A 111152-nucleotide genomic window follows, 5' to 3' on the forward strand; every position below is an offset into this window, starting at 1 on the left:
TCTGCCGCAACTCGCCGATAGCCTCGTCATGTCGACCGATTAGCCAGAGGGCTCGGCCCATTGCCCAATGCGCGGCGGGATCGTGTTCGTCGACAATGAGGGCGCGCCCGGCAGCCTCTAAAGCGTGGCTAGTGTGTGATTTTCGATCGTCCCACTGCTGAAACGCGCTTTGCCAATGGGTAAACGAAAGACCTGCATGAGCGCGAGCGAAGGTCGGATCGAGTCCAACGGCCATCTCGAAAAAACGTCGGGCGGCGTCGTTCTCCGTTTGTGTGAAGCGGTACATATGCCAAAGGCCGCGGTGATAGGCCTGCCAGGCATCGAGCGAGTCGGGCGGCTTCAGCACCGCGCGGTTGCGCTCGACTGCTTCAATCTCGCTCGCAATCGACGCAACGATTCGATTGCCGATGTCGTCGATGACCGAAAACACAGCATCCTGCTTGCGATCGAAATCGTCGGCCCAGAGAATTCTTGCCGTAGCGGTTTCGATCAACTCTACGCTCACGCCGAGCCGGTTCGGCCGACGGCGCACCGATCCGGTGGCCACATAATCGACGTCGAGCCGACGGCCGGCATCTTCCGGCCCGACTCGTCGAGGGCCGAGGGCGAAGACAGATCCCTCGGCGATGACGAAGAAACTCCGCAGCTTGGCGAGCCGCGTAATGATGTCGTGCGTGAGGCCGTCGGCCGCCTCGCCGGCGCCCTCCCGCCGGTCTGGCAACGCATGGAAGGGCATCACCGCCAGTGAGGGGCGGCACGTCGCTCTCGACTGGGCTGCGGCATCAGCGCGAGGTCCGGGAGTTGCCAATTGCACCACGGCGGCGCTGCCTGGAGCTCCTGCATGCAGCGCTTCGCATACTTTCAGCCAAGCCTTGCGGACGGGCTCAAAATCGAGAGCCTCAGCCTCGTAGAGTCGAGCCGCGACATTTAGCTGGCGCTTGCATGCATCAATCCGGCCGCGCTCGGCGAGGCGGCGCAGAAGTTCAGTCTGCGCCTTGTCGTCGAATGGGGCAATCTCGACCCATTTTTGGACCGCCGCGAATCCCTCGCTGGAATGCGCAGGCAGGCTCTCGGCCAGCCTTTGAAGAAGCGCCGCGCGAAATGCCGCGTATCGGCTTTGCTGTGAGGTAAGCCAGACGTTGAATTCGGGACAGCGTTCGATCGCAAGCCCTTCGAGCAGTTCGCCGCTGTAGTGCTCTGAGAGGGATTGCAGCTGGTCCACCGTGAGCGTCTCGACCCCCTGTTCCATGGCGGAAGCGACTTCGATCGCGTCCACTAACCAGCCGTCCAGTCGCAGCGCGACCGTATCCACGGACGTGACGACCATATTGCTGTGGGAGTCGCCGAGAAGGCTCCTCAGCTTGCTGAGGCACCAACGAAGCTCTCCTCTCGGGTCATTGGCAGCCTCGTCCCAAAGCAACTCGCACAGCCGGCCACGTTGCGTTGGGCGTTGTGTGAGGGCGAGATAGCCGAGAAGGCCGCACGTTTTCCGTGAGGCCGGCAATACCAGCGGCGCGCCATCCCGTTCAATCGCCAGCGGCCCCAGCATCCGAAGCCGAACGCCGACGGGGTGGGCATGGCATCCCGGGGATTTCGATTCCATGGCCATTTCCACGGTCGCTCCAACGGACGCGGCTCCCAAATGCTTGTATCATTGAATTTATTCGACCGCATCTGGCATTGCACCGGATGTCTCGCCGGGCAGATGGGAGGACAACCATGCTGACCGCAGCAACCATCAGAAGCACACAGGGCCGTGGCCGCCTTTTCGACAGCGTCCTCGATACGGTCGGCGATACCCCGGTGATCAGGGTCAATAATCTCGGAGTCGAGGGCAGGACGATTTACACCAAGGCGGAATTCTTCAACCCGGCGTCGTCAGTCAAGGATCGGCTCGCGCTGAACGTGATCGAGGCAGCCGAGCGCGCCGGCATTCTAGATCCTGGCCAGACAGTGGTAGAGGCGACCAGCGGCAACACCGGTATCGGGCTCGCCATGGTTTGTGCTCAGAAGGGCTATCCGCTCGTGGTGACCATGGCCGACAGCTTTTCCGTCGAACGGCGCAAGCTCATGCGCATGTTGGGCGCCAAAGTGGTGCTGACCCCTCGGGCGCAGAAGGGCTTCGGCATGTATCAGAAGGCGGTTGAGCTGGCGGAGACCCACGGCTGGTTCCTCGCTCGGCAGTTCGAGACCAAGGCTAACGCCGATATCCACGAGAGCACGACTGCACGAGAAATCATCAATGATTTTACCGGTCAGCGGCTGGACGTCTTCGTCACCGGATACGGAACGGGCGGAACGATCACCGGCGTCGCCCGCGTGCTCAGGCGTGAGCGGCCGGAGACACGCATTATCCTCTGTGAACCCGCGAACGCCCAACTGGTCGGCAACGGCGCCGCTCAGCAACGCGCCGCCGGCGGGGCGCCTGCTGCAAGTCATCCGGCATGGGAACCGCATCCAATCCAGGGCTGGACGCCGGATTTCATCCCCGCCGTCCTCCAAGAGGCCATCGATTCGGGCTTCTGCGACGAAATCGTGCCAATCGCGGGCGCCGAAGGCATGGCTTGGACAAGGCAGCTCGCCCAGAGGGAAGGCATCTTCACAGGCATTTCCGGCGGATCAACGTTCGCGGTCGCGCGCCGCATTGCGGAACGAGCGGCGGCCGGTTCGGTCATCCTGTGCATGTTGCCGGACACTGGAGAGCGTTACCTCAGCACGCCACTGTTCGACACAATCGAGGAGGACATGAACGAGGAAGAGCTCGCTTTGTCTCGATCGACCCCGAGTTGCCAGTTCGCGGTCGCGGCCGCCTGAGACTCCAGCGATGCGACACCAATCCCAGCGAGCGGGCACATCCCTGGAAGAAACGCTCGATCCGAAGGACTGGACCGATGCGCAATCCGTGGCACACCGCGCCGTCGACGACGCGATCGCTTATCTCCGAGACGTTCGCGATCGTCCAGTCTGGCGAGACATGCCAAGCGAGGTCAGAAAGACGTTCAAGTCGCCTCTGCCGCATTCCCCCACGCCGCTCTCCGAGGTCTACCGCGAGGTCTCCGAAACGTTGATGCCCTATCCAATGGGCAACATCCATCCACGCTTCTGGGCCTGGTACATGGGGGCGAGTAACTTCACCGGAGCGCTGGCTGACTTTCTGGCTGCGGTTCAAGGGTCCAACCTGGGCGGTGGTAATCACGCCGCAGCACTTGTCGACGAGCAGGTCGTCGACTGGTGCAAGGAGATGATCGGCTTCCCGGCTTCGGCGAGCGGCACTTTGGTAAGCGGCGGATCAATGGCCAACATTATCGCCTTGATCGTCGCGCGCAATGTCAAGGCGGGCATCGACGTGCGTGAGCACGGCGTTGGAGCAACCGAGCGGCCGCTCCGATTTTATGCATCCGACCAGATCCACAGCTGCCACCGCAAGGCTATCGAAGCGATGGGGCTTGGAAACTGCGCGCTTCGACGTATCCCAACTGGCGATGATCTGCGCATCGACCTCGGCGCACTCGCTATCGCAATCGAGCGAGACCGCGCCGCCGGCTTTCAGCCAGCCTGCGTGATCGGGACCGCAGGGACCGTCAACACCGGCGCGATCGATGATCTTGAAGCGCTCGCCGACCTCGCGGCACAGGAGAACCTGTGGTTCCACGTCGACGGCTGCATCGGCGCTCTTATCGCCATAGCGCCGGACAATGCCCATCGTGTTCGCGGCTTGGAGCGCGCCGATTCCGTCGCACTCGATCCCCACAAGTGGCTGCATGCGCCGTTCGAGGTCGGGTGCGTAGTGGTCCGCGACGCCGCCGCCCATGTGTCGAGCTTCTCGATGGACCAGGAATATCTCGAAAAAACTCCGCGTGGAATTGCATCCGCACGGTGGCTCCACGAGTATGGCTTGCAGACGAGCCGCGGGTTTCGCGCGCTCAAAGTCTGGATGGCTCTAAAGGAGCATGGTGCCGAGAAATTCGGGCGGCTCATCGATCAGAATATCGCCCAAGCTCATTACCTCGACGGTTTGATCGCCTCGGAGCCGTGCCTCGAGATTGTCGCACGAACCTCCATCAATATCGTTTGCTTCCGCTATCGTGCGCCGGCCCTCGGCGAAAAGGCCTTAAAGGGTCTAAACCTCGAAATCATGATGCGGCTGCAAGAGGACGGCATTGCGGCCATCTCGGACACGACCGTCCGTGGAAAGCACTCTTTGAGAGTTGCGATCAACAACCATCGCACACGGCGTTCTGATCTCGATCTTCTGGTGCGGGAGATCGTCCGCCTCGCGGGACATCGAACTTTGCTATGAGAGCGGAGGAGCAATAGGTCAGCGTCTGCATAGCATTGCGAGGGCATGACCATGGATATTGGCGATTGGCTGCGAAGCATCGGGCTCGGACAATACGAAGTTGCCTTTCGCGATAATGAAATCGATGACAGTATTCTTCGAAGCCTGACGGCTGACGATCTGAAGGACATCGGAGTAACTTCTGTCGGGCACCGCCGCAAGATTCTGACTGCGATCACGGAGCTGTCAGGGGCGGTCACGGATTCCCCGCCAGAGGCGAAAGCCGAGGGCCGGCCTCTCATCCCAGATGCGGTCGAGGCCACGGCAGAGCGCCGCCAGTTGACGGTCTTGTTCTGCGACCTGGCCGGATCGACCGCCATGTCAACTCGCCTCGATCCCGAAGACATGCGTGAAATCATTCGGGATTACCAGGACGTCTGCTCAGGCGTGATCGCGCGGTACGACGGCTTCGTCGCGAAATTTATGGGCGATGGTGTACTCGCATATTTTGGCTTTCCTCGCGCCCACGAGGATGACGCCGAACGAGCTGTGCGGGCCGGGATCGATCTTGCCGATGCAGTCGCCAGGCTTCAGACGTGCGGTGGAGAAGCATTGAAGACGCGCATCGGCGTCGCGACGGGAATCGTCGTGGTTGGAGACCTCGTCGGTCAAGGATCTGCACAGGAGCAGGCCGTCATTGGCGACACCCCCAATCTGGCGGCGCGCCTGCAGATCTGCGCCGGGGTCGGCGGCATCCTGATCGCCGACCAAACGCGTCGTTTGCTCGGCGACGCCTTCGAGCTGAAGCCGATCGAGCTGAACGATGTCAAAGGGTTCGATGCGCCCGTCCGCGCCTGGGCGGTGTTGCGCGAAGCCGAGACAGAGACCCGGTTCGAAGCGTCCCGATCCAGCCCCATGACGCCGTTCATCGGACGTGAGCCCGAAGTCGCGCTGCTCATCGAGCGATGGCGGGACGCGTGTTCGGGCGAAGGCAAGGTCACCTTGCTTTCGGGGGAGGCGGGGATCGGCAAGTCACGCATCTTGGCCACGCTGCTCGAACGCATCGCCGAGGAACCACATCTAGCGATCCGCTATCAATGTTCTCCCCACCACATCAACGATGCATTCTACCCGATTGTCAGCCAGATCTGGCGGACCGCCGAACTTGCGAGCGCAGAGTCTTCCGAGGTGCGACTTGAGAAGCTGGAGACAATGGCCCGCCGTTCGCGGCTCGAGCCGAAGGAGGTCGTTCCGCTTGTGGCGTCGCTATGTTCGGTTCCGCTCGAAGGCCGCTATGTCGAGCTTGAGATGACGCCTCCTGAACAGAAAGAGCGTTTGATCAGTGTATTGCTCGCGCTTCTTGAAGGTCTGACCAGAGAGGCACCGATGCTCGTGCTGCTCGAAGACGCGCATTGGATCGACCCGTCGTCGCTCGAAGTGTTCAATCGTCTGGTCGACAGGACGCCCGGCCTGCGAGCGCTGCTGATCATCACATTTCGCCCGGAATTCGTCGCCCCGTGGCTTGGTCAAGCCCATGTCCATTCGCTGGCATTGAGCCGCTTAGGACGGCGACACGCCCTTGCCCTAATAGATCGCCTCACCGGCGGCAAGGCGCTGCCGGCGGAAGTTCTGGAGCAGATCGTTGCGAAGACGGATGGCGTCCCGCTTTTTGTCGAGGAACTGACAAAGACCGTGCTCGAGTCCGGACTTCTTCGCGAAGCCAACGGCGCCTATGTGCTGACCTCCGTGCTTACGCCGCTCGCGATTCCATCGACCCTTCAGGACTCGTTGATGGCACGGCTCGATCGTTTGGCTCCGATCAAGGAAATTGCACAAATCGGCGCGACGATCGGCCGTGAGTTCTCCTTTGATCTTCTAGAAGTAGCGTCGCCGGTTCAAGGCGTTGCGCTTCAGGATGCGCTTGGCCAGCTAGTGGCTGCAGGGCTTATCTTTCGGCACGGAGCGCCGTCCGAAGTGACCTATGCGTTCAAGCACGCACTTGTCCAGGAAACGGCCTATGGCTCTCTCCTCAAGAATCGCCGGCAGCAGATGCATCAACGGATCGCTGAAAGCCTTCGCGACCGCTTTCCGGAGCGAGCCGAACGCGAGCCGGGCCTCGTGGCGCATCACTTTACCCGGGCGGGATTGCCGAAGATAGCAATCGAATGGTGGAGTCGCGCCGGAAATCGGGCGATGCGGCGCTTTGCCAACCAGGAGGCCGCCCTGAGCTACGTAAACGGCCTGAACCTGATGGCGGAGCTGCCGCCTGGTGAGGAACGCAATCGGCAAGAACTGGGGTTCCGGCTCTCGTTGGGCCCGGCGCTGCTCGCAGCGCGCGGCTACGCGTCGGACGAGGTCGACCGAAATTACCAGGAGGCCAGCCGGCTCGCCGAGTCCTTGTCAGACAGGGAGGCTGAATTTACGAGCGAGCGCGGGCAGTGGCACTACCTGTACGACCGGGGCCAACTCGATCGCGCCTTGGCGATTGCCGAGCGCTTGTGTGCCATTGGGAAGGAGGATCCGAGCGCAGAGAAAAGCAGCCTGGCGTTTCGGGCTTTGGGCTCGACCCTTATGAGCAAAGGCGAATTTGTACGCGCGATCGAAGCGTTCGAGCAAGTCATGAGCCACGGCCGCCAGGCGCCAATTGGGTCGTGCTTTGCGCATCACGGCGAGGAGCCGCACGTCGTCGCGTTGCAGTACAAGGGGCTGTCACTCGCGGTTCGAGGTTATGCCGACACGGGCCTTGCCTCGGCACAGTCGGCGCTGTCGTTGGCCAAGACCTTGAATTTTCCCCTCATGGTAGCTTTCGCTTCGGGCGTGGTCGGCATGGTCTTTATACTCCGTCGTGACTACCGGTCCTGTGTCACCCTCATGCGGGAGCAGATCGACTATTGCTCCGAGCACGGTTTGGTTTTTTGGTCCGCCGCGCACGAGATTCTTCACGGCGCTTCACGGGCCTGTCTCGACGGCAACCCGGAGGGCGTTACGCAGCTAGAGGAAGGTATCCAAAGCTGGAAGAAGACTGGCGCCGCGCTTCATATCCCGACGTGGTTGTCCTATCTCGGCGAGGCGGCGCTCTGTGTTGGCAATGTCGAGAGCGCTGAGGAAGCCGTGCGCAAGGGGATCGACATGTCCGAGAAGCATGGCGATGCCTTCGCTCTTGCGGATCTGAGAAGGCTCGCCGGCCGCGTGCTTCTGCGGCAGGGGCGTCAGGATGAGGCGCGTCATTCGTTCGAGGCGGCCGTGGAGATCGCGCACCGGCAAGACGCGGGATTATATCTGCTGCGGGCCAGCCGTGACCTGGCCCGGCTTGTTGCTGATGGCGACAGCTTAGCCGGTGCTCAAGAGATCCTGTCGCCGATCCTCGCGAGGGTCCCTGAACATCGGGCCGGCTCGGATTTCCAGGAAGCTTCCGAGCTGCTCTCCACGTTGTCGATCAAGCCAGCCAAGGCCTCTTGAGAAACCAAGTGTGGTTCGCTGCTTGGTTTGAATCGGCGCGGCTTTGACCCCGCGTATTACTGCACCTGCAAACGTTACCCTGACGGTGCCATTGCCTATGACGACCGCAAAGACAAGAAATGGTTGGGGCAGGACATCGCTGGTGGCCGAAATCCAACCCTCCTTGAGTCCTTGAGGGACAAGTTATGAATGTAAGGGTCTTTGCTAGGAATGGTCGCTATATCAGTTGTAGTCGCGACATTGGTTCTCACTTGCACCAAGGATGCGAACACCTTTGGTTTCGTTGGCCTCCTTATTGCAACCCGGCCATCGTTGTGATCACGGTTTACCGTTATGCTGAAAGAATGCGATCGTATTCGGTGACCAAGTCCGTCCGGGGTCAAAATTCGAAGAACTCAGGTCGAGCAAAATTGGTCCGCTCTGATGCGATGAGCGGACGCTTCTCAGAGGCGGCGCAGCTTCGCTGATGGCAGAAGCGCACTATTGTGGCGGCGAGCAACTTGATATGAGTAAGGCGTGGCACTCTAGAATGGGAGGGCCGAATGACCATCCGGACCGTGTTATTGGCTATTTGCGTTCTGCTTAGTAGTGCATTCCCGTCGTTTCCAAGGGCAGTTCTCCGGTCAAAGACGACGCCTGGAATCCTGAGCACATCAGCGTTCTTCCCCTTGAAGTGCGACAATACATCTCTGGAATTTGCAAGGGGCCGGCCCAGGCGCAGCATGACTTTGCAACGTACCTTCCGTCCGACAAGCGCTGGCGCATTAACCTCGAATACCTGCGCTGCGATGGCTTGGGTAAATTTCGCCACGGAAGCCTGTGTCTGGACGTCGATTTCGTTGCGGTAGGCGGTCATTTCCGGCTTGCCAACAAACAAATTAGAGGTTGCGGCTTCTGAAGTCGAATGGCCTAGAAATTGACGTTGAAGCCAAGCCTGCTGTCGCTCGAAAACGATGAGTCGAGCGAACCGCCGCCTGCGGTGCGGCAGGCGAGCACCATGCCGTGCGCAAGCTGGATATAGAAGGACCAGCGAAGCGTGCCTGCCCGGATAACGTATCCTGGTCGATGCCGTCATAGGTGCGCAGAAGCTGCAACAACGATTGCTCGACCGAGCGCATGGTGCCGTCGTAGGACTAATCGACGACGGCTCGATGTGGCTGTCCCCGACAATCCGGACCGCGTCTCCGGCTGGTGAAAGGGATCCGGGTGTCACCTGGCCCCACTCTACAGCCTAGTCTTCCTTTCGGATTCCTAGGTCTTGTCGTTCGACCCCTTTCGCGACGGGGAGTTGCCAACCGCGCCTGATCGCCATGACGCGGAGCAGGAAGCACGAAATCAGCGCGATTGTCGTCACCGCGGCGATCGGGAGCTGCAGCATATGACCGATCACCACGATGGCTGCCGCGACCAGCGCCGCGACCGCGTAGAGATCGGCACGCAGCACGGTCGGAATCTCGGCGAGCAGCACGTCTCGGATCATGCCACCGCCGATCCCCGTGACCACGCCGAGTACTGTCGCCATCACCGGATTGAGTCCGAACGACAGCGCCTTCGATGAGCCTGTGACGGCGAACAGGGCTAGTCCCGCCGCGTCGAAATACAGCACCGCGTTGGATAGGCGCACGATGAGGGGCGAGAAGTAAAAGGTAACAAGACCAGCGAGGAACGACACGCCGAGATATCGCCAGTCACCCATGGCTCCCGGAGGGACGGCGCCGATCAGGAGGTCACGGGTGATGCCGCCCGAGTTCCCCGCCGCGAAGGACAAGACCATGACCCCGAACAGGTCCAGCCCGCGCTTGGTCCCCGCCAAGGCCCCGCTAAGCGCGAAGACGAAAGTCCCGGTCAGGTCGAGCACCATAGGCAGCTTGTCCATCAGCGTTTCTCGCCTTCAGCTAGAGCTGGCTGGTCGATCCCGCGGTTAGCACCACCTATCCCGGTAGCCAAGCGCGGGCCGCAACGACCAGCGCTTCGACGCCGGTCCGCAGTGTCGGATGGAGAACGGGCGCGAATTTGGGACTGTGGTTCACGGGAAGTTCGTTGATCTTGTTCGACTCCTTGGCCTTCGCATAGATTTCCGGATCGGTGCCGCCGACGAACCAGAAGACTGAGGGCACGCGCCATTCTGACCCGAACGATCCGAAGTCTTCGCTGGCAGGGGCAGGCCCTGTCGCCCGGACCCGATCGGCGCCAAAGTGTTCCCGTAATGCGTCCACCACCCGACTGGTGGCCTCGTGGTTGTTCACGTTCAGAGGGTATCGGTCGATGGTCGTGATCTCCGGCGGCCGCGGCGCTCCCGAACCCGCCGCTTCGGCATTGGCGATCCGCTCGATTGCAGCCAGCATCCGTGAGCGCACTCCGGCATCGAAGGTCCGGACGTTGAGCTTGATAATGGCCTCGTCGGGGATGACGTTTTCCTTGGTACCTGCTTGCAGGACTCCCACCGTCAGTACGGCCGCGTCGGCGGCGGCCAGTTCGCGCGATACGATGGTCTGCAGGCGCAGTACGGTCGAGGCTGCCATCACGACCGGATCAATGCTGGCCTGCGGCATTGATCCGTGCGCGCCTCGCCCAAATAGACGTATCTGCAAGCTGTCCGCCGCCGATGTGATCGCGCCGGCGCGGCCGGCGACCGTCCCGGAAGGGCCAACCATGACGTGTTGGCCCAGAATCACGTCCGGTTTCGGAAAGCGCTTGAACAGACCGTCGTCAATCATGGCTTGCGCGCCTTCACCCGTCTCCTCCGCGGGCTGGAAGACCGCCATGAGCGTGCCCCGCCAAGAGGTCTTGGCATCCGCCATGAGTTTGGTTGCTCCCGCAAGCCATGTGACGTGCATGTCGTGACCGCACATGTGCGACACCGGCACCGTATTGCCGTCCTTGTCCGTCGCCGTAGCCTTGCTCGCATAGGCAAGACCGGTCGCCTCCTGGATCGGCAGCGCGTCCATGTCGGCGCGCAGCATGACCGTGGGTCCCTCACCGTTTCGGAGAAGTCCAACGACACCGGTTTTACCTATACCGGTCGCCACTTCGTAGCCGGCGGCGCGCAGCCGGTCCGCGGCCAATCCCGCGGTGCGAGTTTCCTGCATTGAGAGCTCCGGATGCGAATGTACATCCTTGTAGAGGGCTTCCAGATCGGGAAGCATGCCGTCCAGGGCTTGCAGCGTTTTGGTCTCGCTCATAGTTCCGATCCTCGTGAAATTTGGCCCAGCCAGAGCTTGCGGCGGTCCGGCCCCTTTTCGCTACTTGGTCTTGGCTACGATCCAAGCCTCAAATGCATGCATGAACTGCTGCAGGAACTTGCGAGTCCCCTCGTTGACGAGCTTGCCATCAGCGTCGAAGAGCTTGTCGGCTCCGCCGAGATAAGCTTCCGGCTGCGGCATCGCAGGCACGTTCAGAAACACCAGAGACTGCCGCAAATGGTGGTTAGCACCGAACCCGCCGATGGCGCCTGGCGAAGCGCTGACGACCGCTCCGGGCTTGACGTTCCAAGCACTCTTGCCGTACGGGCGCGATCCGATATCGATCGCGTTCTTCAATGCGGCCGGCACCGATCGGTTGTGCTCCGGCGTGACGAAGAGAATCGCATCTGCAGCCCTAATGCGCTCACGAAAGGAAGTCCATACAGGAGGCGGCGCGTGATCACTACCTTGGTTGTAGATCGGGAGCTGGCCGATTTCGACCTCGCTAAGGTTCAACGATCCGGGTGCGATCTGGGCAAGCGCATTCGCCAACTTCCGGTTGAGAGAATCCTCGCGGAGGCTGCCGACGATCACTGCGACGTCGCGAGTTTCGTTCATGCAGGAATTCCTTCTTTGTTTGCCGGCCCCATCGCGCCATCAAATCGTGGCGGGTCTTCCCCGGCCCCTTATCCGGTAGCCAAAATCGCGCTCCTGTGCGCGCGGGCTCGAGACGAGCAGCACGTCTTGGTCCAATCGATGCGGACGCAACTCGCACCCGAATGTGTCAGCGGTGTTGACCTCATTGGCCGTCTTCAGCGGCGTTGTTCCATGCGGCCGAGAATACTGACGCTGCTCGATAGCCTTCGCAACAGCGACATTGATTTAGATTACCCGCGCTTCCTCGAGCTTTCTCTAATGAGCTTCATGGGCGCTCGTTCAAGCGAGAGCTCAAGCACAACGCAAACCTGCGTCAGACAAAGCAGCTCGAGATCGACTGGCTGGGCAAAAATGCTTACACGACAATCCGAGAGATCGAACATCGGGCTCGCGATGCAACCGCGAGGCCAGAACGTCGCACTGGCGCGGATTGTCTTGACAAAGTACTCGTCCAACCAGGGGATGCGCTAACTCGTCGAACGGAGTCACATTCAGATGGCAGCTAAGGGCCAAGTCCTCGTCCATGGCGGTCCAACGACGCCGCTCTCGATTTGCAAGCAGTGCTCGCGTTGTAGAGCAGAGCCAATGCATCAGCCCTCCATAGTCCCGGGACGTGCGCGGGTTCGACACAATGGTACTCGTGCCAATCGGACTTATTGCCGCCATGACCTTCAGTGTCGAGATCGCCCTGCGCTTCCCGCTCACGTACACACTGGACGGCGGCAACCGCTCGTCTAGCCGGACGGCGTATGCTGCCGTCCGGGTCCGCTTTCTCTCGCCAACATCGTTGATCTTAAGATTGTGCCTCACGGAAGGAGAGCACTTTGCCTATGCCGTTGCCCGAGATTCGCTATCACGACATCTGAATACCGACGCTTGGACAGCATCGCTCGTATCGCTGCGGGTCGCGGTGACATCAACGCCCTGTTTCTCCGGGGCGAGCTCACCCGAGCCACGTGTATCCCCGACGAGGAGAACGATCCTGACTTCCTCAGGACGCGCGTCAGAATGGGATCGTGGGTAACCTACTGGACTGAAGCGGGCACGAGCGGTCTGCCTCACGGCACCCGCTAGCTCGTCTACCCTGATCAGTATAAGTATTCGAAGTGGCATCTCTCAGTGCTGTCGCCGCTGGGCGCAGCACTTATCGGGCTGCGTATCGGGAGCCAAATGCCGTTCTTCGGCAACGGAAGCATGCACCACGTGCGCATCGAGAGCGTGGACAAACCGTCGTCGAATGTCGTGCCACTGTTTTTAAACAGGCCGGCAGGCATGGGGCACAACAGACTACCGCCGGATGATGAACCTGACGGGCCAACCGCAGCGTAACCTGGATAGGAGTTCGCAGTGGGAAGAAGAGCGCCATGTCGGTGTTAGTGCCGAGAAATTGACGACAGCCGACATGCACCGTACGCACTAGCTAAGTCAGCCGGTCGGGACTGGCCTAGGAGTGGAGAACTAGAAAGGAGATTGGATGATAAGGCCGCCTTTACATGTGAATCGGCTCTGAGAGGACGGTGGCAGCTAATGACGGGTGGGCCGCGTCGCAGGAGGACGACTCCGCTCGATCCGAAGCCATCCGGCGGCTGGTCGAGATGGGCTGAAGGCGAGGATATCAGCCATTCTGATGACCGGCTCGGTGTCTCGATTGAACGTGCAATCAGCGGCCGAGCGGCAGTTGAACGACTAATAGTCACCCAACACCGCATTCAGCGGATGTCGCGCCGGGTCGGTTGGGTGGCGGCTGGCCTCGGCATTTTGCTCCTTGGCATCCTGCTCACGCAGCTTTTCGGGGTCAATCCCTAAGACTTTCACCGCCCCTTGCGCTCGCCCTGCGGCTGCGGGAACGTGGGACCACTGGTCATTCCCGCAAAGGCGAGGAGTTGATATGGCACACACCTTTCATTTTGACATGGTCCGAAAGCTGATTGCCGTTGCAATGGTTCTAGGCAGCACCAACGCTCAGGCGCAAAACTGCCGACAATATCCCCCCGGCCCCTTCCGCCTTCAGTGCGCCGAAGCAATCCATCCGCAGCTCGAAGCAAAGAGAGAAAGGTGCAAAGAGGAGGCCATATCGAAGGGCCTCAGCCGGAGCGCGCTAGATTCCGGCATGAAAGACTACGTGCATGCGTGTATGCAGCGTCGATAGCCCCTTCCGGGGCGCCTCGGCGCGTCCGTGATCTAGTGGATTGCGGGGATGCCGGGTTGAGATCGAGGGCGCCATCTGGGAGCCGATGAAGATCCAAGCCAAAACGGGGAAAGGTCTTGCTGTCTTTGGCAAGTAACCTAGGCAATCCTGATTGCGCGCTAGCCTGAGGTTGCGGGATGGCTTTCGCTCATCACAGAACTAGAGTTGAGCCCTTCTTAAATGACGACTTCCATACGGAAGACCTGATCAAGCTATTTCTTTACGTAAGCATGGAAGCCGAAATGTAGACGGTAAGAGGACTTGGCCACTTTATAGGCCATTCTGATGAGCGTGAGTCCGGTGTTACGACCGACATGGCAAAGGAGAGCAGGTCCACAACGCCGGCGGCAGGTATTCGCGGCTGCATCCGGCTTTTTCAGCGGCGGCCGTGATGGTGCCGACGTCCCCGTGCGCCATGGCGTCGATCGCGGCCATGATCTTCTTGCTGATGCGCTTGGGCTTGGCCTGCTCGTCAGTCATGGCAATTGCCTTCCCGATCCGGCGTCACTTTCGGTGGTCGGCGTAAGCGGCGCCACGGCGATTGCCGCCGCTCCGGGGTTTCTTCGACAACCCCCGCTCGCTTGAAATGAGCACGGCACCGGCGCCGACACCCTAGCCGTTATCAAATCTCCTCCCAGCAACGCCAAGTGACAGCCATGCCAAGCCTAGCGTGCCGATTACGGCGGTTGCGCTGTTGGACCCGATGCGGTCAGCAAGCCATCCCAACCAAAAGAAGCCAATCGGACCGATACCGATGCAGCTGTAAGGACACCCAGTAAGCGCGAGCGCGTCCCGGCGGCCAGCAAGCCAGCGCGCAATATGGGTGTTTTCCCTAAAAGACGCGGGCGCAACGGTTCGGCGGCGATCATATCCGATCCGGTCCCACAGACACGCGGGTTCTCGTGCGATTATTCAGATCAACGATCTATTCTCGCATAACGCGACGAGCCTCTTCGGACCACGTGGTGTTCGAGTCCGCATTCTTGTCGTTTGCGGCCAGGAGCATCGGGTTCCTTCATGAGAAGTCGCTGCATCAAGCGGGAGAACCTCCTTTGAGCGTAAATCAAGAAAACGGTTTGGACGGTGAACGTTGATCGCAAGCGGCAGCTGGCATCGTGTGGGGGCGCCGGCATCGCGGCATGGAAGCGCGGCGACTGCCCTAATTCTTGGATGGCGGTCAGGTTCGCCTCTAGCCTGGATCGACCCCGCAGCGGCATGAAATCGCGCGATAGCTACGCCGTCGGTTCCACTGAGCTACGCTGGCACCGCAACCAAGCAACGGAGTTCGAATGCTGTTTTCACGGACCGAGTGCCCTGCTATTCTCGCCGCTCGCAGTCTGTCCGGGAGGCCACAATGAGATGGTTTGACTGGCTGTTTGGAAGCGCGGCTCAGCCGACAAAAGGGCTCTTCGCGAGATTTCGACGGAAGTCAAAGGCCGCAACCGATCCCGATCTTCTCAAGATCGCCAAGGATCGAAAGGGACACGTTTCGCGCAGAGCCGTAAGGGACGAATACAACAAGCTCGTCCTGGAGAAGTACGCGCACGATAAGGCGTGACTACTTCATCCCAGTGGTCCGGACGGTACCATCTCAGTCCCTAACGACGCGACGCGATGCGCGAGTGCGAGGAGCACGGCTGGACCCAGGACCGCGCCAACCCCACCTGGCACCCGAGGTCCCTCCGGATGTCGCGGAAATCCGCGAGGTACTGAATTCGATCGGCAATCCTGCCGGGTGTCCGCCCGAGGGGACCTTAGGCTTCAAGTTCTCGCAGAATGCGCTCACGGTCCTGTTCGTGAAGCGTCGCTTCCACCGCATGGCGGCGAGGACGGCATGCGCGTCGGCCGTGTCATGCCGCGGCTCAAGGATTCTCACCGAGCCAAGCGGGCTTTTCCCTCATCGACCTGGCGCTCGGCTGTCTCCAGATGCCGTTTCATGGCCGTTCTCTCGCTCTGCACCACACCTCCGGAACCAGCCGCACCCTAACTCCTTTCGGTCAGGTCGATCAGCATGTCATGGTTCACGTTTGCCGCGCTATGCAAAAAGTTTAGATGCGCACGAGGGAACCCCGGGAGACTACAGCGCTCGAGGTGTTCTGCCGGCTCGCCGCCGGGCTAGCGGAGCGGCCATACGCCTAAACCCCCTGTCTCTCCGCAGACACTACTGGGAGTAAGCGTAAGCGTGCCTCGCCCTCCTCCGCCGCATCTTCTGGAGACATTTATCTGCCGCTGGAGGACTTTGGGAAGCGCGCCGGGCTGTTCTTGGCGCCAGACCGACGAGCAGGACACCGACCACGAGACCGTGCTGCGGGACCTGATCTCGGGCGGATACCTTATCCCGTGCAGATCGTCGTCTTCAACGCCATGGAGACCTGGTACCACGATTGCCACCCAGAGCATCGCGGACGCACTCGCCGAGCGAGCCGCCCGCGATGCGATTGACCTCTCGCCCGCGCTCGAGGCCTTCGTTCGAGCGAATGGCTTAAATTCGTTTGACTTCCAACTGGCGCTGCCGCTGCGCTTTCCATCCCGGCCCTGAAACTAGGCCGTGCTGCGGCACGCAAGTCGAACATGACATTCTGCGCTCGATTCGAGAACATTCGGTGGGTCTGCGGGGCTCACCCCGATCAGCCCATGTTCGGCCATCGCGCCTGTGCGTGGGGAAGTAGCGCAACATCAGGCGGAGGTCCGCTCTCCGCGCTAGAGCGGACCAGATTTGCTCAACCTGAGTTCTTCGCGTTTTGGACCCAAAGCAGACTTACCAGCGTAGTCCGTTGAAGGGGATCACTTCGCCGAGCGCCCATTTGCCGCGGGACGAGCAGTTAGCCTAGTCGCTTGGCAAAGAAGTGATCCGCGGACCTCGGTCATGCGTTCTAACTACGAAAAGGCCCTTGTCGAGCTACTATGGTCGCTGCTATCCGAGCTTTAACTGTGCCAATCCGGGCCAAGGCTGGCGTGCCTCGCGGGGTTGTCGCGCGGCTGCCGACCAGTGCGAGCAAAGGGCCGAAGGCGAAGGTGGACTGGGCTGACTTGATCGGACGCGTCGCCTCTTCCGGTGACAGAGATGCCTTCAAACGCCTATTCGAGCATTTCGCGCCTCGCATCAAGGGATTGATGCTGAAGGCAGGGTGCAGTGCGGACGAGGCCGAGGAGATCGCCCAGAGCTCAATGATCGCCGTGTGGCGGAAGGCGAGCCAGTTCGATCCGTCGACATCAGGGGCCGCAGCCTGGATCTTTACGATCGCACGGAACTTGCGGATCGACATGTTCCGCAGCAAGGCGCGGGCGGAGCGCGTGCGGGGCGTTGCCGAGCTGCCGGATACGCCGGATCCCGCCGAACCGGTCGATGCGGCCATTTCACGCGTTCAGGATGCTGCCCGGATCACGTCGGCCATCGAGCGGCTATCGGCGGAGCAGTCAAGGGTGGTGAGACTTTCGTTCATCGAGGAAAGGCCGCATCCGGAAATCGCAGGCCTGCTTGGAATTCCGCTCGGAACGGTGAAGTCGCGTATCAGGCTGGCGATGAGCCGCCTGAGAGAGCTATTGGACGAAGAAGCATGACCATCAGCCATCATCCGCCGGAAGATCTTCTGGCCGACTTTGCCGCCGGCAGGCTGGAAGAGGCCCACCACCTTGTCGTGGGGGTGCATGTCGCTGAATGCGTCCGCTGCGCCCGGTTCGTGCGTGCGATGGAGCAGCTTGCGGGCTTGGCACTCGGGGAGGTCGCTCCGGTGCCGGTAGCATCGGATGCATTCGAGCGCGTGCTGGCCCGGATCGACGACGCCGCCGAACCGAGAGCTGCGCCGCCCTCGACCGAGACGTTCGCAATGGTGCGAGACGTTCCACCGGCGCTGCGGAACTACCGCGTCGGCAAGCCCAGGCGCGTTGCGCCAGGTCTGAGCATGCGGCCGATTGAGCTGTCCGGCGCAGGTAAGGCACGGGCCTTCCTGCTAAGGTCCGCGCCGGGCACGCGGATGCTCGAACACACGCACACCGGTACCGAGTTGACTCTCGTGCTGGAAGGCAGCTTCAGCCACGAGGGCGGCCGTTTTGGCCCTGGCGATTTCGACTATGGCGATGACGAGGTCGATCATCGACCGATCGTCGGCGACGATTGCCCATGCCTCTGCCTGGTTGCGATGACAGGTGATCTGCGCATGAACGGTCTGCTTGGCCGGCTGATCGGGCCATTTGTGCGGCTCTGATCTTCTTCAGTCCCTCTCCCGCGGGGTGATCCGACCGCGATCCCCAAGCGTTTCAAAGCCGAACGCAAGGGAGACGGGACATGGCCTGCTCACGTCGGGCAACACAGGTACAGAGCGACGGATTGCCCGAACTGCTCGCCGGTGTGTCACGCGGCGACGCTCGAGCTTTCTCCGCGCTGCACATGATAACTCGGGGCAGACTGCGCAGGATCGCGCTTGCCGTTGGCGTAGCGCCGCATGATGTCGAAGACGTCCTGCAAGAGACCTACCTGAAGATCTGGCGCAACGCCCCTCAGTTCAATGCCGAGCGCGCTCCCGCGATGGCGTGGATGTCCGCGATCGTGCGCAATACCGCGATCGATCATCTGCGCGTCAGAAGACTGCTGACTGACGCGTTCGACCACGCGCTGTCGATAGCGGCCGGCGAGAATCCGTCTGAGACCGACGAACTCGACTACGCCAGTGCCGAACCCCTCGCCTTTGGCGCAATGGCTCGTTTGCCAGAAGATCGCCGCACGCTGGTGGTGCTCGCCTATCTCGAGGGCGAGAGCCGGGCCAATCTGTCACGGCGCTTCGGCGTGCCGGTGGGAACGATAAAGACCCGGCTGCACCGGGCTCTCCTGACGGTCCGCAAGGACTTCCTCGCCGCGTCTGGCACCGCCTGATGGTGAGGGAAAACCCGGCCTTGATCGCCGAGATCATCGAATTTCCGCTGCGCAGGCACGAGGACAACCTTGTGCCAGCGGTCATCAGGCTCGAGGAGATCGTGCGAGAGATCGAACGCATTGCGGTCGAGCAGCCTGCGGATGGTCTGCATCACCTGCTCACTGTGATCGAGCATTTGGGCGACAGGATGGTCGAGACGTCATCGCTATTGCTGGACGACGATGCAAACAGTCGAATCCAGACCGTCTTCACGACGTTATCTGAAAAGATCGCGGAAACCAGGGAGGCATTGGGTGAACTCGGGAACCACTTGCATCCGTGACGGCGCCATCAGCGACGCCAGCCGGGAGCCTTTGCTATTTTGCGGCCATTTGAGCTGTATTCACTGAGCGGCTCGCCGCCTCAAGTCCGCTCAACTCCAAGCGCGGCAGGAAAGCGGACGTCTCCCGAAGTCGCTGAAGAGCCAAACGCGACAAGTTCTAGGCTTTTTCCGCCGCCCCTGATGCCTTCCAATATTTCGTATTGGTTTGCGAGCGCCGAGAGGGTTTTGGCAATGTTCCTAAGCACCGTGGTAGCTTCCGAATTCCATTTGATGAATTCATGCTTCGTTTCCGGCGCTATAGGCGGGAAACGAACGAGCGTTCGCGGGATCAGCTCAGCTCCTGCGCAGACCTCGCGTGAATGACCGTGAGGGTGACGGGGTGAGCATGAAAAGCGTCGCATGGCACTCCACTCCAAGCTTCTAGCAGTTGAGCAGGAGCAGCGACAGATTGAGCACCATCGCGAACGCGAGCCAGGCCGCATAGGGCAGGAAAAGCAACGCCCCCAGCCGGTCTGCGGTCCACTGCCGCCAGATGAATGCGACGATGACGACGAACATTGCAGCGGTCACGCCGAGTGCGACGTCCATGCGATGAAGCGAAAAGAAGATCGGCGACCAGGCGAAGTTTAGGATCATCTGAATCGCCCATTGCCTCATCGAAACGCCGCGCGGCTCTGCCTCGAAAGTGCTATATCCCGCGACGGCGATGAGCAGGAACAGGATCGTCCAAACCGGAGCGAAGACGGCATTCGGCGGATCGAAGGATGGCTTGTTCAGTGCGGAATACCAGGCCCCAGGCCGGTTGAGCACGCCGATCAGAAGCCCCGCGGCGGGAACGAGACAAAGAAACGCGGCGCGGTGATACCAATTCCCGCTTTTGCGGCCTTGCTCCTTCGGCGGCCTGGTTGTGGCGCTCATGATCAGGGCATCATCCTTTGAGCGACGAGAAAGCCCGCCCAGGCGCTGACGCCGGCGAGAACCGATCCCCAGCAGATGTCCGCCACCGACAAGCCGGTCGACCAGCTTCGCAGCGTTGCTTGATTGGTCAGATCGTACGTCGCGTAGGTGAAACAGCCGAGCAGCGCACCGGAGGCAAATGCGCGTAGCGCGCCACCGTCCTGCTGCGCGGGCAGCACCGCGAACCAGATCAGCCCGGCGGGATAGGCCAGATAGAACACCGCGGCAGCGGCCAGATCGGGTTCGGACCGCAACATGTCGCCGAGCACCGGCCGATAGAGCCTTTCGACCATGGTCCTGAGCCAGATCATGTCGAAACCAAAGAAGGTGATCGCGACGGTGAGATACGTGAAGACCAGATTCATACGGCGTTCCCTTCCGCGCTCGCAGTCGCCAGCCTGACGAGGGTGTAACGACCCGAAGGTCGAATCGGATCACCCGACCGGCTCATTCGATCTTGCCGCCCGCTAGCCAGACCGCCTGGTCCCTCGGGGCGCCCGATCAATACGGCGAATGTCTGGGCGGCCACGGGAAGAACGCGCTGGTTCTGGCCTGGTACGCGCCATAGCGCTCGCCTCGCGATCGTAGCATCTGTTCCTCAAGCGGTGGGATGCCGGTCACCCTCACGAGGATCCAGTACATGATGGTTGGTGCCGCGATGCTGGCCCAGCCCCAGGGGTATTGAGGCGACAACGCGATGACGGGGTAGGCCAGCCATCCCAACCATTCGAAGAAATAATTCGGATGGCGTGACCAGCGCCAGACCCCGGTGTCGCAAATCAGACCAGCTTCGGGATGCGAGCGCTTGAAGCGACGCAATTGCTCGTCGGCGATGGCCTCGCCGACGACCGCTACCAGTATGATGAACGCTCCGGCATAGTCCTGTAGTCCCAGGCCGGGGCCCGGAGCGTGCGCGGCGAGAAAAATAGAAAACGGCAGCGGGACCGAGGCCAGCGCCTGGGATTGCAGGAAAAAGAACATGCGGCGGGGCGCTGCGAAGCCCCATTCGCGCGCATAGTTCGCATAACGCGGGTCATCCACACCTGCGGCAGAACGACGCGCAATGTGCGTCCCGAGTCTTGCCGACCAGCACAGTACCAGCCCTGCAACGAGAACACGGCGAGCCTGCGAACCATCGTCGAGAGGCCATAGGGCGACCACGGCGCCGACCAAACCGATCGAATAGGACCAGATGACGTCGACCCAACCCGAATTGCCGGTGCGCTGTCGGACGACCCAAGCCAGCGCCATCAACGCGGAAAGAGCCAGGGTAATGCCGGCTACGATCTGAAAGTGCGGGACAAGCATGCTTCACCGGCGCTGTTTTCCGTTGATACGTCTAACGTATGCACCGGTTTCATCATCGGCTCCAAGCTCGGCGAAGGGGGCGGTGATCCAAGGTGACTCCGCGAGCGTTCTTATTCACGGCCTGCAAAACAGAATGCGGATCGGTGATGAGCCGCGGGAAATGGCTTTGACGCAAAGACGTTTCTTGCTGCTTTGAGGCGACAATAGTGCAAGGGGGCAATGAAAGATGCGCTTGGCAGTGATCGGGACGGGAATTGCAGGCAATGCTGCTGCCTGGCTCCTGTCGAAGCGCTACGCTGTGACGGTGTACGAGCGCGAGCTGCGACCGGGCGGGCATAGTCATACCGTTCAGATCGACTATGATGGCGAAGCCATTGACGTTGACGTCGGCTTCATCGTGTTCAACGAGCTGAACTATCCCGAGCTGACATCGCTGTTCGCGCAACTGGGGGTGAAGACCGTCGAGACGTGCATGAGTTTTGCGATGTCCGCCGATCACGGCCGCTTTGAATGGCGCGGGGGCGGCGAAGGCATTTTGCGAAATGCACGCGGTCTCTTCGCCCAACCGAGCAACCTGGTCTCGCCGTCGCACTTTCGCATGCTGGCCGACGTCGTGCGATTCAACAGGCAGAGCGTCGCCGATTTGCGCGCCGGTCGGCTCGAGAAGATGACGCTCGGTGAGTATCTGCAAACGGAATCGTTTGGCGCGCGCCTGTTCTCCAGATATCTCGGACCGATGGGGGCCGCCATCTGGTCATCCTCGCCGGCGGAGATTCTGTCGTTTCCCGCGGAGAACTTCGTCACCTTCTTCGATAATCACAGGCTCCTGCACCTGGGCCGCCCGCGCTGGCTCACCGTGGCGGGTGGCAGCCGGCGCTATGTCGACAAGCTTACCGCTATGTTCAAGGACGTTATCCGGCTAGGCTGTGCCGTGACGTCGGTCACCCGAACGGAGCATGGCGTGACGATCAGCGACATTCATGGCGGTGTGGAGAGCTACGATGCGGTCGTGATGGCCTGCCACAGCGACCAGGCCCTGGCGGCGCTCACCGACGCCAACGCGGCGGAGAAGTCAATTCTCGGCGCGATCCGCTACAGCCCCAACGCCGTTTATCTGCATCGCGATCCCAGTCTGATGCCCAAGCGCCGGCAGGCATGGGCATCCTGGAACTTCCTGCAATGGCCGCGGCAAACACCTGTCGAGAACGACGTCGCCGTGACTTATTGGATGAACCGGCTGCAGGGCATCGACGATCGCAAGCCGCTGTTCGTCAGCCTCAACCCGCCGCGCGCGCCGGCGTCCGACCTGACCTTTGCAAAATTCAGCTTCGCTCACCCGCTCTACGATATGGCTGCGTTCGCAGCCCAACGACGGCTTCCTGCAATTCAAGGCCGTCGTCGAACATGGTTCTGTGGAGCGTGGACGGGGTACGGCTTCCACGAAGACGGTCTGCGGTCTGGGATCCGGATAGCGGAAGCCATGGGCTGCGAGCCGCCTTGGCGCCAGTCCACGTCATTGCTGGCGCAAGCAGCCGAGTAGCGGCGATGTTCGGGTCGAGACCGCACAGAGACAGAGACGCCGCCGCTCCGGTCGTGCTCTATCGGGGAAAGGTGATGCACGCGCGATGGCGGCCGGTGCAGTATAGATTCACATACGAGGTGATGAACCTTCTAATCGATTTGGACCGACTGGACGGTGCGGACCGACAGTCGCGCTTTTTCGGGGTCAATCGAGCCGCAATCTTCAGCTTCCACGAGCGTGATCACGGAGGCCACAAAGGCGCTAAGCTGAGTCATTATGTGCGGCAACTGGCAACCGAGCGCGGCATCGACCTCTCGGAAGGCCGGGTTCTGCTTCTGTGCTATCCGCGGGTGCTGGGCTACGTGTTCAACCCGCTCTCAATCTACTTCTGCTATAGCGCGAGTGGCGAGCTCGCATTGTTGATCTACGAGGTGCGCAACACCTTCGGGGAGATGCATTCCTACGTCCTGCCGGTCCGAGAGGCGCCCGCTGAACGGGCGATACGCCAAACTCAGGTCAAGGAGTTCTACGTGTCGCCCTTCATGGAAATGGAGATGCATTACCGCTTCAGCATCTCTCGACCGGCGCGGCATGTGCGGGTCAGGATCGTACAGCGGAACGAACAGGGTGCGATGTTTGCGGCCGCCTTTTTCGGCCGACGGCAGCGGCTGACCGGCCCCCGGCTCTTGGCGGCATTCTTCGGTCTGCCGTTTCTCACCTTCAAGGTGATCGCTGCCATCCATTGGGAGGCGTTGCGGCTCTGGATTAAAGGTGTTCCCTACGTAGGGCGGTTGAAACAGCGCGGAAATTGAGATCATGGACCTCGCAGCCAATCATCAGACTGCTCGCTTCGAAGATGTGCCGTTCCTCGCACGGCTCGCCTTGAGGCTTGCTTCGCAGCTAAAGTTCGGCAGTGTGCATGTGCGCCTTCCCGATCGTAGGACCATCGTCTTGAGGGGCGGCGAACCCGGCCCATCCGCCACGATCCAGCTCAACAATTACGGGTTTGCCCGCAGCCTCATCATGGGCGGCGATATCGGCATGGCCGACGCCTTTATTAGAGGCGACTGGACGACGCCCGATCTGACCCAGCTTCTTTATGTGTTCTGTCTCAACGACGACCTCGTCGAGAGCGCCTTTGCCGGCAACATGTTCATCCGACTCTGCCGCAGGATGCTTCACAGAGTACGCCGCAACACGCGAGAAGGGTCACGGCAAAATATCCATGCGCATTATGATCTCGGCAACGAGTTCTTCGCAGCATGGCTAGATCCAAGCATGACCTACTCGTCGGCTCTGTTCTCGGCCGAGACAGCGGACCTTGTGGCCGGGCAACGATTCAAATACGAGCAACTGGCGAAGGACATCGATTTGCGGCCCGGTCAGACGGTGCTCGAGATCGGATGCGGCTGGGGAGGTTTCGCCGAGTTTGCGGCGAAGACGCGCGGCGTCAGCATCTTGGCACTCACCATCAGCAAAGAGCAACACGACTTCGCCCGCCGACGGATTCACGAAGCCGGACTTGCCGAAAAGGTCGAAGTCCGGCTGCAGGATTATCGCGATCAAACGGGTCAATTCGACCGCATCGCCTCGATCGAAATGTTCGAGGCCGTCGGCGAGCAGTTCTGGCCCGCATACTTCCACCAGCTGCATCAACGGCTCAAGCCGGGCGGCCTGGCGGGTGTCCAAACCATCACCGTCCAGGACGCACTGTTCGACAGCTACCGGCGGCGCGTGGACTTCATCCAGCGCTACATTTTTCCAGGAGGCATGCTGCCTTCGGCGGGGATCTTGCGCTCGCTCGGTGAGCGCTTCGACATTCCCATGATGGGCGAGCGCGTCTTTGGACAAGATTATGCCAGGACGATCGCAATCTGGCGAGCAAATTTCGGTCAGGCCTGGGCTGACCTGACCTCGCTCGGGTTTGACGAGCATTTCCGACGACTTTGGGAATACTATTTGTCCTACTCCGAGGCGGGGTTCAAAGCCGGAAAGATCGACGTCCGCCAGTTGGTCTTTGCGCGTCGAGGTTAGAACCTACGATTGCTGTTCTTGTTGCCGGCCCTGGCTCACGCGATTGTTGGCCCGGCGGCCCGCGAAAGTCGCAGCCATCGCGCTCGCCAATAAGCTCGCCAGGATGGCTTGGCGATGATGGCCAGGAATGTACGGTGTCAGGAGCCGGCCGCGCTAGCGGCCTAAGCGAGATCGCGCCGACATTGCCGGCATGACGTAACGATTGGGAGGGCGAACAGCACGTAATGCAGTGCCGGTCGACAGGCGATCAGGACAACCCAAATGGGCCATGCATCTCCAATGCGTGCTGTTGACCGGCACCTGATCCACGGAGGGCATTATGGCCAGCGGTTATGTGTACCGCGCAAACAGGCCGAACACATGGCTGAAGATTCCTCTTGCCAACCCGGAGCCGTCACACATGGCCCGTAGCCGACCTTCTCGCGAAGCACCCAAGCGTCAGCTTTGACCCGTTCCGGACATTATCGCTTTCAAGCGGGGGTTCGATCACCCGATTATTGTGGTAATTTGCCCGCATAGACCCTTTAAGCTATGGAAGCTGGTTGGGGAGCGCGTCTTGACGCAGCCTATCGACACTCAGCGCAGGCTGGTCGCCATTTTCGCGGCGGATGTTGAAGGTTATAGCCGCATGATGGGAACCGACGAGGTCGGGACCCTCCGAGCCTTGAGCGAAAGACGGGTCATCCTCGACACACTTATCTCATCCCACCGAGGCCGCATTGCCAACACTGCGGGAGACAGTGTCTTGGCTGAGTTCGGCAGTGCTGTGGATGCCGTTCAGTGTGCCGTGGCAGCTCAGGCGGCCCTCGCGGAGGCCAATGCTGGGGCCGCACCCGACCGACCTATCAACTTCCGGATCGGCGTTCATGTTGGTGACGTCATGGTCAAGGACGGCGACCTCTTCGGTGATAGCGTCAATGTCGCTGCTCGCCTTCAAACGCTTGCCAGTCCGGGTGGCGTCTCGATGTCCGGCGCGGTTTACGACCATGTCCGCAAGATACTACCATTCAGCTTCGCTGATCTCGGCGCTCAACAGGTCAAGAACATCGAGGATCCGGTTCAGGCTTATTCGGTGACTGCCCTGAAATCCTCCGCAACTCCGGATGTCGCGAGAGCTTCGCCGCATAAGCAGCCCCTTGCGCTGCCCGACAAGCCTTCTATCGCCGTGCTCCCGTTCCAGAACCTAAGTGGCGACCTGGAGCAGGAGTACTTCGCCGATGGAATGGTCGAGGAGATCACCACCGCGATCGCTCGGCTACCGTGGCTGTTTGTAATCGCTCGCAATTCGAGTTTTACCTACAAAGGCAAGGCAGTCGATGTGAAGCAGGTGGCGCGCGAATTGGGCGTGCGTTACGTGATGGAAGGCTCGGTGCGCAGGGGTGGCAACCGGATGCGCATTACCGGACAGCTGATCGATACCGCATCAGGCACGCATATCTGGGCTAACCATTTCGATGGAGCGCTCGAGGACATTTTCGAGCTTCAGGACCAGGTGGCGAGCGGTGTCGTCGGCGCGATCGAGCCAAGATTGTACCGCGCCGAGATCGAGCGGGCCTCGCGTAAGCCGACCGCGATCCTTGACGCTTACGATCTTTACCTTCGTGCTTTGTCGCAAGTGCATAGAATGACGCCAGAAACGCTCACGGAAGCGATTTCGTTATCCAAAAGGGCACTGCAACATGATCCCTCGTATGCAGCCGCAGCGGGATTGGCAGCTTGGTGCCGCGGCATACAAAGAGGTCAGGGTTGGGTTCTCCCAGCCGGTCCAGAGGACGACGACGGCATCCGCCTTGCCAAGCTGGCGATCGAAGTTGGGACCAATGACCCCGATGCTCTCTGGATGGCGGCCTATCTCTTGTCCGTCGTCGGGGAGCAAACGACAGCGCTCTCCGCGCTGGATCGCGCGATTGCACTGAATCCAAATTCGGCGCACGCTGGGGGACCAAAGCCATGTGTCAGTCCCTTCGCGGCGCAGCTCATGCCTTGGTTGCTGTCGAAGCTGGCAATCGCGCAATCCGGCTCAATCCGCTCGATCCACTGTGCTACATCTATAAGTTCGCCGTCGCGTTGGCATATCTGGGTGCTCGCCAATACCAGGATGCCGAAGTCTGGATCGACGACGCGCTGCGCGAGCAACCAAGATTCCACGCTTCATTTCGCGTCAAAGTCTCTCTTTGCGGGCTTCTCGGCAGGAATGATGAGGCCCTAGTCTGGTTGGGTCGGCTCCTCGCTCTTCAACCCGGCCTAACGATTGCCGCGTGGACGGCTCACGCAGCTACCTTTCTTGCGCCGGAGACGAAGGCACTGATGATCGAGGGTTTGCGGCAGGCCGGCCTGCCCGACAAATAATGATGACCATCTGAACGTCTTGCTCAACCCGGCATTTCCAAAGCGCGAGGGACCAATCCGCATGGGGCGAAAAGGATTACAAACGGGAAGATGTTCCCGACGAGTTCTTGGCGAAGGCCTTTTAATTTAGCTCGGTAGCTAGCTTTGAAGGGATGACTGGCCGGTACGTTTTCATCACTTCAATCTCCAAAAAAGAAAAGGCCGGCTCATCGGAGCCGGCCCTCTGATTATTCCAAGAATGTGACTCAGTACCTTGCGATGATCGGGCCGCCGAACTTGTAGTTCAGACGCACGAGACCCATGTCGACATCCTGAGTGATGCGGTCGGTCTGGAAGGGGAAGCCCCCGGGAACCGTTGTGAGCGTTCTGTTCTGATTGCTCAGGAAGATGTGGTCGTACTCCAAACCTACCGACCAGTTTGGTGCGAACCCGAACTCGAGGCCGGCGCCCACTGTCCCGCCCCAACGAGTGTCATCTGCAGTTGCGAGCCGTGTCCCCGCACCGGGCGTGCCAGCGGCAGCGTAGATGTCATATCTGTCGCCAACCACGGCCGCACCGCCCTTGACGTAGAACAGCACGCTGTTCCAGGCGTAGCCGATCTGACCGGTGATCAGGCCGAAGGAGTTGATCCGCGATCGATTGCGGTCGCCCGCGACCAGCGCGCTGCCGGGGAACACGAGGCTGACATTGTCGCCACTGAAGTCAGCCCAATTGCCCTGACCTTCGAGGCCAAACACCCAGTTGGCGGACTGCCAGCGGTAGCCGATTTGACCACCGACTGTGCCGCCCGTTGCGTTGTGGCAGCCTTCTCTCGCAAGAGCGCCAGGGACTCCGGTCACGGCGCCGGTGGTGTCGACGAAGTCCCAGCAGGTGTGGGCGGAGCCGCCACCACCGTTAATGCCGATGTAGAATCCGCTCCAGTCGTAGATGGTCGCGACCATTGGCGCCGGCGCCTTGGTGTACGGTCGAGCCGCAAGATCGGCGGCGTTGGCAGGAGCTGCCAGTCCCAGTGTCAGTGCTAGTGTCCCGGCCGCAGCCGCAGTCAGTTTCTTCATTCGAGTCTCCCCCGATAACCAGTTCATGAATCGGCGCGTTCGCCCGCTTGCCGATCAGTAGTATGTGGCTCTCGCGCGTACGTTGCTGTAGCTGGCCTGCCACACTGGCGATCAAAGGAAGGCCAAAAATCCTTATATGTATTAATCAGTCGGGAACCTAATGCCTGGCGTCGTGCATAGCACGAACGCCCGACGCGGTTGAAGGAATGTAGAGCCGCGCTCATGTGTCAGGGCTGTGTTAGCCGCGGTGCCGACGTTCGACCGGACTTCAATCGGAATAAGCCTGTCGTTCCTGCGATAGGATATCGGAATACGGTGGCAACGTGAGGCGCGTCACAGCGGCCATCGCTGGAGCACGTACATCCTGCATTCGTCGGCAATCAAGCCATACACAGAACAGGGAGAACGCAGATGAAGACGATTAGCGCTCGTGAACTGTCAGCCGTCAAGCTGGAAGCCGTTTCGGGAGGTTCTCCGAACCTCACCGTTCCAGCGGGTACGTTCGATAAGCTATTTGCGGCGATCGACAAGAATCTTGAAACGGTGAGGCAGCTGCCGAAGGGCGGTTACCTTCCGCCTGGCTAAGACAAGTGGGCTTGACTTTGAGCGGGTCGACGCGCGGCTTGGCCTTACTGCATCGCCAACGAAAAGATGACGGCGAGCGCGATCGTGGCCAGTGTCCAAGTCAGCGTGTGCAGCATCCAAAGTCGCATGCCGTGCGCTCCAGTGTTCATTGGCCTCTGAGAAGCCGCTACGGCTGGCGCGCCTCTACGGCTTTTTGGTCGAGCGCAGGGACGGCCTCTATCGCCCGGGCGGCAGTCAAACGTCATGCTCGATGGAATCGGCGCGGAAGACAATTGAAGGTGGCTGGCTCCTAGAGCACGGCCAGAGGTATGAGCTCACAGAGCAAAGTCTGAAGGCCACAGAATGATCCGACTGATCATCCCAGTACTCAGCGGCGGGGCCGGCGAACCCTGCCCGATTGATACCCTTACTTGCTCTGCCATGTCAGCGCCTAATTGCCCAGGTCAAGCACTTTACCTGAGTTGCCATCCCCTTCCCCCATAATGAGCCCTTAACCCTGAGTACGTCGCCGGGCAACTATCCTTGGTCTCTAGACTAGTGCAGCCGCTCGTGAGGAGGATGAACCTCACTCATCTGCTCCAGTCGTTGCTCTAACCGCTCGTTCAACAGCATCAGCGCTCTAACCGCGCCGCGCAGGTCGCCGTCACAAGCGGCGACGATCTCATCGATCGCCAGCTCGTAATGATCAAGAGCAGAGTTGGTGCGTTGGCGTGGCATACGAACAACATCCAAACAGAAACCTAAGTAGATGGTCGCAATGCACGGGCATTTTCCCCGCAATTCACAGGATACTCTCGACCCAAAATGATTTCGATGCACCGGACGCAGATCAACTCGCCGTCTGCGTGCGGTGGCGGAAGCGTGGTTAGAAGTTCTACCGCGACTTGCTCTTGCAGTTGTGGCGGAATCGTGTGGCTCTTAGACTGTTGCTCTAGGCGCGCCCTGTTTAGGTTCGGGCTCGCATGAGTTCGTTCGCAATCCGGAACGCGGTGAAGCAAAAGCCGCGGGCGTTGCAGATTTACAACCCGCATAGCCGTTCCAGATACTAAGCTCGTCACATCAAGAGCGCCGAAACATATTTCTTGTTTTACTTAATGCGATCAGCGGAGACGCAAATGTTTGATGTCTATCGCAATGACAAGCGCGAGTTGCTCGTACTCAACAATGGCTCTGCAATACCGGTCGTTTGCTCCCAGAATAAGTGGCGTAAGAGCAGAAAACGAGTTCTCAGGGTCAGCGACGAGATCAAGTCAGCCGCGCATTGCCTCGCCCTAATTGTTACCGGATGCTGAGCCGTTGCCTCACGTAAATTGCTCCCTTGGATCGGGAGCGAGCGGGGGCGAAGATGGGGTGGCTAAGCATGGCAACGCGGAAGGAACTGACGGCGGCAGCAGGCGCGCGCTATCGGCGTTCGGATCGCGCGAAGAAGACGCGGATATTGGACGAGTTCGTCGACATCACCGGATTCCATCGCAAGCATGCGATGCGACTACTTCGAGGTCAGGAAGACGCGCGCCCAAGCCGAAGGGCGCGACGTCGAATGTATAATGAGGTAGAACACAACGCGCTCGTGCTCCTTTGGGAGGCGTCAGACCGGATCTGCGGGAAGCGGCTGAAGGCGTTAATGCCTGCGTTGATTGAGGCGATGGAACGGCATGGCCACCTCGACCTTGCCCCCGAGATCCGCGACAAACTTTTGGCAATGAGCGCTGCGACGATCGACCGCGCATTGGTGCGGGTCCGAGAAGGATTAGGTCGCAAGCGTCGGCGGCACGCGACGCACTCGTTGCGTCGCAGTGTTCCAATAAGGACGTCGGCAGATTGGAATGATCCGGCGCCTGGATTCGTCGAGGCCGACCTTGTCGCGCATAGCGGTCCATCTGCGCGCGGCAGCTTCATCCAGACCCTCGTGCTCACCGACATTGCTACCGGCTGGACGGAGTGCGCTCCTCTGATCGTGCGCGAACAGACGCTGTTGAGCACGGTCCTGACGGAATTGCGCAAACAATTGCCTTTTGCGCTGCTCGGCTTCGATACTGACAATGATACGGTGTTCATAAACGAGACGCTGAAAGCCTACTGCGAGGCGGCCAACATCGTCTTCACGCGCTGCCGGCCCTACCGAAAAAATGACCAGGCGTTCGTCGAGCAGAAGAACGGCGCCGTCGTGCGCAGGATAGTCGGCTATCGTCGGTTCGAGGGCCTGGAAGCGGCCAAGCTGCTGGCTGAACTCTATCGATCGGCGCGGCTGTTCGTGAACTTCTTCCAACCCTCGTTCAAATTGATAGCCAAGCAGCGCGAAGGTGCCCGTGTACGCAAGACATACAGCGCGCCGGCTACACCACACCAGCGCCTGGCAGCGGACGCCCGCACGCCTGACGCTGTCCGCCATCATCTCCAAGAAATCTATGCCGCTCTCGATCCAGTCGCGTTGTTGCGCGACATCCGCGACGTGCAGGAGCGCCTCGCGGCCCTCGCTGATACCCAACCAATCGGCCATCCTGCTGTGGCATCGCAACCGATCGATCGCTTCCTGGCAAGCTTGCGCACGGCCTGGAAGGACGGAGCCATGCGACCGACGGATCGGCCACTCGTGAAGACGAAAAGAGGCCGACGTCGTCCCGACCCGCTGATCCGGGCAACGCCAGATTTGCGAAAATGGTTTGACGCTGAGCCTTGGCGGACTGGCAGCGAACTGCTCTCGCGCTTGCAGATGGAATATCCTGGAGCCTATCCGAAGAAGCTTCTTCGAACCCTTCAACGTCGGCTGAAATCCTGGCGCAGCGAGCAAGCGAATGCGCTGCTGTTCGCTCCTAGCGAGAAAACGCCGCCAGGGTACGAGGTCACAACACCCCAATGACGTGCGAGGTACCAGCGGAGGAGGCCGGGCGCTCCGAAACCCCGGCCATCTCCGCACCCGGCCTCCTCCTCAACTCAGGCCAGGAGCAAAATAAATGAGGCAACCGATCGCACCCGGGAGCATCAGTACATGAGGCAATACGCCTTCCATCCTGATCGCCGCGCGACAGACGACGCCGTGACAGGCACGGCCGGGCGCTGTCACGCGATGACAGGCCTTGGGCCGGACCTGATCCGCCTGGGGTGGTCTATGCCTATGCACCGGGCCGTGGCGCCGTTCATGGCTTGCGGTTGCTTGAGGGCTATCGCGGCATCATCCATTGCGACGGCTATCAGGCTTACAAGACCATGACCCGAGAGACGCGTGCGGACGCCCTGTCCGGGACGCTCGCCTTCTGCTGGTCGCATCTGCGGCGCCAGTTTGTGAAGATCGAGCGCGAGGCGGCGCCGGCGCCAGCTCCGGTTGCCCGCGAGGCTCTCGAGCGCATTGCCAAGCTTTACGCGATCGAGAAGACCCTCCGGGGCCGATCTGCTGCCGAGCGCCGCGCGGGTCGACAAGCGCATGCCCGGCCTCTGGCTGCAGCCTTGAAGCAATGGTTTGAGGCAATGCTTGACCATCTTGCCGGGAAGAGCGACACGGCGGAGGCTTTACGTTATGCGCTGCGTCATTGGGACGGCTTGACGCTCTACCTTGATGACGGGCGCATCGAGATGGATACCAACGCGGTCGAGCGCGCGATGCGGCCGATCAAGCTCAACGCCAAGAACGCCCTGTTTGCCGGGTGCGACGAGGGTGCTGAGAATTGGGCATTGCTGGCTTCGCTCATTGAGACCTGTAAGCTCAATGGCGTCAGTGCCGAGCACTGGCTCGCTGACGTTCTCGCCAAGCTCGTCAATGGCTGGCCTGCGGCGCGACTGGACGAACTGCTTCCCTGGGCGTCGACCTACACGATCCATGCACAAGATCCGAGGCTGGCGGCATGAGCCTGAACACGACCGCGGTCCGGATCAAGGTGACACTGAAGGACGTGAAGCCGGAGGTGATGCGTCGCCTTGTCGTACCCGTCACCTTGCGCCTTGATCGGCTGCATCTGACCCTCCAGGAGGCATTTGGTTGGACGAATAGCCACCTCTTCGAGTTCTTCGCCGGTGAGGTCAGTTGGGGGATTCCCGACCCCCACAACGATTACGGACACCACCCCATGGACGCCCGCAAAGCGCGGCTTTGCGATATCGTTCGCGAGACCGGCGCCAAGACGATCCATTATCTCTATGACTTCGGCGACAGCTGGGACCATGTGATCAAGCTCGAAAAATGGTTCGAGAACACCACGACGGAGGGGCTTCCCTTCCTGCTCGAGGCCGCCGGTCGTTGTCCTCCGGAAGACGTCGGCGGTGCGCCAGGCTATGCCGAATACCTCGCTGCCATCAGCGACCCCGGCCATCCCGAGCACGAACACATGCGCCTCTGGGGCCCGGAGCGGTTCGATCCCAACGTCGTCGACCGGAAGGCGCTCGAAGCCGCCGTCAATGCATTGTCCGACACATGGATACCGCGGCGACGCACCACGCGAACAAAATAGGCGTCAAAAGGGCCGCAGAGCTACGCTTACGCTAGAAGTCAACGTGGTGCAATCAAAGAGGACCGCCAACTGAGGCGACCTTATCGCAGCGTGGCTTGATGGCCGAAGCTCGTAATGAGCATCGCCATGCTCAGTGTCACAGTGAGGAGGGCTTGTTCCAGTCCATCCCTCCCAATGCGACCGCTTTAGCCGCGAGTTCTAATCCTCCAGTGCCTTCAGCCGCTTGGCCTCCGACACCTTCATAACGCCGAACTTCGCCTTCCATTTGTAGATGCTGGCGTCGCTGACGCCGTGCTTGCGGCACAGGTGGGCAACCGAAACGCCGGCCTCGTGCTCCTTCAAAATCCAGAGGATCTATCTTCCGAAAAGCGGCTGCGCTTCATGCTCTGGTCCTTGTCTTGGGCTAGAACGAACTTCAAATTGGATTAAGCCCGTGGGGCAAGGTCATCCTTCCGATGGCCCCCGCTCAAGATCACCTTCGGCGAGGTGCGCGGGATGGGCTTGCGAGCCGCCTTGGTCTACTGCCACTGCGTACATCACGTTGCTCTGGACGCAAATTGCTGGCCAACGACATGCGGCTGTCAGATGTCGAACCGCGCTTTGTTTGTCAGACGTGCGACAGCCGCTGCGATGTCCGGCCCGCCTTCGAGCGAGGCAATCAGCGGCTTGCCATCCGATCACGGTAGTCACCCGTAAATTTCCCAGGTAACAGGGCCGCCAGCGTGAACCGGCGGGCTAAAACGCAGGAGCGAAGCCCGCGCCCTGGAGTGTGTGACCTTCGTCACAGCGCAGATGAATTAAACGGTCTGAACCTGCGACATCAGATCGAGCGGGGAGCAATCCCGCATGAAGCGGGGAGAATGGGGACACCATAGACAACAACAACAATCTCCCGTGAAGAACCAAGAGGCCGCCTCAGTTGGCGGCCTTACTCCATCAAAAGATGACGGCGAGAGCGATCGTGGCCAGTGTCCAACTCAGCGTGTGCAGCATCCAAGCTGTCGTGTATGGCCCTTCAATCGCGTGACGTGTCGTTCTCGCCGCCAGACATCAAGGTTGTGCCCATCGAGTAGTTGGGCCGCCTTCTCTTTGGCTACTTCGCCGTTGGCGCAATCCAGCTCATGCACGCCGGTGATGCGCCCTTCATCGTCTAAGATGTAAGCGCGGTAGTCCATGGCAGTCGTTCCCCGTAGCTGGACCGATTATACCACCGGCTAAATGACTGAAAAGCACTGAGGCGGCCTTACTCTGCGGCGTCTTTGGCCTGCATATCGGCTAATGCGCGCTCCAGCTCGCCAGCCAAAATCCTGTAGTGCGCCGCGGTGCGGCGAAATACGCCTCGCTTGATATCGCTCTTGGCCGAGCGCTCAAGCTCCTCGCATTGGGCGATGTTCACCCGAAGAGTCTCGAGATGGGTGAGGATATCTTTCATGGAGCTGTTCCGATCATCCCGGCTCACTAGCAGGTCGCAGATGACTGGAATACCACAAATGATGGGTGCTTCTTTCGGCGCCCGCAACTCGCCGTGGATCACGTTCTGGAGGTCCTGCCACTCGATGGGTCTTCCTCCGGGAACAGCTCTTGCCTCTTCCGGCCTAAGAAGGTGTCCGGTTTGGGCACTTTCAGCGCTTCGCTTGTGCGACCCGTGCCCGCACGCGGTCGTTCTGTTCGGCAACTTCAGAAGCCAAGTTGTGCGCGCGATAGACAGACCTATCCGTCATGACGGTGCTCCCTGTTATGCAGGCGGGAGCGATGGTCTCTCAGCCACCGACGCCTACGGGCAGAGCCTCGGCCGGTGATGATGTGACAACAGACCGTTTGGCGGGCGGTTCCTACGTCAGTCTTCCCAGATGCGTTCGCCGCACTGGCACTGGTAAAGCCGGACGGTCTTGCCTCTTCGGGTGTCGAGTATGGATTGGGTCAGGCGGGGGAAGGCAGCGCAGGCCAGGCAACGAGGCTCTTGGTCCTGCGCCTGCTGTCGCGGTAGCTGATCTTCGTGATGCGTAGCCACTTGCTCAAGTCTCTTAAGGAAAGGCTTAAGCGCAAAAGTAAACATTCGTTCCAATTTGAAATCAGGCCAATGCGAAAATCAACTTAGGCCACTAGGAGTTAACACAGGCCAGCGCCCGGCACTCCATAAGAACATCCGAGAAACGGGGACAAAACGCAGCCGGGCGAAACCGTACCCCGCCGGTCAGAGCGTCAGGAACAAAGGCCGCCGCGTAAGCTTGTGAGTCCCGCTGGCTCGCCGCCCGAGCTGGCGGAGCGGCCCCGGCCATATCCCCTAGCCCCCTGCGAGCCGGGGCCGTCTCTCCGCAGTATCGGAGTAGAGTATGCGTGCCTCGCCCTCGATTGTGCCGCTGGATCGTCTGGACCGGGACATCTACTTAGTGCTGGAGGATTTCGGGGCGCGCGCCGGCTGCTCTTGGCGCGAAACCGACGAGCAGGACGCGGATCGCCAGACCGTGCTACGGGATCTGATCTCGGGCCAGTATGCCTATCCCGTGCGGATCGTCGTCTTCAACGCCATCGAGGGCTGGTCCCGCGACGCGACAGAGGACATCGCCGATGCGATCGCCGAACGCGCTGCTCATGAAAGGCTCGATCTCTCGCCCGCGCTTGAGGCTTTCGTCCAGGCCAACGCCACGAGGCGCCTAGACGTACAGCTCGCTCTACCGCTCCGAGGCACGGCCTAAGGCAACCCGCTCGACACACGCCATGGGAGGATTGTCTGAGAGGGCGTGGACGGCCCCGGCCCCGGTAGAAAGGAGTGGTGAGGTCGGGGCCGCTGGAGGTTGCCTGGCCTTCACGCTAGCAAGGACCAAGCGAGAACGAGGCTATCAAGCTTGCAGCATTCCTACTGTTCGCTTCAGCACCGTTCCGGTTAGGAACTCGCCCTGTCGTCTCGGATTGGTAAATTCGCGTGTGAATGCATATCTGCGCTTTCATGCGTATCGCGTACGAGCTCTGCCTGGCTACCGCTGGCAAGCAGGTGCCCGGCGGGCCGGACTGGATTCACGAAGTAAAGCATGATGGCTACCGGATGCTGGTTATCCGCGAGCCTGAGCGCGTGCGCCTGCTCTCGCGCAACGGCACCGACTGGACCAAGCGTTATCCCTTGATTGCTGAGGCCCCGCCGAAGAGTCGGCAGAAGCAGTTCGTCATCGATGGTGAAGCCGTGGTGACGGCATTTCCGATTTCAACGCGCTGCACGCCCGCAAGCACGAGCATGAGGTGCAGCTTTATGCCTTCGACATTCTCGCCATAGACGGCGATGATATGCGCGTTTGCCCTTGCACCTGCGACCAACCTGGCAAGGCTTTTGGCGCGGCGTCCGGAGCGCATCACCGTTGCGCCCTTCGAGCGTGGTGCGATCGGGCCGGACTTATTCCGAGCGGCCTGCCGCTTGGGTCTCGAAGGATTAGTCTCCAAGCATCGCGATCGGGCGTACCGCGGCCGGCGGCAGAAGCACTGGATCAAGGTGAACAATCGGAGCCACCCAGCCATGGGAAGGGAGCTATAATCCGTGCCCTCCAGCTGAACCGGTGGGCCGTGCGCCTGCAGGCAGGAAGGGAGTAGACCACATCGGCCCCAGCCTGGAGGTTTTTCCGGATCGAAAAACGAGCTGGGACCGAGCGGTCTGCCGCCGCGTAAGTGGCAAACACTCCCGCATTTCCAAAAATTGCTTGCTTGCGCACTAACATTTGTGAGTCCAGCGGGCGGATTGGAACACCTGGTCGAAGTGAATATTTGCTGGTTCGGATTCGCCATAAGCCAAACGCCACTTAGAGATTGTGGTCAGCGGAGTTTTGTCGCTATCCAATTGATCGCCTCGATAAGATTTTTACTAGTCGTGGGCAAAGCCCGAATCTAGCAGAAGGTCGCCTCCGCTTTGGGGGGAAGACATGGTCATGGCAGCAGCTCTGCCGATCAACTTCGCGCTCGTCGCGTCGTCTGAAGAGATGTAGCTGAAATGAAAAGGCCGCCGGACCGCCAGGTATCTGATCGATCGCTCTTGGCTAGTCGTTAGCGCAATCTGTGCCCGCTTCAGCTTTATCTAGTCCCCGGAAATACGTCGCCAAAGCTCCCCCGGGGTGCCATCCAATACCTCTTGGGCTTTCCGCTTTGCCACCGCGTCGTTAGCGCATTCAAATTCCACCGCGCCGACTAAGTCGCCTCGTTCATCCAGAATGTGGAGACGATAACACGAAATTGCTTCGTCTTCCGTGCCTGGGTCCGACATGTCGGTATTTCCCCTCCTTAGGGAGCGTTGCAAGTCCCATGTATTCCAATCAGAACACCCACACTGAAGGAAAGCCCGCCATTGGCGACGGGCTTTAGGCTCGGAGGAAAGGCACCCGTGAAGACGCAGTAAAGCCTACGATGAGTCGACTGGGTATTGTGTATCGCGATCGACACTGTGGACAACAAAGAGCTGCTGTCGCGTTCCAGAACTAACGCGCAGCGCCGATATCAAGCTAAACAGAGGAGAAAAGTGGTGGTTGATCCAGGGGGCTTCTATCGTGCTCACAACCTGCAGATGAGGTGCGCTTTCGATCATCGGCAATGAAGTGCGGCGTGGCGCCCCTGCTGTCCAAGAAGTATCTTAGGAGACCGATGCATCTTGCCAGATTTCATAGTGGGCTTTCAGAGCAAGTCCGATAGCAGGATTATCGAAGAATGCGTAACAGCGGATTCCGCAGCCGAGGCTGTGCGTCGTTTGAAAGCAAAATACCCGGCGCCCCTATTCAGCTTCACATTCATCACCCCGGCGACCCGCAAGAAGCCACCGTCGAAATATGGCGCTGACTGACGGCAAGGTGCGCCGTCTTCCGTGCAGTATTGGCGTACAACGGTCAAGCGACACAAAGATCGTCCGAAAAGAGGTTCGCCGAGCGACCGCTCGACAAGACCAGATCAACTGCCTGCCCCTTGTACTCGTCCGAATATGACCAACGCTTCCGTTTCGCCATCCGACACCTCTCTGCCTAAGCTAAAGGCCGATTTAGGGGAGGCCACTTCTCGAATCGTCATTCGTGGAGGCACATAATGAAAATCCTCTTTTCTGCCACTGACAATCCTACGGACGTGCGAGTTCTGCTTGGAGCCGATGAAGTTTTGGGCGAACAGGCCAACTGCAGAGTATTCAGTTGCAACGATTGCGCGCTCGTGGCTAGCGAGACAATCATGCCCGCAGCGGCCTTCCAAGCACTGTCACTTAAAAAGCCATCGCTCTGGCGTTGACTTTTAGCCGACAGTTCGGTCGGACTGTCGACTTCCTGGTAGCCCAGGTCAATCTTGGGGATGCGCGTGACCGAGCAGCTATTCTTAGTTCTCCATCGCGCTTCCAAAGGTTCGGCCCCCGTCAGAACAGGACAATTGTCAGTAGGGAAAGGATCCGGTTCTCGGCAAGTGACGGTCACGCGAGGTAAAACTGAATATCCTGGTGTGCTGCTTGGGCGGCCTAGTCATGAAGCAGTGCGAATTCGCCGCTACGTAGTTTAAAAATCCGGGGCAATCGTTGGCGAAAGCGCTGGCTGGAAAAAAGTTAACGTCTCCTCTTGTGTCGATCGAGATGAGAGGCTGAAACAATGAAACTCCGCTCGAAGAGTCTCTCCGGCTGTGCACCTAGGGCCGGTGCTGATCGATCATTGTTCAGCCAGTCGGCAGCTCGTCATGAGAGCGTTCTGACTGCATTTCCAAGCGGCGCCCAGATCGGAGCTAACTGGGCGCGGGATAAACGCGATAGCGGCCATGAGCAGCGCGGCGGTGAAAGCAAGAGCCCGGGCGTTCCGATAGTGTGTCATAGGTGTCTCTCCGTGCCTTGAGATGGAGCAATCATTCGCCCTTCCCGCTTCAACTTCATTTCGTCTGCGTCCTAATCGTGTTTCCGGACCGTTTCGACCGGCGCTGGCGGGATCCGCCGTCAAAGCGGGCCCGCCCTGCGCCGAAAGTTCCCGCACCTCCTTCGCGAACCGGCGTAAATTTGCGTGTGAGTGCCTAGCTGCGCTTTCATGCGTATCGCGTGCGAGCTCTTCTCGCGCAACGGCACCGACTGGACCAGGCGCTATCCCTGGACTGCTGAGACCGCACTGAAGAACCGGCAAAAGAGGTTTGTGATAGATGGCGAGGCCGTGATCCTCGGGGTGGATGGCATCAGCGACTTTAACGCGCTGCACTCCCGCAAGCACGACCACGAAGTCCAGCTCTACGCCTTCGACATTCTCGCCGTGGGCGGCGATGATCTGCGCGTCCTGCCCTTGCACCTGCGCAAGACCAGCCTGGAAAGCTTTTGGCGCGCCGTCCGGAGGGCATTACCGTGGCGCCCTTCGAGCGCGGCGAGATCGGCCCGGACCTATTCCGAGCGGCGCGCCGCATGGGTCTCGAAGGCTTGGTCTCAAAGCTTCGCGATCAGCCGTACCGAGGCGGTCGGCAGAAGCACTGGATCAAGGTTAAGAACCGGCAGCATCCGGCGATGGAGCGCGAGCTGTGACCCGAGGCCACGAATTGAAGCGGCCCCACTGTCCTGTTGGCAAATTTACAGTTGCTCGCCTCTCGAGCCGCGCCATTAGCCTCCGAGCGCGCGCCACTCGAATACAATGATGATGCTTCCCAGCAGCGCGGTCCCTATGTAGCGAAATGGTGACAGCAACTCGTCTCCAGTTCCTTAATGGCCGAGTGTGGACGCGAGCGCCAAGAGCGAAGACGCTGGAGCGGCTGTTGCAAATATCGCCACAAGATGCGGTCGACCCTGCTGCTCGCTGAATTAGCCGCCCATCCAGCCATAATTGCGGAGAACTGCGTTGAGCAAATCAGGCCCGCTCCGCCTGAATGAGCTGACCACCATCAAAGGCATTTCGCTGACGGGCCACAAAGAGACATTAGCCCTAAGCGACGTCACAGCTCACCGCCGACTCTGTCAAAGCGCTTGCATCGCTTTAACGATGCGCGATGATACCAGCATGCGCTTCGCATTCAAGTTGCGGCCGCGGGTAAGAATCGCTTAAAGGAATATCGATACAACCTACACTAGCATGAGGCCCGTCGGCAATCGGGCTCGATCCGGGGAGCGAGACGGCCACCGTCAGATGCATTGCGACGGAGGGCGTTATTATGATGTCCTTAGGGAGCTATGCCATGTTTTCCAACATTTCCATACGAACGAAGATTACCGCCGTCGTCATCGGCCTCTTGGTGGCCCTGATCGCCACCAGCGCGCTCGCAATCTGGAAGATGCAGGTGATCAACGCCGCGGTCGTTGACATCCAGACCAACTGGCTTCCGAGCGTTCGCGTGCTCGGCGACCTGCGCGCAACCACTATCACTTACCGTAACGCGGTGCGGCAGCACCTCTTGAACGACCAAGCAGAGGACAAGGCGGACTTTGACAAGCGGATCGAGCAGATCGCTGAAAGGATGGCGCAGAATACTGCGGACTACGAGAAGCTCATCTCCGCTCCGCAGGAACGTGCGCTCTATGACCAATGGCGCGGTCTCTGGAACGAGTACATGAAGGGCGCGCAGGAGGTGCTGCGTCTGTCGCGCGTCGCGGTTGGCCGTTTCCCCCAAGAGGCAAACGAGCTCAACAGCAAGACCGTCAATCCCGTCGGCCTGAAGGCCGACAAGGTCCTGACAAGTGCGATCGACCTGAACAACAAGGGCGCGGACGAGGCCGGAGCGAAGGCCACGGCCGCCTACCACCATACCTTCAATACCGTGGTGGCGCTGGCGGCGACCGCCGGCGTCCTCGGCGCCCTCGTCGCCTTCTTCTTGGTGAGAAGCGTCTCGCGAGGAATCGCCGCGATCGTGTCGCCGATGCAAGCGCTCAGTGCCGGTGATCTGTCGGCAGAGGTCACGCGTCAGGGCGAGCGCACCGAGATCGGGCAAATGGCCGATGCGTTGCAGGTGTTCAAGGAGGCGCTGATCGCCAAGAAGGGGGCAGAGGAAACCAGGGCCGAGCAGGACCGGGAACAGGCCAAGCTCCAGCGGCGCAACATGGATCAACTCGCCGACGCATTCGAGACTGCGGTGGGCGAAATCGTTCAAACTGTCTCGTCAGCTTCAAGTCAGCTTGAATCATCTGCAAGCGCGCTGAGGTCGACGGCCGAACGCACGCAGAACGTGGTGACCGGCGTCGCCGCGGCTTCCGAGGAAGCGACCACCAACGTCCGGTCGGTCGCGTCCGCCTCCGAACAATTGGCGACCTCAGTGGGAGAAGTCGGCCGACAGGTTCAGGAGTCCTCACGCATCGCAAGCGAGGCGGTCCGACAGGCTGAAACAACGAATGAACAGATCACGCGTTTGGCGCAGGCAGCCGCGCGAATTGGGGATGTCATCGATCTCATCAACAGCATTGCTGGCCAAACCAATCTCCTGGCGCTCAACGCGACGATCGAGGCAGCGCGTGCAGGCGATGCCGGTCGCGGCTTCGCGGTGGTGGCGAGCGAGGTCAAGGCGTTAGCCGAACAGACCGCCAAGGCCACTGAAGAGATCAGCCAGCAGGTCGGGAGCATGCAGGACGCCACGGGAAAATCTGTCGCGGCCATCACGGATATCAGCGGCACCATTTCCAGAATGTCCGAAATCGCTACGGTGGTCGCGGCTGCGGTGAAGCGGCAGGGTGCAGCGACGCACGAGATTGCTCGAAACATCCAGCAGGCGGCCCAAGGCACCGGCGAGGTCAGTTCCGGCGTCGCCGACGTGCAACGCGGCGCAGTGGAAACGGGCAGCGCGTCGGCTCAGCTCCTGTCATCCGCCGGGCTGTTGTCGCGCAATTCGACTAGACTCAGGGACGAGGTCACGAATTTCCTGCGCACAGTTCGAGCGTGACGCGTTCCTGAGAACGTGTGGTAGTTGTTCGGCGCGAGGCTTGCGCAGCTAGGCCAAGCTTGTTCGCGCCGACCGGCAGCGAGGAGGATTGCAAGCCTCTTCATCTCGGCTGTGGTCGACCAAGCCTTCGGAGTGTGTCGCGAAGAAGGGGCCGGTTTAGTTCAAACGCCTTGCGCCTCTTTAGGTGCAATCTCTGCAACATCGTAACCAGTGAGCCGCCATGCTCGCTTCTTTCGCGCGCACCAACCGACGCGCAGCCGGATGCCAGCATCAGCATCTGCTGGTCCTCCGGCTGGGGAGGCACCTGCACTGGCCGTCCACGCGTGGGACGCCTTGCCTAAAGCTCGAGTAGTCGTTCGGCATTTGAATTCTTGAGACAGCAAGCGACCCGCAAAGACAGCGTGTCCCTACTACCTACGCGCCATCCAAGGATTCGATTGTCGGGCTGAGGCTTCTCATAGAAAAAGAGCGGCTACTGTCTCTCCGACGTGACCCTTGCGTGACCCAAGCCGACGCGGCCAACTGACTTGAGCCCGGTCACTTTCTAAGCAGCTGATTCTGTGGATATTTTGGTGGCCGCGCCAGGGCTCGAACCTGGGACCCGCTGATTATGAGACATGATAGGATCATTGATTTTACAAGAGAAAGGGCGAGTTTGCCGCGCGTCTCGCGTCAGCATTGCGGTTCGCTGCTGCCTCGAGTCTCGGTCTGGTCTCGCTGCTCAATGCACCGCCGCGTACAGAATTTTGTCCTGCGTGGCCTCCGCCGAATCGAACTCGGCGACGATGCGCCCCGTCCGGGCGACCAGGATGCGGTCGGAGACGGCGAGGACTTCCGGCAGATAGGACGAGATCACGACCACCGCCTTGCCCTCGTCCGCGAGGCGGCGGATCTCGGCGTGGATGTGCGGGATGGTGCCGACGTCGACGCCGCGTGTCGGCTCATCGAAAATGATAATGGAGGGATCCTGCACCAGCGTCTTTGCCAGTACGACCTTCTGCTGGTTGCCGCCGGAGAGTTCGATGATCTTGGCTTTTCTTTGCAGGGCGCTGATCTTGAGCCGGTCGACCCAATAGGTGGCGAGCTTGCCGCGGCGGGCGCGCGAGAGCAGAAAGCTGAAGCCGCCCTTGGTGGCGAGCTTGCCGAGATAGACGTTGTCATCGACCACCATGGTCTCAAAAAAGCCGTTGGCCTTGCGGTCCTCGGTGATGTAGGCGATGCCGTCATTGATGGCCTGGCGCGGCACCCGGTAACGGATCGGCCTCCCGCGCAGGCGGATGGTGCCACCATTGATCAAATTGCGCTTGAGCGCACCATAGATCACCTTGGCGATCTCGGTGCGGCCCGAGCCGATCAGTCCGGCGATGCCGACGACCTCCCCTGCATAAACCGAGAACGACATGTTCTTCACCGCCATGCCCATGGTGACGTTCTCGACCGTCAGAACCTTCTCGCGACGGTGGTGAGTTTTCTTGCTGCCGCCATAGACCGCTTGCCCGACCTCGCGGCCGACCATATGCTGAACGAGGCTATCCCGGCTGAGCTGCTTTGCCGGCGCGGTGATCACGTGCCGTCCGTCACGCAGCACCGTGATGCGATCGGCGATCTGCAAGGATTCTTCCAGCGCGTGCGAGATGTAGATGATAGAAACGCCCCGGGCGCGGAGGTCGCGCACCAGGTGGAAGAAATGGACGATCTCCTCTGGCGTAAGCGAGGCGGTCGGCTCGTCGAAGATAATGATGCGCGCCTTGTTGTAGATCGCGCGCGCGATCTCGACCATTTGCTTCTTGGCGGTGCCGAGCATGGCCACGGGCGTTGCCGGGTCGACGTGGAAATTGAGCGATTGCAGCAGCTGCTGTGCCTGGATGTTCAGGGTGCGGAAGCGCGTCAGCAGCTTTTCGTTGCCGAGCTCGATATTCTGCGCCGCCGTCATGGTCGGCACCAGGCTCGTCTCCTGATAGACCATGCAGATGCCGGCGTTCAGAGCATCGCGCGGCTGTTCGAGCTTCACCTGCTTGCCATCGAGCCGGTATTCGCCGGAGGTGAGCTGGATCGCCCCCGCAATCGCCTTGCACAGCGTCGATTTGCCGGCGCCGTTCTCGCCGACGAGGGCATGCACCTCGCCCGGATAGAGATTGAAGTTGACACCCTCGATGGCGTGCACGCCGCCGTAGATCTTGCTGCCGCCGACGATCTCGAGCACCGGCTCGGCGGGATTGACGAGGTTTGCGCCGTCGCTCATCGGAACTCTCCCGTGTGGAGCAGAAGACATCCCGCGCCGCGGGCGGCGATGACCACGCCTTGCGGCGTCGCGCAGGCCGCAGTGACGCCGTGGAAGCGGCCGCCGGCACGGCTGTGCAGGCTGTCCGTTGCTTCGCCCTCGCTATCCAGATGCACGAGCAACCCATAGGAGCGCGGCGGCGCCCAAGGCTTTTGTATGCCGAGCGCCTTGACGCCACCGATCTGCATCGGCTCGAGGCAATCGGAACCGCCGGCCAGCGCCGGCGCGATCCAATAGCTTTCCGGCACGGTCCGCATCATCTCCTCGCGGAAATCGTCCTCCTTGAGCACGAATTCGATGAGATGCGTGCGCCGCGCGAACAGGCCTAGGAGGAAGCCGCCACGATCATCCGGATGCAGCCGCCCAGGGTAGCCCGGCAGATTGCCGGCGACGATTTCGGCCTGCCCCAGCGCACTTGCGGTGAGCGGGAAACGGCTGAAGCGATACGCGCCGGTCTCGGTGAGCCACAAGCTTTTGCCGTCGGCGGACACCGCAACGCCGGAGGGATAAGATAGGTCACTCAGCAGCACCTCGGCACTTCCGAGATCCGGCCCGCACGCAATCAACCTTCCCTGGCTCCGCTTCTCCATCAGGTCCCGCCGCCACTGGTCCGGTGAGCGGCCGGCGGCGCCTTCGACCGCGAAGATGCGGCCCTCGGGATGCGCGGCCACCGACAACAGCCCGACTAAGGGGCGGCCGTCCCCGGATTGCAGCCAGACCGGATCGGGTTTGGCCGGATCGATTGCCGCAAGGCCGCGGCCGGCCACGCACGCGAGCAGCCGGCTGTCCGGGTGAATCGCAAGCCCACCCGCATCGCCGTCGAATTCGGCGATCAGCGTCCGCGTTGCAAAACCCGCACCTGAGAGCTTCAGCACTTGTCGCCCAGCCGAGGCGAAGATCGATCCGTCGGGTGCCGCGACGACGTCGTCCACCCCAGGCAAGGGCTCGCCGATGACGGTCGCGCCATCCAGCCGGTCGTTAGGGCTCAGCGACCCGTCGAGCGGCGGGATCGCGTTCTCGCCGCCATCGCGGTCGATGACGCTGCGGATATCGCGCAGGAGATGATCGAAGAATCCCATCGCTATCCCCTGACCCTGCTCTTGTCGCCCCAGTAGGCGTCGTATCCGGTCCAGCTCTCGTCGACACCATCGAGCTTGATGCGGCCGATACGATTGTTCTCGAGGCCGCCGAGATAGAGATAGCCCTTGTGCTCGCGCATCGAGGTCAGCGTCGAATGCGAGATGCCGGTCGGATCCCACCAGGATTCCAGCGCTTCGCCCCGTTCGTTGAACTTCAGCACGCAGCCGTGATTGAGCGCGGGCGCGAGCCACTCATCGGTCGGCACCTGCTTGACCATGCGTAAGCGGAATCCGGGTTTGCGTACCGAGAGGTCGAAGGTGGGCGTGCGGATGCCGACCAGCGCCAGCCAGTAATTGCCGTCGGACGCGCGGTTGATGTTATCGGGATTGCCCGGAAGCTCGTCGATCAGGACCTCGGTCTTGCCCTTCTTCGGCCCCTCGATCCAGTAGCGGAAGATTTTGCAGAGCGAGGTGCTCGCGATCAGCACTGATTTGCCGTCATGGGAGACGCACACTCCGTTGGGGAAGTAGAAGTGATTGATGACGGTACGCGTCGTCCTGGTCTTGGGATCGTAGCAGACCACGCGACCGTTGGGCCGCGCTTCGAGAATGTCGAGCGTGTTGGTCGTCATCTCGTAGCGCGTGGTGCAATCACTGAAATAAATCTTGCCATCAGGCGCGATGTCGAGATCATCAGCCATGCGGAGGCGGGAATCGTCATTGAGCTTGTACCAGGTGCGGTTGGTCTCGTCGGTGACTTTGAACACGCGGCCGTCCGGGGCGACGCCATAGACGCCCATGCCGGCAACCGCTACGATCAGGTTCTCGTCGCGGTCGAACTGCATGCCAAGAGGGCGGCCGCCGATATGGGCGAATACCTCGCGCTGTTCGAAGTTCTCTCCCGAAAAGCGGATCACGTTGCCGTCGCGGGTCGAGCCATAGACCCGGCCCTGGCGGTCGACGATGACGTCCTCCGGACCCTCGACCTGGTCGAGGCCGATGGCCTTGGCGTGGATCAAGCGATCGTTCTGGGCAAAGGGCGAGGCCGAGCCGCGCTGCACGGAGGGCGCGGGGGAGAACGCCACATAGGCCGGATTGACGTAGATCTTCTGGATCGCCTTACCGCGGTTCTTCGACCATTTGACGTCGATACCGACCGCGGCGAGCAGGATCATGCCCGTGACCGCCGACGTGACATAGCCGGGGATGCCCATGCGGACGAGGCCGTTGATGAGGAGGAAGACGATCAGGGCACCGATCATCGCCCGCCACACGGTGCCCTTCCCGCCGGCTAGCGAGATGCCGCCCAGCACGACCGCGGTCAGCGCCTGGAATTCCCAGCCGACGCCGGTCGTCGAATCCGTCGAGGCCTGGCGTGCGGCATAAAAGATGCCGCTGGCCGCGCACAGCGTGCCGGACAGCACATAGGTGAGAAACAGCATCAGCCGGACGCGGATGCCGGCATGCCGCGCCGCCTTGCGGCTGGCGCCGATCGCGGTCAGATGCCAGCCATAGCGCGAGCGCGACAGGAAGATGTGACAGATCAGCAGCACCACGAACAGCATCGCGGCGTTGACGGGAATGCCGAGCACGCTGCCGGTGCCGATGAAGTCCCAGGCATCACTATCGACCGAATTGGTGGCGAACACCTGGGCATAGCCGGTGTTGAGCAGGTTCACCGAGGCACGCAGTATGATCAGCGTCACCAGCGTGGTCAGGAACGGCCGCGTCTTCAGGAAACCTATGAGGACGCCGTTGATGCTGCCGAGCGCAGCGCCGACGCAAAGCGTCGCGACCACGACGAGGCCAACCGGCCACTCCATCACAAGGAGGAAGAACAGTGCGGCGAAATTGCAGAGCGCAAAGATCGCACCGACCGACAGGTCGATGCCGCCGCTGATGAGGCAAAAGCCCATCGCCAGCGCCACGAAGCCGAATTCGGCGAACAGGCGCAGCAGCGACAACCCGTTTTGCACCGAGGCATAGTCCGGGATTGTCAACGCGAAATACAGCCACAGCCCCATCATCACCGTGAACGGGACGACCGGCTCGAACCATTGCTTGAGGAGCAACTCGGAGAGAAGCAGGCGTGGCGAGAACCGCCGCGCCGATTGCGTCAGGGATTCGGCAAAGGCTTCGATGGTAGACATGGTCGTAGCACTCCCAAGCAGCCGGCGTGCAACCGCGCACGCCGGCTCAGATTCGCGTCAGCTCTTCTTGGGAAGTGCGAAGCAGTTCGCACCCGACGCGTTGCTCTTATCGAGCCAGATCGGGCGCGTGTAATATTCGAGATTCTTCGTGCCGGGCTTTTCGCCGGACATCAGCAGCGTCTCAGCCGCAAACATCAGATCGTGGCCCTGCTCAGTCGCCTTGTAGCTAAGGAATTTGTAGAAATTGCCAGAAGTTAGCTGGTCGCAATCGAGCGAGGAGCCCTCGCCGGAAGCGAACACCTTGACGTCGTCGATCTTGCCGGCGTTGCGGATCGCCTGCGCGGCACCCGATTCCATGATTCCCCAGAACCCGATCGAGGCGCAGAGGTCCGGATGCTGCTGGATCACGGTGGCGGTGATGTTCAGCGCGGTATTGGCGTCCCAGTTGGCGGCCTGGTTCGACACCACCTTGATATTGGTGTCCTTGTTGAGGACCTCCATGATGCCGCCGACCTGGTCGACACTCGCCGCCGCCGTCAGTTCGCCCTGCACGATCTGGACCTTGCCGGACTTGCCGGACCCGGTGCCGCAGACCCTGACCACCTCAGTCGCCAGCATCTTGCCGATCTCGCGCCAGTCCGCGCCGACGAAGGCGCCTGACTTGTAGTTCGAGGACATGTTGATCTGGATGACATGCGTGCCCTGCGCTTCGGCGCGCTTCAGGTCCTTCATCAGCAGCGTGACGCTGGGATTTTGCACGATCAGCACGTCAGGCTTCTGGTCGACCAACGCGGTGAGCGCCTGCTGCATCGCCGATGGATTGTTGTTGGGATCGCGGACAATGAACTTCATGCCGCGCCACTCCGCCTCTTCCTGCACCACCCGGCCCCATTCGTCGGACAGCGGAACGCCGAGCGCGATCGGCAGGTACGCGATGGTCTTGCCCTGCAACGCCTTGTCATAGGAGGCGCGAAGCTCGCGCGCGGTCTTGGTGCCGCCTTCCTCCTGCGAGAGCACCAGGGATGGCAGCGCGGCCAGCGCAGCGCCTGTGATCGCGATCGTCCAGAGTGTCCTGATCTTCATGGGTTCCTCCCGTTGTTGATGAGACGGGATGCCTTGGCGGCATTCTTCGTTAGGTTTTTGCCTCGCTAGGTTTTGCTTCGTTGAGTAAGTCTCGTCAGTCTCCCTGCCGCGCCGTTTCCTCGTCCCGCGGATGCAGGAAATTGTCGAGCACGATGGCGGCCAGCAGCACCACCCCCTTGATGATGTTCTGCACCTCGCTGTTGACGTCCATGATGGTGAACGCATTCAGCAGTGTGCCGATCAGGATGCAGCCGACCACGACCGAGAACACGCTGCCGCGCCCACCAATTAGGCTGATGCCGCCGATGACGACGACCAGCACCACGTCGAAGATCATTGTGCCCTGCGTGATCGCCATCTGCATGCTGCCGGTGGTGCCGACCCAGACGAGGCCGGCGAGCCAGGCGAGGAACGCGACGAGCGCGTATTCGAGCACGATCAACGGCCGCAGCGGGATGCCGGTGAGCCGCGCGGCCTCGGGATTATCGCCCTGCGCATAGATGAAGCGACCGATCGAGGTGCGCGACAGGAACAGATGCATGGCGATCGCCGAAACGGCGAACACCAGGATTGGGACGGGAATGCCGAACAGGCGCCCGGCGCCGGCGAACATCAGCCCTGGTGCATCTTTGGGCGCGTAGACCACCCAGGCCGGCGCCAACCAGAACGCCAGCCCATAGATCACGAAGCCGGCGGCCAGCGTCACGAACAGAGGCGGCGCTTCGACAAAGGCAACCATGACGCCATTGATGACGCCGATCAGCAGCGCGATGGCGAGAGCGAGCAGGACGGCGGCGCCGACCGGCACGCCGCGCTGCATCTCGATCAGGGCGATGGCCCAGCAGCCTGCAAGGGTCGCGACCTCGCTGAGGTCGATGCCGCGGCTGATCACGATCAGCCCCATGCCGAGGCCGAGCACGCCCAGAATGGAAATACTGCGCAGCAGATTGAGCAGGTTGGAGACGGTGGCAAAGCCGCTTAGCGTGACACCGAACACGACGAGCAGCACGATCGTGATCAGAAGCACGATCTGCTCCTGGTTTGGCTTCGGGATATTGAAGGGAATGCGCGGGGCGGTCTCAGGAACGGCAAGGCTGCGCGACGCCAGGGGCCACCGCATTCGTTTCCTCCAACTCTTATTTTGTCGGGAGTTTGAAGCGGCTTTCAGGCTTCGTCAAATACATTTCGCGAGCTGCGTTTGATCACCTCCTCGCGATTTTTCAAACAGCGTTTGAAGTTGCGACGTCCGGGATGCAGTCGGTGGACTGTGATCTTACAGACTTCATCAGCAATTCCAACGCGCCGATTTCCACGAAACGGCATTTTGCAATGTTGCAGCTTTCGCCTGCATAGCTTTTGCGCAATCACAGTCGCGACTCCTACGGCGAACCGGCGAGTAGCCGCGCGGTGTGGCGCGCGATCATTGCGGGCGTGGTCCATCTCCAGGCCGAGCCATTCGGAATCCTCACAGATCCGCGCACTGATGCGACAGGCATTCTCGCCGATGCCGCCGGGTCGCGCGATGCAACGTCGAGCTGATATCCGATGCATTGCTCATGGGCAACCGCGGCCGCCTACACAGACCAACCGTCCTGACGTCTGATCGGCGGTCGCGGCGCGCAGGCATAAAACACTAACGCACCGATTTTCTTGGAACGCGGTACGGCAAAAATGGTTCGATTGGCCCGTCGTGTAAGCCACTGATTGGGCGATTGAAAGTCGCTAGCGGGGAGAGGCTTCAGCCCGCCCTGGCCGTTGGTTGAAAGGTCCGTTTGAAAAATCATGTGCTCACTGGCTAATGCATTGAAATCGTGGGCGCACGAGGGCTCGAAACTGGGACCCGCAATTGCTCTCATGACCGGAGAGAAGTTTTCCGGTAAGCAGCCAAGCAAGTACTCGCTTTCAGTATCTCGAAGCCGCCTTCATAATTCTGGTCTTGGAGTGGCCGACGCTGACGATTACGCCGCAGCTATTACCGTCGCCTGCTTCTTTCCGGTCTGGCCGAGTCTAGTGATTCCGGTGGCATCGATACTCAGGCTGACTGTGTGGCCAATGCTCGCAGACGCTAGATCGGCTTTTGCGCCTTCGCGCAGCGCCTCTAATGCCGTTTCGTCAATCTCTCTGGCCAAACAGCTCAGTATGATGGTTGCCCTTGGCAATTTCCGCCTCAGCCGCCGGACCGAGTAACGCATATGTGCCGGACTGCTGATGTCGAGATAGACCAGGCATACGATCATAACGCCTGTGGTATCCAAGCGGAAAACATTGCTGGAGGTCAGCGAAGAGGCACCTTCTACGCGCGCCGCTAATCCGTGCTCTGTTGAGAGCTGGCCGAGCATGATCGCAGCTGCCTCATCGACTAAGCTGCGTCCGGCCACGCACAGCACGGGGTGATCGCCCTGCCACTCCGGCGGGAGGTCTCCTTTGCGCACGGAAGGCATCCGTTCGTTCGCGGCGGATTCTGGAACGCTCTCCACCGCAGTGGATGCTTCCGGATCCATGGTCGCCTCGCCCTTCGCCGGCGGCCGCTCATCTTGATCGGCAAGGTCGCCGACGAGCTCGCTGACCGCATCGCGGATTCTGATGAGTCGCTCCTGATCGAGAGCATTCCGTTCGGCATCGGTTTGCGCCAGGTGCAACCCCCTAAGGGCGACTTCGTCATAGTATGAGGCCAGCGACCGCTCCTTAAGAAATTCCTCGGCCTTCTCGGCTGCTTCTGTCGGATCGCCAGCCAGCATGCGCTGATAAAAAATTTCCGGTGGAGCAAGAGCCGGCCGATCTCCGAACATGACGTCGAGGAATTCCAGCCTCTCCACGTGCCTTCCGAGCACCACAAGGCAGACCGTGAGCGGCGTTGCGAGGACGAGGCCGATGGGTCCCCACAGCGCGGTCCAGAACGTCGCCGACGCGAGAACGGCAACGGGAGATAGCCCTGTGCTGTGACCGTAAACCATTGGTTCTATGACATGCCCCACGATCGGCTCCACGACCACAAACAGCGCGAGCGTCCACAGCAGCATTGACCAGCCAGGGTCAAGGGCGACCGCAAGAGCAAGCGGAAATGCGGCGGCAATCACCGCGCCGATATACGGGACAAAGCGCAGCGCGGCAGCCAAGATGCCCCACAAGATCGCGCTGGGAATCCCGATGAACCACAAACCCGTGCCGATCACTGCGCCGAACGCCCCGTTAAGAATGAGCTGCGTGAGGAAAAGCTTGCTAAGCCGGCTCGCCGCATCGTCCAGCGCCGCCGTTGTCCGCTGTAAATCGGACGAGCCGGCCAGCCGGATCAGGCGGTTACGCAGGTCCTCGCGTTGAACGAGAATGAAGATCACGAAAATGATGATGATGCCCGTGGTCGCGAGCGGATGGATGAGTGGAGATATCAAGCTACGAAGACTTTCCAGCGCCCCGGGATCCGGCTGGCGAACCTCCACTGGCACCGGCGGAGCAGAAATGGTTCGGCCCGCCGTTAATCCGGGGACTCGCACCACCGCGGTGTCCTTTGGCTTGTCGAGCTCCTTGCCGAGGTCCTTCAGCATGTCGGACGCGCGTTCCAGCGTACCCCTACCTGCTTTGGTGTTCCGGAACGACTGTATCTTTTCACTGATCGTCGACTGATAGCGAGGAAGATCACCGGCGAGTTGGGTCAGCTGCGTTGCCAGAAGACTTCCCATCGCAAAAATCAGGCCAAAGGCGAGGATGACAACGCCTACGACAGCCAGTCCGCGGGGAACGTGGATGCGCTGCAATAAACCTACGACGGGAGCCAACACAAAACTGAGAAGGACAGCAAGCGCTACCGGCACGAAAATATCTCGGCCGAAATAGAGCGTGGCGATGATGATTACGGCCAGTATCGCAGCGGATGCCGTGCTTAGGATCCCAATCAGCTCCTCAATGGTCCGTGCCTTGAACGGCTGCCTCGGTAGAGGGCTCATTCCTTTTCTCCGTCCCGTTGAGAGCGCGGGAGCTGCAAATCACGCGCGCACAGCCGCTTCTCAATTTATGGAAAGAACATTCAACTGTGGGCAGTTCTCTTCGGTTCCCTGTGATAAGGATCACACATCGCCGATTGATGTAAGAAGTACTTTGGAATGGCAGTTCGCCTTATAAGAGCCGTGGCTCTTTTGAAGCTTTCGATGCGATCGGAGTGGCGCTTGGTATTCCGCTGCTGTCTCTTTAGGGACGTCAATAGACGTCGCTTTTTTCGAAGGTGAGCAGCGGCACGATGTCCTGCGATATCCCGGCGAGCATGGCATTTACCGTGCCCGGGCCGCTGATCAGGAAACCATGCTCCAGGGCCACCTGCGGATTGGGCAGGATTCCGGCGGCAAACGCCTGCGCCTGGGCAACACCGAGCCGCGCCCTCGTCGCGCGTAGTTCCGGATTGTTGGCGACCGCCACAATGGGAAGGCAAGCGCCCCAGCTAAATTAGTTGGTCGATGGTGGGTTCCGGGCCCATGCCCGACTAAGGCTCGTAATTTCCGCGATGGAATTGGAAATGCTCGGTTCTGTCGTCGGGCCCGAAGTCCGCATGCGAAGAGCTCAGGTTGAGCAAATCTGTCCGCTCCGTCGCAATAAGCGGACCTCCGTCAGGCGCGCCCCTTTTCAGCAGCCACGATCATGGCCGAGAAGCACCCCTGCCGCCAGAAGCTTAGGCAAATTTTAACAACTACGGCGTGAGAATTAGGTCAGCAACACGGGGCATTTCGACAGTGCGGATTTTGACGCTGCACTCGTCCTGGTCGAAGCCGGACCCGCGAGCCTGATGCAGTGCGCGCGTCCTGTCGGTTTGTTGTTTATGTATTTTGATTCCTTGGGCGGCCCTTAAGCCCGAACCGATTGAGAACCACATGTCTACTGTCCTGAAATTCCGTAGACCTCGCCAATCCCCTAGGCCACAGCAGTTATACTGCCGTCCATCCAATATTTTGGCGCACATCGCTGCGCTCGTCTCAACAGTTGAATGTCACCAGATTCGCTCAACAGAGGATCTGCGCCAGGCGATCTTCATCCTGGATCTCGCAAACGCCTGCATTCGATTGTTGCTCGGCCAATTGCCCAGCGGCGCGACGACAATTCAGTTGCTGTCCCAGTCCGAACGAATCGAACAGCTCATCGTGGCTGCGCGCAGCGAGGTGCATATGTCCATCGAGCGCTTCTGCTTTGAACCTAGTACCTTTACTCCAGGGGATTGCAATGAGGTTGAACGGTCGAAAGGCAGGCCGCGTTCACTTTGAACACAAGCGCCTCATGAACATCATGGGCGTCGATGGCACATGGCGCCGAAGTTGCGTTCTCCTTGACGTCTCGGCAACAGGCGCCAAGCTCGAGGTCGAAGGATCTATCGACGCGCTCAAGGCTCAAGAGTTCTTCCTCGTTCTATCTTCCAGCGGGCTTGCATTTCGTCGATGCGAGTTGGTTTGGGTCAACGTGATGAATGTCGGTGTCCACTTCGTGACGAAAAAGGCGAGGAAGAAAGCGTCCCCTAAGGATCATCTTGCTCCCGCGCGATGAGCGGAAGCTGTCGAAGCTCGAATGACCAGTAGCAACACATGCAGCTAGTCTCCTCGCGAACGGTGTCTTTCATCGACGTTCCGTCTCTCGCTGCTTGCGAAGCCAAAGAGGCCCTCTTTTATCACGACAGCAAGGGCTTCATCCTCTATCTGTCCGGGGGAGGCCGACCGTCGACGTCTGAGGAGCGAGTGATCTTCCTGGAATTGCGCGAAGCGCTAGTGTGGTTGAACGAACCGCCTGAGGATCAGGGATCATTTTGGACGTGAAGACGCCGATTAGCGTCTCGGAGACGGCTCTCATGTTTGTGCATGTTCTGACTGATAATGCCGCCAAGCTGTCCGAGCTTTGCAGCCTGCTCGATCGAAGATTTCGGATCGCAGGGGAGCGACTGGACCTCGACGCAAAGCTCTCGGACGTGCCCGACGTTCTGGTTGTGCGGGCCGATTTACGTGTGATCGAAAACATCGTCGCTCTCAAGAGGAGGAGTGCTCGGATGGCCAAAGTCTCCAAGCGCATATTCCTAGTCGAGGAAGCGTCTCACGTCTGCATCTCGCAGGCCTATGCCCTGGGAGCTACGCTCGCCGTGACGGGTAAAATTAATCAATCCAAACTCTTCGCGGCGTTGGCCAGTCGGGCGAGTTCAGAGACTGATTCGGCAACTGGCACGGCGCAGCAAGACAATCCGGTGGAGGCGGCGGCTGCTGCGATCGGATCGATTTTTGCTGCGGCCTCTTTGGGCGAGCCGATAGACGTGATCGCGACTATAGAAGCTGGCAGAGGAATCGCCGAACGGATCACTGAGCGCGGCCTCGCTGAGTGGCTCAGCACCGTGCGGCGCCATCACGAAGGGACCTATCAGCACTGCCTCCTCGTTACCGGTGTAGCCATCGACTTCGGCCTTAGCTTAGGGCTGAAGAGAACCGATCTTGAGCGCCTGTACTCTGCCGCCATGTTTCACGACATCGGGAAGGCAACTGTCCCCTTGGCGATCCTGGACAAGCCCGGACGTCTGGATGCCGAAGAGCGGGCGCTTGTAGAGACGCATCCGGTGGCGGGGTACGAGTTTCTGAAAGCTCAGACCGGAATCTCGGCCGAGATCCTGGATGCGGTCCGGCATCATCACGAATATCTCGATGGCAGCGGGTATCCGGACGCGCTCTCTGCCGAGAGCATCGCCGACATCGTGAGAATGTTGACCATTGCCGACATCTTCGCCGCCCTGATCGAGCATCGACGCTACAAGCCGACCATGCCTCGGGCGGAGGCATACGGCATTCTCTCGGGGATGCAGGGAAAACTCGAAAAGGCTCTCGTGATTGCATTCAAGCAGGTCGCGCTGACTCGGTAGGAATGCCGAATAACTTGGGCGTAGAGGAGTCGGTGCACGGTCTCGCGCTGAAGGAGGTCTTCTCGGCAGGTAGCAGGCCAGGGTGTGGGCGGACGTGAGCGAGATAGCAATCAGCATCAAACCAAAGGGTGAGAAGCTCGTCATCCTTGCGGATGAAGTGCCCGTGTTGAATGCAGCGAACTCGCCGTAGCAATACGAGTCGTTGCAGAAGCCAATCGGCAGCTTCAGTCCACAGCCCGAAACGTCGCTGACCGGCCGCTTGCTGAACTCGGTCTGAAGCAAGCAGTAGGCACAGCGGCTCGCGCAGCCAAAGTTCAGTTCATTGTTTTGCCGGCTTCCGTTCCGGCGCGGAGCGCTGACCTAAGACCGCATCGAATAAACCCACTGATGAACTGCATTGCATTAACGTTCGAGATATGGCCCGAGTTGGCTAGCTCAATGCTCGCCCAAGCGTCGGCTAGCGAGGGAAGACTGGAAGCAGCACGCAGCGGTCTCGACCGCTGATTTTGACCCGGAGCGGTCTTTCAAAGCACCTCACAGCCTTAAACCAAAGTGCTAGGCTCCTACTCCCCAGCGTGGCCCTTGGAGGAGAGGCACATGCGACGGCGAGACGTGCTTGCAGGGATAGTGGCCACCGGCATAACGAGCGCGCTGCCGGCCGCGGAGCAAAACAAGGTCTACCGGCTGGCGATCTTTACCTTAGTCAGCATCCCTCGCAACGACCTGGCTTTTGCGCCGCTTGTTTCTCGCTTGCGTGGGCTCGGGTACATTGAAGGCAAGAATTTGATCGTAGCGCGATACACCGCCGACGGTCTGCCAGAACGCTATGCCGAGATCGCACGCAGTATAGTGCGAACAAAGCCGGATGTGATTGTGGCTCTGAACCATCAGGCAATAGCACTGCTTGCGAAAGAGACATCCACATCCCAATTGTCGCGTTGATGGGCGATCCGGTCGCCGCCGGACTTCTGCAAAATATGGCCCGGCCCGAAGGCAACATTACCTGCATCGCCGGGGACGCAGGGATCGAGATGCAAGGCAAGCATCTTGCTCTCCTGCACGAAGCTGTCCCTTCTGCATCGCGCGTATCATGGAAATTCGCCTGGCGGTTCCTGACCAAGCGTCTCTCAGCCACCGTTGCCTTGGCAGAGCCTCGCCAATCAGGGCCTGCCGCTGCCGATCGGAACGCCCGCCGACCACGCCCGCGCCGTCCTTGCGATTCCCCTCGATCTCGGTCGTACCGCTGCCGATCAATCCGACGCTGCCGTTGTTGCCCTCGTTGCCGACGATCAACTTGCCAACCATCAACTTGCCGAGCTTCGCGGCCTTCCCCGATCTGCCGATCTTCGAGGTCGGCATCTGACCGCATGAGGACGAGGCGCCGCGGCACGCATATCGTCGACGGTTCAGCCTGGTGCAATTCTCGGCGCCGTCGCCGGATCGATATCCGCGACGTTCGCCGCCGCTTGAGGGGACGACTAAGGTCCACACGACCGGCACCACCGCCTTCCGACCGCCTGGTCCATGCCGACAGAACCCTCGCGCCTCCGGGTCTCGAAGTGAAAGCGTTGGTTTTGTCCCAAGCGCCTGAAAGTGCTAACATATCGCTGCGTTAATGGTCTTGGCCAAATCGCGATCGCTGGAGGCCATCCTGAAGATCGAGCGAGCCCTTGCGATCGCGGCCCGGGCACGGGTCAGACGGCGTATTTCAACCGATCCCGCTGCGCCATACAGCACCGGAGCGACAGCGTCGTTCGAGCGCCCGTCCCAATGCGCGACGCGCATGGTCGCTTTGTCAACGGCCACGCTGGTGGCCCGGGGCGGCCCCCGCGTGACTGTCTCAGGGAAGCCTTTACCAGCGACCTACTTGCGGTCTCGACACGGCAAGCAGGCGCTGCGCCAACTTTGCGAAGAGCGGCCGGCAGCATTTCTGCGGCACATCTTAAGCATCGTCGCGAGCAAGAGGCGCGATTAGAATAATGGGGACGGCCGGTGGCGCATAGTGAGAATTAGGCAGTGGTCCAATCGATACCAAAACTAGCTGCCGAGTACATCATTGAATGGCCTGACGGCCAGCGCGCAAAGGTCGCCTGTGTCTCGGAAGACGGCATGCGCTTTCGCGTCGAGGGTCTGCCGTCGTTGCTGCGGGCGACCGACAGCTTTCGGGTGGTCAGGAGAGGACGAATAGCCGTTCCGGATTGAGCGCGCTGGAGACGCCTAGTAGCTCTAGCCAGAGGTGACATCGGGGTCAGCGCGCAGCCCGAGGTTCGCGATCTCCCCCTGTATTGGCCGGGACTACAAGTGCAGCCACAACCCAAGCTGGACCGGCCTGCGTTGGCCCGACGTTTGTCAAAAGCTACCGCTACGTAACAGCGGTCGCCTCGCCTTTTGACGCCCGAATCCCCGGATAGTGTCTAGGGACGTGGGCATTCCGCCGTTGCCCTGGCGCGCGCGGCCAGCCGGCTGATCGTCGATTGGTCCACATTGAGCGGCCGCGCTACCGCGCTCTGCGGCTCGCCGGCATCGAGCAGCTTGATCGCCTGCCGCTGTTGATGCTTGGTCAACTTCGATGGTCGACCGAACTTCGCCCGCTTCTCTCGCGCGCCGAATGCCGACGTCGGTGCGCGCCTTGATCAAGCTGCGCTCGAACTCAGACAGTCCGCCCGGAATGGTCACCATCATCTTGCCGTGCGGCGTGGTGGTATCGGCCCAAGCATCGGCCAAGCTCTTGAACGCAGCTCCCGACTCACTGACCTCGTGCAGGATATTGAGCAGATCGCGGCTCGAGCGCGCCAGCCTGTCGAGCCGGGTGATGATCAGCACGTCACCTTTCCCGAGCGCAGCGATTGCCTTTCGCAATTGCGGCCGGTCAAAACGCGCGCCGCTCAGGTTCTCAGACAGAAGCCGAGGAAGGCGAAGGTCTCCGGTCGCCGCTCGCCGCGCCGCTGAAGCGAGAGGGCCGCGAACCGGCCAAACTCGATCAGGCGTCTTGTTCTCATGGAGCGTCAGGCCGAAGCTGGCCAGCCGCGCCTTGAGCGCCAAGAGCATTTCCTGCGCATCTGCCTTGCTCTCGAAGCCCGTGACGAAGTCGTCGGCGTAGCGCGCGGTCACAATGCGACCGCGTGAGTGGCGACGACGTCATTGGTGGACCCAGAGATCGAGGATGTAGTGCAGGAAGATGTTGGCAAGGAGCGGGCTGATGCCTGCCCCTTGCGGCGTGCCCCTGTCCGTCTCTTGCTTCTCGCCGCTCTCAAGAACGCCGGCCGGCAGCCACAGCCCGATGAGCCGCAAGATGCGAGGATCGGCGATTCTATGCGCCACCATCCGCAGCAGCCACTCGTGGTCGACCGAGTCGAAGAAGCTGCGAATGTCGGCATTGAGCACGCAGTTCACGCGCTAGTGTGGTCTCTCAGGAGGTTGTCCATCTGGTCTGAACCGAGTGACCGCGACATTAAGGATCGGGAAGAGCTGCCGGAGGATATTGCCGTTCCGCTCCTCGAAGCTTCCCAAGGCGAATCGCGGGAGTCGATTCAGGACCTGTACGCTGCGTTGCTTGCCAATGCGATGGACAGCAGGTTCGCCGGGGATGTCCGCCCAGAGTTTATCGAAATCGTCAAACAACTACAGCCGATTGATGCCGTCGTTCTCGAGTTCGCGAGAGGGCGATATATCGAGCCCTCTAGGCGAATCTTCAACAACAAGGATGCTTTCGAAGCGCTGAAGAACTATCGATCAACCGCAATAGAGGTGAGCCTCGAAAATATGCAGCGGCTCAAGTGCATCAGGTCTCATTCCCAAGGCCTCCTATTGTCGACATTTGGGTTTGAGTTCATGTCGGCATGCGATCGGCATGTCGGAAGTTATCTTCCGCATTTCGCGGTCGCGTCAGCCGACAGCCCGCGCTGCTGAGACATGATCTCCGCCAGATCGTGCCGGTATTGCTCATGCCGCCGCTCTGACCGTCGAAGACCGTTCGAGCCGTGCGATCGCGGTGGAGATGGCGGCCAACGGTGCGGACGTGGTCCCCTAGACATCGCGGGGCCGGTTTCTCCCGCCTCCAATGCCGAGCCGGCGACGGCCGAGGAACTCGATGCGATCGTGCGGATGGTCAAGAAATTCGGAAGGCGCAGCGAAGGGATCAAGGCAGACATTCGCGTCATCGGTGCGGTGCGGGCGCGCGCCCGCCCCGTCCAAGGCATTCCGACGTCGCGGTTAACGAGAGACGCGAGACGCCCACCTCGGCATCCGGCAAGTGGGAAAAAGGGCAGCCCCTACTTCTTCACCTTGCTCGCATCCATCTTGATGCTCGGATCCAGCATCTTCGTCGTGAACGCGGTGGTCACGTCAAACGGCTTTTCCATGCCGAGATAGGTCTGGACCAGCTCGTAGTCCTTCTTCATCCGCTCGCCGTCGATCCAACCGAGGCCCTTGGTGGTCGTAAACTCGTCCGTCATCAGATATTTGATGCGCTCCCACTGGCGCTCCTGGTTCTCCTTGTCGAGACCGGAGACCTGGTCGAGCAGCGCCTTCAGGCACGGCGTGACGTCGGCGACGCAGGCCGCGAAGGCCTTCTGCGTGACGCGCACGAACTCTTCCGCGACCTTCGGGTTCTTCTGCAAGTAGACTCCATTGACGATCAGCGAATTGCCGTAAGGGTTGAGGCCGATGTCCTTCCAGTTGACGAAGCCGAGGTCGGGACCGAACTCGATCACCTTGAGATCGTGCTCGTTGTAGAAGTCGCTGATGATGTCCACCGTGTGGCTCTTCAGCGCGGCGATCTTCGCGGTCGGCCCGATATTGACGAAGCTGACGGAATCAGGCGCAAGCCCCGCGGCCTTAGCGAAGGCCGGCCACATCACGCGCGAGGCATCGCCCGGCGGATTGCCGATCTTGTGGCCGGCGAAATCCTTCACGCCGTTCACGCCATAGCTCTTCAGCCAGTAGAAGGTCTGCCCGGTATTGGCGTAGATGCTCATCAGCGCGACGTCGTCGGCGCCCTTGCTCTTGGCCACCAGCATGGTGGCGAGATCCGCGATCCCGAACGCCGAGCCGCCGGAGCCGACCTTGGCGGCGGAGACGCCCGAACCCTTGCCGACCTCGATGGTCAGATCGATGCCCGCCTTCTCGTACCAGCCCTGCGCCTTGGCGTAATAGAACGGTGAATGATCGGCCGTCGGCGTCCAGTTCAGGATCAGATTGACCGCCTGGCTCGCGTTCGCCGGCACCGCGGGTAGACCGAGCGCCAGAGCCACAAGAGCCGCCTGCAAACGCTTCATCGTCTCTCTCCCCATTGCCGCGACCCGGCTTGTCGCTCTCCTCGTGTGAGGTTACCAATGCAACAAGCCCGTCCTCAACTTGTCAACTGTTTGGTTGGAAATGCCCGCAAAACTTTCAGGAGGCAGCGTGCCGCAGCGCCGCGACCCTGTCGCCACCCGCAAGAAACTGCTCACCGCGGCGCGCCAGGAGTTCGCCCGACACGGTTTTGCGGGTGCACGCGTCGACGAGATCGCGGAGCGCGCTGGCGTCAACAAACAGTTGGTCTATCATTATTTCGGCGACAAGGACGCGCTCTACCTCGCCGTGCTCGAATGGGTCTACGAGGACATCCGCGAGCAGGAACGCAAGCTCAATCTCGAAGGCCTGCCGCCGGACAAGGCCATCCGCAAGCTGATCGAGGCCTCCTTCGATCATCTGGCCGAAAACCCTGATTTCATCGTGCTTTTGAACGACGAGAACCGCGGCGGCGCCCGCCATGTCCGCGGCTCGACGCGGCTGGAAGCCATGCATTCGCCGCTGGTGAGGAGCGTCTCCCACATCCTGCAGGAAGGCGTGCGCGCCGGCCTGTTCCGCAACGGGATCGACCCGATCCAGCTTTATATCTCCATCGCAGGCCTCAGCTATTTCTTCTTCTCCAACACCCCGACGCTGTCGGCGATCTTCGGCAAGGACCTGTCGAGCCGCACCGCCCGACGAGCCCGCCGCCGGCACGTGGCCGATCTGGTGCTGCAGTCGCTCCGACCGTAATCAACCATCTGGTTGAAACTTGTCCCAAGGCCGGTTAGGCTGTGCCTCGCGGCGATGAGGGCTACCGCAAATGGGAGAACCAGGTGGCTGGTGGCGGAGCAAGTCCTGCGCGCAGCTTTGCGATCATCCTGATCGTGCACCTCGCCGTGCTCGTGCTCTGGCAGGTCTCGGTCGACGCCTTCCACGCGCCGAAATTCATCCTGCCCTCCCCGCTCGCGACGGTGAAGACGCTGGGCACCGCGAGCTATTCCTGGGGAGCTAACACGCTGGTAACGGCGATTGAGATCCTCGGCGGGTTCGCGCTCGGTGCTGTCGTCGGCGTCGCACTTGCCGTGATCTTCAGCTGGGCGCCGCTCGTGAGCCTGGTGCTGCTGCCGCTGTTCGTGACCTTGAACATGATCCCGAAGGTCGCGCTTGGCCCGCTCTTCATCGTCTGGTTCTCCTATGGCATCCTGCCGAACATCCTGATCGCCTTCAGCATTTGCTTCTTCCCAATCCTGCTGACCACCGCGCGGGGTCTGCGCGAAGTCGAGCCAGACCTGCTCGATCTCGTCAAATCGCTGCGTGGCTCGCGCTGGACGCTTTTCCGCAAAATCCAGCTGCCTGGTTCGCTGCCTTACGTGTTCTCCGGTATGAAGGTCGGCGCTATCCTCGCGGTCGCCGGCGCCATTGTCGGCGAGTTCATCGCCTCCGAGCGCGGCCTCGGCTACCTCATGATCCAGGTGCAATCTTCGCTCGACACGCCCGCAATGGTGATGGCGGTCGTGCTGCTGACGCTGCTCGGCGTCGCCCTCTACGGCCTGGTGCTCGTCCTCGAACGCATGTTCGTGGTCGGGGACGCAAGACAAAATTGAAGGAGCTCTCCATGCTGCTCTCCCGCCAGGCGCTGCCAAAGACCATTTCTGACATCACCGCCCTCGATGATCTCCTCTGCCGTCCGACGCAGGCGCTGATCGACGACCTCAAGAATGTCGACGGCGACATCATGATCCTCGGCGTCGCCGGCAAGATGGGCCCGACGCTCGCAGGCCTGGCCAAGGCCGCCGCGCCGGATCGCCGCGTCATCGGCGTCGCCCGCTTCAGCGATGTCAGCGTCAAGGACTGGCTGCACGCGCGCGGCGTCGAGACCATCAATTGCGACTTGCTGGACGAGGCCGCGATCAAGGCGCTCCCAAAGGCGCCGAACATCATTTTCATGGCCGGCCGCAAGTTCGGTGCCGAGGGTGATCTGTCGCTGACCTGGGCGATGAACGCGCATGTGCCGGCATTGGTAGCGCAGGCTTTCCCACGGTCGCGGATCGTCGCGTTCTCGACCGGCTGCGTCTATCCGTTCGTGCCCGTCGACGGCAAGGGCTCGACCGAGGATATGGCGCCGAACCCGCCCGGCGAATACGCCCAGTCCTGCGTCGGCCGCGAGCGCATGTTCGAGTATTTCTCGCACAAATTCGCAACGCCGGGTCGACTGTTCCGACTTAATTACGCGATCGACATGCGCTATGGCGTGCTGCACGACATTGCGACAAAAGTGCTGATGGGCACACCGATCGACGTCAGCCTCGGCCACGTCAATTTCATCTGGCAGGGCGATGCGTCCGCGCAGGCGCTGCGCTGCCTGGCGCATTGCACGGCGCCGACCTCGCCGATCAATGTCAGCGGCCACGAGATTTTGGCCGTGCGCGATCTCGCACAGAAATTCGGCGCCCGCTTCGGCCGCGCGCCGGTGCTGACGGGCAAGGAAGAGCCGACGGCCTGGCTGACCGACACGTCGAAAGCCGTGGAGCTGTTCGGGCTGCCCGTCATCGACACCGAGCAGTTGATTGCCTGGACCGCCGACTGGGTCTCCCGCGCCATGCCGAGCCTCGGCAAGCCGACAAAATACGAGGTGCGCGATGGCCGCTACTGATGGGCGTCCCGTCATCAAGCTCGGCCTGGATGATGCCACGGCCGGGCTCGTCCTCTCGGCGGAGGCACACTGGAACCAGACCGAGGAGGATTGGCGCGTCTTCCTGCGCGACGGCGTCGTGTTTGGTATCCGCACCGGCGTGCTGCTGGTCGCAACGGCCGCGCTGCTGCCCTATTCCGGCAACAACGCCTGGATCAGCATGGTGCTGGTGACATCCAGCCACCGCCGGCGCGGCCTCGCCACGCGGCTCGTCGATGCCTGCCTCGAGACCGCCCGCAAGAACGGCCTGACCAGTTGGCTCGACGCGACACCTGATGGCGTTGCCGTCTACGGGCCGCTCGGCTTCACGCCGACGCTGCAATTGCGGCGGCTGAAGCTGGCGAGACCAGCGCACACTCCCGCGCCGCCGCCGCCCTCCGCAGCGCTCGAAGCGCTTCGCGCGCGCGATCGCCGTGCCACCGGCTTCGACCGGACCGCCCTGCTGTCCGCCTTCGCGCAGCGTTCCGGCTCGCGCATCGCCGCCACGAGCGGAGCGATCGCGCTAGTCCGCGATGGCCGGACTGCGCGCCATATCGGCCCGCTGTTCGCGGACGAGGCCGCCGAAGCGCTGGCGCTCGTTCATGCCATCGCGCGATCGGAATCCGGACCGCTGCTGATCGACGCTGTCGCGCCGCAGACTGCGTTTCTGGAAGGATTGACCGCCTCAGGGTGGACCATCGAGCGTCCGTTCCAGCGCATGCGGTTCGGTCCCGCTACCACCCCGGGCGAGGAAATGCCATTCGCCGTCGCCGGCCCTGAATTCGGATAGGACATCATGCACCACAGCCAGATCAACAGGGACATCCGCAAGCTGATTGCCGAGGGCACCGTGCTGCCGGCGCATCCGCTCGCGCTCACCGCCGAGCGACAGCTCGACAAGACACATCAGCGCGCGCTGACGCGCTATTACATCGATGCTGGCTCGGGCGGCCTTGCCGTCGGCGTCCACACCACGCAATTCGCAATTCGCGATGTCGGGCTCTACCGTCCGGTACTCGAGTTAGCCGCTGAGACCGCAGCAAACTGGACTAAGCGTCCGCTTGCAATGGTCGCGGGGCTCGCTGGTCCGACCGCACAGGCCGTGACTGAAGCCCGCACCGCACGTGATATCGGTTATCACGCCGGCCTCCTCAGCCTCACCGCAATGAAAAGCGCGTCCGAGGACGAAATCATCGCGCATTGCACCGCTGTTGCCGCGGAAATCCCGCTCGTGGGATTCTACCTTCAGCCGGCGGTCGGCGGCGTCATCCTGTCGAGCCGGTTCTGGCAGCGTTTTGCCTCGGTCGAAAATGTCATTGCGATCAAGATCGCACCATTCAACCGCTATCGCACGCTCGACGTGCTGCGCGGCGTAGCTGCCGCCGGCGCCCTCGACCGCGTCGCGCTCTACACCGGCAATGACGATCACATCCTGCTCGACCTGATGCTGCCGTTCGATCTCCGCGACAAGGGCGTCACCACGCGCACTTATTTTAAAGGCGGCCTGCTCGGCCACTGGTCAGTTTGGACCTCAAGCGCCATCAAGCAGTTCGAGCGCTGCAAGGCGGCGCGGCACAAGGACAGCGTGCCGGCCGATCTCCTCGCGCTCGATGCCCGCGTCACCGATTGCAACAGCGCCTTCTTCGACGTGGCCAACAATTTTCACGGCTGCATCGCCGGCTGCCACGAGATCCTGCGCCGTCAGGGCCTGATGAAGGGTCTCTGGTGCCTCGATCCGAACGAAGGTCTCAGCCTCGGCCAGAAAGACGAGATCGATCGCGTGACGCGCGAGCATGCCGACCTTAGCGACGATGCCTTCGTCGCCGACAATTTGAGCAAATGGCTGGCATGAGCTCAAAACCCTTCATCAGCCTGCAAGGCGTCCGAAAGGTCTATCGCAGCGGCGGCAGCGAGTTTCTCGCTGTTTCCGACGTGACCATGGACGTGCAGGAGGGTGAGCTGGTCTCGCTGGTCGGCCCGTCCGGCTGCGGCAAGACCACGGTCATGAAGATGCTGGCCGGCCTGCACAACGCGGACGGCGGCACCGTGACCATCGGCAACGCGTGCAGCCCGTTCGATCCGAGCCGTGACATTGGCATGGTGTTCCAGCAGGCGCTGCTGCTGAAATGGCGCACCATCCTAGACAACGTATTGCTACCGGCCGAGATCGTCGGCCTCCCGATGAAGGCCGCGCGCGAACGGGCGCGCGACCTGCTCAATCTCGTCGGCCTCTCAGGCTACGAGCAGAAATATCCCCAGCAATTGTCCGGCGGCATGCAGCAACGCACGTCGATCGCGCGCGCCTTCATCCACGATCCAAAGTTGATCCTGATGGACGAGCCGTTCGGCGCGTTGGATGCACTGACGCGTGAGCAGATGAATCTGGAGATGCTGCGGATCTGGCGGGAGAGCGGCAAGACCATCATCTTCGTCACGCATTCGATCCAGGAAGCCGTATTCCTGTCCTCGCACTGCGCGGTGCTGACGGCCGGGCCGGCGAAGATGGCCGACTACTTCCCGATCGACCTGCCCTTCCCGCGCGATCTGCCGTTGAAGACAATGGATGCGTTTGGCGCGTATGCACGGCGGATCTACGCGAAGCTGGGGCTGGGGGCGGCGTAGTACGCCACACGGTAGCTGCCGGCTTGCGATAAAGAGGAAGAGGCCGCCAACTGTGGCGGCCTTTCTCAGGGGGCAAGAATGCGCTCACGAATTATCGGCCGCTTGATCGGCGTGGCCGTGATCGAATTCGTAATAGGTGTTTCGTGGCTGTTCGGTGCCAACCAAATGCTAGTACTGATGCTCATCCACGTCGGCCTGTCGCCAGTTCGGGTGATGGCTCGTGTGGATGCCTATGAAACGCTATGGTCTAGTCGGCTTCGCTGCGGCCATTCTCTTAGCAGCAAGCCTCGCTCCCGATGACGCAGTTGCGCGTCGAGGCGGAGGTGGTTATCGCGGTGGCAGATTTCATGGAGGAGGAGGTCGCGTCGCTCATGTAAGAGGCGGTGCCGTCCACGGGCGAGTCGTCGGCGCCGGCGGAGGGTATGGCTACAGACCAATTCCCGGTAGTCCTGTCGCACGTGCGTCGGTACGACGGGGCGCATACCGCGCGGCCTATAGGGGCGCAGCCTATCGCGGCGCCGCTGTTGGCGCCGCGGCCGCAGGGGCCGCCTACTACAGCGGTTACAACAATCGCTGCTACTACAATTCCTACGGCCACCAGTCGGTAAGCATCACTGCGGGTCCTTTCGGCTGAACTGAACCTATGACGCATAATGAAGCCAGCGGTCCTTCGAGCTTCTTTGGTTCAAGGTGTCTGTCGCCGCCAGCCACGGAGCAGCGGTGCGCCGGGTTGACGTCACTTGGCGTCTTGATAGGCTGCTTGCATGGGCATCTTTGAAAAGCATCGCGGTACTCTAGTTCCCGTTCACGAGGACAACGCTAAGACGAGGGATTGGCTCGTCCTCCTGGAAGCAGCCACCATAGTTGGCGAGCAACGTGACAAGCTTCGGGTGGCGCTGACCACGCAAGAGCGGAAGCTCGTGAAGAAGCGCAGGCTATTCGGCAAGCCGCAGTATTTCCTTGTCATAGACGGCTATGATCCAAGGATACACGCTCTCTATTTCTGCCCCCAGCTCTACAAGAACGAAAACGGCAGTCTAGCCCCACTAACGGGGCCGGAAATCGGCCAGCTAATGGCTCAAGCACTTGAGGGCGGTGCAATTGAAAAAGCGCCTTGGTACGAGCCGGGCGACGGTGCCCCGAAGGACCTAGTGATCAAGGCGGCGCCCAACCTGGAGCTTGATAGTTTGGTCGTCGACGCTCCTATGCCGAGATCGAATAAGCCCGCGCCTCTCAGAGCGGTCCCTATTAGCGACAAAGACAAGTGAGGCGTTCGTGTTGACTGCTGCTATTGACGGCTGCTGCTATTGTAGCCGTGACTGTGCGCTCCCGAACTCCCTCAGCATCAGCCCCCTTTCGGAACTCCGAGTTTCAGTGTCGCTTTTGCAACCCTGCCCGTAAGCAGAGGTTAACCCAGGTTAACAACGCCGGGGTTTGCCATGGGCCAGTCCACTCCGTTTTCTAAGCTTGCAATGGTCGTCGAAGATGATCGCGATTCAGCGCGAGATGATCGCAATTCTTCTGGAGGAGAGTGGCTTCCAGGTGCTTCAATTCGAGGATGCCGATAGCGCAACTATGGTGCTCAAGGTCCATCACGCGGCAGTGCTGATTACTGATGTCAACCTGATCGGCAAAATGACCGGCGTTGAACTCGCACACATCGCGAGGGCAATTGATCCCGACCTTCGTATCGTTGTGACCTCAGGAAGACCTTGCCAGAGCGTGCTGCCTTCGGACGTGACGTTCCTATCGAAGCCGGTCTATCCGGTCGATTTGTTAAGGATGGCGACAAACTAGGCTGGCGCGCCCGCTACGTGCCAAGCAAGGCCCTTGTCGCTCTGCGGACGTGAAAAGCCCCAGACAGCTGCTGTCCGGGGCTTTGAACAGAACAAGACGGTCTCGCGCTCCGTTTTGTTACCACTCAGGTCCGTAATAACCGCGGCGCTCGTAATAGGGCTCGCCGTACCCATAGGGACGATCATAGTAGCCGCGGTCGTAGGCGTAGGATCCTCGGAACGGTGCAGTCGCGATAGCGCCAGCCGTTCCGATAGCCGCGCCAGCGAGGCCAGCGGCAGCTCCGATGGGGCCGACGCCATAGTGATGGGCGTAATAGTGGCCGCGATGGTGCACGATCCGCGCTTCCGCGGGGGCAGCCACCAAGGTCGCTACCGCCGCAGCGGCAGCCAATAGCTTCACTTTGATCATTGTATTTCCTCCTCTGAGCGGATTTAACGGCACCGAGACAAATCAGTTCCGGAGGTGGCCGGCGTGCTGCCGCCTGGGTGTGATGAATCGTTAGACCGGGGCTTGCCTGACTTGGCTGCTGAAGGGGTCGACCAGCTGCAGATTGGTCTGGGAGAGTTGTTCAACGAAGGGTTCGAACGCGGCCGCTCCTGAACCCTCCGGTCATCTTGTGCATCCTTCCTCGGCGGCCACGGCCGACATGGCCGCACGCGCGATGCGCATGCAAAGCTTCAAGGGCACTCAAGACGCAACGCGGCCTCAAGCCAATCGACCGGAGCAAGGCCTTCAGGAGGCGGCCTGGAGCGGGAGCCTCTTGCTTTTGTTGGGTGTCGCCAGACTTCGCGGCCGGCCGATCAGATATCCCTGCATTTCGTCGCACCCGTCTGCAGGAGGAGCGTCATCTGGGCTTCGGTCTTTATGCCCTCCGCCAGCACCGGGACCCCGAGGCCGTGGGCGAGGCCGATCACGGCCCGGACGATGGCGAGCGAGCGATCGTTTTGGCCGAGCGCCATCACGAAGGATCGGTCGATCTTGATTCGGTCGAGGGGGAAAGCTTCCAGGTATGACTGAGTATCCCGTGCCGAAGTCGTCCAGTGCGATTTGAACCCGGTGCCTTGAGCGACTGCATCGTCTTCTTGGCGCGCGCGATGTCCTCGATCAGCACGCCTTCGGTGATTTCGAGCTCGAGCCGCGAGCCCGGCAGCCCGCTATCGCGCAGCGCCTGGCGGACGTGCGCTTCGAGATTCTCGCGGCGCAACTGCGCGGCCGAGACGTTGACTGCGATCCTCAGCGGCCGTGGCCATGACGCAGCTTCCCTGCACGCCTCCGTCAGTACCCAGTCGTCTATCTGCGCGATCGAGCCGCTCCGTTCGGCGACCGGAATGAACTCGCCGGGCGGAACGATGCCGCGAAGCGGATGGCGCCAACGGATGAGCGCCTCATAAGCCTTCAACGTGCCGTCCCGGTGCTGCTGCGGCTGATACTCCAGAAAGAGCTCGCATCGCTCGACGGCGACCCGCAGGTCGTGCTCGATCGCCCGGCGCTCCCGCAGTTGCTGGTCCATGGCGCTCGTGAACAGGCGAATCGCTGCCCTGCCTTCATGCTTGGCGCGGTAAAAGGCGGCATCGGCATTGGCCAGCAACGAGACCGCATTGTCGGCATCTCGCGGATACAGTGCGGCGCCAACGCAGAGATCAATCTGAAGGGCGTGGCCGTCGACCTCGATGGGCCGTTCGACGGCGTGCATGCGTCTCGACACTTTGAAGGCCCCCGCGTAGCCTCGCGCACCACGGACGCCCGAGTTCTTCGTTCGCTAGTGTGTTTGTGAACAAGTTTCTCAGTCTTCTTTGACATCATCATCTGGATTCAACTGGCTTCGATATTCCCGCGCTATCGTGTCGAAGCAGGTGCAGGAGACTTGCCGAGAGCGTGAGAGTTGATGATGTTGACGAGCCCGCGCAAGCTGTGGATCAACCCACCTTTTTCGAGTGCTTCAAGGCATTCGGTCACGCTTGCCCGTCGAACACCAAGCAGATGAGCCAAGACTTCGTGGGTGAGCGGCAACTTATCGTCCTCGAGGGCATTGCTGGCGACGAGCAGCCATCGGGCGAGTCGTTGCTTGACGGAGTGTGCCGCATTGCAGACGCCTCGACTGCGAGGTCTGCAGCAACACGACATCTACGTGTCTGAGCAGAATTCTCCTAGAGCTCGAGACGGGATCTAGCGAGTTCAAAAATGCCTTGAGAGCGTCCGCGTCCTCGCGGCTGATTTTGGTGTACCAGGGGTAGGGAATGGCGGGACATAGATAGCTGCCATCGGCCGATATGCCCTGATGGAAAGCCCGGTAGAACTGATTCTCACTCGACGCGGTAGTCGGACTTGCCGTTGCAATGTGGCTGTACGCAACTCCGACTGCCTCGCTTGCGGTGCTGCTGGGGGGCGATAGGCGGCATAGTGCCAGATCCCCTGCAACTTGCGCATACTGCTCTCCCGAGGGAGCCCCTGAGGTCGCTTCAGCGCTTTCGCATCTGGATTCACACCAAACGGAAACTCAACTGGCCGGAAGGGATCTGGTCACAGATCTTGTTCGTTCTAGTGACCGTTGCCCTTGTCGAAATCGTTCGGACTGGCATCCAAAGCAGCTAATTCTGCAACACGCAAAAGACCCTAGCCCATGGGGCCATGGCGGTCAGTTACCCACACCCACGACGCGCAGTAGCTCGCGCGCGTTCGGAGCCACCCAGTAATCGACAATGTTTGCTAGCGGTGGCGGGGGCTTCGTCGGCGTGATCCGCTCGTAGGGCAGCGAACGAAAACGGCCGCAGGACCCTGCCCCACATCCTGCGGCCTCATTTTTCCGGGAAAATTCAATGTTTGCGAATGATGCTCGACTTCCAGCCCCGGCTGAGCGGAATGATTGCAGGACTCGGGCTGAAGTTTGAGTCGCCAATCGGTGTTCCAGAACGGAACATACGCGATGTTGCGACAGCGCCACGTTAAGGTCAGGACGGCGAACCTAAAGCAAATTGCTGTGATCCCGATCAGCGTCCCGGTGCATCAGAACGCGATAATGTTGGCTCGCCACTTACTCTTCCCAAACCATCTCCCCGCACTGACATCGAGCAGGTCGCTGCTGGATGAAGAGAGTAACCCGGAAGGTTTCTTTGGCGGAGCGACCCTTTAAGTGACCATCGTCTATTCTGGGTGCCTGGTCGCGGTCTGGTCCGCGACCAGGCGGTCGAGCGCCATAGCCTGAAGCCAGCCCCAGGGCGATGGTTGCTCGGCCGTCACCGTAGCAAACAACATGCCACGCCTAGACCGTGGCTCCGATACTCGGGACGTCGGCGTCCGGGGTCCGGCTGGCATGTTTGGTGGCGCGGCGCGGGAAACAGAAAAGCGGCCTCGGGTACGCAGCGGGCTGGGTAGGCCGGGGCCGCTCTGCGGGCATTGGTGGCCCGCAGCCATCAACGAACCGCGGGGGCGCCGTCGGTTCCTGCCCAAATCCGGCGCCGGGCCAACTAGGCTTGCGACTTGTACCCGCCTTCAGCGAGGCGCGGCCCCAGCCCTAGCCGGTGATTCACTCAGCCATTCGCCATTGCGAAAAGGTTTCGCCGCTCTTTCGACTGATCTGGCCTCGCTGCTTGCGAAAGCGCTGAGTACGGCCGTATATCGCCTGCCGGGACCGTCCTAGGCGTTTGGCGGTTTCGTCAGCTTGGACGCCATCGCTTCTTCGTCCGGCAACCAGGGCCGTCCTGTTGCGTGATCGTTGGACATAGAAATCACGTCGGAGGTCAATTACGAAACGATAGCGCCAGATCGTAAGTGAACGTTCAAAAACGGCAGCGTCGCAATTGCTTGGCTGGCTCCTTGGCGTGACGAGTCGTTGCACCTAGAGGGCACCAATCTTTAGACAAATCACGTAGGCGATTACAAATCCCGGCAGAAAGAGGAAAAACCACACGACGCCGTTCGGCTCGCCATGGGATGCAAACTCACGGTTTGGATCTGTCTCACGGTGATGGGGCACGTCCGAAGAGATGTTCTGACTCGGGCGTCTGCGTCTGGCTACTCGCCTTAGAAGCTGCTTGACGGCCGTTTCGTGCGAGCTCGTTGTGGTGTCATCTCGATCGGACATCGGTGCTCTACCTCTTCACTTCATCCGATGTCGACCAGCCGCGGCTATTCCCGCCATTCCTCGGACCTTCGCTTGGTAGCCCGGCCGCTAACTGCGCACGAAATCCCGCAATATCTCGAAGTAATTCGTCGCGACCCGGCCCCTGCGGAAGCTTCCGAGCGGTGGCCTCTAATAGCCTCACAGCCGTTTCTTCTAGTTTCCGCATGTCGTTGCTGCAACCGTTCGGTGGGTGCTTCCGGCGACGCACCGCCGATCAATGCGTTGGTGAGATCGCCCCCCGCGTCGACCACGATGACATCGCCGGGATCGGCGATCGCCATCGCCTTGTGAAGCATCAGATTGTCGCCCGGGCACGTCTTCACGGTCAGCGCGGGGCCGGCCATCCCTCCGGACTGGTGCCTCTCGAGATTTTCTTGGCCTGCCTGATGACCGGGGTCATTTCCTCGGGCTTCTCGGTCTTGAAGCGAGTGAATTGAACGATCGTCACTGGCTACCTCCATCATTGTGTGAAATGTCCAAGAGGCACCGGATCGTAGCGGCGCGGCGCTTTGGCTATTCTAAAATTGATCAAGTAGCTCAATCTATTCTCGCTCGTTCGCCACGGAATCTGTGAACCATCTCACACCCGACACAACCGCAAACCGATAACTTCTTTTTGTAGTCCTACCGCTTGAGTGACAAAGCGATGAAGAAAATCGTTGTTCTCTCTGACGGCACAGGCAACTCCTCTGCCGCTGTCTGGCGCACTGATGTATGGCGCACATTCGAGGCAATCGATCTCTCGAATTCGGATCAGGTCGCATTTTATGACGACGGGGTTGGGACCTCGAGCTTCAAACCTCTCGCGATACTCGGCGGCGCCTTCGGCTACGGCCTGAAACGCAATGTCATCGACATCTACAAGTTCATCTGCAGAAATTATCGAGACGACGGTGACGAGATATTCGGCTTCGGCTTTAGCCGTGGTGCTTTCACAATCCGCGTAGTCGTAGGCTTGATCTTGGATCAGGGCTTGGTCGAGGCGGAAGATGAGCTCGATCTCGATAGTCGCGCGACTGCCGCGTTCGAGGACTATCGACGTCGCAAGTATCATACGGTCTGGTGGAGCTTGTTCAGGGGTGATCGAAAAATACCGCCGCCTAAGGACACAGCCAGAAATAAGCCGGTCAAGAGCATCCGTTTCCTGGGCCTTTGGGATACGGTGGCGGCCTACGGGCTCCCCGTCGATGAAATGACCCGCGGCGTCAACAAATGGATATGGCCGCTCGAGCTCCCAAGCCGGGTGCTTGATCCCCGCGTTAAACGCGGCTGCCACGCGTTAGCCTTGGACGATGAACGCACGACATTTCACCCCGTCTTGTGGGATGAGAGCAAGGAGACGCCAGCCCAATCCGAACAACCGCGGCCGATCTCCGAGGAACGCATCAGCCAAGTCTGGTTCTCCGGAATGCATTCCAATGTCGGCGGCGGTTATCCCGACGATTCGCTGGCGAGGATCCCGCAGTGCTGGATCATGACCGAAGCCCAGAAGTGCGGCCTTCGCTTCAAGTCTGCTCCAACCGCCGATCCGGATAGTATGATCGCCACGCATGCCGCCAGAGACAAGGACGGGCGGCTCTATGACTCTCGCAGCGGCCTCGGCAGTTATTACCGCTACGGTCCGCGCAAGCTCGCCGTGCTGTGTCACGACCGCCTTTCGCGCGACGAAGGCCATCGGGTCAAGATCGATAAGCCAAAGATTCATGAGAGCGTCTTTCGGCGCATCCAAAACAACGCACATCCTTGCGCGCCACTCGGTATCCCGTCGCGGTATGACGTCCTCACGGACAAGGGCCAAATCCTTCCGGCCCCCGCCAACCCCTACGAAACGAGCGCTCAGAGTGAAGCGCGGGCGAAGGCGCAGGAAGCGGTCTGGAACACGGTTTGGCTTCGCCGCGTCGTATACTTCTTAAACGTCTTTGCCTCCGCGGCGCTGCTGGTTTTTCCGCTGCTGAAAGCCCTGCCGGCCTCAGATGAGTTCTCCAGTCCCGTGCGGTGGCTTTCCGACCTCATTCGCCTCATCGGCTCCTTTCTTCCGTCCATTGCCACGCCCTGGATCAACGGATATGCCCGCAGTTCCCTTACTTTCCTGGTTCTCGCGCTGGCGGTTGCGGCATTCTCGCTAATCGGAAGCCGGCTCTCGGCACGCATCAAGAGCGACATGGGCGCGATTTGGCAAAATTCTATGGTGACCGGCACCACTATCGCAAGCGCGCCGGAAAACTGGATCTATCGGCTGCGCACCAGCACGCCGTACGAATGGTCCAAACGATTTTGGAAGTTTCAGTTGGGGCCCGCCCTCTCAGCCGTCTTCTTTCTGTATGCCGGAATTATGGCCGTCAACCACCTCCTCTACATCGTCATCGACGATGCCGGCTTCGTGTGCAGCGAGAGTAGTCCGACCGCAATGACAAAGGGGGAAACGCGACGACTGATCCTTGACACGTCTTCAGTGTGCTCGCCCACTGGCATTCTTCTTCAAGATGGTCAGCGCTATCTCGTCACGATCAAAGCGAGGGAACCGCAATGGTTCGATCGGACGATTGCGACGACGGCTGCAGGCTTCTATAGCCTGGACCCGCCCACGATCTGGGAACGGGCAGCGATGCTGTTTGCGCTCCCGATGCGCCGCGAATTGATCCGGCCCTGGTTCAGGATCGTCGCTAGGACCGGCAGCGTCGGAGGCGAGGAGAGCTTTTTGGATCCCGATCCAGAAGACCATTCGATCGAAGAGGTGATCCGCGCAACGCGCGATGGCGAACTATTTTTCTTTGTCAACGACGCCGTCGTTGGCGTGCCTAGACTGGCCGGTACATTTTATGCGAACAACCGTGGCACCGCCGAAATTACGGTGACGCGGCGGTAGCCCCTAATAGGTAGATCACGGATTATGGAAAGAAGTCGGCCGAGGGCCGAGTTCTGGGCCGAAGCAGGTTCATCATCTTCTGCTCCTGTAGGCTGGCAGCCGCTTCGCGCGCCCGCTCTGCGGGGCGGGCTCTATAAGTTGCGCTCACCGAATCTTCGTCTGGGAGCCGAGGCTCCCGGCCGGTCGTTCAAGGACGTGCAACAAGCAATGACTGCACGTTTGCACCGCCGGCCATGAGAGGATTCGACGGCTCGAAGTGCTCCCCCAGTTCTCGTTTCTGGACAAGCAAGCGCGCATCGAGAAACGCATCCTTCAGGCTTACGGCTCGCCGGAGCGCGACGTTAAAAAACGCATCACCGAAATAGGTCCACTTCGCCTTATCTTGACACCCAAACGACGCATGATTTGCGTCGGCCGCAGTGATGACCAGCACATCGGGATTCGCGAGACGTGGGATGAAGACCCCGGAATAGCAAGCCGAGATGACCACCACCTTATGTCGCACACCAGTCTTCGCGAGTATGCTAGCGAGACGAGAGGGCGTCAGTGTTTGTGTGAGCCGCCCCGCCTTGATTGCAAGTCCGTCGGGAGAGCCATGGGAGGTGAGAATCAGAAAGAGAACATCTTTATCGGCATTCAGGCTATTGGCTGCGACCTGCAACGAACTAGCCAAGGCTTCGATCGTTGCACCTCCGCCTTTCTTCGAATTGTATTGTACGTCGATCGCGCCGGTTTCGAAACGGGCCGCTACGACCTGAGCTGCGCCAGTTGCCTCCGCTCTAAATACGCCCTGATCGCCGAAAAGGCCAAAGGACACCACGCCAACCTTTCGAGCATCCTCAATAGCGCATACCGACGAAACCAACGGCCCGACGGTCAGAATTAAAGCGAGGAGCGGCGCGCAGAGCCGCCTGATCCAACAATGAGAGGTCATGCAAAACCTCGTTTCGAGATCGCCGCTAAAGAATTGCGGCTCTATACAAAATAGTGGACGTACAGTGAATTACCATTAGTCGGAGTGTACCTCTCCAGCCACGCTCTCGCTTCGCCGCTCTGACGCGTCAATTTGAACGCTTGATTTGCATCAACGTTGCGTTTGCCGTTGCGTACGAGCATGTCCTGAACTTGCCTTGTCCCTAGGCGGCCGACCACGTTGCCACTTCAATATAAAAGGTATACCTTGCCACCGCTTCAGCCGGTCCACCGGCCTTTCGCTCGATCCCTGCACCGCGTCGCGAAAATGAGGAGCATGACCATGCCGATTACGACGCTGAAGGTTTTGGCCAGCCTCATACAATTACATGGGCCAGGGGCAACAATTCAAAGCGACCATCAGGGTATCGACGCATTGCTGAACGATCTGCGCGGACAGAGTGCGGAGCAAGGCGTTGTCTCCGAGGAACCCGTGGCGACCCAAGCCGCTTTCAGACGAGGGGGTTTTGCTAAAGGGGCTAATGCAGGCGCCTTTCGCAGGGCGGCGTACGCCCCGGGCGCGGGCGCGTTCCGCCGAGGGGGATTTGTTCGAGGGTATTAGATAGGTTTCTTCTAGCCCGGCTCGGTATCGGCATGTCGGCTGACGGTTCAGATTTTGCTGCCTTCCAGGATCTGCCGATTGCGCAGTTGCTGGTCAAGGTTGCGACGAGATGTAACATCGACTGCTCCTATTGCTACTGGTTTCGCGATACGTCCGTTTATAGCAAGCCCAAACTGATGAGCCCTGACGTGCAGCATCAATTGCTGCAGCGCATCGAGGAGCACGTCGTCAGATACTCCCTCGTCGATTTTCCGATCATTCTGCACGGCGGCGAGCCGCTGCTATGGGGCGTCGAGAACTTCCATCGCTTTGCCGAGGCCTGCGAGGCTATTTCATCACGGACGGGCTGCGAATTTCCCATCGCGGTCACGACCAACGGCGTGTTGATCGATGACGAATGGCTGGCCTGCTTCGAGGCCCGCCACATTTCGGTTGCGATCAGTCTGGATGGGCCAGCACACATACATGACATTCATCGCAGAACATTTCAGGGTACGGGTACCCACGCCGCTGTGGAACGTGCCGCTCGAATGCTGGTATCGCGTAAGATTGGCGTAATTGCCCTGGCAGTCTGCAATCCCGTCCACGCGCCACAGCACTATGCTGATTTTTTCGCTGCGTGTGGAATCTCCAACTACGACATCATGATCCCCGACGCGACGGTGGATGAGAAACCGCCATCTATTGCCGCGTTCTACAAGGGTCTGTTCGACTTGTGGCTGGAGGCAAATCGTACAAAGTCGACGACCAATATTCGTATCATTTCTGACATGATCACTGCCCTGCTTAGCAACAATTCGCCGACCGAGGGCGTGGGCCACAAACCTGTCGAACTTTGCACCGTCATGACAGATGGCACCGTGGAGGCGCACGATGTACTGCGGATTGCAGGCGACGGCTTCACGAGCACCACGTTCAACATCTTCGATCATGCGATCGACGAGGTCAGGAACGAGCCTCGCTGGAAAGCCGCGCGGGATGCCTCAATCAATCTTTGCGCGAAGTGTCGGCAATGCAAGTTCATGAACGCCTGCGGCGGAGGCTATCTTCCGCATCGTTTCTCCAAAAAGAACGGTTACGATAATCCTTCGGTCTATTGCGACGATCTCTACGCGATGTTTGAGAACATGCAGTCCGCACTTGAGAGCCATCTCTACGTCAGCAAGCCAGACGGGGGTCGCCTCAATGTGCGCGAGCTCTTGGCAGACGCCTAGTCGACTGCACGAACCGCCAGACGTTCCGCCCGCGGGGAGGCCGCCGTGCCGATCCCAGTGTGTGGCCCAGAGGGCTGGGTAGAACAATGCTGACGCAAATCTACGAAGTCGCGACGCCCGCCGAAGCCGAAGCAATATCCTCAATTGGTGTAGATCATGTCGGCGTGCTTGTCGGCGATGGTTCCTTCCCTCGCGAGCTTCCGGTTCACAAAGCAGCTGCCGTTATGAAAGCGATCCGGGCGCCGTCTGTACTTTCAGCGTTGTTCCTGTCGGCGGATGTCGATCTCATCGAACGGATGGCCAGGGAGCTTAATCCCCAGATCGTGCACCTCGGCGCTTCCAACGACTTGCTTACGCCTGATCATGTCGTGGCGCTGCGAAAGACTCTGCCAAAACTCAAATTCATTCGCAGCATATCTGTGACGGGACCCGAGGCGGTACACGTGGCGCGCACTTATGATGGAATTGTTCAGTGGATCCTACTTGATAGTCATCGAGTAGGCGATATCCAAATCGGTGCGCAGGGCGTGACGCATGACTGGAGCGTCAGTCGAACGATTGTCGAGACTGTTCGCACCCCGGTAATACTCGCTGGTGGCCTCGGACCAGACAACGTCGAAGAGGCCATCCGATCGGTCCAACCTGCCGGCGTTGACTCGAAAACGAAGACCGACCGCGAGGGTGCTCACTCAAAAGACCGGGCCAAGGTCGAAGCTTTCTATCGCGCCGCGAAGAGCTATTAGGTCTTCTCTTTGTTGGCTCTTGTGAGACGTTCGGATTCGACAGCATGTCGGTTTGCGCCAAAACCGGCCGATCCTCGCAAGACTATGCTTCATTGGCGTGACAAGGTCAGCCCGCATAGGCAAACTGGGCTTACCCGCGTTCGCAGTTTACACCATCGCATCAGCTAGCCCTGGCCGCTGTTATCAGGAGTAGAAGATCGGAGCAAATCGCTAGGTGGGCTACCGCTTCCGGCATGTGGTTGGAGTAATGACCCTGGGCCCGGATCCTTCGCAACGTGGACGGACACGCCTGATACCTTGCGGACCTACGATAACGCTGGTCCGCACAGTGAGGCTGGTCATGGCGCTGGGCACCACCCCCGCGTACGCCGCTGACGTTAATTATCTGGCCCCGACAGGAATCCCCGCAAAGGAGTTTCCCGCACCTCGGCGTCCGGTTGCGCCGATCCCCAGCCTAAGCCGCTCCGCCGAGGAGCACCGCGACTTCCTGAATGAGGCCGGCGAGGTCGCACGTCTTCTTGAGCTGAAACCAGGCATGACAGTCGGCGATATTGGTGCAGGCAGCGGCTACTGCACGGTCCGTCTCTCATACCTCTTCAGCCCGAACGGTTATCGTCGCCCAGGATGTGATGCGGGATTACCTCATCGAGCTCAGGAGGCGAACGGAACGACTGGGGCTGAGATACGTTATATTTGTGATGGGCGAACCGCACGACCCCCGCCTGCCCGCTTCGTCGCTGGATGTCGCCATCCTTGGGCACATGTATCACGAGATAGCCCCAGCCCTATGCCTTCCTTTACAATCTCGCGCCCGCATTGAAGCCGGAATTGTCGACTTCGAGCGTCCCACCTCATGGCACGGCAGGTCGATTGAGCTGCTGCGTTGCGAATTGACCGCTGTTGGCTACGGTCAGATCGCCACGTATCAGCTTGGAGGCGGTGGCGGATATTTGGCGGTATTTGCTCCACCGCAAGAAGCGGGTCTCCGATGGACATACGTCACGAGCGTCGAGTAGATCGTCTGGACCTCGTCTTTCATCCGACCGACGACTGCCTGATTCGGGCCGGCGAAATGCTGAAAGACTATAGTCACCAGATAAGCTGACCAACCATCATTAAGCCGACCGGCGACCAATTGACCGTATCCGTTGGCGATCGTGCTCGGGCCGGTGAGAGTCCCTTGCCTTCCAGGATCTGTCTAACGGAGGGAGTCGGTGAGAAGCGAGGCCGGCGCATGGTTCGCGCGAACGGGACATTCCCCGCCAGTTCGGATCGCACGCTTCGAGTAACTCGATGTCTCTCCGGAGAGAGGGGCCCACGAACCGGCTACCCAGCCAGTCATGCAACTACTCCGCACGGCCGGTACAACGTCGGACCAAGGGGCCAAGACCGAGCGGGTTCGGCTGACGGCACTACCGATACGTTTCCAGCGAAATAGAGAAGCAAGGAAGGGTTGTAGCAGCAGCCATTTACCACAGGCGCCGTAAAGGCTCCTCGATATCTGCCTAGCACTTGATTCCCTGCGATGCCCTGATTTTGGGCCGCTATCGAACAGCGCTGCTGAAGACTCCACTTCAAACTGGTGGTAGAGTAATCATTCGCTTGGTTTGAGGAGGTGGCTGTGCCTTCTGGCCCAGACGTTTCAGTCGAGCCGATTATCGAGTTCGGTCGCCTCAGCCGAGCTGTGCTCGCCGCTGATGTAGTAGCGTATACGCGTCTCATGGAGACCAACGAGCTTCAAATTCATCGACGGTTTCGTCGCCTAAGGGTAGAAACTATCGATCCATGCATCCTTTACATGCGCGGGGAGATCGTCAAGAACACGGGCGATGGCTTTATCGCCATATTTGAAAGTCCATTGGACGCCCTAAAAGCAGCCGCAGAGTTGCAGCGCGAGATTAGATCCAGGGAAGCAGACCATCCGCCTGAACTCCAAATATCATTTCGGATGGGCATCCATTGGGATCCCGTGATTGTGGATCTGAATGATGTGTATGGCAGCGGAGTCAATATTGCCGCTCGGTTGCAAACCGCGGCCCCAGCTGGCGGAATTGTCCTCTCGTCAGCTATGCTCGACGAGATTGGTGATCAGAATGAATACGCTTTCGACGATTTGGGCGAACTTCGGTTTAAGAATCTAACACGGCCGATAGCCGCCTTTTCTGTTCGCTTGCCCGGTGTAGACCGCAGTGCAGCTGTGGGTTTTGCGTCGAAGGGTTCAAAGCGAGCAAGACTGCCATCGATCGGCGTACTGCCGTTCGCAAATCTCTCGCAAAACAATGACGACAACTATTTTGCTGAAGGTTTCGTCGACGACATTATCGCCACCTTGAGCAACCTTCGGGATCTACTAGTCGTCTCTCGTGGTTCAACTGTTAATTTTGTCCGGCGGTCTTTAGACCCATCCTTGGCAAGCGAGAAGCTCGGAGTGCGATATTTTCTAAACGGAAAGGTTAGGAGGACAGGAAACTCTATTCGTGTGTCAGTAGAGCTTACTGACTTGGCAGCTGGTTCAGTGATCTGGGCAGAGAAATATGATTCGAAGATCGACGATATCTTCGTTGTACAGGACGAGATTGCTTCTGCGATAGTAGAGCGCGTAGCTACCCACGTTCGTCGAGCTGAAGTTAGGCGTGCCATGCGTAAGCGGCCACAAAGCCTCAACGCATACGATCACCTGCTTCGAGCCCTTGAGCTGCTCTATAAGCTTGACTTCTCCAGTTTTTCGCGAGCGCGAACTCTTCTTGAAAGGGCACGTGAGGACGACAATACATATGCAGCGCCTTTTGCGTTCTCAGCGCATTGGCACTTGTTCAACATTGCAGAAGGCTGGTCTTCCGATCCTGCTGTCGAAATTGCAGAAGTTATGCACTTGTCAGACCTGGCGCTTGAGCGAGACCCCAGCAATGCACTCGCGCTTGCGCTGAAGGGACATGCCACGAGTATGTTCTTCCGCGACTACGATGCTGCGTTGGACTGCTTCGATCGTGCGCTTACTATTTCCCCCAATAACGCTTGGGCTTGGATGTTTAGCAGTGCGACTTATGGTTTCATCGGTAATGCTTTGAGCGGTATCGAGCGGGCAGAGCGGGCAATTCGTCTTTCGCCTCTCGATCAGCAAGCATTTGTAAGTTACGCTAGGCTCGCACAGAACCATTATCTCAACGAGGGCTACGAGGACGCCCTGCGATGGTCCCGTAAGGCTCTAAGTTTAAACCCTCGCTTTGGAAATGCGATCCGCATAGCAGCGGCGAGCCTACTCGCTCTCGGTCGCGATGAACAAGCCACGCAGATGGTCACACAACACAGCAAGGTGCTACCTCAATTCAAAGTCTCTCAATACGCAGCCCGTTGTCCATTTAAAGAACCCCAACGTTCTTTGTACTTGCAAAGATTGAGATCCGCCGGAATTCCCGATTAACTCTGGCGTGCCGCTCCGAAGTAATCTTTAACTCAGGAGGAAGCCATGCGCTTGCACATACTTGAAGGTGGCGGAGAGGGGGGCGGCGAAGGCGGAGGCGAGGGTGGCGGAGAAGGCGGCGGCAGCGCGGTTGGCGGCGCGTATGTCGGTGCACCGGCCCCCCAAGGTGCGCCCTTTCTACTCTTCGATCCGCTCGGCGGCACCATTTGCGAAAAAGATCTAAACTATGACGTTCATTTCCCATCTTCTGCGTGGCAGCCTGATCTGTTCGGCGTGATAGCACTTGCAGAATTTGGTGAGACGGATTGGCAGAAGAAGATTACGCATTCAGGTCCACCCACCGATCCCAAGATCATCTTCCATGAGATCGAACAGCTATTTGCTATGGCTCGAGACGAGCGGCCACGCTTGGTCAACGAGATTTTGGACCAGAATGCTAGACTCAGGGGATACTTCGCCCAAGTCCTGATGTTATCGTCGTGGTCGCACTCTGAAACACTCAAAGTAATTGAAATGGCGATGCGTGTAGCGCAGCTGGTTTCGATTTATTTCAAGCTGCGTTTCAAGCGGGCGCGACCTCAACAAGTGTGTCCAGCCTTGGTTCCTCTGATTAACTCCCCTTGGCACGCATCATTTCCGAGCGCTCATTCTTTGGAAAGTCACATGATAGCGTATTCGCTCGCGAAAATCAGACCACGCAGCGGACGTGAGCTAATTGCGCTAGCAGATCGCATTGGTCGAAATCGCGAAGTCGCCGGAGTCCACTATCCAACTGATACAGCCGCCGGAGTAGAAATTGCGAAACAAGCGTTTAAGCTTTTGATGACGTGCGGCAGCTTTAACGACGCGATCGAAAGAGCGCAGAGTGAGCCAGGCGGCTCAGGACATTAGAAATGGAAGCACGTCGGATGCAAATCGGGTCCGGCTAACCTATCAGCTTATTCTCGAGGTAACTCAAATGACATCAGTCGCGGGAGAAGGCGAACGCGCCTTAGGCTCGGTGTGTGATCCGATCAAACTAGGCTCAGTCCACGATTCAACCTGGAAGGCTCTAGATTTTCACCTTGAGTATCAAGAGAAGACCAATTGGTGCTGGGCGGCCTTAGCGGTCAGCGTTGCTAAGACTTACGTTTCATCAGGCAAGTACTCTCAATGCGAGATTGCAAACGGTGAACTCGGCAGGACGGACTGTTGCAAACAAGACAAGGATGAGCCGTGCAATGTATTTGGGTATCTTATGTCGTCGCTCAATCGTCTCGACCGCTTTGAACAATGGAATGTCCGACGACCTGAAAAGTCCGAGCGTTTAAGGCTTCAAGTGCGAGACGCGATTCAAGCTGAGATTCGAAGCGAGATAGACCAAGGTCGTCCCTTGTGCGCGCGCATTGCCTGGTTAGGGGGTGGCGAGCATTTCGTTGCGATCTACGGCTATGCTGGCGACACTGAGGTGGATGCAGTAGCTATCGCAGATCCATGGTGGGGCTTGTCAGACATAGATTGGAGCGACTTTCCCGCTCTTTACCGGATGGGGGCCGTCTATACGGACAGTTATCACACGAGGGCGCCATGACAGCTTACCTTTCAGCAAATTCGCAAGAAGCTAAGAAAGCTGCGCTAGATGGCATTCGAAAACGTGCCGCGACCAGAGGATTTCTTACGCCAAAGTTGAAGAAGGCAAAGCCAGACGCTCTTCAGCTATGTTGGGGGCACAGGCTCGGCTTTGTGCGGCTCAACGAAGTACCTAAGGACGGAAATATCAGAGCTGCCGCGAGGATTTCAGGATGGCGGTTCTTTGTTGTCGAGTCCGATGAGGCTATCGCAGCAGCACACGTTATGAGAGATGAGCATGGAGAACTCCGGCTATGCGAATTGAACGAGGGGCAGTTCGTCAGCGGCACTCTGGATGTTCTCAAAGACATTCTCGCTGATTTTAACGATGGCAGCAAAAACGGAACAAGATTGCCGTCTTTCGAGCTTTTACTTTTGATTGTTCCAGCACTTTGCTCGGTCAACTGGTGGGCGCAGTTCGAGGACCAAGCCAATGATTGGATTGCGCCCGTCAGCCCAACCCTTAGCCGTATCGAGTCAAAGCGTCTTTCGCCGAAAGAACTGCTTGGGGCTCTTAACGATGAGTACGAACATGCGGCGCAGGTTATGGAGACGTCCTAGCTAGGGCTCGACCAACGACAGAGCCGACGGTAGCAGTCAGACATGCATCCGCGACAGGCAGGCTTGGGCCGCGCACGCTTAGCGGTATATCGAACAGGACGCAGACGCCCAGCGTAAAGTTGTTCAGCAAATGTGAGGCGCACTTGAGGGTCGAGAGGCGGCGTTCCGATGAACCCCCGGGTAGCCGATTTAGGGTCCCCTGCAAAGGAGAGCCATCGAGCCACTGAGTATTTCCTCCAGAAGGAGCTAGAGTCCGCCCCGAAGAAGGACGGACAGATGAAGCGAGCACGGTTCACGGAAGAGCAAATTATTGCGGTGCTGAAGGAGCATGAGGCCGGGGCGAAGACGGCCGATCTGGCTCGCAAGCACGGGATCTCCGAGGCACGATCTACAATTGGAAGGCCAAATTCGGCGGCATGGACGTTTCCGAAGCGAAGCGGTTGAGGGCCCTGGAGGAGGAGAACGGAAAGCTGAAGAAGCTTCTGGCCGAACAGATGCTCGATGCAGCCGCACTCCGTGAGCTCCTTTCAAAAAAATGGTAGGGCCCGCCGCCAAGCGCGCTGCGGTCGCGCATCTGCAGGCCGTCGTGAGCCTGTCGGAGCGGCGGGCCTGCTCGATCGTGGGTGCGGATCGGAAGATGATCCGCTATCGCTCCAGCCGCCCGCAGGACGCAGTTCTGCGGGGCCGGTTGCGCGATCTCGCCAACGAGCGGCGGCGTTTCGGCTATCGCCGCCTGTTCGTCCTGCTGCGGCGCGAGGGCGAGCCATCGGGGATCGACCGGATCTACCGGCTTTATCGCGAGGAAGGGCTCACCGTCCGCAAGCGGCGGGCTCGCCGCAAGGCCGCGGGGAGCCGGGCCCCGATCCTAGTCGAGGCCTAGCCAAATGCCCGCTGGTCGTTGGACTTCGTCCACGACCAGTTCGCCAATGGCCGACGCTTCCGCATCCTCAACATCGTCGACGACGTCACCAAGGAATGCCTGGGCGCTATTCCGGACACGTCGATCTCGGGGCGGCGCGTGGCCCGCGAACTCACGGCAATCGTCGAGCGACGCCGCAAGCCAGGAATGATCGTGTCCGACCATGGCACCGAGTTCACCTGCAACGCCATGCTGGCTTGGTGCAAGGACGCAGCCATCGATTGGCACTTCATCGCACCGGGAAAGCCCATGCAGAATGGCTTCGTGTATAGACGGCCCCGCGGATGCAAGAGATTTCAGCAGCACTTTGGTTACCGGTCGGGTGCGTTCATGTATACGGCCTGTTAGTGCGACCGATGCCATGGCCGCTGGCCCTGATCGAGTTCGCGGATCGAGGCCTCATCAACGGGTCGCGCTTGTTGCGCTTAAAACTCTTCGGGCTTTCTCGATCCCCAGCTCCGCCGGTTTCCATCACGCTGTCATCTGCCCTCACTCCTTAGGGTGGCCAAAAAAAGCGCGGCAGCTCAGGCCGCGAGCTTAGGCCGATAGAACTCACCGGTCGTCATCATTGCCCAGATGATCCGAGCCAACTTGTTGGCGACAGCGACCGCAACAACCATGGGCCGACGCCGTTCAAGAAGGGCTTCGATCCAGCCAGCTCCGACCCGGGACCGGGCCTTTGGACACCGAACGACGTTGCGTGCCCCGATGACAAGCAAGTGCCTGAGATAGGAATCGCCCTGCTTTGTTATGCGGCCGAGCCTGTCCTTCCCGCCGGTGGAATTTTGTCTAGGCGTCAGGCCAAGCCAGGCCGCGAACTCCCGCCCGGAGCGGAAAATTGTCGCGTCCGGTACGGTCCCGGCGAGAGCTGTGGCCGTTATGGGACCGATCCCGGGGATCGAGGACAGCAACTTCGCCATCGGATTTACGCGCTGGATCTGAGCCAGCTCGCGCTCGATAGCCTCGACCTGCCGGTCCAATTCCTTCAGTTGGTTCACAAGGACGGCTAATGCGATCCGGGCGTGAGCCGGTAGCGTCAGTTCCTCGTCATCCAACACGTCCACCAGACCATCCACCCGTTGCCGGCCTTGCCCGACGATGATTCCGAACTCAGCAAAGTGAGCCCGAATGGCGCAGGCCGTCATGGTTCGTTGGCGGACCAATAAGCCTCTTGCACGATGAAGCATCAAGAAGCCCTGGTTCTCGCCGCTCTTGATGGGAACGAACCGCATATTGGGACGACTGACCGCTTCGCAGATCGCGGCCGCGTCAGCGGCGTCATTCTTGGCTCCTCTTCGTACGTAGGGTTTAACATAGGCCGGCGGGATCAATCTCACATCATGTCCAAACTGCCGAATCTCCCGCGCCCAGTCGTGAGCAGTCGCGCAGGCTTCGATGCCGACCAGGCAAGGTGCGAGCGAGGAGAAGAACGACACGATCTCGCCTCGCCGGAGGCGTTGGCGACCGGCCACTTGGCCTTGGCCATCAACTGCATGGATGTGAAATACGTGCTTCGAAATGTCCAACCCAATTGTCGCGAGTTCCATTGGTGAATTGCTCCTGTTACCGGGTTCGTCCATCGCCAGTATATCGCCGGCGCCGAGGAAGCGGGGCCGTCTTCCCCATCAACGGCCGGATGCGCGATGAGCTACTCAACGAGACTCTGTTCTTCGATCTCGATGATGCCCGCGCCAAAATCGCCAATTGGGTCGCCGACTACAATCTCCAGCGTCCCCACTCGTCGCTGAAATACCTGACCCCCGCGGCCTACGCCGCCCACCTCACCGCAACGGACGATCGGCTGCGCAACCCCGACCAGCTCCGCCGATCGTCCGTTGCTCCACCCGCGCCACTTGGCGTACAAACCCCCGAGACTCTAACTGCTGCTGGATGAAAATTCAGTGGCAGGTCAGGTAGTTTTTGCTTTGCGGGTCCACGGACGGACGCCTGCCTCGGGTCAATCGCGACGGTTTGGCCCGGTTTAAGTTAGGTCCGGTCTAGCTCTGACAGCCGACACAGCTGCGGCCGTGGGATGCGGCAGCGATGGGCCAATTCCAGACTAAACTCCGCACTACAAAAACCTACTCGATTACCTGGTCAGCACGGGCGACCAATCCAGCAGGGATTTCAAGGCCGAGCGTTTTTGCAGTTTTCAAGTTGATCGAGAGGACGAAGTTCGTTGGTTGGGAGACGGGGATATCCACTATCTTTGTGCCCTTGAGCACTTGGGCCACCGAGTTAGCCCACCGCTCCGGTATATCGCTGTCGACTTGCGTATAAGCCAGGAGGCCGTGACCGTTCTCGACAACGTCCGGATACCAACCTATGGACGGAAGCCGATATCTCAACGCTAACTCGGCGATAAGATATCGGTGGGTGAAATTGCCACCAAGCCCGTTAGCCATGAGTGCCTCGGCCGACTGCTGAGCCACAGTCTCAAATGCTTGATGGTAGTCCTCTTCGTCGACCCAATGGTCCATCGGGATGCCAATTATTGATACTCCTGATGCCCGGCCAGCCTCGACAACTGCGCGTCCCCAAACTCCTTCCCAATCGTAGCGATTTGAAAGGTAGGCAACACGTGATGCGGAGCTAACGGCCTGCCGCAGAATATCGAGGTGCTTCCCTTGCATCTCAATCCCCGCGTCCGCAGCGATTCCAGTAATGTTGCCCTCAGGCCGGTTAGGGTTACGCACAAATCCGGCGTCGAGCGATGGCATGTATGCAACAATCGGAATCGTGGATGTCTCTTTAGCGACCTTCGCTAAGAGTTGGTTGTCCCACGACACCATGATTACGTCGGGCTTTGCTTCGACCGCCTTGCGTGCGATCTCTGAATATCGTTCGGGCTGATCCTCCGCGCCATATATGTCTACGATCAGGTTTTTGCCCTCGCTGTAGCCAAGCTGCCGCAAGCGCTCAAGCAATCTCGCGAGAAAGGACGAAGGAGGCTTCGGGCGCTTCACATGGACGCAGTACACCACGCGATAGACCTTGGTTGGCTCAGCCGCCCGCAGCGCGCTCACCGTTGTCGTGGCCAACAATCCTGCAAGAAGATCGCGCCGTTGCATGTGACCCCCTCAAGGACCACGCTCGTGGGCTGAGAAGGTTAGCATTTTTTTTCACGCCGTCAGAGCGGTAAGATGAGGACGGCAGGTCGCCTTTGGGTCAAAATCGGGGCGGTCTAGCCCCCGCAAGGCGCTTCCGGTCTACACTCGACAGACGACACTTGGGACCAACCTCGGGGTAGGCAGCATCGGCCAAGAGCGGAAAAAATTGGCCCGGCGCTAGGCCTCGCCAAGCGCGTCATCTGTTCCGCGAGCCGCTACCGCTTGCCACGCTGGGACGCCTGGAAATCGAAGATGAGGATGAGGACGACGAGTAGGCGCATCTGAGCCCGGCCTGGTCCGAGCACCTCGCTCGGACGGGGAGCGCCTATCGTGATGATCAACTCGACTATGAGAGCGATCCGGGCGGCTCTGGTCGAGCGGCAGCATCCCCATCGGGCGTGCGCATGGCCAGCGCCGTGCGTATCATTCGGGCAAGATCCGACCTGAGATAGGGCTTCGCCAGCAGGAGGACACCCGGGTCGAGGCGCCCGTGATGCACGATGGCGTTGTCGGTATAGCCGGAGCTGAAGAGCACCTTGAGGCCGGGCCGCCGCCTCACGGCCTCGTCGGCGAGATGACGCCCGTTCATGAGGCCGGGCATGATTACGTCGGTGAACAGCAGATCGACGGCATCACCATGTTCGATGCGGGCCAGCGCTTCGGCGGCGTTACTCGCGAGGATCGCGGTATAGCCGAGGCTCCGCAGCTGAGCGCCAACGTAGTCGCGCACCAATGCTTCATCCTCGACCACCAGAATTGTTTCAGTTCCCCTCTCGACCTGCGTCACCGGCTGGGCACGCGCCTGCCCCTCATCGTGCTCCCCTGCCGGCGGCAGATAGATCCTAACAGTCGTTCCACATCCCTCCTCGCTGTAGATCTTGATGTGGCCGTTCGACTGCTTGACGAAGCCGTAGACCATGCTGAGGCCGAGCCCGGATCCCTTCCCGGCGTGCTTCGTGGTGAAGAACGGATCGAACACCTTGTCGCGGATCGCGGCGGGGATTCCTTGCCCGGTATCGCTAACGGCGATCATCACGTAAGGTCCCGGACGAACGTCGCCATTTGCACTCGCATAGTCCTCGTCAAGCTGGACGTTCTCGGTCTCCAGCATGAGCTTGCCGCCGGCCGGCATCGCATCTCGCGCATTTACGGCAAGATTGACGAGAGAGTTGCTCAGTTGGCTCGGATCGACCAGGGCGGCCCACACATCGTCCGCCAACATCGAAACGATCTCGACGTTGTCGCCGAGCATCGGCCGCAAAAGCCGGCCCACATCGATGACCAGCGCATTGACGTCCGTTCGGCGCGGCTGCAGCGGCTGCAAACGGGAGAAGGCGAGCAGCCGATGAGTGAGGTCCGCGCCGCGCTTGGCGGCTTCGTCGATCATTTTGGCGATGGCGGAAAGCTCTGGATTGCCGGCAACGCCGTCCTTCAGAATCTCTATGGTGCCAAGAATGACGGTGAGCATGTTGTTGAAGTCGTGCGCAACGCCTCCTGTGAGTTGGCCGACCGATTCCATTTTCTGGGCCTGCACCAGTTTCCGTTCCAGCTCGGCCTTGCTGTTCAATTCGTCCTGGGCCTGCACGAAGCTCGATCTCATCCTTTCGAGGGAGCGGGCCAGCGCATCGATCTCGTCGACCGACGATGCCACGTTGATCGGTCGAGAGAATTCCATGAGCCCGATGCGCTCACTTTCAGCCGACAACTGCTCGATCGGCCGGGCGATGCGCGTGCCGAACCATATCGCGGCAAACGACGCGATTGTTATGCAGCCGACGACAAGCGCTGCGCCAATCGCCAGCTTGCCCGCGCCCACCCATCCGAAATCCGCTGAGGGCGCGAGCGTTGCAATCCAGAAGGTTTGACCTGCAGGATGCACCGCATGGAACGATGCGAACCAGAGGTTTCCGCTTTCCTCGACCGGGATGATCTCGTTAGAAGGACGCCCGCGAGCCTGCCAGGCTCGGTATGACGCCGTTAGCGGCGCCACTCCGAGCGCGTCGACAGGCTTCAGCAATGCCTTCCTGACGGTCTCGCTCGTCCATCCCGGATGGCGCGGGAGACCGAGCGCCTCGCCGGCGTCGGTCAAAATCGCCGCCAGTCCGGAATTGGTGAAACGGACCTGCTGCGTGAAGCTCGTGATTTCACGGAGCCACACATCGCTGGTGATGGCGTAGCGATGGCCGTCCGGAGCGGTCCACCGCACCACCGCCGACAGGCCCGGCTCGCCGGACGAGACGAACCGATAGGCCGCCGTCCAATGGATATTGTCGTCCTTCGGCATCGCTGCGGCGGCCAGAAACCACGGACGCTTTCTGGCATCGTAGTCGGTCTTTCGCAGCTCGTCGCCGACCACCCGGTCGCTCTCATCGTAACTGATGAAGCGCCCGACGCCGCCGCGCACGTCCGGATCGGTGAGGCGGTTGAACCAGCGCCCGTTGGCTTCCGACGAGATCAGGATCTCGCGACCGTCGTCGCGCGCGATTGCGAACGAGGTGATGCCGCTGGTCCCTTTCAGGAGTGGGCGAAGCAGAGCGTTCGAGGCGTCGAGACGATCGACATCGATCAGTCCCTTGAGTCCCCATTCGCGTTCGAGGCGAGCGATCGCCTCGACCCTGACGAAGATCGTCTCGAAATCAGCGGTCACCTGGACGGCGGCACGGCGGCTCTCCGACGCCGCCAGCTCCTTCACCAGCGGCCGATAGAGCAAGACGTAGATGCCCATGGCGCAGATCAGCAAGGCCACGGTGACGAGCCCAACGCCTCCGAACACTAAGCTGCGCCGAATGGACCACTTGCGATCTATCTGACCCAGGTCGGGAACTTGTTCGGGCTGCAGCAAGCGATATCCCTGGTAAGAATCTTGATCGCCGGCACTGTAGGATTTCAGCGCCTTTGGGGGAACCAAGGAATGCAATCAAGCCGCCGGCTTTTGCTGCCGGTGGTCCTGTTACTAACCGCCGCTGCAAAAGACGGACCGCATGGAGTTCAAAAGCGTCGGATGGCCGCCGGTAGCCCTGTCCGGTCTGATCGCTCTGCCTCTGGATGGACATGGAAGGCGACCTGCTCCGTGAGACGATGCCGCTCGCCACTCTCATCCAGGTGGAAGAAGACGAGAATGAGGACGACGAAGAGGAGGTAGAAGATGACGAGGACGACGAGTAAGTCCGCTTAGCTAGCGGCCTGATCGGAGCGCTCAGCTCCGGCTCACCTGATGTCCGCTTTGCTGCCGGCAATGAAGCAAGAGCGGACATCGCTGGATGGCGCTGCTGTGAAGGGTTTCGGACGCCGGCCGCCCGAATACGCCGCGCCGTCAGTCATGCGGCCGGCATCCGAAACCCTTCACAATTCCTCACCTCGTCCGCGCGGGCGACCAATCCGGCGGGTATTTCGAGGCCGAGCATCCTTGCTGTTTTTAGATTGATCGCGAGGATGAATTTCGTCGGCGGAGAGACGGGGATATCCGCTATTTTGGTGCCATTGAGAACTTGGCCCACGGCATTAGCAAAGCGGTCCGTAAGATCGCTCAAGTCCGCCGCGTAAGAGAGGAGTCCGGGACCGTTCTCGACAATATCGGGAGACCAACCAATCGAGGGCAGTCGATATTTCAAGGCTAATTCAGCGATGAGTTTTCTGTGAGTGAAATTACCACCTAGCCCGTTAAACATGAGCGCGTCTGCGGACTGCTGGCCTATGGTCTCAAATGCTCGACGATAGTCCTCGTCCTCTACCCAATGGTCCATCGGTATGCCGATAATTGAAATGCCCGAACTGCGCCCAGCCTGGACAACCGCATGCCCCCAAGTCCCTTCCCAATCGTAGCGGTTTGAGAGATAGGCGATACGGGACGCAGATGGGACAGCTTGGCAGGATGTCGAGGTGTTTTCCCTGCATCTCCGTCCCGGCGTCAAAGGCGAAACCGGTGATATTGCCTTCCGGCCGAGCAGGGTTGCGCACAAATCCGGCGTCGAGCGATGGCATTTGCCAAAGAATCGGGATCGTGGATGTCTCTTTAGCGACCTGCGCTAGGAGCTGGTTGTCCCACGACACCACGATCACATCGGGCTTTGCCTGGACAGCCTTGCGTGCGATCTCCGCGTAGCGTTCTGGCCGATCCTCAGCGAAATATCCATCCGCGATCAAATTCTTACCTTCGATGTAACCGAGCTGGCGTAAGCGGTCGAATATGCGGATCGCAATGGGCCCCCGCGGCAACCGCTTGAAATGATTGCAAAACGCCAGCCGGTAGACCCTGTTTGGCTCGGCAGCTCGCACCGCGGTGGCCGTTGTCGTCGCCAACAATCCTGCAAGAAGGTCCCGCCGTCGCATGCGCCCCTCCCTCCACGGACCCACGCCTGTGGGATGAGAAGGTTAGCACTTTTTCGCGGCGCAAGAGCGATGACTAAGGACCGCAAGATCGGCTTCGGGTCAAAGGCTACCCTCGTCGACCAGCATGAACTTGGTCCGGTCACCTTTCGTAAGCGGACATACTTGCGCTCTGGGCTAACGTCAGCGACGGGCCGACAACGAAAGGAGGTCTGCAAGAGGTGACCGTCGGACATTGATTGCAACATCAATCCGCATCTATGCGTTAGTCGCGCCCAGGCACCGGCTTCGGCGTGATGGTCGCCGCCGGAAGCGGCGTGCGCGTCAACTCGGAAGACGCTAATGGCGTGAAATCTGGGCTCTGGTCGTTGCCGACCCGTATGCCGGAATAGGCGACGAGCCCGTCAGCGGTAGCGACCGCGTCGCCCGAGCGTAACGAGCCGTCCATCGCGAGATCGACTGACGCAAGACCGGCGGGATTGTGGCCGTTGCAGGTGCAATCGGCTCGCAGCGCCTTCCGATAGGCAAAGGCGTTTTCGCTATCGCCGTATCGTTCGCCGGTTGCGGTATAGGCTCTGTCGATGCTGGAGCCGAAGAACACTTTGGTGGGGCTTGCCGGACAGAAGGCTTGGCACATCTGCGCCGGCAACGCCGCGCCGCGCATCAGCGGAAAATATTTGCCGTCGCAGCTGCGCACGCAGAAAGCAGGTCCCGCGCTTACGACGACCGGCCGCGGCGGTGGTGATTGCGGATTGTTGTTAAAAGACGAGGTCTGCTGCTGTTGCTTCTGGCCGCCACCGAAAAAGAAATCAAGCAAGCCCTCGGCCGCACCCATTTCGGGCGTCAGCACCACGGGGCCAACGATGGCAACAGCAACAAGCATGTGGCGCAGCTTGCAGTGAAAGGACAATTCGGTACGCATCGCTTGCTCCACCGGACGCAAGGAACTCTCTTCAGTACTGAGGGCGTTGCGTCAAACGTGGATACGAAACGCGCTCTAAGCTGGGCGGAGAAGGGGAAATAAATAGGCGAGCGGGCGGCGCAAGCGCCACATTCCGGCCGTTATGGGACAAGGAGCCGTGATCCCACGGAGTTCGCGCCGCGTTAAAACCGACCGAAGTCCGGTGCGGGTCAAAGGCTGCCCTGGGCAGCAGCATGCTCTTGGTCGGGTCATCTCTTGGGGATCGGACATAGCAGCGCTGTGGGTGTGGACGGCTCCGGGTTGGCAAGAAGAATCTTCACGTCGCAGGATTGGTCGGAGCAGCCATGTGTTCGGCCTGTTTGTGCGATAATAACCGCTGGCCATAATGCCCTCCGCGGATCAGGTCCCTGGGCGCTGGCAAGATTCAGCCTCATGAGTTCGCTGATTCTTTCGTCGCGCCTAGCGCATTCAGCCAACAACTTGACAAAATCGTAATCCGTCGCGGCGCCGGCCCTGCTGAGAACACGCAACCACTGCGAAATGCGGTTCGCGCCCCGCCGAGTTGCAATTCAAATGGCGTTGCAAGATCTTGTTCTCGATTAAGATCCTTCTTCACGACCGCGGCTCCGCGGCCTTTTTATGAGGATGCGCAGCGTTTCCGAGCGTCGGCTCGATGCCGTGATCGATGAGCTTCTGAATGTCACTATCGCGCCAAGCGGTGATGCGCGGCCCGAGCTTCACCGGTCGGGAAAGCGACCGGACTTGACCCCGGCCCACCACGTCCTCCTCGCCAACGCCAATGGCCCATAGGGCCTAATAATTTCGCTAAGCCGCCACAGGGCTCGAGAGTTTGTGTCAGACATGCAGAACCTCACGCAATGTCGAATGCCGTGAGCGTCTGCTTTCCTTCGAACTAAAAACAGGGAGAATTAATGTGCCTGTTGTCTGAGCCCTATCGGCAAACCAGTTATGTTGGGTTCCCGTTGTGCTGATCGAGCGCCGGCAGGAATAGATCGCTGTAATGTCGCGCCAGGCGAATCATGGGGTGTCCGCCGCTCGTTTCTTCCATAGGTTCGATCTGTTTGGCGACATCGGATACAGCCTTCAGACTGACCCTCCACCTCCCCCCTCCTTATATTTAGTCTTGTAGGGGTCTTTCTCTCGCAAGGTCTTCAAAGCCTCCTTTCGGCTCCATCTCTTTTTGCTTGAAATGCTCCTCCCAAATTTGGATCAGGTCAAATCCTAGAGCCACCTTACGTTCTTTCGACCATTCCGGTGGACGGCCGCAAGCGGCGATATAGGTCCGGCAGAATATCTCAAGGAGAGTTCGCCAAAAGAAAGGGTCGTCGTGGCCGACTACGGGCGGCAAGCTCGGAGTCATCGTGCGCATCTTCAAGGAGCGGGTCTTGTTGTTGGCTGATGGCCCTAACCGCAACCGATGAAGACGTATCTGCGGCCCAGTCCCGAAACGCTGAACGAAAGCCATGGACCGTGAGGTGACGCCCAATCGGCGCAGCATCATCAAAAACACCATGTTCGACATCGGAGAGCTCAAGTCTCGTCCTGGGAAGATCGGACCTGAATCGCTGTTCAAGGCGCGGGCGGCGCGAAGTATCTCGACTGCGCGCGGCGCCAGCGGGACACGGTGTTCTCGTCCCGCTTTCATATGGCCGGCGGGGACTGCCCAAGTCGCCATTTCCAGGTCCACCTCACCCCACTGGGCTCTCTACACCTCGTTCGTTCGAGCAGCAGCAGTTAGGATCAGAAACTAAAGCCCTAGTCGCGCGAACTCGGCGGTAGGCGCCTCGGGGAGCCGCTTAACGAAGGCAGGTACGTCGGCGTAGGGGATCGCATCGAAGTGGCGGCGCTTCTCGTTCTGCCGAGGAAGCCGCATTCGGACGCCGTCGACTGGATTGTCGCCCTTGCGGTACCCAGCAGCCTTCGCCCAGTCCAGGACTGTTGCTATCCGTTGCCGGATGCGCCGCGCGGTTTCCGGCTTAGAAAGCCAGACTGGTGACAGCACCAGCAGCACGTCTGCTGTTTCGATGCTTTCAATTGCCTTCCAAGCTCTTCATCCACTGATCGGCATGCCCTTACCGTTTCTTCCAACCACCGCGGCGCTGTTCCATCGTGGATCTCGCGGCTTCCGCGAATGTTGGAATCTTCGCCCGGGCTGAGCGCTTGGCTTCGATGGGGTCCCCACCCTCTCTGGCCAGTTTTCGATACGCCAGTGCTTTTTGTCGCGCTTCAGCCAGGGAGACTAGGCGCAGACCGCCAAGGCCGATGTCGCGCCGTTTGCCTCGGACAACAGTTCGAAGGACCCATCGCTTTGCACCGGATGGATCGACGACGAGTACAAGCCGTTGCCATCACCATATCGGCCCGGCTGAGTCAGCTTGTTAATTCGCAGAGCAGATAGAGCCTTCTGTGGTTGCCGCCGGTCCATACCACATTCCATACCACATTCTGTTTGGGATTTTACAGGACGAAGGTGGACTGACGTGGATGGTCCCACAGCTTAGGTGACGGAAACTCAGCGCTAATTGGATTTTATTGAACCTAGTTGGACGCTAACGATAAGGACACTGTCGCCCCGCTGGGCCGAGGCGCGCCCGCATATCTCTACTCTATCCGAATACATAAGCCGCAGGGCTGAGCGCTCGCCTCTCAACTTCCTCCGGCTGGAGGGTGAGCTGTCATGTAGGACGTCGCAATGGTCAGAAGATGGACTGCAGCGGTGCCAAGCTGCTGCATGTCCTGATCGATCGTATATGTGCCCGCGGCGCGACGATATGCCATTGCTACAGTAGCGTAAGCATCCGTGATGAAAATGGCCGAATGGTCTTCCCCCGTCATTTCCACGACGGCTCCGGCGCTTCACTACCACGAGCGCAGCTTCAGCAGTGGCTCTGGCCATCTGTGCGTCCTCCGCAAGCGGATCAATGACGGGACGAACCGTTGCTTGCCGGACCCATCTGACGATAAGTAACTTCCTAGGAAGCGCTGCGTTCGGCCAACAACATATTGCCGATCCTCTCGGACTGCCTTCCGTCGCGGGTCAGCTTTGATCCAGTCAAACACGTTCGTCTCTCGCTCAAACAGAATTATCAAAGACCGCTCGTCGTCGAGCGTACATGGCTCGTGCCGTTGCTCAAGATCTACTTCGCTGTACATTCCGGCCAGCGCTCCTCCAGGGGCGTCCCGCTGCAAAACAGATCGTGATTTTTCCCATGAAGCGGGTGGGGCCAAAGCAACGGCGTCATTGGGCTACTACCTTGTGTCGTCATCTCGGCTGAATTTGTCGACGATTGTCCGCTCAGCCTGGAGCCAGAAATCCCAATCGCGCCCCGAAGGGCACCCACTCTGTTCCCAGAGCTCGTAAGCCTCGCCCTGATTTGTGGCCGCCGCGGCGCCGCAAAGAGCCGCTTAATCCTGCGCTAATCGCAATAGCCGCTGCACCGTGGTCTCATCTTTAATGTAGGCCGCAGCGCGTGTAGCCAGCTCAATATGATGCTTTAACTCCTGCTCGTTTTCCATGACCGCGACCTTTGCGGCTAGGCGGCTTTGCTCGAATTACGTTCGACCGTGAAAAGCGGTGCAACTATGAGCGCCTGGGCAAATCATGAGGCGGAGTTAGCGGACGGCCGCGCCGGATCAACTGGGTTAACCTGGAGGCCCGCCTCATTCCAGGGCTTCAATAATCTGCTTTCCCAAGAGCTTAGCTTCTTCAATTCCACATTGTGCGTCAGGATGTCCCTTGAAGAAATCCGCGATCGTCGTCGCAATGATCGTGTTTACTTGGTGTGGATCATCCATTTTACGGAATCGCTAATTTTAGTTGTCTCATGGAAGCGTGTTCTCGCGCGTCTCAAAAAGCACAGCGTCTGCCCAGCGACCGTCTGGCGCTCGCCGCTCGAAAGGCTCAACGGCGCCAAGCAGCTGGGTCGGCCTCTCAAGCGGCCTGCGAGGCGTTATCGTAAGCCAAAGAACGAAAGAATAGCCGCGACTACAACTATCAACCCTATCAGGTAAATGAGGCCGTTCATGGCATTTTCCTCCTTAATAGAAGGGCTGCAGATTTCTACGCTAGGGACGCGGGCTCTTTCTTGGAGCTGCAGTATTCAAGTGCCGCCACTCTTTCGAGTTCAACTTGCTTCGGTATGGCGGCATGAATTACCGATGTTGTCGGCAGTCCGAATCAAATCAGCATCGGAGATGCCGAAACGTTTCCGAACAGACTTCACCTGCTTCGCGTCGGCAAGATCGAGCGTCGTGCGGATAGGGCGAGACGGCTTTAGTCGCAACATAGCCGGCCTCCTGACTTGGTTAAGCGCGGGTAGGCCTTGTTTGTTCCATGGTTGCGCACTCGGGGATAGCGCCCCGAGCCTCATCCTGGTCGGCTCACAGAATGATTGTCTGGGCCTGCCGCCGGATATGCCACAACGCGATTTAGCGCGCTCACTGACCTCCAGGCTACGCGAGCGCATCTTATCAGCGATGGGTGCCTTTGTTTCGGACGAATGTCCGATCCTGCTCGTCTCAGCGTTGCTACTTCCAAATCCAAGTTTGCTCAGGTGGGCCGAATAATTTTGGCAACTTCCTCTCTGACGGGACCCCGTGACCACTCCTCGGCAGATCTCGCCATCTGCTTACTTACGATCACACAAATGCTCAACGCTCAGCTTGGTCGCTGCAAGGGTTGGATCGAAGAAGATGCCCGTTTTCGGCGATACAAGATCACCGAAGCCGGGATCGAAGCTATGAAGAGGAAAAATCCGATCCGTTAGGCAGCGTAAGCACAGGCTGAAGGAAACGATCGATGCAGGAGAGGAGTGCTGCTCAGCTCGAACTCCTTCTCGCCGATGCCGTCGGGTTTGATCCAAAAAACATCCTGATCAAACCTGTGGGGGACGTGGGCGACTTTCGTGCGGAGTTTGTAGGCCTCGTTCCTGGTGTCAGCAGTTATCGAGCAAGACTGGATATCGAGAACGCCTGCAAGCGTCTCAGAGCTCAGTTCATGCTCGATCAGGTAAAGGCTGCAGCGCCGCGCGCAGCCTGTACGCCGAGCGCGTTGCCGACTTATACTAAGTTTCATGTCGATGGACGAAATTTTCGATTTGAGAACAGGCTACCCGTACTGGCTTATGGTGGCCGGTACAGTTCTGGTGTTTCTTGGAGTGGTCGGGCTGGCGTTGAAACGCAGGCGCGGAGAGAAGGATTCGCCCGGCGATCCAAGTCCGCTAGCCGGGCCGCTCGGGCAATCTCGGGGGTCCGGACCCGTTGACGAGCGATCTGACTCGCCCACCGCGGAGAAAGTGCAGGCACCGCTTCGGAAACTCTGATGCTTCGCAGCATCCTCAGCCGATTGCGCAATAAGATTGCGCTAAATCCGGTGGCTTTGGTCCTTGATCTCTCGCAGTAGTTGCGATTGATTCACCCGCTTCATCTACAAGGAAATCACGGTTGGTAGGCTCGACCGAATTCTACCAAAATTTGGACGACCTGGGCGCCCCCCAACTCCATCTCTCCGGAAAGTAATAGTCAGTGGAACCTTCCGCCGCTTTTGCCGACTTTGCCTCATTGAGGGTGGAGGGAGAAAGGTGGAAACCCGTGTAACCCGGCACAACCTTCGCGCGGCTTTGGTCCCGGTCGGGGTTTTGAGCATCTGTTGACACGCTGGACCTCCTCTGGATCCCAGATGCCTAGCAGCGATTACTGGGAAATGCTGTAACTGAGGTACTACATTCACGGGGAAACAGCGCATTCGCCCTGTTTGTTTCACGCCCGTAGCATAACGTGAATTGTCGTCCCGAGCCTGCAGCAATAATGGTCGAACCATGTTTGCAGGCCTGTTGGTTACGGCAGGAGTGGGCGTGTTGGCTTTAGCCTTCACCTTTACCGCCGCGTTGTATATCGACGCGCGCGCCAATCGCTCGCGACAATAGATTGTGCGCCGCTCTCAGTCCGACATGGCCGACGATTGAGTAAAACGCCGAGCATCGTAGACAAGGCTCCCAACTACCGCTAATGGCCGAGACCAATCCCTAGGGACAGTGCCTTCTGACATAGCGAACCTCGCTTCGCCTGGTCATCTTCGCGATTTTGACGACCGGCGTCCGCGTCTTGGAGTGAGCCTTCAATTCTTTGATGTCTTCCCTTCGTCCACTAAAGCGTAAGCGCTGTTCAGTGACCACCTGCGATCTGCGAGTCTGCGGTTCGGTTTGGACCGTTAGGCTTAGAATGGACACAGTGCATACTGCTATCACGGAGCCAGTGCGGCGGCTTGAGGTCTTCACCGGAGCCGGTCGTCGGCGGAAGTGGAGCGACGAGGACAAGGCGCGGATCGTCGCGGAGATCGTGGCGAGTGGCGACTCGGTGTGTTCCGTGGCTCGAGCGGCACCATCACGATTTTGCGGGCTTCGGCGGATTTGTTGGATCTGTTGCTCATGGTTTTTTCCTTGCGGCGGGGGGTTGTGCGCGGCAAAGAGCCGCCATAACCCCAGCCCTCGTGGGCGAGCAGCGAGGTGTGCAAGGGCAAGGGCTGAAGCAACTTTTTTGGGGGGACCGCGCGCGGAGCGCGTGGGGGAGCCAAAACCGGCGGGCCTGCCGTTGCGCCGCGCCGAGGGGCCGCGCCCCTAAGCTCTGGCCGCGGGGGCGGCGAAAAACGCCCGGTAAATCAAAATGCCGTGCGTAGCGCCCAAGGAGCGGGATTTCTAGGACCGCCGGGAGAGTGGTAGGGGCGGCGCACCACGTGGTGCTGAAATCGACACTATGAGTGGCGGGACATTCGCGCAGAATGGCGGGCCACTAGCCACCTTCTTGAGGCTCGATGAATGCGAATTATTCCTGCCAATCCAGATGTCGCGGACACAGCGCCGACTGGTACAGCCGCCCTGACCCCTTACGACCATGAACACGCCGTCACGTATCTGCGTCTGCTGGATGCCGACGCGGCGGGGGCCGATTGGCGCGAGGTGGCGCAGCTCGTGTTGCACATTGATCCCAAGCGCGAACCCACCCGCGCCCGCCGGGCTTTTGAAAGTCATCTCGAACGCGCCAAATGGATGACCGAGCACGGTTACAGGCTGCGGTTGCGCGGCTGGCCAGCTTCTAACTAAAGTAGCCAGCGGCGTCATGCCGTTGTGCGGCTGCGCCAGTGGCCGGGGACCGTGGCAGCGGCGTACACCAGAAGCTAAAGCTTGTGGTAAGTAACGTGCGCCGTCGCAAATGGGATGCCAGCACGGCCAGCACGGCCCCGGACTATGCAAGCTTGTTCATCGATTCCATAAAACCAATCGTCGAAATTCAACTTGAACGATTTGCCGTCCCCTTGCGGTGTATCGCGCGTGTATTTCCAATGGAATGCGCAACCGGCTTGCTCCCCAATGGCTTCACCTTCCAGTCGATTTTCCAGGCCCGTGTACTTGCCCTCTTCACCTTTTCGGATCGTCCAATGCAGAGTGTCGCTATGACCATCGTCAAATGTATATGCCTCGATGAAAAGCACTGTATCAGTCTCCGCATCTAGTTCGCCGTGACCAGCAATCGTTGCGCGCTTCAGTAGTCCACCAACTAGACTTTCGAGCACTGCCCAACCTTCTAGCCGCCCGATGAAAAAACGTTCAGGGAGAAACAGCGGCGTTGTTCCTCTAAAAGCAGCGATCGCCATACGTAAACCCTTCGAAATGCATCTAGTAAACCAAATCTCCTTTCTGCCAATGGTTCCTACTTGGCTCTCCGGCACATGCTCCGCTCGGGGCGCTCAACAATCCACAGCCCGTCCTTCAAACTACTAATACCGCCCGTCGCCGCTTGGCGCCGGTGCGGTCGCCATCGGACTGGCGCCCGACGCCGACAATTCGGCAATGTTCGCCAGCAGCTTGCGCCGGTCACCAAGCCAGACGCCCAGCTCCTTCAGGTCGCGATCGGTGAGCTGGCCGAGCACCGAAACGTCGATGTCGTTCTCGGCGAACCGCGTCGCGTATTCGAGCATCCCGACGGTCGTCAGCCATTCGGCAATCGAAGTACGTGGTTGTGTATTGAGTGGATCGCGTAGCCGAGCTCTACCCAATGGATGCTCATCAAATCCAGAAATTCGACCGGAGCGACTCTCGGCTTACGCTGAGCCCACGATGACGGAGTTACTCTCGATAGGCTTGATCGCCAGGGTTGGTGCTGCTCACCACAACGCAACGAAATCGCAGCCGCCCGACCGAGCGCTGCATGCCGCCTGGAGGTTTGTTTGAGTAAGTCGACCGCCGCTTTCCTGTTGAACTGTCCTCTCCCAATCGACCTAATGCTGGCTTTCGGGCCGCACGTCGGACAGCACCAGGATGCCCGCTTGTGACCCGGAGACGTCGGCCAGCATCTCGTGTTGCGGCGAAGCCGTAGACACGGCTGCCCCACGGAATGCTCTTCATTTATACTTAGACGGAGCAGTGGCTGAGGTTCTGAAGTGCAGAGGCGCCTACTTCCGCTCTTGGACCCATTGCTGACGTCTTCTCCGGACGCCGACAGGGCCGCTACACCCGGCGCAATCCCGCAAAGAGCGCCTCGAATTCGCTATCCGCGCGATAGAACGCCGGTGGTCGCCCCAACGGTGCGGCGACCGATGTCTCGTGCCCACCGGCAAATGACTGGCCGGTCCACACATGAGTCCAATCGGTCCCTGACGGAAGGTAGACGCTCCGCTGATCCTGGCCCGCCTGCCAGACGGGCGCGACGAGCAGATCGCGGCCATAAAGGTAGCAATCCTGAATGCCGTAGGTTCGCCGATCGTCTTCGTGATGAAGAAACAGCGGACGTTGCACTGGAAGGCCCCGGCGCGCAGCTTCCAGCGACAACGTCCTGAGATAAGGCGAGAGGTGAACGTAGATCGCGGTCATCCTGGCAAAATGCTCGAGAACCGCCGGATCGCCGTCGAGCTGCAGATTGTCACGAGGCCTGTTGCCTTCGTGGCTGCGCATGACGGGCGTGAAGGCTGCCATCTCGCTCCAACGCATCACCAGCTCGGGCGTGCGCAAATTGCCAAACAGGCTAGTATAGCCGCCGATGTCGGAATGGTGAAACGCGTTGCCGAGCAATCCCGACGACAGGGCGGCGCAGATCACCGTGACCAGCCCGTCATGCCTGGAAAAGTCGACCGATTGATCGCCGGCCCAGAGCCACGGGCACCACTTCTGCACACCCGTGAAGCCGGACCGCATGAAGAACACGGCCTCGCCGGTGCGGCCGCGGCTCGCCACAGCATTCGCATTCACTTCGGCCCACAGCGTCGGCCAAAGGTTATGCGCAAGTCTTGCATCGATGCCGCTGGCGAGACGTACGTCAACCGGCAGATACTCACCGAAATCTGCCATCCAGCCGGATAGGCCGTAGTCGAGCATCCTCTTGCCGATGATTTCCTCCGAGAACCATGCCGCGGCATCCGGATTGGTGAAATCGACGGTGCCGCAGTGGAACTCGCCGAAATCGATCAGGGCCGTTCGTCCCGAGGCGTCCTTGACGAAGAATCCGGCATTTTCGGCCTCCTCGAATAGGACGCCATCGTTGCAGAGATGCGGGTTCACGTAACCGAGAAAGCGGATGCCTTGATCGTTCAATTCGGCGATGCGCTGCCGCAGGCCCGGATAACGCGTCTCGTTGGCCTTCCAATCCCAGAACAATCGCGCGCCAAAGGCGGTCGGCCGAATTCCGACCCAATCCTCGCACCAGAGACCGGAAACCTTGACGCCGGCCGCGCACATCTTCGCGAGGCGAGCGAAGGAGTTCGCGCCGTCCTTCAGGCCGACGATCGCGCCATTGTAAATCCACTCTGGAAGCGGCGGTTGACGGCCGAATCGCGCGGACAGCATCTCCACCAGCGCGACAAACGACGGCGCCGCAAATAGCTCGATGCGTCCAGGAACGGACCAGGCCTCGATCTCGTGAAACCCGTCCTCGCGAAAATCGAACACGGTGTAGGCTGACGTCTCGACGTGAAGCGCATAACGCGCCGAGGAGATGTAGGTCGGTTGCGGATAGTTCGTGTGATAGTAGTCGCCGCCGGCGTGGCCCACCGCGTCCGCCTTGAAGGTAATCTCGGTGGTCTTGTCGCGCCCGACGCCCGGCTCCGAGCTCCATAACGGAAACCGTCGTCCACGCAGATCAAAATAGGAGAATTGCTCACCGCCACCCCAGACATGCTCGTTACGGTTGGCCACGACACGCAGCCAGAACCGGTTCACAGAGGGATCGAGCGACCGCAGCTTCAGCGCATCGCCCTCAAGCGTCACCGCGAGGCGAGCAGGCTGGCCCTTGGCCGAGGACAGCATGATCGTGTTACCGTCGATCTCGGCATGCGCGAGCGGACAGCGTTCGGCTAGGCGATCCTCGATCGCGAAGCGGCCGCGGTGCATTTCGATGCTGTCGTTGCCTCGGCCGACAAAAAAACATGGCGCCGCGGCACTGTGGGCGAGAATCTGGCGGCCCGAGATCGATAGCGCAAAGCCAGACGGGGTCGTCTCGAGTTTCAAGTGCATTCCTCTCGGCCTTTCCGTCAGCCCTTGATGCCACCTGCGGTCAGCCCCGAGACGACACGCTCCTGGAAGATTATGATCAGGATCGCGACGGGGACGATCCCGACGACGAGCGCCGCCGAGATGACCGGCCAAGGAAACGCAAATTCACCCTGATAGAGCTGGATACCGACCGGCAGTGTCCGCAATCCCGGATTGGAGTTAAACGACAGGGCCAGCAAGAATTCGTCCCAGGCGTTGACGAAGGCGAGGATGCCGGCCGTGAAGACGCCGGGCGCCGACAGCGGCACCACCACCCTGAACAGCGCACCAAACCGCGTGCAGCCATCGATCATGGCGGCGTTTTCAAGATCGCGCGGAATGCCTTCGAAGAAGGACGTCAGCACCAGGGTGCATACGGGCAGGCTCAGCACGGTGTAGGGCAGGATCAATGCTGTCCACGAGTTCAGCAAATTGAGCGCGCGCATGGTCTCGAACAGGGGAACCAGCAGCGTCACCAGGGGAAAGGTCGAGACCGCGATGATGACGGCCATGATCAGCCCCCTGAACCGCAAGTTCAGCCGCGCGAGCGCATAGGCCGCGAGCACCGAGACCAGCAGCGTGAGCGCGGTCGAGAGCAGCGCGACCATGAAGCTGTTGAACAGAAAGGTGAGCAGCGGCTGATCGGAGAACGCCTGAAAGTAGTTTCGCAGCGTCGCTGCCTGCGGCAGCCAGGTGATCGGCTTTTGTGTGAGCTCGGCCTCGGTCTTGAACGAGGTCAGCAGGATCCACAGAGCCGGAAACAGGCCATTGACGACGAGAATGAACGAGGCGATGGCCCGCAGCGGCTTGCCTGAGAGAGCCGAGTCGAACGTGGAGGCGACAGCCGTGCTCATGATGCGGCCCCGTTGCCGCGGATCATGCGCAGGTAAAGCGCGGTTACCAGCATCGACAGGCCGAACATCACAACTGCGAGCGCCGATCCGTAGCCGAGGTCGAGGAACGAAACGGTGTTCTGATGAATGTACATGGCGAGCGTCGCGGTTTCGGTACCCGGCCCCCCGCCCGTCATCATGTAGGGAATGTCGAAGGTCTGCAGTGCGGTAATGGTGCGGAAGATCAGCGCGACGACGATCGTCGGCTTGAGCAGCGGCAGCGTGATCTCGAAGAACCGACGCACGCGCCCAGCGCCGTCGACGTCGGCGGCCTCGTAAATCGAACGCGGAATGGTTTGCAGGCCTGCGAGAATGATCATCGCCATGAAGGACGAGGCCTTCCAGATGATGGCAAGGCAGATCGCGGCGAAGGCGAGCCGCGGCGAGTTGAACCAGATCACGCCGGGCAGACCGATCCGGCGCAGCACATCGTTGACGACGCCGTACTCGGAATGGAAGAACCAACCGAAGATTAGACCGGCAAAGGAGAGCGGCAGCGCCCAGGGGATCAGCAGCGAGAGCCTCACCGGCCATTTCATCTGGAACGGCAGATTGGCGAGCAGCGCGAGTGCGAACCCGACAACGAGCGAGCCGGGCACGGTGATGAGCGTGATCAGCACCGTGTTCCAGGTCGCCTGCCAGAACACCGGATCATCAGGCATCTGCTTGAAGTTCGCGAGCCCCGCGAACCGCGCCGGCAGGCCCGACGTCAGCGACAGGTCGAGAAAGCTCGTGTAGATCAGCCGGCTCACCGGATAGACGATCATCACGCCGAGCAGGATCGCTGCGGGCGCCAAAAGTATCACGGCAAGCGTAGTGTCACCAGGATCGGACCAGCGCGACAGCCACAGACGCCGCATGACGGCGCGATCGGCCTCGCTTTTGAACGTCGATTTCGTTGTCACCAGGTCTGATCCGGATTGCAATACGCGCCTTAGCGGATGATCCGCTTCAGCCGGGCCTCAATCTGGGCGGCGCCGTCCGCCGGAGTGGTCGCACCCGCGAGCACCGCATTGACCGTGGTCCGGATCGCTTCACTGACCTCGTTGTAGCGCGGCGTCACCGGCCGCGGCTTTGCGGTCTCGACGATGGCTTGCGCCTCGGCGAACCAGGGCACCGCCTTGGTCACGTCGGCGTCCTTATAGAGCTTGCCGTAGGTCGGCAGCAACGAGCCGTTGATGGCCACGTATTTGGAAACTTCGGGACTCGACAGATATTCAATCAGCTTCTTCGCCTCGTCTTGATGCTTGGAAAAAGCGGAAACGCTCCACTCCCAGCCGCCAAGGCAGGTCGCCTGTTCGCCGCCTTTGATTGCCGGAAGCCGTGCGACGCCGACCTTGCCTGATACCGCAGACTCGGCGCCCTGCGACATCGCCCATGCATAGGCCCAGTTCACCGCGAATAGGACGTTGCCGGCCTGGAATTCCTTGCGCGTATCGTCGGTCGCGACCTCGGCAATGTTCTTCTTGGCAACACCGCTGTCGGCAAAGCCCTTCCACAGCGCGAGCGATTTGGTCGCCGCCTCGCGATCGAAATCGAGCTTGCCGTCCTTGGTCACCACCTTGCCTTGGCTCCAGTACGGCACGAGGAAGGTGCAGACCGCGCCTTCGATCGCCTTGCCCTGGAACGACAGCCCCTGCAAGTTCGGATTCTTCTCGCCGTCCGCAACCTTCTTCGCGGCGTCCGCGAGCTCGTCCCAGGTTTTTGGCGGCTGGAGCCCATATTTGTCCAGCAGGTCCTTGCGATAATAGAGGAACATGGAATCCGCAAAGGCGGGCAGCGCCACCACCTTGCCGTCGATCGTGTTCGCCTCGGCATAGGCACGCAGATAGGAAGACATGTCGGTTGCGACCGGGCTGGTCCAGCCCGCTGCCGCAAACTGTGCCGGACGGATAACGTCGAGCATCAGAACGTCGAGCGAGGAGTCCTTCGCCGTGAGCACCGTATTGAGATATTGCGCCTGCATGTCCGAGGTCGTACCGCCGAGCTCGACGCTGACCTTGATGCCGGGATTGCGTGCTTCGTACTGATCGAGCAGCGTGCGCCAGATGGCGGGCTGCCCCTGGCTCGTGACGAAGACCTTCAATGTGGTCTCGGCGGATGCACCGGTTGCGAATGCAGCCGCGGCGCACGCGAGCAGCGATCCCGCCATCCTTGAAACGCGTCCTGAACTCATGCCGTCCTCCCGGAAAAATCGCAATTGTCGTGGCTTGACTGATCTGCTGACGAGGTCTCACTGCGGGGCTCTTACTGCAAGGCGCGCTCGGTCTCCGGATCGAACAGGTGAATCTTGGCGGGATCCAGCCCCAGCTTGATCGCTTCGCCGGCTTTCGTGCGCAGCTCGGGCGGCAGCCGCGCAGTCAACGTCGCGCCACCCACGGTAAAATGCACCAGCGTATCGGACCCGAGCGGCTCGACGACCTGAACCTGGCTGTTCATGCCGACATCCGACGTCAGGCGCGTGAAATGCTCGGGCCTGATTCCGACGATGAATTCACGCCCGTCGGCCGCCGAGAGCTTTGTGCCGGCGATGCCCGCAAGCGGCAGACGGTTGCCATCTGCGAATTCGAGATAGCCTTGAGCGGCCCTGGCCTTCGCAAAATTCATGGAGGGAGCGCCGACGAAGCCACCGACGAAAACGCTAGCCGGATGATTGTAGACTTGCTCGGGCGTTCCGATCTGTTCGATGTCGCCACCACGCAGGATGACGATGCGATCGGCCAAAGTCATCGCCTCGACCTGATCGTGGGTGACGTAGACGATGGTGGTCCCGATCGTCTGATGCAGCCGCTTGATCTCCGTACGCACCTGACCACGCAGTTTTGCGTCGAGATTGGAGAGCGGTTCATCGAACAGGAAGATCTGCGGCCGCCGTACGATGGCGCGGCCCATCGCGACTCGTTGACGTTGACCGCCGGAGAGCTGTCCCGGCCGGCGGTCGAGCAGATGGGTGATGCCGAGCATCTCCGCCGCGTCCCTAATCCTGGCGTCAGCGTCCGCCGCATTCGCACCGCGTACCCTCAGGCTGAAGCCCATGTTCTCGCGCACGGTCTTGTGCGGGTAGAGCGCGTAGTCCTGGAAAACCATGGCGATGTCGCGCTCGCGCGGCGGCAGATCGTTGACGATGCGGTCGCCGATCCGGATCTCGCCGCCGGTGATGCGTTCGAGGCCGGCGATCATGCGCAGCGTGGTCGACTTGCCGCACCCAGACGGACCGACGAGGACGACGAACTCGCCATCCATGATATCGAGGTCGATCGCCTTGACGACGCGAAACGCGCCGTAGCTTTTCTCAAGCTTGCGCAGGCTGACCGAAGCCATGAGCCCGTTCTCCCGTCCCAACGGTTCTTGCAGCGCCGTGATGTTTCATAGTAGCGCTGCGATTTCTAGAAATCAACGACGGACCCTCACCGGCTCGATCCTGCGGATGAAGACGGGAGTACTATCTTATCTAGCTGGTCATACTCACTATATCGCTCGGTAAACAGAATGCGGTTGTAGCCTTTCAGAGCTTCGGATACATAATAGCGCTATTATCTTGAGCCACCATGGCAATGGCCGCATCAAAGCCCCTACGCACCCGGCGCAAGATGCAACGGGTCACGATCATGGATGTAGCGGCACGCGCAGAGCTGTCGCCTTCCACGGTGTCCCTCTATTTTAGAAAGCCCGATGCGGTCTCGGCGTCGGCGAGCGAGGCGATCGCACGCGCTATCGAAGCGCTCGACTACGTGCCGAACCTGATGGCTGGTGGCTTGGCGGCCGCCTCGTCGCGCGTCGTGAGCATCATTGTGCCATCCGTCCGCAATGCGTTCTTTGCCGAGACCGTCGCGGCCCTGCAGGAAGAACTCAGCAAGCAGCGGCTGCAGGTGATGCTCAGCCACAGCGAGTACAGGGAACACGACGAGGAGAATCTCGTCCGCACCGCCCTCGCCTGGGCCCCTGCCGCTGTCGTATTGACTGGCCTTTCTCACAGCGCCGCAACGCGCAGGCTGCTCCGCGACAGCAAGGTGCCGATTGTCGAAATCTGGGAGCTTGGTTCCCCGACCATGGACATGGCGGTCGGTTTTCACCACGACCAGGTCGGTCATGCCGCTGCTTCGCATCTTCTTCAGCGCGGGCGCAAGCGATTATTGTTTCTCGGCGCCCGCCTGCATGAGGATCGCCGCGCGGCTCGGCGCGCCCAAGGCTTCGTCGAAGCGGCGCGAAACGCGCCTGATGTCACGGCAGAGGTCATCCAGCACCCTGCACCAGCGAGCGCCGAAGTTGGCGCCATGCTGCTCGGCGAGGCCGTGCATCGCTTGCCAAACGTCGATGGAATCGCCTGCTCTAACGACCATATCGCACTTGGCGTGATCTTCGAATGTCAGCGCTCTGGCATTGCGATCCCCGAGCACCTGTCGGTGATGGGCTTCGGCGATTTGAGCTTCAGCGCGGCCGCAAATCCGTCATTGACGACGATCCGCCCGCCCGGCGACCTCATCGGGAAGGAAGCTGCGCGACTGATCATCACGCGGCTCGCGCACTCTGGTGCCGAATCGGAACAAGCCGTCATCGACACGCGCTTCACCCTGCTACATCGGCAAAGCAGCTGATGATCGGAACGATGGCGCTTTTGCCGCGGGATCCCCGATCAACCGATAGCGATTATCTCCTTTGCGTCATGGTATCAGACGTCGACGCTCTTGAAGACCTTATCGTGAACAAGCTCTCACGAATCGCAGGTATCCAGCATTCGCTCAGGATCTCACAGTTGAGCCATGGTTCGGCCGATGTCGTGCACCCACCGCAGACGAGGTCCACGACAGCAATGTGGGTAACACCAGCCCCACGCCCTTGCTCGAGCGAGTCGGCGCAAAGCACATGACGTGCTCCGGTCCATCGTGGCGCAGATAGTTATTCCCGAGGCGCCCCAGATACGCCTTTGGACGCGAACAGGCCGGCCGCCCTGATTTGCTTCGGCGTTGCCCAGCGTGCCGAACCGTAAGTCGTCACCAACTGGCTTTGGCGCGCGCGCCACACCGAATTGAGGATCGCAAAAACCGCGCCCGCGATGTCGTCAGCTGCAGCGATCGCTCAACCTTCCTCGAACACCTCGGGCGCATAGCCCTCATTGGCAAACCACCATTCGAACAATCGCCAGGGCAGATAAACACGATAGCCGACAATCAAGAACCAGGGGTCACCGAGGCGCTGCTGATAGCCGAGAGCTGCGGCAGGTCCATTGCGTTGTGCCCCACGTCGAGACGGCACGATGCCGAGCACGACGACGATCTGGCCGACCTAGATTTTCGCCGGAACATTTTCTGACCCACTCAACTCTCGCGAACGAGCGCGGCGAGATGAAAAGCGGCAGACGCCATCGCATTCAACCTGAATAAAAATCGGTTACGAGATCCGCGTCGATCAAGCCTATCGATGCGAGATCGTTGATGCGCCAATCTCGGCGTCTTTGAGGAAGCTGCTCAATAGACTGTGAACGGCGCGATCAAGCTGGATCAATTATCGAGCTCGCTTCGATGTGCGCCGCGCACGAGCCGGTACCGATTGGGAGAGAACGAATCGACCGCCCTACTCGATCGCAATGTTCGACGGTGCGCATCGACCCCGTATCTGAAAAAAACGGCGTGTTATACTCACTTCGCGAAATGGGTATAAGCGCGCGAACTCGCGCGCAGCCATCGGCGGACGTCTTTGGCGATGGAGACAGCACCCGGCGATCCCTCGGCGGCTTGGATTTCTTGGTGGAAGTTCAAAGGAGGGCGTCAGGCGGAAGCTCCAACGGATCCTGTTTCGGGGCTGGCGGGTCCGGTCCGATGCGGAGAATTGGCGCCATTCCCCGCATATTTTGCGGTAATTAGCCTTGCGGTTGAGGGGAAAGGCCGCCATATTCTCCGCAAGGAGTGCGGGGAATGCGGGACTATATCCACCAACTACCTGATTGGCCTCAATTTTCCTGGGATGGCGACGCCTTGGCGAAGCAGCTCGCGGCCGTGCGGCTTCGCCAGGGCCAGCTCATCGGTCGGATGCAGGCGCTCGGCTTCCCCCAGCAGGAGGAGGCTGTCCTCACGAGCCTGACGGAAGAAGTCCTCAAGTCCAGTGAAATCGAGGGGGAAAAACTCGACAAGGACGCGGTGCGCTCTTCGCTGGCGCGTCGCCTCGGCATGGACGCAGGCGCTCTGCCATCAGCCGATCGCAACGTCGAGGGCGTTGTCGAGATGATGCTCGACGCTACCCAGAAGTTCAAAGCCGAGCTCACGGCGGAAAGGTTGTTTGGCTGGCATGCGTCGCTGTTTCCGACCGGCCGCAGCAACATGAAGAAGATCGCTGTTGGAGCCTGGCGCGATGCCTCGTCAGGACCGATGCAGGTCGTCTCTGGTGACTACGGACGTGAGCGCGTGCACTACGAAGCACCGATTGCCGACAAGCTCGATGCCGAAATGACTGCGTTTCTCGACTGGTACAATACCGAAGAGAACATCGACCCACTAATCAAGGCTGCGATCGCGCATC

General features: G+C 60.0%; 90 protein-coding genes and 9 pseudogenes (1 of these 99 cut by a window edge). 47 read left to right on the top strand and 52 right to left on the bottom strand.

Going from position 1 to position 111152, the window contains the following annotated elements:
* On the bottom strand, positions 1-1603 hold the 5' portion of the coding sequence (locus ACVIIW_RS36545) for a transcriptional regulator (protein WP_456705461.1). It extends 428 nt beyond the left edge of the window; only the first 1603 of its 2031 coding nucleotides appear in the window; its start codon is at positions 1601-1603; its stop codon lies off the left edge, out of view.
* Between the two features lie 116 nt (positions 1604-1719).
* Between ACVIIW_RS36545 and ACVIIW_RS36550 the strand changes: the two genes are divergently transcribed.
* The 3 genes from ACVIIW_RS36550 to ACVIIW_RS36560 are packed head-to-tail and all read left to right on the top strand — an operon-like array spanning position 1720 to position 7738.
* Entirely contained in the window at positions 1720-2814 is a 1095-nt protein-coding gene (locus tag ACVIIW_RS36550; RefSeq protein ID WP_456705462.1) for a PLP-dependent cysteine synthase family protein, read from the top strand.
* 10 nt (positions 2815-2824) lie between these two features.
* Positions 2825-4300, top strand: a complete 1476-nt coding sequence (locus ACVIIW_RS36555; RefSeq protein WP_456705463.1) for a pyridoxal phosphate-dependent decarboxylase family protein — start codon at positions 2825-2827, stop codon at positions 4298-4300.
* A gap of 45 nt (positions 4301-4345) precedes the next feature.
* Complete coding sequence (locus tag ACVIIW_RS36560) at positions 4346-7738, top strand: AAA family ATPase (RefSeq protein ID WP_456705464.1); 3393 nt, start codon at positions 4346-4348, stop codon at positions 7736-7738.
* Positions 7739-8117: 379 nt separating this feature from the next.
* Here the strand turns inward: ACVIIW_RS36560 and ACVIIW_RS36565 are convergent, their stop codons facing one another.
* From ACVIIW_RS36565 to ACVIIW_RS36580, 4 genes are all read right to left on the bottom strand, one after another.
* On the bottom strand, positions 8118-8594 hold the full coding sequence (locus ACVIIW_RS36565; protein WP_456705465.1) for a hypothetical protein: 477 nt from the start codon (positions 8592-8594) through the stop codon (positions 8118-8120).
* Between the two features lie 375 nt (positions 8595-8969).
* Positions 8970-9599, bottom strand: a complete 630-nt coding sequence (locus ACVIIW_RS36570; protein WP_456705466.1) for a trimeric intracellular cation channel family protein — start codon at positions 9597-9599, stop codon at positions 8970-8972.
* Positions 9600-9669: 70 nt separating this feature from the next.
* Positions 9670-10920, bottom strand: a complete 1251-nt coding sequence (locus ACVIIW_RS36575) for a M20 family metallopeptidase (protein ID WP_456705467.1) — start codon at positions 10918-10920, stop codon at positions 9670-9672.
* Between the two features lie 60 nt (positions 10921-10980).
* Positions 10981-11538 (bottom strand): NADPH-dependent FMN reductase, encoded by a 558-nt coding sequence (locus tag ACVIIW_RS36580; RefSeq protein ID WP_456705468.1) that lies wholly within the window; start codon positions 11536-11538, stop codon positions 10981-10983.
* A gap of 1125 nt (positions 11539-12663) precedes the next feature.
* Here ACVIIW_RS36580 and ACVIIW_RS36585 point away from each other — a divergent pair.
* Positions 12664-12906: pseudogene (locus ACVIIW_RS36585) on the top strand (GreA/GreB family elongation factor); the annotation flags it as partial.
* A 1162-nt stretch (positions 12907-14068) separates the two neighbouring features.
* Here ACVIIW_RS36585 and ACVIIW_RS36590 read toward each other — a convergent pair.
* Positions 14069-14245: a hypothetical protein gene (locus ACVIIW_RS36590; RefSeq protein ID WP_456705469.1), complete on the bottom strand. Its 177-nt coding sequence runs from the start codon at positions 14243-14245 to the stop codon at positions 14069-14071.
* Between the two features lie 2535 nt (positions 14246-16780).
* On the opposite strand from ACVIIW_RS36590, the gene ACVIIW_RS36595 reads away from it, so the two are divergent.
* The 4 genes from ACVIIW_RS36595 to ACVIIW_RS36610 all read left to right on the top strand — a co-directional run bounded on the left by ACVIIW_RS36595 (position 16781) and on the right by ACVIIW_RS36610 (position 18958).
* The gene (locus ACVIIW_RS36595; protein WP_456705470.1) at positions 16781-17326 is read left to right on the top strand and encodes a sigma-70 family RNA polymerase sigma factor; all 546 of its coding nucleotides are present in this window, start codon (positions 16781-16783) and stop codon (positions 17324-17326) included.
* On the top strand, positions 17323-17970 hold the full coding sequence (locus tag ACVIIW_RS36600; RefSeq protein WP_456705471.1) for a ChrR family anti-sigma-E factor: 648 nt from the start codon (positions 17323-17325) through the stop codon (positions 17968-17970). The genes ACVIIW_RS36595 and ACVIIW_RS36600 overlap by 4 nt, the downstream gene beginning before the upstream one ends.
* Positions 17971-18050: 80 nt before the next feature.
* The gene (locus ACVIIW_RS36605; RefSeq protein WP_456705472.1) at positions 18051-18635 is read left to right on the top strand and encodes an RNA polymerase sigma factor; all 585 of its coding nucleotides are present in this window, start codon (positions 18051-18053) and stop codon (positions 18633-18635) included.
* Positions 18636-18655: 20 nt separating this feature from the next.
* Positions 18656-18958, top strand: a complete 303-nt coding sequence (locus tag ACVIIW_RS36610; protein ID WP_456705473.1) for a hypothetical protein — start codon at positions 18656-18658, stop codon at positions 18956-18958.
* Positions 18959-19378: 420 nt separating this feature from the next.
* Here ACVIIW_RS36610 and ACVIIW_RS36615 read toward each other — a convergent pair whose 3' ends face one another.
* The 3 genes from ACVIIW_RS36615 to ACVIIW_RS36625 all read right to left on the bottom strand — a co-directional run bounded on the left by ACVIIW_RS36615 (position 19379) and on the right by ACVIIW_RS36625 (position 21223).
* On the bottom strand, positions 19379-19876 hold the full coding sequence (locus ACVIIW_RS36615) for a TspO/MBR family protein (RefSeq protein ID WP_456705474.1): 498 nt from the start codon (positions 19874-19876) through the stop codon (positions 19379-19381).
* A 2-nt stretch (positions 19877-19878) separates the two neighbouring features.
* Positions 19879-20280 carry a DUF2177 family protein gene (locus ACVIIW_RS36620; RefSeq protein WP_456705475.1) on the bottom strand — a complete coding sequence of 134 codons (402 nt, stop codon included), beginning with the start codon at positions 20278-20280 and terminating at the stop codon, positions 19879-19881.
* A gap of 136 nt (positions 20281-20416) precedes the next feature.
* Positions 20417-21223, bottom strand: a complete 807-nt coding sequence (locus tag ACVIIW_RS36625; RefSeq protein WP_456705476.1) for a DUF1295 domain-containing protein — start codon at positions 21221-21223, stop codon at positions 20417-20419.
* Positions 21224-21449: 226 nt separating this feature from the next.
* Here ACVIIW_RS36625 and ACVIIW_RS36630 point away from each other — a divergent pair, with 226 nt between their 5' ends.
* The 4 genes from ACVIIW_RS36630 to ACVIIW_RS36645 all read left to right on the top strand — a co-directional run bounded on the left by ACVIIW_RS36630 (position 21450) and on the right by ACVIIW_RS36645 (position 26988).
* Positions 21450-22763 carry an NAD(P)/FAD-dependent oxidoreductase gene (locus ACVIIW_RS36630; protein WP_456705477.1) on the top strand — a complete coding sequence of 438 codons (1314 nt, stop codon included), beginning with the start codon at positions 21450-21452 and terminating at the stop codon, positions 22761-22763.
* 5 nt (positions 22764-22768) lie between these two features.
* The gene (locus ACVIIW_RS36635) at positions 22769-23557 is read left to right on the top strand and encodes a DUF1365 domain-containing protein (protein ID WP_456705478.1); all 789 of its coding nucleotides are present in this window, start codon (positions 22769-22771) and stop codon (positions 23555-23557) included.
* Positions 23558-23561: 4 nt separating this feature from the next.
* Complete coding sequence (locus ACVIIW_RS36640; RefSeq protein WP_456705479.1) at positions 23562-24779, top strand: class I SAM-dependent methyltransferase; 1218 nt, start codon at positions 23562-23564, stop codon at positions 24777-24779.
* Positions 24780-25335: 556 nt separating this feature from the next.
* Complete coding sequence (locus ACVIIW_RS36645; RefSeq protein ID WP_456705480.1) at positions 25336-26988, top strand: adenylate/guanylate cyclase domain-containing protein; 1653 nt, start codon at positions 25336-25338, stop codon at positions 26986-26988.
* A gap of 385 nt (positions 26989-27373) precedes the next feature.
* On the opposite strand, the gene ACVIIW_RS36650 is transcribed toward ACVIIW_RS36645, so the two are convergent.
* Complete coding sequence (locus tag ACVIIW_RS36650) at positions 27374-28183, bottom strand: outer membrane protein (RefSeq protein WP_456705481.1); 810 nt, start codon at positions 28181-28183, stop codon at positions 27374-27376.
* A gap of 411 nt (positions 28184-28594) precedes the next feature.
* Here ACVIIW_RS36650 and ACVIIW_RS36655 point away from each other — a divergent pair, with 411 nt between their 5' ends.
* Positions 28595-28768 (top strand): hypothetical protein, encoded by a 174-nt coding sequence (locus ACVIIW_RS36655; protein ID WP_456705482.1) that lies wholly within the window; start codon positions 28595-28597, stop codon positions 28766-28768.
* Between the two features lie 534 nt (positions 28769-29302).
* Here the strand turns inward: ACVIIW_RS36655 and ACVIIW_RS36660 are convergent.
* Positions 29303-29485, bottom strand: a complete 183-nt coding sequence (locus tag ACVIIW_RS36660; protein ID WP_456705483.1) for a hypothetical protein — start codon at positions 29483-29485, stop codon at positions 29303-29305.
* A 628-nt stretch (positions 29486-30113) separates the two neighbouring features.
* On the opposite strand from ACVIIW_RS36660, the gene ACVIIW_RS36665 reads away from it, so the two are divergent.
* The 3 genes and pseudogenes from ACVIIW_RS36665 (at position 30114) to ACVIIW_RS36675 (ending at position 33210) form a co-directional block, all read left to right on the top strand.
* Positions 30114-31628, top strand: coding sequence for an ISNCY family transposase (locus tag ACVIIW_RS36665; protein WP_456701585.1), 1515 nt, complete (start codon positions 30114-30116; stop codon positions 31626-31628).
* 194 nt (positions 31629-31822) lie between these two features.
* Positions 31823-32611: pseudogene (gene tnpC, locus ACVIIW_RS36670) on the top strand (IS66 family transposase); the annotation flags it as partial.
* Positions 32608-33210 carry a plasmid pRiA4b ORF-3 family protein gene (locus ACVIIW_RS36675; protein WP_456705484.1) on the top strand — a complete coding sequence of 201 codons (603 nt, stop codon included), beginning with the start codon at positions 32608-32610 and terminating at the stop codon, positions 33208-33210. The pseudogene tnpC and the gene ACVIIW_RS36675, both read left to right, overlap by 4 nt.
* Before the next feature lie 201 nt (positions 33211-33411).
* Here ACVIIW_RS36675 and ACVIIW_RS36680 read toward each other — a convergent pair.
* From ACVIIW_RS36680 to ACVIIW_RS36690, 3 genes and pseudogenes are all read right to left on the bottom strand, one after another.
* A pseudogene (locus tag ACVIIW_RS36680) lies at positions 33412-33593 on the bottom strand (transposase); the annotation flags it as partial.
* A 594-nt stretch (positions 33594-34187) separates the two neighbouring features.
* Positions 34188-34385: a hypothetical protein gene (locus tag ACVIIW_RS36685; RefSeq protein ID WP_456705485.1), complete on the bottom strand. Its 198-nt coding sequence runs from the start codon at positions 34383-34385 to the stop codon at positions 34188-34190.
* Between the two features lie 68 nt (positions 34386-34453).
* On the bottom strand, positions 34454-34642 hold the full coding sequence (locus ACVIIW_RS36690) for a hypothetical protein (RefSeq protein ID WP_456705486.1): 189 nt from the start codon (positions 34640-34642) through the stop codon (positions 34454-34456).
* A 901-nt stretch (positions 34643-35543) separates the two neighbouring features.
* Here ACVIIW_RS36690 and ACVIIW_RS36695 point away from each other — a divergent pair.
* The 4 genes from ACVIIW_RS36695 to ACVIIW_RS36710 all read left to right on the top strand — a co-directional run bounded on the left by ACVIIW_RS36695 (position 35544) and on the right by ACVIIW_RS36710 (position 42039).
* Positions 35544-35906 (top strand): hypothetical protein, encoded by a 363-nt coding sequence (locus ACVIIW_RS36695; RefSeq protein ID WP_456705487.1) that lies wholly within the window; start codon positions 35544-35546, stop codon positions 35904-35906.
* A 251-nt stretch (positions 35907-36157) separates the two neighbouring features.
* The gene (locus ACVIIW_RS36700) at positions 36158-36478 is read left to right on the top strand and encodes an ATP-dependent DNA ligase (RefSeq protein WP_456705488.1); all 321 of its coding nucleotides are present in this window, start codon (positions 36158-36160) and stop codon (positions 36476-36478) included.
* 2746 nt (positions 36479-39224) lie between these two features.
* Positions 39225-39782, top strand: coding sequence for an ATP-dependent DNA ligase (locus tag ACVIIW_RS36705; RefSeq protein ID WP_456705489.1), 558 nt, complete (start codon positions 39225-39227; stop codon positions 39780-39782).
* A 565-nt stretch (positions 39783-40347) separates the two neighbouring features.
* Entirely contained in the window at positions 40348-42039 is a 1692-nt protein-coding gene (locus ACVIIW_RS36710) for a methyl-accepting chemotaxis protein (RefSeq protein ID WP_456705490.1), read from the top strand.
* A 721-nt stretch (positions 42040-42760) separates the two neighbouring features.
* On the opposite strand, the gene ACVIIW_RS36715 is transcribed toward ACVIIW_RS36710, so the two are convergent.
* The 7 genes from ACVIIW_RS36715 to ACVIIW_RS36745 all read right to left on the bottom strand — a co-directional run bounded on the left by ACVIIW_RS36715 (position 42761) and on the right by ACVIIW_RS36745 (position 53039).
* Entirely contained in the window at positions 42761-44281 is a 1521-nt protein-coding gene (locus ACVIIW_RS36715) for a sugar ABC transporter ATP-binding protein (RefSeq protein WP_456705491.1), read from the bottom strand.
* A complete protein-coding gene (locus ACVIIW_RS36720; RefSeq protein ID WP_456705492.1) occupies positions 44278-45399 on the bottom strand; it encodes an SMP-30/gluconolactonase/LRE family protein in 1122 nt (373 codons plus the stop codon). The genes ACVIIW_RS36715 and ACVIIW_RS36720 overlap by 4 nt, the downstream gene beginning before the upstream one ends.
* Before the next feature lie 2 nt (positions 45400-45401).
* Positions 45402-47549, bottom strand: coding sequence for an ABC transporter permease (locus ACVIIW_RS36725; RefSeq protein ID WP_456705493.1), 2148 nt, complete (start codon positions 47547-47549; stop codon positions 45402-45404).
* 57 nt (positions 47550-47606) lie between these two features.
* A complete protein-coding gene (locus tag ACVIIW_RS36730; protein WP_456705494.1) occupies positions 47607-48632 on the bottom strand; it encodes a sugar ABC transporter substrate-binding protein in 1026 nt (341 codons plus the stop codon).
* Positions 48633-48726: 94 nt separating this feature from the next.
* Complete coding sequence (locus ACVIIW_RS36735; RefSeq protein WP_456705495.1) at positions 48727-49752, bottom strand: ABC transporter permease; 1026 nt, start codon at positions 49750-49752, stop codon at positions 48727-48729.
* 838 nt (positions 49753-50590) lie between these two features.
* The gene (locus ACVIIW_RS36740) at positions 50591-52573 is read right to left on the bottom strand and encodes an AI-2E family transporter (RefSeq protein WP_456705496.1); all 1983 of its coding nucleotides are present in this window, start codon (positions 52571-52573) and stop codon (positions 50591-50593) included.
* Positions 52574-52823: 250 nt separating this feature from the next.
* A complete protein-coding gene (locus ACVIIW_RS36745; RefSeq protein WP_456705497.1) occupies positions 52824-53039 on the bottom strand; it encodes a hypothetical protein in 216 nt (71 codons plus the stop codon).
* Positions 53040-53488: 449 nt separating this feature from the next.
* Between ACVIIW_RS36745 and ACVIIW_RS36750 the strand changes: the two genes are divergently transcribed.
* The 5 genes from ACVIIW_RS36750 (at position 53489) to ACVIIW_RS36770 (ending at position 56863) form a co-directional block, all read left to right on the top strand.
* Positions 53489-53875: a hypothetical protein gene (locus ACVIIW_RS36750; RefSeq protein ID WP_456705552.1), complete on the top strand. Its 387-nt coding sequence runs from the start codon at positions 53489-53491 to the stop codon at positions 53873-53875.
* Positions 53835-54152, top strand: a complete 318-nt coding sequence (locus ACVIIW_RS36755; protein ID WP_456705498.1) for a PilZ domain-containing protein — start codon at positions 53835-53837, stop codon at positions 54150-54152. Before ACVIIW_RS36750 ends, ACVIIW_RS36755 begins: the two co-directional genes overlap by 41 nt.
* A gap of 298 nt (positions 54153-54450) precedes the next feature.
* A complete protein-coding gene (locus ACVIIW_RS36760; RefSeq protein WP_456705499.1) occupies positions 54451-55500 on the top strand; it encodes an HD-GYP domain-containing protein in 1050 nt (349 codons plus the stop codon).
* A 597-nt stretch (positions 55501-56097) separates the two neighbouring features.
* A complete protein-coding gene (locus tag ACVIIW_RS36765; protein ID WP_456705500.1) occupies positions 56098-56442 on the top strand; it encodes a hypothetical protein in 345 nt (114 codons plus the stop codon).
* A 271-nt stretch (positions 56443-56713) separates the two neighbouring features.
* Complete coding sequence (locus ACVIIW_RS36770; protein ID WP_456705501.1) at positions 56714-56863, top strand: hypothetical protein; 150 nt, start codon at positions 56714-56716, stop codon at positions 56861-56863.
* 986 nt (positions 56864-57849) lie between these two features.
* Here the strand turns inward: ACVIIW_RS36770 and ACVIIW_RS36775 are convergent.
* Entirely contained in the window at positions 57850-58611 is a 762-nt protein-coding gene (locus tag ACVIIW_RS36775) for a recombinase family protein (protein ID WP_456705502.1), read from the bottom strand.
* Between the two features lie 27 nt (positions 58612-58638).
* The gene (locus tag ACVIIW_RS36780; protein ID WP_456705503.1) at positions 58639-58884 is read right to left on the bottom strand and encodes a reverse transcriptase domain-containing protein; all 246 of its coding nucleotides are present in this window, start codon (positions 58882-58884) and stop codon (positions 58639-58641) included.
* A gap of 33 nt (positions 58885-58917) precedes the next feature.
* Here ACVIIW_RS36780 and ACVIIW_RS36785 point away from each other — a divergent pair, with 33 nt between their 5' ends.
* Positions 58918-59409 (top strand): Abi-alpha family protein, encoded by a 492-nt coding sequence (locus tag ACVIIW_RS36785; RefSeq protein ID WP_456705504.1) that lies wholly within the window; start codon positions 58918-58920, stop codon positions 59407-59409.
* A 362-nt stretch (positions 59410-59771) separates the two neighbouring features.
* Here the strand turns inward: ACVIIW_RS36785 and ACVIIW_RS36790 are convergent, their stop codons facing one another.
* Entirely contained in the window at positions 59772-60776 is a 1005-nt protein-coding gene (locus ACVIIW_RS36790; protein WP_456705505.1) for an ABC transporter substrate-binding protein, read from the bottom strand.
* 100 nt (positions 60777-60876) lie between these two features.
* On the opposite strand from ACVIIW_RS36790, the gene ACVIIW_RS36795 reads away from it, so the two are divergent.
* From ACVIIW_RS36795 to ACVIIW_RS36830, 8 genes are all read left to right on the top strand, one after another.
* On the top strand, positions 60877-61524 hold the full coding sequence (locus tag ACVIIW_RS36795; RefSeq protein WP_456705506.1) for a TetR/AcrR family transcriptional regulator: 648 nt from the start codon (positions 60877-60879) through the stop codon (positions 61522-61524).
* Between the two features lie 83 nt (positions 61525-61607).
* Positions 61608-62378, top strand: coding sequence for an ABC transporter permease (locus tag ACVIIW_RS36800; RefSeq protein ID WP_456705507.1), 771 nt, complete (start codon positions 61608-61610; stop codon positions 62376-62378).
* 11 nt (positions 62379-62389) lie between these two features.
* Complete coding sequence (locus ACVIIW_RS36805; protein ID WP_456705508.1) at positions 62390-63427, top strand: NAD-dependent epimerase/dehydratase family protein; 1038 nt, start codon at positions 62390-62392, stop codon at positions 63425-63427.
* Positions 63414-64235 (top strand): GNAT family N-acetyltransferase, encoded by an 822-nt coding sequence (locus tag ACVIIW_RS36810; protein ID WP_456705509.1) that lies wholly within the window; start codon positions 63414-63416, stop codon positions 64233-64235. Before ACVIIW_RS36805 ends, ACVIIW_RS36810 begins: the two co-directional genes overlap by 14 nt.
* 6 nt (positions 64236-64241) lie before the next feature.
* The gene (locus tag ACVIIW_RS36815) at positions 64242-65297 is read left to right on the top strand and encodes a dihydrodipicolinate synthase family protein (RefSeq protein ID WP_456705510.1); all 1056 of its coding nucleotides are present in this window, start codon (positions 64242-64244) and stop codon (positions 65295-65297) included.
* Positions 65285-66067 carry an ABC transporter ATP-binding protein gene (locus ACVIIW_RS36820; protein ID WP_456705511.1) on the top strand — a complete coding sequence of 261 codons (783 nt, stop codon included), beginning with the start codon at positions 65285-65287 and terminating at the stop codon, positions 66065-66067. The genes ACVIIW_RS36815 and ACVIIW_RS36820 overlap by 13 nt, the downstream gene beginning before the upstream one ends.
* A 764-nt stretch (positions 66068-66831) precedes the next feature.
* On the top strand, positions 66832-67335 hold the full coding sequence (locus ACVIIW_RS36825) for a hypothetical protein (RefSeq protein ID WP_456705512.1): 504 nt from the start codon (positions 66832-66834) through the stop codon (positions 67333-67335).
* A gap of 217 nt (positions 67336-67552) precedes the next feature.
* Positions 67553-67864 carry a response regulator gene (locus ACVIIW_RS36830; protein ID WP_456705513.1) on the top strand — a complete coding sequence of 104 codons (312 nt, stop codon included), beginning with the start codon at positions 67553-67555 and terminating at the stop codon, positions 67862-67864.
* A gap of 117 nt (positions 67865-67981) precedes the next feature.
* Here ACVIIW_RS36830 and ACVIIW_RS36835 read toward each other — a convergent pair whose 3' ends face one another.
* The 6 genes and pseudogenes from ACVIIW_RS36835 to ACVIIW_RS36860 all read right to left on the bottom strand — a co-directional run.
* On the bottom strand, positions 67982-68272 hold the full coding sequence (locus ACVIIW_RS36835; RefSeq protein WP_456705514.1) for a hypothetical protein: 291 nt from the start codon (positions 68270-68272) through the stop codon (positions 67982-67984).
* Positions 68273-68664: 392 nt separating this feature from the next.
* Positions 68665-68823 (bottom strand): EAL domain-containing protein, encoded by a 159-nt coding sequence (locus tag ACVIIW_RS36840; protein ID WP_456705515.1) that lies wholly within the window; start codon positions 68821-68823, stop codon positions 68665-68667.
* Positions 68823-69452: an EAL domain-containing protein gene (locus ACVIIW_RS36845; RefSeq protein WP_456705547.1), complete on the bottom strand. Its 630-nt coding sequence runs from the start codon at positions 69450-69452 to the stop codon at positions 68823-68825. Before ACVIIW_RS36845 ends, ACVIIW_RS36840 begins: the two co-directional genes overlap by 1 nt.
* 9 nt (positions 69453-69461) lie before the next feature.
* Positions 69462-69557 (bottom strand): annotated as a pseudogene (locus tag ACVIIW_RS36850) (hypothetical protein); the annotation flags it as partial.
* 143 nt (positions 69558-69700) lie between these two features.
* Complete coding sequence (locus tag ACVIIW_RS36855) at positions 69701-69988, bottom strand: Crp/Fnr family transcriptional regulator (protein ID WP_456705516.1); 288 nt, start codon at positions 69986-69988, stop codon at positions 69701-69703.
* Between the two features lie 2205 nt (positions 69989-72193).
* A pseudogene (locus ACVIIW_RS36860) lies at positions 72194-72343 on the bottom strand (RraA family protein); the annotation flags it as partial.
* Between the two features lie 287 nt (positions 72344-72630).
* On the opposite strand from ACVIIW_RS36860, the gene ACVIIW_RS36865 reads away from it, so the two are divergent.
* Positions 72631-74850, top strand: a complete 2220-nt coding sequence (locus ACVIIW_RS36865) for a DUF2235 domain-containing protein (protein ID WP_456705517.1) — start codon at positions 72631-72633, stop codon at positions 74848-74850.
* Positions 74851-75037: 187 nt separating this feature from the next.
* On the opposite strand, the gene ACVIIW_RS36870 is transcribed toward ACVIIW_RS36865, so the two are convergent.
* Positions 75038-75784 carry a C13 family peptidase gene (locus ACVIIW_RS36870; protein ID WP_456705518.1) on the bottom strand — a complete coding sequence of 249 codons (747 nt, stop codon included), beginning with the start codon at positions 75782-75784 and terminating at the stop codon, positions 75038-75040.
* A gap of 632 nt (positions 75785-76416) precedes the next feature.
* Between ACVIIW_RS36870 and ACVIIW_RS36875 the strand changes: the two genes are divergently transcribed.
* The 7 genes and pseudogenes from ACVIIW_RS36875 to ACVIIW_RS36905 all read left to right on the top strand — a co-directional run.
* Positions 76417-77598 (top strand): radical SAM protein, encoded by a 1182-nt coding sequence (locus tag ACVIIW_RS36875; RefSeq protein ID WP_456705519.1) that lies wholly within the window; start codon positions 76417-76419, stop codon positions 77596-77598.
* An 86-nt stretch (positions 77599-77684) separates the two neighbouring features.
* Positions 77685-78341, top strand: a complete 657-nt coding sequence (locus ACVIIW_RS36880; RefSeq protein WP_456705520.1) for a phosphoribosylanthranilate isomerase — start codon at positions 77685-77687, stop codon at positions 78339-78341.
* A 1684-nt stretch (positions 78342-80025) separates the two neighbouring features.
* Positions 80026-81762 (top strand): adenylate/guanylate cyclase domain-containing protein, encoded by a 1737-nt coding sequence (locus tag ACVIIW_RS36885; RefSeq protein ID WP_456705548.1) that lies wholly within the window; start codon positions 80026-80028, stop codon positions 81760-81762.
* Between the two features lie 45 nt (positions 81763-81807).
* Positions 81808-82653 carry a phosphatase PAP2 family protein gene (locus ACVIIW_RS36890; protein WP_456705521.1) on the top strand — a complete coding sequence of 282 codons (846 nt, stop codon included), beginning with the start codon at positions 81808-81810 and terminating at the stop codon, positions 82651-82653.
* 67 nt (positions 82654-82720) lie between these two features.
* Positions 82721-83332, top strand: coding sequence for a papain-like cysteine protease family protein (locus ACVIIW_RS36895; RefSeq protein ID WP_456705522.1), 612 nt, complete (start codon positions 82721-82723; stop codon positions 83330-83332).
* Complete coding sequence (locus ACVIIW_RS36900) at positions 83329-83931, top strand: hypothetical protein (protein ID WP_456705523.1); 603 nt, start codon at positions 83329-83331, stop codon at positions 83929-83931. Before ACVIIW_RS36895 ends, ACVIIW_RS36900 begins: the two co-directional genes overlap by 4 nt.
* Before the next feature lie 276 nt (positions 83932-84207).
* A pseudogene (locus ACVIIW_RS36905) lies at positions 84208-85117 on the top strand (IS3 family transposase); the annotation flags it as partial.
* A 257-nt stretch (positions 85118-85374) separates the two neighbouring features.
* On the opposite strand, the gene ACVIIW_RS36910 reads toward ACVIIW_RS36905, so the two are convergent.
* Positions 85375-86397, bottom strand: coding sequence for an IS110 family RNA-guided transposase (locus ACVIIW_RS36910; RefSeq protein WP_456705524.1), 1023 nt, complete (start codon positions 86395-86397; stop codon positions 85375-85377).
* A 68-nt stretch (positions 86398-86465) separates the two neighbouring features.
* Here ACVIIW_RS36910 and ACVIIW_RS36915 point away from each other — a divergent pair.
* Positions 86466-86744, top strand: a pseudogene (locus ACVIIW_RS36915) (integrase core domain-containing protein); the annotation flags it as partial.
* Between the two features lie 187 nt (positions 86745-86931).
* Here ACVIIW_RS36915 and ACVIIW_RS36920 read toward each other — a convergent pair.
* The 11 genes and pseudogenes from ACVIIW_RS36920 to ACVIIW_RS36970 all read right to left on the bottom strand — a co-directional run bounded on the left by ACVIIW_RS36920 (position 86932) and on the right by ACVIIW_RS36970 (position 97515).
* The gene (locus ACVIIW_RS36920; protein WP_456705525.1) at positions 86932-87921 is read right to left on the bottom strand and encodes an ABC transporter substrate-binding protein; all 990 of its coding nucleotides are present in this window, start codon (positions 87919-87921) and stop codon (positions 86932-86934) included.
* A gap of 385 nt (positions 87922-88306) precedes the next feature.
* A complete protein-coding gene (locus tag ACVIIW_RS36925) occupies positions 88307-90364 on the bottom strand; it encodes an ATP-binding protein (protein WP_456705526.1) in 2058 nt (685 codons plus the stop codon).
* A 913-nt stretch (positions 90365-91277) separates the two neighbouring features.
* A complete protein-coding gene (locus ACVIIW_RS36930; protein WP_456705527.1) occupies positions 91278-91628 on the bottom strand; it encodes an ABC transporter substrate binding protein in 351 nt (116 codons plus the stop codon).
* Positions 91629-91659: 31 nt separating this feature from the next.
* Positions 91660-92289: an ABC transporter substrate binding protein gene (locus ACVIIW_RS36935; protein ID WP_456705528.1), complete on the bottom strand. Its 630-nt coding sequence runs from the start codon at positions 92287-92289 to the stop codon at positions 91660-91662.
* Between the two features lie 262 nt (positions 92290-92551).
* Positions 92552-93208 (bottom strand): DUF2865 domain-containing protein, encoded by a 657-nt coding sequence (locus tag ACVIIW_RS36940; protein ID WP_456705529.1) that lies wholly within the window; start codon positions 93206-93208, stop codon positions 92552-92554.
* Between the two features lie 1138 nt (positions 93209-94346).
* Positions 94347-94751, bottom strand: a complete 405-nt coding sequence (locus ACVIIW_RS36945) for a hypothetical protein (RefSeq protein ID WP_456705530.1) — start codon at positions 94749-94751, stop codon at positions 94347-94349.
* 225 nt (positions 94752-94976) lie between these two features.
* Positions 94977-95240: a phage integrase central domain-containing protein gene (locus ACVIIW_RS36950; RefSeq protein ID WP_456705531.1), complete on the bottom strand. Its 264-nt coding sequence runs from the start codon at positions 95238-95240 to the stop codon at positions 94977-94979.
* Between the two features lie 61 nt (positions 95241-95301).
* Positions 95302-95511: pseudogene (locus ACVIIW_RS36955) on the bottom strand (integrase arm-type DNA-binding domain-containing protein); the annotation flags it as partial.
* A 967-nt stretch (positions 95512-96478) separates the two neighbouring features.
* A pseudogene (locus tag ACVIIW_RS36960) lies at positions 96479-96580 on the bottom strand (DUF2934 domain-containing protein); the annotation flags it as partial.
* A 309-nt stretch (positions 96581-96889) separates the two neighbouring features.
* A complete protein-coding gene (locus ACVIIW_RS36965) occupies positions 96890-97024 on the bottom strand; it encodes a hypothetical protein (protein WP_456705532.1) in 135 nt (44 codons plus the stop codon).
* A 329-nt stretch (positions 97025-97353) separates the two neighbouring features.
* Complete coding sequence (locus ACVIIW_RS36970) at positions 97354-97515, bottom strand: hypothetical protein (protein WP_456705533.1); 162 nt, start codon at positions 97513-97515, stop codon at positions 97354-97356.
* A gap of 1933 nt (positions 97516-99448) precedes the next feature.
* Between ACVIIW_RS36970 and ACVIIW_RS36975 the strand changes: the two genes are divergently transcribed.
* Together ACVIIW_RS36975 and ACVIIW_RS36980 are read left to right on the top strand one after the other, a co-directional pair.
* Positions 99449-99847, top strand: coding sequence for a transposase (locus ACVIIW_RS36975; RefSeq protein WP_456705534.1), 399 nt, complete (start codon positions 99449-99451; stop codon positions 99845-99847).
* Between the two features lie 194 nt (positions 99848-100041).
* A complete protein-coding gene (locus ACVIIW_RS36980) occupies positions 100042-100326 on the top strand; it encodes a DNA -binding domain-containing protein (RefSeq protein WP_456705535.1) in 285 nt (94 codons plus the stop codon).
* A 74-nt stretch (positions 100327-100400) separates the two neighbouring features.
* Here ACVIIW_RS36980 and ACVIIW_RS36985 read toward each other — a convergent pair whose 3' ends face one another.
* From ACVIIW_RS36985 to ACVIIW_RS37015, 7 genes are all read right to left on the bottom strand, one after another.
* On the bottom strand, positions 100401-100877 hold the full coding sequence (locus ACVIIW_RS36985) for a DUF3833 family protein (protein WP_456705536.1): 477 nt from the start codon (positions 100875-100877) through the stop codon (positions 100401-100403).
* 123 nt (positions 100878-101000) lie between these two features.
* A complete protein-coding gene (locus tag ACVIIW_RS36990) occupies positions 101001-101279 on the bottom strand; it encodes an SAM domain-containing protein (protein ID WP_456705537.1) in 279 nt (92 codons plus the stop codon).
* 451 nt (positions 101280-101730) lie between these two features.
* Entirely contained in the window at positions 101731-103749 is a 2019-nt protein-coding gene (locus tag ACVIIW_RS36995) for an alpha-glucosidase (RefSeq protein ID WP_456705549.1), read from the bottom strand.
* Entirely contained in the window at positions 103746-104600 is an 855-nt protein-coding gene (locus tag ACVIIW_RS37000; RefSeq protein ID WP_456705538.1) for a carbohydrate ABC transporter permease, read from the bottom strand. Before ACVIIW_RS37000 ends, ACVIIW_RS36995 begins: the two co-directional genes overlap by 4 nt.
* Positions 104597-105499 carry a carbohydrate ABC transporter permease gene (locus tag ACVIIW_RS37005; protein WP_456705550.1) on the bottom strand — a complete coding sequence of 301 codons (903 nt, stop codon included), beginning with the start codon at positions 105497-105499 and terminating at the stop codon, positions 104597-104599. The genes ACVIIW_RS37000 and ACVIIW_RS37005 overlap by 4 nt, the downstream gene beginning before the upstream one ends.
* A 74-nt stretch (positions 105500-105573) precedes the next feature.
* Positions 105574-106791 carry an ABC transporter substrate-binding protein gene (locus ACVIIW_RS37010; protein ID WP_456705551.1) on the bottom strand — a complete coding sequence of 406 codons (1218 nt, stop codon included), beginning with the start codon at positions 106789-106791 and terminating at the stop codon, positions 105574-105576.
* Between the two features lie 95 nt (positions 106792-106886).
* The gene (locus tag ACVIIW_RS37015; RefSeq protein WP_456705539.1) at positions 106887-107960 is read right to left on the bottom strand and encodes an ABC transporter ATP-binding protein; all 1074 of its coding nucleotides are present in this window, start codon (positions 107958-107960) and stop codon (positions 106887-106889) included.
* Positions 107961-108187: 227 nt separating this feature from the next.
* Between ACVIIW_RS37015 and ACVIIW_RS37020 the strand changes: the two genes are divergently transcribed.
* Positions 108188-109234: a LacI family DNA-binding transcriptional regulator gene (locus ACVIIW_RS37020; protein ID WP_456705540.1), complete on the top strand. Its 1047-nt coding sequence runs from the start codon at positions 108188-108190 to the stop codon at positions 109232-109234.
* A 144-nt stretch (positions 109235-109378) separates the two neighbouring features.
* On the opposite strand, the gene ACVIIW_RS37025 is transcribed toward ACVIIW_RS37020, so the two are convergent.
* Together ACVIIW_RS37025 and ACVIIW_RS37030 are read right to left on the bottom strand one after the other, a co-directional pair.
* Positions 109379-109504: a type IV secretory system conjugative DNA transfer family protein gene (locus ACVIIW_RS37025; protein WP_456705541.1), complete on the bottom strand. Its 126-nt coding sequence runs from the start codon at positions 109502-109504 to the stop codon at positions 109379-109381.
* A 211-nt stretch (positions 109505-109715) separates the two neighbouring features.
* Positions 109716-109904, bottom strand: coding sequence for a hypothetical protein (locus ACVIIW_RS37030; RefSeq protein ID WP_456705542.1), 189 nt, complete (start codon positions 109902-109904; stop codon positions 109716-109718).
* A gap of 647 nt (positions 109905-110551) precedes the next feature.
* Between ACVIIW_RS37030 and ACVIIW_RS37035 the strand changes: the two genes are divergently transcribed.
* Positions 110552-111152: DUF4172 domain-containing protein (locus ACVIIW_RS37035; protein ID WP_456705543.1), on the top strand; the 601-nt coding region annotated here is incomplete at its 3' end.

It is taken from the genome of Bradyrhizobium sp. USDA 4449 (assembly GCF_054056275.1).

Bases quoted from the DNA above. Each gene is read 5' to 3' on its own strand.
- ACVIIW_RS36755 (WP_456705498.1), top strand. From the start codon at position 53,835: ATGAGGTTGAACGGTCGAAAGGCAGGCCGCGTTCACTTTGAACACAAG.
- ACVIIW_RS36575 (WP_456705467.1), bottom strand. From the start codon at position 10,920: ATGAGCGAGACCAAAACGCTGCAAGCCCTGGACGGCATGCTTCCCGAT.
- ACVIIW_RS36750 (WP_456705552.1), top strand. From the start codon at position 53,489: ATGTCTACTGTCCTGAAATTCCGTAGACCTCGCCAATCCCCTAGGCCA.
- ACVIIW_RS36825 (WP_456705512.1), top strand. From the start codon at position 66,832: ATGGGCATCTTTGAAAAGCATCGCGGTACTCTAGTTCCCGTTCACGAG.
- ACVIIW_RS36900 (WP_456705523.1), top strand. From the start codon at position 83,329: ATGACAGCTTACCTTTCAGCAAATTCGCAAGAAGCTAAGAAAGCTGCG.
- ACVIIW_RS36620 (WP_456705475.1), bottom strand. From the start codon at position 20,280: ATGAATCTGGTCTTCACGTATCTCACCGTCGCGATCACCTTCTTTGGT.
- ACVIIW_RS36740 (WP_456705496.1), bottom strand. From the start codon at position 52,573: ATGAGCCCTCTACCGAGGCAGCCGTTCAAGGCACGGACCATTGAGGAG.
- ACVIIW_RS37010 (WP_456705551.1), bottom strand. From the start codon at position 106,791: ATGGCGGGATCGCTGCTCGCGTGCGCCGCGGCTGCATTCGCAACCGGT.
- ACVIIW_RS36910 (WP_456705524.1), bottom strand. From the start codon at position 86,397: ATGGAACTCGCGACAATTGGGTTGGACATTTCGAAGCACGTATTTCAC.
- ACVIIW_RS36710 (WP_456705490.1), top strand. From the start codon at position 40,348: ATGTTTTCCAACATTTCCATACGAACGAAGATTACCGCCGTCGTCATC.
- ACVIIW_RS36655 (WP_456705482.1), top strand. From the start codon at position 28,595: ATGAAGACGATTAGCGCTCGTGAACTGTCAGCCGTCAAGCTGGAAGCC.
- ACVIIW_RS36705 (WP_456705489.1), top strand. From the start codon at position 39,225: ATGCGTATCGCGTGCGAGCTCTTCTCGCGCAACGGCACCGACTGGACC.
- ACVIIW_RS36760 (WP_456705499.1), top strand. From the start codon at position 54,451: ATGTTTGTGCATGTTCTGACTGATAATGCCGCCAAGCTGTCCGAGCTT.
- ACVIIW_RS36590 (WP_456705469.1), bottom strand. From the start codon at position 14,245: ATGACTGACGAGCAGGCCAAGCCCAAGCGCATCAGCAAGAAGATCATG.
- ACVIIW_RS36895 (WP_456705522.1), top strand. From the start codon at position 82,721: ATGACATCAGTCGCGGGAGAAGGCGAACGCGCCTTAGGCTCGGTGTGT.
- ACVIIW_RS36935 (WP_456705528.1), bottom strand. From the start codon at position 92,289: ATGCGACGGCGGGACCTTCTTGCAGGATTGTTGGCGACGACAACGGCC.
- ACVIIW_RS37025 (WP_456705541.1), bottom strand. From the start codon at position 109,504: ATGTGCTTTGCGCCGACTCGCTCGAGCAAGGGCGTGGGGCTGGTGTTA.
- ACVIIW_RS36865 (WP_456705517.1), top strand. From the start codon at position 72,631: ATGAAGAAAATCGTTGTTCTCTCTGACGGCACAGGCAACTCCTCTGCC.
- ACVIIW_RS36665 (WP_456701585.1), top strand. From the start codon at position 30,114: ATGGGGTGGCTAAGCATGGCAACGCGGAAGGAACTGACGGCGGCAGCA.
- ACVIIW_RS36580 (WP_456705468.1), bottom strand. From the start codon at position 11,538: ATGAACGAAACTCGCGACGTCGCAGTGATCGTCGGCAGCCTCCGCGAG.
- ACVIIW_RS36675 (WP_456705484.1), top strand. From the start codon at position 32,608: ATGAGCCTGAACACGACCGCGGTCCGGATCAAGGTGACACTGAAGGAC.
- ACVIIW_RS36565 (WP_456705465.1), bottom strand. From the start codon at position 8,594: ATGACCGCCTACCGCAACGAAATCGACGTCCAGACACAGGCTTCCGTG.
- ACVIIW_RS37015 (WP_456705539.1), bottom strand. From the start codon at position 107,960: ATGGCTTCGGTCAGCCTGCGCAAGCTTGAGAAAAGCTACGGCGCGTTT.
- ACVIIW_RS36870 (WP_456705518.1), bottom strand. From the start codon at position 75,784: ATGACCTCTCATTGTTGGATCAGGCGGCTCTGCGCGCCGCTCCTCGCT.
- ACVIIW_RS36715 (WP_456705491.1), bottom strand. From the start codon at position 44,281: ATGAGCGACGGCGCAAACCTCGTCAATCCCGCCGAGCCGGTGCTCGAG.
- ACVIIW_RS36875 (WP_456705519.1), top strand. From the start codon at position 76,417: ATGTCGGCTGACGGTTCAGATTTTGCTGCCTTCCAGGATCTGCCGATT.
- ACVIIW_RS36970 (WP_456705533.1), bottom strand. From the start codon at position 97,515: ATGTTGCGACTAAAGCCGTCTCGCCCTATCCGCACGACGCTCGATCTT.
- ACVIIW_RS36930 (WP_456705527.1), bottom strand. From the start codon at position 91,628: ATGTTTAACGGGCTAGGTGGTAATTTCACTCACAGAAAACTCATCGCT.
- ACVIIW_RS36640 (WP_456705479.1), top strand. From the start codon at position 23,562: ATGGACCTCGCAGCCAATCATCAGACTGCTCGCTTCGAAGATGTGCCG.
- ACVIIW_RS36635 (WP_456705478.1), top strand. From the start codon at position 22,769: ATGTTCGGGTCGAGACCGCACAGAGACAGAGACGCCGCCGCTCCGGTC.
- ACVIIW_RS36570 (WP_456705466.1), bottom strand. From the start codon at position 9,599: ATGGTGCTCGACCTGACCGGGACTTTCGTCTTCGCGCTTAGCGGGGCC.
- ACVIIW_RS36695 (WP_456705487.1), top strand. From the start codon at position 35,544: ATGCGTGCCTCGCCCTCGATTGTGCCGCTGGATCGTCTGGACCGGGAC.
- ACVIIW_RS36985 (WP_456705536.1), bottom strand. From the start codon at position 100,877: ATGGCGATCGCTGCTTTTAGAGGAACAACGCCGCTGTTTCTCCCTGAA.
- ACVIIW_RS36820 (WP_456705511.1), top strand. From the start codon at position 65,285: ATGGCTGGCATGAGCTCAAAACCCTTCATCAGCCTGCAAGGCGTCCGA.
- ACVIIW_RS36920 (WP_456705525.1), bottom strand. From the start codon at position 87,921: ATGCAACGGCGCGATCTTCTTGCAGGATTGTTGGCCACGACAACGGTG.
- ACVIIW_RS36830 (WP_456705513.1), top strand. From the start codon at position 67,553: ATGATCGCGATTCAGCGCGAGATGATCGCAATTCTTCTGGAGGAGAGT.
- ACVIIW_RS36625 (WP_456705476.1), bottom strand. From the start codon at position 21,223: ATGCTTGTCCCGCACTTTCAGATCGTAGCCGGCATTACCCTGGCTCTT.
- ACVIIW_RS36805 (WP_456705508.1), top strand. From the start codon at position 62,390: ATGCTGCTCTCCCGCCAGGCGCTGCCAAAGACCATTTCTGACATCACC.
- ACVIIW_RS36550 (WP_456705462.1), top strand. From the start codon at position 1,720: ATGCTGACCGCAGCAACCATCAGAAGCACACAGGGCCGTGGCCGCCTT.
- ACVIIW_RS36720 (WP_456705492.1), bottom strand. From the start codon at position 45,399: ATGGGATTCTTCGATCATCTCCTGCGCGATATCCGCAGCGTCATCGAC.
- ACVIIW_RS36855 (WP_456705516.1), bottom strand. From the start codon at position 69,988: ATGTCGTGTTGCTGCAGACCTCGCAGTCGAGGCGTCTGCAATGCGGCA.
- ACVIIW_RS36840 (WP_456705515.1), bottom strand. From the start codon at position 68,823: ATGGCGCTCGGCCAAAACGATCGCTCGCTCGCCATCGTCCGGGCCGTG.
- ACVIIW_RS36685 (WP_456705485.1), bottom strand. From the start codon at position 34,385: ATGGACTACCGCGCTTACATCTTAGACGATGAAGGGCGCATCACCGGC.
- ACVIIW_RS36660 (WP_456705483.1), bottom strand. From the start codon at position 29,485: ATGCCACGCCAACGCACCAACTCTGCTCTTGATCATTACGAGCTGGCG.
- ACVIIW_RS36560 (WP_456705464.1), top strand. From the start codon at position 4,346: ATGACCATGGATATTGGCGATTGGCTGCGAAGCATCGGGCTCGGACAA.
- ACVIIW_RS36735 (WP_456705495.1), bottom strand. From the start codon at position 49,752: ATGCGGTGGCCCCTGGCGTCGCGCAGCCTTGCCGTTCCTGAGACCGCC.
- ACVIIW_RS36980 (WP_456705535.1), top strand. From the start codon at position 100,042: ATGCGAATTATTCCTGCCAATCCAGATGTCGCGGACACAGCGCCGACT.
- ACVIIW_RS36795 (WP_456705506.1), top strand. From the start codon at position 60,877: ATGCCCGCAAAACTTTCAGGAGGCAGCGTGCCGCAGCGCCGCGACCCT.
- ACVIIW_RS36940 (WP_456705529.1), bottom strand. From the start codon at position 93,208: ATGCGTACCGAATTGTCCTTTCACTGCAAGCTGCGCCACATGCTTGTT.
- ACVIIW_RS36945 (WP_456705530.1), bottom strand. From the start codon at position 94,751: ATGTCGAACATGGTGTTTTTGATGATGCTGCGCCGATTGGGCGTCACC.
- ACVIIW_RS36690 (WP_456705486.1), bottom strand. From the start codon at position 34,642: ATGAAAGATATCCTCACCCATCTCGAGACTCTTCGGGTGAACATCGCC.
- ACVIIW_RS36725 (WP_456705493.1), bottom strand. From the start codon at position 47,549: ATGTCTACCATCGAAGCCTTTGCCGAATCCCTGACGCAATCGGCGCGG.
- ACVIIW_RS36700 (WP_456705488.1), top strand. From the start codon at position 36,158: ATGCGTATCGCGTACGAGCTCTGCCTGGCTACCGCTGGCAAGCAGGTG.
- ACVIIW_RS36630 (WP_456705477.1), top strand. From the start codon at position 21,450: ATGCGCTTGGCAGTGATCGGGACGGGAATTGCAGGCAATGCTGCTGCC.
- ACVIIW_RS36555 (WP_456705463.1), top strand. From the start codon at position 2,825: ATGCGACACCAATCCCAGCGAGCGGGCACATCCCTGGAAGAAACGCTC.
- ACVIIW_RS36790 (WP_456705505.1), bottom strand. From the start codon at position 60,776: ATGAAGCGTTTGCAGGCGGCTCTTGTGGCTCTGGCGCTCGGTCTACCC.
- ACVIIW_RS36965 (WP_456705532.1), bottom strand. From the start codon at position 97,024: ATGGATGATCCACACCAAGTAAACACGATCATTGCGACGACGATCGCG.
- ACVIIW_RS37000 (WP_456705538.1), bottom strand. From the start codon at position 104,600: ATGAGCACGGCTGTCGCCTCCACGTTCGACTCGGCTCTCTCAGGCAAG.
- ACVIIW_RS36730 (WP_456705494.1), bottom strand. From the start codon at position 48,632: ATGAAGATCAGGACACTCTGGACGATCGCGATCACAGGCGCTGCGCTG.
- ACVIIW_RS36815 (WP_456705510.1), top strand. From the start codon at position 64,242: ATGCACCACAGCCAGATCAACAGGGACATCCGCAAGCTGATTGCCGAG.
- ACVIIW_RS36600 (WP_456705471.1), top strand. From the start codon at position 17,323: ATGACCATCAGCCATCATCCGCCGGAAGATCTTCTGGCCGACTTTGCC.
- ACVIIW_RS37005 (WP_456705550.1), bottom strand. From the start codon at position 105,499: ATGCGGCGTCTGTGGCTGTCGCGCTGGTCCGATCCTGGTGACACTACG.
- ACVIIW_RS36605 (WP_456705472.1), top strand. From the start codon at position 18,051: ATGGCCTGCTCACGTCGGGCAACACAGGTACAGAGCGACGGATTGCCC.
- ACVIIW_RS37020 (WP_456705540.1), top strand. From the start codon at position 108,188: ATGGCAATGGCCGCATCAAAGCCCCTACGCACCCGGCGCAAGATGCAA.
- ACVIIW_RS36765 (WP_456705500.1), top strand. From the start codon at position 56,098: ATGCGACGGCGAGACGTGCTTGCAGGGATAGTGGCCACCGGCATAACG.
- ACVIIW_RS36835 (WP_456705514.1), bottom strand. From the start codon at position 68,272: ATGATCAAAGTGAAGCTATTGGCTGCCGCTGCGGCGGTAGCGACCTTG.
- ACVIIW_RS36880 (WP_456705520.1), top strand. From the start codon at position 77,685: ATGCTGACGCAAATCTACGAAGTCGCGACGCCCGCCGAAGCCGAAGCA.
- ACVIIW_RS36650 (WP_456705481.1), bottom strand. From the start codon at position 28,183: ATGAAGAAACTGACTGCGGCTGCGGCCGGGACACTAGCACTGACACTG.
- ACVIIW_RS36615 (WP_456705474.1), bottom strand. From the start codon at position 19,876: ATGAGCGCCACAACCAGGCCGCCGAAGGAGCAAGGCCGCAAAAGCGGG.
- ACVIIW_RS36975 (WP_456705534.1), top strand. From the start codon at position 99,449: ATGGACACAGTGCATACTGCTATCACGGAGCCAGTGCGGCGGCTTGAG.
- ACVIIW_RS36890 (WP_456705521.1), top strand. From the start codon at position 81,808: ATGCGCTTGCACATACTTGAAGGTGGCGGAGAGGGGGGCGGCGAAGGC.
- ACVIIW_RS36810 (WP_456705509.1), top strand. From the start codon at position 63,414: ATGGCCGCTACTGATGGGCGTCCCGTCATCAAGCTCGGCCTGGATGAT.